Source organism: Mycobacterium sp. NGS57, from assembly GCF_059812405.1.
Window position 1 is genome coordinate 57,672 of the sequence record NZ_JCALCP010000006.1, and the last position, 115,343, is coordinate 173,014.

The following is a 115,343-nucleotide window of genomic DNA, read 5'->3' on the forward strand; positions in this document are numbered from 1 at the left end:
TCCGAGGCAAGTATGCCAAGGATGGGTGGCTCGCGATGGCGCATGGCGGAAGTATCGTCGGGCGTGCGGGCCGGCGCCGGGCCGTTCCGGTGCCGCTCGGCGAACCCGCGGATGCGCGGTCGTGGCCGTATCCGCGCACGTCGCCGCCGGTGATCGCGGAGAAGGTTATCTTGGTGTCGCCACCAGCGGCACCACACCAGAGCAATCCAGGGCAGTCCAGACCGAGGAGAAAAGATTGCACATCGGGAAGATCAGGATCGGCTCGCTCGGTGACTGGGACCCGTCCCCGGGGTCGGTCATCTCCTGGCACCCGACGGCCGCGGCCGCCGAAAAGGTCGCTCAGGCACCGACCAGTTCGGTGCCGGTTAGCTACATGCAGGGCCAGCACCTGCGCAACTACCACGAGCGGACGGCCGCGGGCCTGGACTTTTCCCGGCAGATCATCGCCACCTGTGAAGTGCCCGGCGAGTGCGACCTCTCAGCCATGGACCACGCGCTCAACGCCTACCTGCGCCGGCATGACACGTTCCGCAGTTGGTTCGAGCACACCGGCGACGGCGAGTTCGCCAGGCGCACCCTCAGCGATCCCGCCGACATCGAGTTCGAACCGGTCAATCACGGCGAAATGACCGTCGACGAGATCCGCGCGCACGTCGTGGCCATACCGAATCCCCTGGAGTGGGGGTGCTTCACCTTCGGGATCGTCCAAAACGAGGGCCACTTCACTTTCTTTGCCGCCATGGACCACGTCCACGGGGACGCGACGTTGATCGGCACCACGATGCTCGAGGCCAACGGAATGTATGCGGCATTGTGCGGGGGCGGGGAGCCCCTGGCGCTTCCCGACGCCGGCAGCTTCGAGGAATTCTGCGCCCGCGAGCGCCAGTACGCGGCGACGTTGACGCTGGATTCGCCTCAGGTGCGCGCGTGGATCGAGTTTGCGGAGAACAACAACGGCGGCTTTCCGGAGTTTCCGCTCCCGCTGGGTAACCCGCTGGAGCCCAGCGACAGCGACATGGTCTCAGAACTCCTCATGGACGCGGCCCAGACCGAGCGCTTCGAAGCGGCGTGCACGGCGGTCGGCGCGCGCTTCATCGGTGGCCTGTTCGCCTGCCTGGCGCTGGTGGAGCACGAGTTCACCGGGGCGCTCACGTATTACGGCCTGACCCCCCGGGACACGCGCCGGACCACGGACAATTTCATGACGCAGGGTTGGTTCACCGGCCTGGTCCCGATCGTCGTGCCGATAGCCGCGGCCTCGTTCGGCGACGCCGCGTGGGCGGCGCAGGCGTCGTTCGATTCGGGTCTGGACTTGGCAAAGGTGCCGTATTACCGCGTCTTGGAGTTGGCGCCGTGGTTGAGCTGGCCGCAGCCGAACTTCCCGGTCTCGAACTTCTTGCACGGCGGCGCCGCCCCGCTCAACGCCGTCCTTGCCGCCGCCGACCTCGGCTTGGCGAACAACATCGGGATCTACTCCGACGGTCGCTACTCCTACCAACTGACCATCTATGTATTCCGCTACGGGGAAGGGACGGCAATGGCGATCATGTATCCCGACAATCCGGTCGCCCAGAAGTCGGTTGTCCGCTATATGGAGGCGATGAAGTCCGTGTGCGCGCGCGTCGCCGACAGCGGCCATTGGGGACGCGTTGCGTAGCTTGGAGTAGTTCGATGGCTTTGACAGAAGGCGCCGGCGCGGGGGTGAGGGCGATATGCGACGGCTAGCGGATCTTGTGGTGCGGTGGCCCTGGGCGGTGATCGGGCTGTGGATCGCGATCGCGGCCGCGCTGCCCCTGGCGCTCCCCTCCCTCGGCGAGATGGCCCAGAAACACCCGCTGGCCATCCTGCCCAGCGATGCGCCGTCGAGCGTCACCGCACGGAAAATGACCGAGGCGTTTCACGAATCGGGTTCCGAAGACCTCCTGCTGGTGGTGCTGACGAACGACAAGGGGCTCGGCCCCGCCGACGAAGCCGCCTACCGCAAGCTGGTGGACGCTTTGCGCCGCGACACCCGAAACGTCGTGATGGTGCAGGACTTCGTCAGCACACCGGCCCTGCGCTCGGTCGTGACCAGCAAGGACAACAAGGCCTGGGTGCTGCCGGTCGGCGTGGCCGGCGAGATGGGCACGCCGAAGTCGTACGCCGCGTTCAACCAGATCGCCGACGTCGTCAAACACACGTTGGAACAAGCCCCGCCCGGATCGCACCTCACCGCGAATCTCACCGGACCCGCGGCAACCGTGGCCGACCTGACCGTCGCAGGCGACCGGGATCGGCTGCCGATCGAGTTGGCGATCGCCGTGCTGGTGCTCATCGTCTTGCTGGTGGTGTACCGCAGCGCGGTCACCATGTTGCTGCCGTTGGTGACCATCGGGTTGTCCCTGGTGATCGCTCAGGCGGTGGTGGCGGGCTACTCGCAGCTCACCGGCTCGGGCGTCTCGAACCAGTCGATCGTGTTCCTGAGCGCGATAATGGCCGGTGCCGGAACGGATTACGCGGTGTTTCTCATCAGCCGCTATCACGACTACCTGCGCTCGGGTGCGGATTACGACCAGGCGGTCAGGCGGGCGATGATCTCGATCGGGAAGGTCATCGCCGCGTCCGCGGCGACCGTCGGAATCACGTTTCTGCTCATCAGCTTCGCCCGGATGGGAGTGTTCAAAACGGTCGGGGCGTCGTCGGCGATCGGGATCGGCGTGGCCTTCCTGGCCGCGGTGACGTTGCTGCCGGCGATCCTGGTGATCGCCGGCCCGCGCGGCTGGGTCAAGCCGCGGCGCGAGCTGACCGCCCGGTTCTGGCGGCGGTCGGGCATCCGCATCGCGCGCCGCCCGAGGGTTCACCTGGTGGCCAGCGTGCTGGTGTTGATCCTGCTGGCCTGCTGCTCGGGCCTGGTGCGCTACAACTACGACGATCGCAAGGCGCTGCCGTCGTCGGCTCCGAGCTCCATCGGGTATGCCGCGCTGGATCGGCATTTCCCGGTGAATCAGTCCATCCCGGAGTACATCCTCGTGCAGTCACCGCACGACCTGCGCACCCCGCACGCGCTGGCGGATCTGGAGCAAATGGCCGACCGCGTCAGCCAGCTGCCGAACATCGCCGCGGTCAGCGGCATCACCCGCCCCACCGGAAAGGTGCCCGAACAATTCCGGGCCACCTATCAGGCGGGCGCGATCGGCTCCCTGCTGGCCAGCGGGTCCACCATGATCAACGACCACACCGGCGACCTGAACCGGCTGGCCGCCGGCGCGGGCACGCTGGCCGAGAACCTCGGCGACGTGCGTGGCCAGATCACCCAGCTCGCCGCCGGCGTGCAGGAGCTGGAGAACGCCTTCTCGTCGGCGAAAACCCAGTACAGCGGCGACGCGCTGGTCAAGCAGGTCGACCTCGCGGCCCAGCTCGTCGACCACGTGAACTCGCTGAGCAACGCCATGGGCTGGAACTTCTCGGCCGGCAAGAACATGTTCGCCTGGATCGGCCCGGTGCTGGCCGCGCTGCAGGGCAACCCGATCTGCGACGCCGATGCGTCGTGCAGCGCAACCCGGGGGACATTCGAGCGGCTGACCGGTGGCCGGGACCAGGCGGACCTCGACGCGATCGACGACCTTGCCCACCAACTGCAGGACTATCCGGACAAGCGGGCCCTCAAGGCGTCGACCGAACGCCTGCGTGCGGCCCTGATGAAACTCACCGGCGTGCTGCGTTCCCTGGGCATGGACCAGCCCGGCGGCCTGCAGGCCAACCTGGACAAGCTGCAGGACGGCGCCAACCGGTTCGCCGGCGGCAGCCGGCAGGTGGCCGACGCGGTGGCCCAACTCGTCGACCAGGTCAAACAGCTGGGCGCCGGGCTCAGCGAGTCGGCGGCGTTTTTGTTGGCGCTCAAACGTGACGCCGCGCAACCGGCGATGGCCGGGTTCAACATTCCGGCCCAGCTGCTGCATTTGGAGGAGTTCCAGAAGGCCGCCAAGGTGTTCATCTCACCCGACGGCCACTCGGTGCGCTACCTGGTCCAAACCAAACTCGACCCCTTCAGCACCGAGGCCATGGATCAGGTCAACGCGATCACCGCGGCCGCCCGGGGAGCCCAGGCCAACACCGCGTTGGCCGACGCCACGGTGTCGATGGCGGGCTACACCGTCGGCCTGAAGGACACGCGCGACTACTACCGACACGACATCCGGTTCATCATCGCGGTCACCCTGCTGGTCGTGCTGCTGACCCTGGTAGCGCTGCTGCGGGCCATCGTCGCTCCGCTGTATCTGGTTGCGTCGGTGGTTATTTCGTATCTGTCGGCGGTGGGCATCGCTGTGGTGGTGTTCCAGTTCATACTCGGTCAGCACCTACATTGGAGCGTGCCGCCACTGGCGTTCGTGGTGCTGGTCGCGGTGGGCGCCGACTACAACATGCTGCTCGTCTCGCGAATGCGTGACGAGTCGCCGAACAGCGTGCGGTACGGCATCATTCGCACCCTGGGTTCGACGGGCGGTGTGATCACCGCGGCGGGCCTGATCTTCGCCGCCTCGATGTGCGGCCTCTTGTTCTCCAGCATCGGCACCGTGGTCCAGGGTGGCTTCGTGATCGGTGTGGGAATCCTGCTGGACACCTTTTTGGTACGGACCATCACGGTTCCCGCCCTCGCCGCGCTGTTCGGTCGGGCGAACTGGTGGCCGTCGCGAGGCGGCGCGCGGCGGGCGGCGGCCGGACCGGCCGCAACCGGGTTAGCGCGCGCCGAATGATGTATGTGAAACTAGACAAGCTTGAGCGGTCAGGGGTAGTGATGAAGAAACTCCTTGCGGGAGTTACGACGCTGGTAACTGTCGGCGCCACAGGGTGTTTCGGCGTCAACACCGCGACGGCCGACGACACGCCCATCGGTGGTCCGCCGACCCCGGGGGCGCCGGGCGACCAGACGGCGTTCGCCCTCGGCGGCGCTCACGTTCTGGGCATCCCCTACGACGAGTACATCCGCCAGGAGGGCGCCCAATGGTTCCCCGGCCAGCAGCGGGAAATCGTCCGCTACCCGGCGGGCCAGGTACAGGGGCACGTGCTGGAGCGGCTCTTCCCCGGCATCGGCAAGATCGGCGACCAGGTGTTCCCCGGCCTGGGGCTGGACGGCCCCAGCGTCGGCGAGTCCGTCGACGTGGGAGTGGACAATCTCGACGCGGCGATCAAAACCGGTCGCCCCGGCACGGCGATCGGTTTGTCCGAGGGCGCGTTCGTGGTCGACGGCGAGCAGGCCCGGCTGGCGAATGACCCGGCCGCTCCCCCGCCGGGGACGCTGAACTTCGCCACCTTCGGCGACCCGATCGGGCGCCACGCCTTCGGTCAGAGCTTCCTGACCGCCATGTTCCCGGTCGGCAGCGTCGTGCCGGCGCTGGACTACACCATGCCGCCGCCCTACGAGAGCCAATACGACACCAACAGGTTCGTGGCCGCCTACGACTCGATCGCGGACTTCCCCGACCGCCCGGACAACATGTTCGCCCTCGCCAACACGGTCATGGGCCTGGCCACCGGCCACACCGCGGTGGCCTTCACCAACCCCAGCATGGTGCCGCCGCAGAACATCAGGACCACGATCAACTCCCGGGGCGCGAAAGACACCACGATCATGGTCCCGGAGAAGCACCTTCCGCTCGTCATGCCGCTGGCCTACATCGGGATCCCGGAAGACACGCTGAACAAGCTCGACGCCATCCTGATCCCTCGGGTGAACGCCGGCTACTCGCGGAACGACGACCCGTCGACCGCTCCGGTTCAGGTGGACCCGGTGCGCGGCTTCGACCCGGCCGCCGTCACCGCCCCGGCCAACCAGGCGACTTTCGGGGGCGGCGCCGACCCGTTCTCGCAGATCCTCGCCGGTGCGATGTCCGTGTTGTCGCACAACGCGGGCGAAGCCGGCCACTGACTGAACCGCCAACGGATACGACGCCTATGCCTCAGTCAGCTCTTCTCTCGATGCTGCACGGACGTGCCAGCCTGCGACCCGACGACGTCGCGTTCACGTTCACCGACTACACCGACGATCCGGCGGGCGTTCCCGAGAGCCTCACGTGGTCGCAGTTGTCCCGCCGAACACTGAATTTGGCGCGCGAGCTCACCCGCTGCGGGTCGGCCGGAGACCGGGCGGTCATTTTGGCTCCGCAGAGCCTCGAATACCTCACGGCGTTCCTGGGTTCCCTGCAGGCCGGGCTCATCGCGGTGCCGCTGCCGTTGCCGCACCGCGGCTCGAGTCACGAGCGGGTGAGTGCGGTGCTGGCGGATACGTCGCCCTCGGTGGTGCTCACCACGTCCGCGGTCGCCCAAGACATCGCCGAATACGTCGATCAAGCCCGCCTGGACACGGTCCCCAAGATCCTCGACATCGATGCGATGAGCCTGGACGCCGGCGGCGAAACGAGCGCTCGGACAACCGATTTCCCGAGCATCGCGTATTTGCAGTACAGCTCGGGTTCGACCCGGCTGCCGACCGGCGCCATGATCTCCCACCACAACCTTCAGTCGAATTTCGAACAGCTGATGCGCGGCTATTTCGCGGACTCCAACCTCAAGGCCCCGCCCGATCTCACGGTCGTGTCGTGGTTGCCCTTTTACCACGACATGGGCCTGGTGCTGGGGATCTGCGCGCCCATCCTGAACGGCTGGCGTGGCGAGCTGACCAGCCCGATTTCGTTCTTGGAGAAGCCGGCCCGTTGGATGCAAGCGCTGGCCGCGCATCCTCGTACGTGGTCGGCGGCGCCCAACTTCGCGTTCGATCTGGCCGCCCGCAAAACGACCGACGACGACCTGGCCGGGCTCGACCTCGGCGGGGTGCTGGGCATCATCAGCGGCGCCGAACGCGTCGAGCCCGCCACCTTGCGACGCTTCGCTGATCGGTTCGCCCACTTCAACTTTCGCGATCACATGCTGCGGCCTTCCTATGGCTTGGCGGAGACGACGGTCTTCGTGGCGGCGGGCACCTGGTGTGAATCGTCGGGCGCGGTGGAATTCGATGTCGCGGAGCTGTCGGCGGGCCGTGCTCGGCAATGTGCGGCGGGATCCGGCACGGCGCTGGTCAAATACCAAGTGCCGCAATCGCCCACGGTGCGCATCGTCGATTCCGACACCCATCGCGAATGCCCGCCCGCCCTGGTCGGCGAGATCTGGGTACACGGCGCCAACGTCGCCGACGGCTATTGGCGCAAGCCACCGGAGGAGCAGCGCTGCTTCAATGCCACGCTCACCGACCCGTCGCCGGGCACGCCCGACGGTCCCTGGCTGAGAACCGGCGACCTGGGCTTCGTCTTCGAGGGAGCGCTGTTCATCGTCGGCCGCATCAAAGACCTGCTGATCATCCGCGGGCGCAATCACTACCCCGAGGACATCGAGGCGACGGTCCAAGGGATCACCGGGGGCCGGGTCGCGGCGATATCGGTCCCGGTGAACAGTACCGAGAAGCTGGTCACCGTCATCGAGCTCAAGAAGCGAGGCGGTTCCGCCGAGGACGCGACGCACTGGCTGACCTGCGTCAAAAGCGATGTCACCGCCGCGATATCCAACGCGCACGGGCTGAACGTCGGGGACCTCGTGCTGGTGCCGCCGGGATCGATTCCGACCACGACGAGCGGCAAGATCCAGCGCGCCGCCTGCGTCGAGCAGTACCGCCACGACCAATTCACCCGATTGGACGCCTGACAACCGCATCCGGCACCGGCGCAAAGGAGCACCCGATGAGCACAGCCAGCACCGACCGTCCGCTTCGCGTGATCCAGTGGACCACCGGAAACATCGGGCGGCGATCGTTGCACGCCATCATCGGCAGACCGGATATGGAACTCGTCGGCGTCTACGCCCACGGTCAGGACAAGGTGGGCGTGGACGCCGCCGAGCTGTCCGGCTGGCCGTCGCCCACGGGAATCAAGGCCACCAACGACATCGACGCGCTGCTGGCGCTGCGGCCGGACGCTTGTTGCTACAACCCGTTGTGGCCGAACGTCGACGAACTCGTGCGGCTGCTGGAGTCGGGCGTCAACGTGTGCACCAGCGCCGCCTGGATCACCGGCGGCAAGCAGACTCCGCAGGACCGCAAGCGCATCGAGGACGCCTGCCGGCGCGGCGAGTCGACGATATTCGGCAGCGGCGCGCATCCCGGGATGACGAACATGGTCGGCATGGTCCTGTCCGCCTCCTGCGAGCGCGTCGACGAAATCCGGATCACCGAATCGGTGGACTGCTCGACCTACGAGTCGGCGGAAACCCAGACGGCGATGGGCTTTTCGCAGGATCCCGACACCCCGGGGCTCGCCGAGAGCGTGCGCACCGAAAGCGAGGTGTTCGCGGAGTCCGCGGCGATGATGGCCGACGCGATCGGGGCCAAGCTGGACAGGATGACCTTCGACGTCACCTTCACGGCGGCCACCGCCGATTCCGACCTGGGCTTCATGAAGATCCCCGCGGGAACGGTCGGCAGCGTCTATGGCTACCACCGCGGGTGGGAAGGCGACCGCAACGTCGTCAGCGTCGGATTCAACTGGACCATGGGCGATCATGTGGTCCCCCCCAAGCCGCTCGAACACGGCCACGTCATTCAGGTGTTCGGGCTGCCCAACATGCGCACCGTCCTGCACTGCCTGCCGCCGAAGGAGTGGACGGAGCCGGGCTTCATGGGACTGGGAATGATCTACACCGCGATGCCGGTGACCAACGCGGTGCCGGCGGTGGTGGCGGCCCGGCCCGGCATCCTGACGCTTGCCGACCTGCCGCCGGTGACCGGGCGGGTGGCGCGCTAGGTGCGATCGCAAGCGCGGCGCTGCCGGGCGCTGGGGGTGCTCCCCTACCTGCGGTGTGGGCCCACCGCGAAGCTGGGGGACGGGTCGCAACCATCGGACTAGGAGGTTCGCCCCCCGGAGGAACGGCGTCGTGCACTAAGGTTTACGATGCTTAGCCGAGCAAAGGTTCTGCCGGCACTGCGACGGCGGGCCGCGCAGCGGCGAGCGGAAGGCGGTCAGGTGGCTAAACCGAATGCCGGCGCCGTGGGCCGTGCCGTCAAGCGGGCTTGGATACCGCTCGTGTTGGTGGTCGTTCTGGCGGTCTCGGCATTGGTCGTGTCTCGGCTGCACAAGATCTTCGGCTCCCAGGACCTCAACGCGAATGCCGGCAAGGGGATCGAGATCGTGCAGTTCAACCCGAAGGTCGTCGTCTACGAAATCTCCGGCCCACCGGGCGCCACCGCCAACATCAACTACTGGGACGAGAACGCGAACACGCATCAGGTCAACAACGTCCCGCTACCGTGGTCTTTCGCGATCTCGACCACCCTGCCGTCGGTGAGCGCGAACATCATGGCGCAAAGCGACGGCAGCCGGATCAACTGCAAGATCATCGTCGACGGCGTGGTCCGCGACCAGCAGAACTCCGACGGCCATAACGCTCAGACCTTCTGCCTGGTGAAGTCCGCATGACCGACATCAACAAGACCGAACGCGACTTGAGCGCGGCCGATACCGGCCCGATCGGCACTCGGGGCCTGTCCAAGGGCCTGTCCAAGGGCCTGTCCAAGGGCCTGTCCAAGGCCGAGCGCGGCCACCGGCCCTACCTTCCCCATGCGATCCGCATCTTCGCGGTGCCGATCATCCTGGTCTGGGTGTTCGTGACGGCCCTGGTGAACGTCATCGTTCCCAGCCTGGAAAAGGTCGGCGAGGCGCATTCCGCGCCGATGACACCGCTGGACGCGCCGTCCATGAAGGCGATGATGCGCCTGGGCCATAACTTCCACGAATTCGATTCCAACAGCACGGTGATGATCGTCCTGGAGGGTCAGCAACCCCTGGGCCAGGACGCACATCAGTACTACGACAAGCTGATTCGGCAACTCCGCCAGGACCCCCAGCACATCCAGCACATCCAGGACTTCTGGGGAGACCGGCTCACCGCCGCGGGGGCGCAGAGCGCGGACGCCAAGGGCGCCTACGTCATGATCAACCTGGCCGGTAACCAGGGCACCACGCTGGCCAACGAGTCGGTGGACGCAGTCCGCAAGGTGATCGACGACAACAAGGCACCCCCCGGCGTGAAGGCATACGTCACCGGTCCCGCGGCCCTGTCCGATGACATGCACATCATCGGCAACGCCAGCCTGGCCAAGATCACGCTGTTCACCCTGGGCGCGATCGCCATCATGTTGCTGCTGGTCTACCGGTCGATCGTCACGACGCTGGTCCAGCTGTTCATGACGTTCGTCGCGCTGTTGTGCGCGCGGGGGGTCGTCGCGGTTCTGGCGTATCACAACGCATTCGGGCTCACCACGTTCGCCGCCAACATCCTCACCATGCTGGCGATCGCGGCCGGGACCGACTACGGGATCTTCCTCGTCGGCCGCTATCAAGAGGCGCTGCGGGCCGGTGAGGATCGAGAAACCGCCTACTACACCACATTCAAGGGAGTCGCGCCGGTGGTGTTGGGGTCCGGCCTGACCATCGCCGGCGCGACATATTGCCTGAGTTTCACCCGGCTGCCGTGGTTCAACACCATGGGCGCCCCGGTGGCGATCGGCATGCTGGTCGTGGTGTTGGCCGGGCTCACGCTGGGCCCCGCGGTGGTCTTCATCGGCAGTCGCTTCCACTTCTTCGAATCCAAACGGGCGGTGAAGAGAAGCGGGCTCTGGCGGCGGGTGGGCACCGCGGTCGTGCGTTGGCCCGCACCGGTTTTGGCCGTCAGTGCCGCCGTCGTCCTGGTCGGCATGGTCGCGCTGCCGAGCTACAAGACGAGCTACAACGACCGCTATTACCTGCCGACCTCGGCCCCGTCCAATCTCGGGCAGACGGCCGCTGACCGGCATTTCTCGCAGGCCCGGATGAATCCCGACATGTTGATGATCGAGTCCGACCACGACATGCGAAACCCGGCCGACATGCTGGTGTTGGACCGGGTGGCCAAAAACGAGATGCGCACGCTGGGCATCGCCATGGTCCAGGACATCACCCGACCGCTGGGCATCCCGATTCAGCACAGCTCGATACCGTTTCAGAACAGCATGCAGAGCCAGACGACCATGCAGAACATGTCCTTCCTCAAGGACCGCATGGCCGACATCCTCAAGATGGCCGACGAACTGCAGGTCCAGATCAACTACACCGAGCGGTTGTATGCGATCACCAAGGACCTCTCGAGCGCCGCCGACGACAGCGCCAAGACGACGGAGGAAACGTCGCGGATCACCGATCAATTGCGCGATCACATCGCCGATTTCGACGACATGTGGCGGCCGATCAAGTCGTACTTCTATTGGGAAAAACACTGCTACGACATCCCCATCTGCTGGTCGATCCGGTCCCTGTGGGACTCGCTGGACGGATTCGACGATCTCGCCGGGAAATTCCACGAACTTTCGGCCGACATCAACCGCACCGCCGAGGCCACCCACGAGATGCTGGTGATCATCCCGACGATGATCGCCACGCTGAAGACCACCAGGGGCATCACGCTGACGCTGTACCAGACGTTCTCGGCGATGCTCAACCAGATGGACGCCATGAGCAACACGGCCGTCGTCATGGGGCAGAGCTTCGACGCGTCGAAGAACGACGACTTCTTCTACCTACCGCCGGAGGCCTTCGACAACCCGGACTTTCAGACCGGACTGCGCATGTTCCTGTCACCCGACGGTAAGTCCGCGCGGTTCTTCATCACCCATCAAAGCGATCCCATGACGCCCGAAGGCATCTCGCGCGTCGATGCGGAGCGCACGGCCGCGCAAGAAGGGCTCAAGCAGTCGTCGCTGTCGGACGCCCGGGTGTTTCTCGGTGGAACCGCCCCCACCTTCCGGGACATGGCCGACGGCGAGAAATACGACCTGATGATCGCGGTGATCGCGTCACTGACGCTGATCTTCATGATCATGCTGCTGCTGACCCGAAGCGTGGTCGCCGCGCTGGTGATCGTCGGCACCGCGGCAAGTTCGATCGCCGCGTCGTTCGGGCTATCGGTGCTGATCTGGCAGGACCTGTTCGGCATCAGGATCCACTGGATCGTGATGGCGCTGTCGGTCATCATCCTGCTGGCCGTCGGCTCCGACTACAACCTGCTGCTGGTGTCCCGGTTCCGGGAAGAGATCCACGCCGGGCTCAAGACGGGGATCATCCGGTCGATGGCCGGCACCGGTGGGGTGGTGACGGCGGCCGGCCTGGTGTTCGCGTTCACCATGGCGTCGATGCTGGGCAGCAACCTGCGTGTGCTGGGCCAGTTCGGGTCGACGGTGTGCATCGGTCTGCTGCTCGACACGTTGATCGTGCGGACGCTGCTGATGCCGTCGATCGCGACGCTGCTGGGGCGGTGGTTCTGGTGGCCGCAGGTCGTGCATCCGCGCGGTGACAACGCCCGGCGGGCGGTGACCGCTCAGGTTTCGGGCTAGCTGTCGGACACAGCCTCGGGCAGTTCCAGGCACACCGCGACGGCGCCCGCGCCGACGTGCAGCGCGAGCACCGGTCCCAGCGGGGTGATGATCGCCGGCTCGCACGCGGGCAGCCGCGCGGCCAGCGCCGCCGCCACCTCCTTCGCGCCGTCGGGGTTGGCGACGTGGTGCACCGCCAGGGCGGCCGGGCCCTCGCCGACGGCCTCGCAGACCCGCTCGATCATCGCCGCGGTCGCGTGGGTGACCGTGCGGACCCGTTGGGCCAGAACGAGTTTGCCGTCGTCGATGCGTAGCAGCGGTTTGAGGGCCAGCGCGGTGCCCAGCCACGCCTTGGCCCCGCCGATCCGCCCGCTGCGACGCAGGTTGTCCAGCCGGTGCACCACCACGAACGCCCGGCCCCGCGACACCGCCGAACCCGCGGCGCCGGCGACGGCGTCCAGGTCGCCGCTCGCGGCGGCCGCACGCGCGGCGGCCAGCGCGACGAAGCCCGTGCCCATCGCGGTCGACCTGGAGTCGATGACCCGCACGTGCGCGTCGAGGTCGGCGGCCGTGCGCTGGGCGGCGGCGTAGGTCCCCGACAGCGCCGACGAAAGATGCACCGCCACAACGCCGTCGCCGCCGCTGTCGGTTAGCGCCTGCTGATAGGCGTTGGCCAACTCGGCCGGGGTGGCCGCCGCGGTGGTGGCGTTTTGCTTGTAGATGTCCTCGGGAATGTCGTCCACGCCGTCGCGCAGGTCGTGGCCGTCGAGCAGGATGTGCAGCGGAACGACGCGGATAGCCCACTTGTCGAGCAGCTCGGCGGGCAGCCGCGACGACGCATCGGTCACCACCATGACAGTCACGAGCGCTACCCGCGGGGTATTCCGGTTTCGGCCAGCGCCTTGAGCATCAGCTCCGCGACCGCCCGGTGGGCCTCGAAATTCCAGTGGATGCCGTCGGGGTTGCCGCGCCCGCTCATCACCTGTTCGGCCACAGCGGCTTTGAGATCCACCAGCGGAATATCGTGTTGCAGCGCCCAGTCGGTGATCGCGGTTACGGTCCCCGCCCGGCCGCGGTGAGCCCTGCCGTACGTCTCGGCGATGTGCACCGACGGCAACGACGCCACGATCGGGATGCCTGGTCTGTTGAAGTCGATTGCGCCGCGCGTCATTTCGAGATACTCGGCGGTGAGGTGCGGCGGCAACGCCGACCGGGCCACCGGCGAGAGCCTGGGCTGCAACCAGCCGTAGCCGTCGCGGGCCCAGCGCCGCAGCCAGGGCGGGCGCACATAGCGGATCAGCTCACGCACCGCGGTCGGCAACACCGACGGCAGCGAATCCATCCCGCTGGTCGCGAAGATCACCGCGCCCGCCCGCGGCAGCGCCGCCCACGCGCGCGGGTCCTGCGTCGCCGCCCACCACACGTCGCGACAGGTCCAACCGATGCGGCCGATCAGCTCCACATCCCACCCCAGTTGTTCCGCAACGAGATTGGGCCAAATGCGCGGATCGTCGGCGGGCAGCCCCCCGGCGGGTCCGTAGTAGGACAGTGAATCGGCGAATATCAGCAGCGTCGGCCGGGGTTCAGAGGACATCGTTCGCAACCTGCGCCGAGGCGTTCCACACGTCGAGGCGCCAGCGGATGCCGTCGAGATCGGCGCGATCATCGGAGTGGCCGGACAACTGCACCCAGCTCGCGTTGCCCATGCCGCCCAGGATCGGCCAGCTGGCCACCGGAAGTCCCAGCAACGCGGCCGACAGCGCGGCGATCAGCCCGCCGTGGGCGACCAGCACCACTGGCCGATCCGCGTGGTGGGGGTGGCCCCATTCCGGCTCACCGGACACCAGCTCGGCGATCAACGGCAGGCTCCGGGCGGCCACGTCGACGCGGCTCTCCCCGCCGTGCGGCGCCCATGTTGCGTCCTCACGCCACGCCAACCGGGCGCCGGGCGCCTCGGCGTCGATCTGGGCGTGCGTCAGGCCCTGCCAGTCGCCGAGGTGCGTCTCACGGATCCGGTCGTCGGCCCGGATCTCCAGGCCGGTCCGCTCCCCCAGCTTGACCGCCGTGTCGTAGGCGCGCCGCAGATCCGACGAGACGATCAGCAGCGGTTGCAGCTTGCCCAGCACCTCGGCCGCGGCGACCGCCTGCGCGCGGCCCAGTTCGCTGAGCTGGGTGTCAAGCTGGCCCTGCATCCGGCTGCCGAGGTTGAAATCGGTCTGGCCGTGACGCAACATCACCAGGCGTCTGATTGTCATGGCGCGTCCAGGTCCACCGGCACCGTCGGGCAGTCGCCCCACAGCCGGTCCAGGGCGTAGAAGTTGCGGTCGTCCTGATGCTGGATGTGCACGACGATGTCGCGGTAGTCCAGCAGGGTCCAGCGTCCTTCCCGGGCGCCCTCGCGCCGCGCCGGCTTGTAGCCCGCCCTGCGCATCTTCTCCTCGACCTCGTCGACGATGGCGTTGACCTGCCGCTCGTTGGACGCCGAGGCGATGACGAAGCAGTCGGTGATGACCAGCTGGCCCGAGACGTCGATGACGATCACGTCGTTGGCCAGTTTCGAGGCGGCCGCGCCGGCGGCGACGGTCGCCATGTCGATCGCTTCCCGGGTGGCGCTCACGGTGCCCCCTCGCCGCCGGGCTTGGTGTACAGCCGGCGCTTGGAGACGTACTGCACGACGCCGTCGGGCATCAGGTACCACAGCGGACGGTGCTGTTCGGCGCGCCGGCGGCAGTCGGTCGACGAGATCGCCAGCGCCGGGATCTCGACCAACGTCAACGCGTCTTCGGTCAGCTCGCCCAGCACGCCGGTGATGTGTTCGCGCCGCAGCTCGTAGCCGGGCCGGCTGACGCCGATGAAACGCGCCAGCGCGAACAGCTCGTCCCAGCCCTGCCAGGACAGGATGGACTCCAGCGCGTCGGCGCCGGTGATGAAGTACAGCTCGGAGTCGGGGTTCAGCTCCCGCAGGTCCCGCAGCGTGTCGCGGGTGTAGGTCGGTCCGGCGCGGTCGATGTCGACCCGGCTCACCGAAAAGCGCGGATTGGACGCGGTGGCGACCACCGTCATCAGATAACGATCCTCGGCGGCCGAGACGCTGCGCTCCTTCTGCCAGGGCTGACCGCTGGGCACGAACACCACTTCGTCGAGGTCGAACAGGTCGGCGACCTCGCTGGCGGCGACCAGGTGGCCGTAATGGATGGGATCGAACGTCCCACCCATCACTCCCAGCCTGCGCAGCCGCTTTTGCACGATGTGCCAGCTTACTTGAGGCGGCGAACGCCTCCGATTCCGCAGCTAGCGACCCAATTCGCGCCGAGCCTCACACCGGCAGCAGCTGGTCGATCACCGCGGCCAGTTGCTTGGCCGAGCGGCACTCGTGCATGGGGATGACGTCCTGGTAGCGCGGCACGGCGGAGTCGCCGCTGCCCCACAGGTGTTTGGGCTCCGGATTGAGCCAGTGCGCGTGCCGGCTGGCGGTCACCATGTCGGCCAGCACGTCGATGGCGGGGTCGCGGTAGTTGGTGCGCCCGTCGCCCAGCACCAGCAGCGAGCTGCGCGGCGACAGCGCGTTCGGGTGCGCCTGCAGGAACGAGACGAACGCATTGCCGTAATCGGAGTGCCCGTCGCGGCTGTAGACGCCGGCCTCCCGGGTGATCCGCTGGATGGCCACGGCCAGGTCGGCCTCGGGGCCGAACATGTGCGTCACCTCGTCGGTGGTGTCGATGAACGCGAACACCCGGACCCGCGAGAACTGCTGCCGCAGGGCGTGCACCAGCAGCAGGGTGAAGTGGCTGAACCCGGCGACCGAACCCGAAACGTCGCACAGCACCACCAGTTCCGGGCGCGCCGGGCGGGGCTTGGCCAGCACCACGTCGATCGGCACCCCGCCGGTGGACATGGACTTGCGCAGCGTCTTGCGCAGGTCGATCGTCCCGGCGCGCGAGCGCCGCCGGCGCGCCGCCAGCCGGGTGGCCAGGGTGCGGGCCAGCGGCGCCACCACCCGTTGCATCTGGCGAAGCTGCTCACCGGAGGCGCGCAGGAACTCGACGTTCTCGGAAAGCTGTGGGATGCCGTACATCTGGACGTGGTCGCGGCCGAGCTGCTCGGCGGTGCGGCGCTTGGTCTCGGCGTCGACCATCTTGCGCAGCTGGGTGATCCGCTGCGCGGCAAGCGCTTTGGCGATCTGCTCCTGGGTGGGTGAGGGCTCGTCGCCGTAGGGGGCCAGCAGCCCCGCCAGCAGCTTGCCCTCCAACTCGTCCAGCGCCATCGCCTTGAGCGCCTGATACGACGAGAACGACGGGCCGCGGCTCGAACTGTATTTGCCGTAGGCCTCCACGATCCGCGCGATCATCGCGACCAGCCGCTCGTCCATGTCGGCGAGCTCGGGGTTGTCGGCGAGCAGGTCCAGCAGCATCTGGCGCATCGCCTCGACGTCGTCGGCAGGCAGGGGCGCGTCGCCGGACTCGTCGGCTTCGTCTTCTGTCACTACCGCCCTTGGTCCCAGCGCCGCGGGAAACCACAGGTCGAACATGGCGTCGTAGGTGTCGCGGTGATCGGGGCGGCGCAGCACCGCGCAGGCGATGCCCTCGCGCAGCACCTCGCGCTCTGCCAGCCCGAGGGCCGCCATCACCCGCCCGGCGTCCACGGTTTCCGACGGCCCCACCGAAATCCCCGCTCCGCGAAGCGCTTCCACGAAGCCGACCAGGTGGCCCGGCAGCCCGTGCGGGGCCAGGGGTCGGCTGGGACGGATGCGGCGGACGGCCATCTAGTTCAGCCTGAGCTCACCGGCCGCGCGCTGCTGGTCGGACTGGTGCTTGAGGACCACGCCGAGCGTCTGGGCGACCACCGCGTCGTCGATGGTGTCCAGGCCCAGCGCGAGCAGGGTGCGACCCCAGTCGATCGTCTCGGCGATGGACGGCACCTTCTTCAGCTGCATGCCGCGCAGCACGCCGATGATGCGCACCAATTCCTCGGCCAGGTGCGCCGGCAGCGCGGGCACCCGGGACAGCAGGATGCGCCGCTCGAGGTCGGGGCTGGGGAAGTCGATGTGCAGGAACAGGCAGCGACGCTTGAGCGCCTCGGACAGTTCCCGGGTCGCGTTGGAGGTGAGTACCACCAGCGGGGTCCGCTCGGCCGTGATGGTGCCCAGTTCGGGGACGGTAACGGCGAAATCGGACAGCACCTCGAGCAGCAGCCCCTCGATCTCGATGTCGGCCTTGTCGGTCTCGTCGATGAGCAGTACCGTCGGCTCGGTGCGCCGGATGGCGGTCAGCAGCGGGCGCTGCAGCAGGAATTCCTCGCTGAACACGTCGTCCTTGGTCTGATCCCAGTCGCCGGAACCGGCCTGAATGCGCAGGATCTGCTTGGCGTGGTTCCACTCGTAGAGCGCGCGCGCCTCGTCGACGCCCTCGTAGCACTGCAGGCGCACCAGGCCCGAGCCGGTGCCCTGGGCGATGGCGCGGGCCAGCTCGGTCTTGCCGACGCCGGCCGGGCCCTCGACCAGCAGCGGCTTGCCGAGCCGGTCGGCCAGGAACACCGCCGTCGCGGTGGCGGTGTCGGGTAGGTAACCGGTCTCGGCCAGCCGTCGCGAGACGTCGTCGATGTCGGCGAACAGCGGCGCGGGCCGGGCAGGCACACTCACGATCTCGGTTCTCCTAGCGCTTTGGAAGCATTGAGGCGGATGTCAGGCCGGGCGGGTATGCCCGTCTCCCCACGCGATCCACTTGGTCGAGGTCAATTCCGGCAATCCCATCGGGCCGCGCGCATGCAGCTTTTGCGTCGAGATGCCGATCTCGGCGCCGAACCCGAACTGCTCGCCGTCGGTGAACGCCGTCGACGCGTTGACCATCACCGCGGCGGAGTCGACGCCGTCCGTAAATCGTTGAGCCGCAGCCATGTTCGTCGTGACGATGGCCTCGGTGTGCCCGGTTCCGTACTCGTTGATGTGGTCGATCGCGGCGTCGACGCCGTCGACCACCGCCACCGCGATGTCCATCGACAGGTATTCGCGGCGCAGTTCGGCCTCGTCGGCGCTCAGGTGCACCGTCACCCCGGCGTCTTGCAGGACGCCCACCAGCCTGGGCATGGCCTCCCCGGCGATCGCCGCGTCGACCAGCAGCGTCTCGGCCGCGTTGCAGACGCTGGGCCGGCGCGTCTTGGAGTTCAGCAGGATGCGTTCGGCCACCTCCAGGTCGGCGGCCTCGTGCACGTAGACGTGGCAGTTGCCGACACCCGTCTCGATGGTGGGCACCTGCGCGTCGCGCACCACCGCGTCGATCAGGCCGGCCCCGCCGCGCGGGATCACCACGTCGACCAGGCCGCGGGCCTGGATCAGGTGGGTGACCGTGGCGCGATCGCTCGATGACAGCAGCTGCACCGCGTCGGCGGGCAGGTCCTCGCTGACGAGGGACGCGCGCAGCACGTCGACGAGGGCCTGATTGGACTTCGCGGCCGACGAACTGCCGCGCAGCAGCACGGCATTGCCGGACTTGAGCGCCAGGCCGAAGGCGTCCACGGTGACGTTGGGCCGGCCCTCGTAGATCATCCCGACCACGCCGAGCGGAACCCGCTGCTGGCGCAGGTGCAACCCGTTGGGCAGGGTGTAGCCGCGCAGCACCTCGCCCACCGGGTCGGGCAACCCGGCGACCTGCCGCAGTCCGGCCGCGATCCCGTCGACGCGAGTGGCGTCCAGCGCCAGCCGGTCGAGCATCGCGGTCGGGGTGCCGGCGGCCCGGGCGGCCTCGAGGTCTTCGGCATTGGCGGCGAGGATGCGCTCGGTGTGGGCACCGATCGCGTCGGCCGCGGACTGCAGCGCCACGTCCTTGGCGACGGTCGGCAGCAACGCCAGCGAGCGGGCGGCGACCCGGGCGCGGCGCGCGGCGTTGTGCACCTCCCGGCGCAGGTCAGGACGCGATGGTGCTTGCAGACTCATTGAACCAGGGTATCGGTCCGCGGCCGGCCGAGTTGGGCTGCCCCTGCACCGAACGCCTCGCGGGGCGCGTCAGCCTACCAGCTCGCCGCGGCGGGCCTTGCGCACTTTGCTCTGTCGCTCGTTGAGGATGTGCCCGAAGTTCTGCAGCAGCAACGGTTCTCGCATCACGAGGTGTTCGAGGTTTTCGCGATCGATCATCAGCGCGGTGACCTCTTCGAGCGCGTAGGCGCTCGCGGTGTTGGGTTGGCGGGTCAGCGCGGTCAGCCCCAAAAACGTGCCCTCGGCGAGCGTGGTGATGGGCACGACCGACCCGTCGTCGGCCGTCGCGGTCAGTTGCACGCGCCCGGCGATCAGGAAGGTCATCCCCTTGGGCACCTCGCCGGGGTACTCCACCGTTTCGTCGGCGCCGTAGCGGACGAGTTTCGCGCAGGAATACAGCGCCCGCTGCTCGTCGGCGTTGAGCCGTAGCGCGGGCGCCACCACGGTGCGCACCGCCTTCTCCACACGTTCGGCGGTCGCAAAATCGTCGTCGCTGTTGTCGAGGCGCAACTCTTCGCGCCGCGCCGCATACCAGATCCAGCGCAGGAACGTCGCGCGCGCGGCGCTGTCGTCGGCGGGTGAGTTCAGCCCGATGGAGGTGCGGTACTCGCCGCCGCCGAGGGGCACGGTGCGGGGCACGCTGTCGCTCCTGAGTTGCGGTAGCCCCAGCGCGACGCGCGAGAGGACGGCGCACACCCGCTCGGGGGCGTCGGCGGGCGAAAAGGTGGTCGTGACCGCCAGCTTGTGGGTGCCCGGGGGCCTGCTGAGGTTGGTGAACGCCGTGGCGGCCAGCACCGAGTTCGGCGTGACCCGCATCCCGTCGCCGGTGTCGATGTGCACGGCCCGCCAGTTCGCCTCGACGACCCGCCCCCGCGCCGTACCGGTGTCCACCCAGTCATTGAGCCGGAAGGGCTGCTCGAAGAGCATGAACAGCCCGGACACGATCTGGCCGACGGAGTTCTGCAGCATCAGGCCGATGACGACCGACGTGACGCCCAGCGCGGTGAACAGGCCGCCGACCCGGACCCCCCAGATGTAGGACAGGATCAGCACCAGGCCCACGCCGATCAGCGCGAAGCGTCCCACGTCCAGGAAGATCACCGGAAGCCGCTTACGCCAGCTGTCTTCGGGCGCGCCCTCGAACACCGTCGCGTTGAGCCCGGACAGCAACAACACCAGCACCAAAAAGCCGAACACCGTGGTCAGCAGCCGGACCGGGACGTCGCCGGCCGGGATCTGGGAGGCCTTGACCAGCAGCAGCAACAGCGCTCCGAGCGGCACCAGGTAGTTGCGCAGCAGGCCCACCTGACGGGCCAGGCGGCTGTTGCGGCGGGCCAGCGTGTGGTGCAGCTCGGTGAGAAAAATGAGCGTGACCGGAAGGCCGACCGCAATGCCGACCGCCCAGTAGAACCACGACGAGTGAAAGGCGTCCATCATCGCTCCGACAACCGGTACATGGTCTGGTCGGCGCCGCCGACCGAGATGGTGCCGGCGGGCGTGAACTGCCGCACGTCGCGCATCGCCGCGTACACCTGCGTGCTGACGTAGATGCCGGGCTGCGGTGCGCCCCGGTGTATTTGGTAGGCCAGGCTCACCGCGGCGCCCCACATGTCGTAGACGAGGCTGGACCGGCCGACCAGGCCGCTGATGACGGTGCCGGTGTTGATGCCGACCCGCAGGCCCAGCTCGTGGCCGGTCTGGTTGTTGAACCGCTCGATGACGTGTCGCATCTCGATGCCGAAGTCGACGCTTCGGTGAATGCTGTCCAGCCGCGGCGAGATCACCCCGCAGGTGGCGAGGTAGCCGTTGTGGAACGTGCGGATGCGTTCGACGCCAAGGGTTTCGGCCGCGGAGTCGAACTGCCGGAACAGCTCGTCGACGATGCCCACCAATTCGTCCCCGGGAAGTTCGTTGGAAAGCTCGTCGAGACCGACGATGTCGGCGAAGATGACGGCGACGTCCTGGTGCTTTTGCGCGATCGTCGACTCCCCCTCGCGATAGCGCTGGACGATCGACTCGGGCATCAGCGCCAGCAGCAGGCGATTGTTTTCGCCGCGCTGCTGGTTGAGCAGCTCCTCCTTGATTGCGAGGTTGCGGCTCATCTCGTTGAAAGCCGCGGTGAGGTCGCTGATTTCGTCACGCGCCATCACCGGGATGTTGACGTCGTAGTCGCCGGAGCTGATCTTTCGGGTGCCCTCCTCGAGGCGCCGGACCGGCCGCACAGCCGCTTGCGCGATCAGCATCGAGGCCACGCAGATGGCGAAAACCAGTGCGGTAACCGCGATCACGAGGGTCTTGCTGAACCTGCCCAGTCGCGCGAAAGCATCGGAGTCGTCACGCGTCGCCAGCACCGACCAATGCAGGTCGGAGTTCGGAATATCCAGTGGAGCATAGGCTTCCAGTTCTCTGTTGCCCGTATAGTCGGTGGAGCTGATGGTGCCGCTCTCGCCGCGCTGGGCGGCCCTGAGGCCCGCTGTGCTCACCGGTTGTACCAGCGTCGTGCCACCCAGCCGGATCACCTTTTCCACGATGTCGGGCGGGGTGCCCGCGGCGATGGCATCGCGCTTGTACTGCTGCGGGTCTTCCAGGAATTCCCGTGAGTCCGAACGCATCAGGTCGTCGGGGCCTACCAGGTACGTCTCGGTCGCCGCACCCATGCCGCCGGCTTCCCAGCGTTTGTCGGCGGTCATGATCTTGTTGATCTTCGCGGTCGGCACCGGCAAGGCCATGACACCGTCGATCTTGCCGTTCATCCCGACGGGCGATACCACCCACGCCGTGGGCGCGTCCAGCGCCGGCTGATACGGCTGAAAGTCGGTGATCCAGACGAAGTCTACGTCGTTGGAGCGCAACGCCTTTTGGTAGGCGTCCCGCAGATTGGACTCGCGATAGGGGCCGGTGAGAATGTTGGTCCCGAGGTCGGGCCCCTTCATGACGGAATAGACGACATTGCCCTGCAGGTCCAGCAGCAGCGCGTCGCGATAGTCGAAGCGGGTGACGATGCCGCGCAAATAGAAATCGAAGCGCGCGTTGGCCGCCGACCACGCGCTGCCGTCGCCGGCGTCGGCAACGGGCAGCGAGTCGTTGGTGGCCCGGGGCGGCGCGGTGTAGTACGCCTGCAGGTATCGCTGCGCCGGCGAACTCGGCAGGACCGCGTTGAGGTCGATGACGTTGCCGGTCGCCCGCTTGATCGGCTCGAGCATCTGCTTCTCGTAATAGTCGACCAGCGACTGCTGCTGAGCCGGGCTGATCGTCGCGGTGGCCAATTGATTCAGTCCCCCGGTGAGCGCCGCCGTCGCCTCGGTGGCGCTGAACCCGCCGCTGTAGACGACGAGCGAATTCGTCACCTCGCGGAAAAGCGCCTGGATCTGGCGCTTCTGCGATTCGCGCAGCTCGATCAACCGCTCGGCCTCGACTTGCCGCAGCGCGTTGCGACCGGACACCGCCCCGATGAGGCCGATCACCCCGACCCCGAGGATGCCCGACAGCAGCATCGCGACCAAGATCTTGGACTGGATGCCGAACCGGAAACGGTGCCATAGCAAAGGCCGCCGCACGCTCCTGAGAGTCTTTTCGGCCGGGGCGGATTCCGGGGCGGATTCGGGAGCGGTGGGCGGCAAGATACTCCCGGTATTTTCAGCGGCGCGTTCGGCGTCTTTCAGCTCGCTCGATGTCAATCGCCTTTCCCTTCCCGTTACGGGATTTAGCACCGATTAGGCAGCAGAGTAACGCGCGAAGATCACGAAAATGGCGATTGCAGCAAAAGGATTAGCCAAAAAGGTTGACCCAGCAGACTACCGTCGGGGCCATGGCGCGGGTCTGCGTGGTCGGCAGCGTGAACATGGATCTCACGTTTGGCGTGGGTGTTCTGCCACGGCCGGGCGAGACGGTGCTCGCGTCGTCGTTGACCACCGCGCCTGGCGGCAAGGGCGGCAACCAGGCCGTGGCCGCGGCGCGCGCGGGTGCGCGCGTGCAGTTCGTCGGCGCGGTCGGCGACGACGCGGCGGCCGCCCGGTTGCGGGCCCACCTGCACGCCAACGGGGTTGGGCTCGACGCGACGGCGGCGGCGCCGGGGCCGAGCGGCACGGCGGTCGTGCTCGTCGATGCCGGCGCCGAGAACGTCATCGTGGTGGCCCCCGGCGCGAACGCGCGATTGACGCTGGATGCCGCCACGCGCGGCGTGATTGCCGACTGCGATGTGCTGTTGACCCAGTTGGAGATTCCCGTTTCCACGGCGGTGGCGGCCGCGCGCACGGCCCGCGCGGCCGGAGCGGCCGTCATCGTCAATGCCTCACCCGCGGGCGGCGAGCGCGGCCGCCTGGCCGAGTTGTCGGCCGTCGCCGACGTGGTCGTCGCCAACGAGGCCGAGGCCCGGGAATGGCCGTGGCGGCCAACCCACTTGGTGATCACCCTCGGAGCGCGCGGGGCCCGCTACGTGGGCGCCGACACCGAGTTCACCGTCCCCGCACCGGCTGTCGACGCGGTGGACACCGCGGGCGCCGGCGACGTGTTCGCCGGGGTGCTGGCCGCCAACTGGCCGCGCGACCCGGGCGCAGGGGCCGAGCTGCTGACCGCGCTGCGGCGGGCCTGCGCCGCCGGCGCGTTGGCGACGCTGGCCCCGGGCGCGGGCGACTGCGCGCCGCGCGCCGCGGTGATCGACGCGGCGCTGCGGAAGGCCTTTCAGTGACCAAAGCCTTGCGGTAACCTCGCTGGCCATGACTTTGGTCATGGGAAAGGTCATGGGAACCTGTATGCCGGCAACGGCGGCCGCCGACATGGCCCTCGTACTCTTCGCGATATTCGGCGTGCTCGGGTTCGGCTGGCGCAGTTGGCTGCAGTATCGGCGGACCGGCTCGACCGGCTTTCGCGGCATCAGCGCCGGCGGTTGGCTGGAACGCATCGCCGGCGTCGGCTTCGTGGTGGCGCTCGCGGTCGCGGTGAGCGCGCCGATCCTGCAGGAGACCCAGGTCGTTGCACCGGTCCGCCTGCTCAACCAAATCTGGATCCAGACCCTCGGCATCGTGGTGGCAACGGTCGGCATCGCGGCCACGGTGTACGCGCAACTGGAGATGGGCGATTCCTGGCGGATCGGCGTGGACACGACTGAGACGACGACGCTGGTGCATACCGGCGTGTTCGGCCGGATCCGCAACCCCATCTACACCGCCATGTTCACGTTCGGCATCGGTATCGCGCTGGTGACACCGAATGTCGTTGCCGCGGCAGGCTTTATCCTGCTCGTCACCACCATCGAGCTTCAGGTCCGCCGCGTCGAGGAGCCGTACCTGTTGCGGACGCACGGCGAGGCCTATCGCGAGTACACCGCGGGCGTGGGGCGGTTCGTCCCGGGCGTCGGCCTCATTCGTTAATCCTCGGGGACCTCACGCTCGATTTCGTCGAGCCAGATGCGCGCGGACATGTCCGACGGCGCACGCCAGTCACCGCGCGGCGACAGCGCGCCCCCGTGCGACACCTTGGGCCCGTTGGGCAGGGCCGAGCGCTTGAACTGACTGAACGAGTAGAAGCGCTGCACGAACACCTGCAGCCAGTGCCGAATCTCCTTGAGCGAGTAGGACGGCCGCTTGTCCTCGGGGAACCCGGGCGGCCAGTTACCCTGCTCGGGGTCGCTCCACGCGTGCCACGCCAGGAAGGCGACCTTCGATGGCCTGAACCCGAAGCGCAGTACGTGGAACAGCGAAAAGTCCTGCAGGGCAAAGGGCCCGATTTTGGCCTCGCTGCTTTGCAGCTCTTCCTCTTCCCCGCTGGGAACGAGCTCCGGTGTGATCTCGGTGTCCAGCACCGACTGCAGCACCTCGCACACGTCGGATTCGAATTGACCCGACGAGATCACCCACCGGATCAGGTGCTGCATCAGCGTTTTGGGCACGCCGGCGTTGACGTTGTAGTGCGACATCTGGTCGCCGACCCCGTAGGTCGACCAGCCCAGCCCCAGCTCGGAGAGGTCGCCGGTGCCCAGCACGATGCCGCCGCGCTGGTTGGCCAGCCGGAACAGGTAGTCGGTGCGCAGGCCGGCCTGTACGTTTTCGAAGGTGACGTCGTAGACCTTTTCGCCGCGCGCGAACGGATGGTCGATCTCCTTGAGCATCAGCTGCGCGGTCTCGGTGATGTCGATTTCGGAGAAGGTGACGCCAAGCGCGCGGCACAGCTCGATCGCGTTGCGCTTGGTGCGATCCCCGGTCGCGAACCCGGGCAGGGTGAATGCCAGGATGTCGCTGCGCGGGCGCTTCTCGCGGTCCACGGCTTGCGCGGCGACGATCAGCGCGTGCGTCGAGTCCAGACCGCCGGAGATCCCGATGACCACCTTCGGATAGTCCAGTGCGCGCAGCCGCTGTTCGAGCCCGGCGACCTGGATGTTGTAGGCCTCGTAGCAATCCTGTTCCAGGCGTTGGGGATCGGCGGGCACGAACGGAAAGCGCTCGATCTCGCGGCGCAGCCCGATGTCACCGCGCGGCGGGTCGAGCCGGAACTCGATGCGCCGGAATGACTCCGCCGACGCGCGGTGGTGGCGCCGGTTGTCGTCGAAGGTCCCCATCCGCAGCCGTTCCGAGCGAAGCAGCTCCAGGTCGACATCGGCGACGCTGCGCCGCTCCCCCTTCGGGAAGCGCTCCGAGCAGGCGAGCTGCACGCCGTTTTCCCACACCATGGTCTGGCCGTCCCAGGCCAGGTCGGTCGTCGACTCGCCCTCGCCGGCTGCGGCGTAGATGTAGGCGGCCAGGCACCGCGACGAGGCCGAACGGGCCAGCAGGCAGCGGTCCTCGGCGCGGCCGATCGTGATCGGGCTGCCGGACAGGTTCGCCAGCACCGTCGCGCCCGCCAGGGAGGCCTCCGCGCTGGGCGGGATCGGCACGAACATGTCTTCACAGATCTCCACGTGCAGGACGAAATCGGTGAGGTCGGACGCGGAGAACAGCAGGTCGGGACCGAACGGCGCCTCCCGATCGCCGATGCGGATGGCGCCGCGCTCGTCGTCGCCGGGCGCGATCTGGCGGCGCTCGTAGAACTCGCGGTAGGTGGGCAGGTACGACTTGGGCGCCACGCCCAGCAGCACGCCGCGGTGGATGATCGCGGCGGCGTTGTAGATGCGATGCCGGTGGCGCAGCGGGGCGCCGACGACCAACACCGGCAACAATTCCGCCGACGCCGCGACGATGTCGGCCAGGGCGCGTTCGACGTCGTCGAGCAAGAGATCCTGCAGGACGATGTCCTCGATGGAGTACCCACACAGCGTCAGCTCCGGGAAGACGGCAACCGCGACGCCGTCGTCGTGGCATTCGCGGGCCAGCCGCAGCACCGACTCCGCGTTGGCCGCCGGATCGCCGATCGTGGTGTGGTGCGTGCACGCGGCGACGCGGACGAAGCCCTGGCGGTAGCTGTTGTAGAAGTCCTTGAAAGAGCCCATCCCTCCCATTGTCGCCTGCCGGTTGTCAACTCGTCATCGCCGGGTATCCCCAACCGCATGAGCGATACCGCAGTCGTCGTGGTCGACATGATGAACACCTATCAGCATCCCGACGCTGAAGATCTGATACCCAATGTCGAGAAAATCATCGACCCCCTGTCCGACCTGGTCCGCCGCGCCCGCGATGCCGGCGGCGTCGACCTCATCTACGTCAACGACAACTACGGCGATTTCACCGCGCAGTTCTCCGGCATCGTCCGCTCGGCGCTCGATGGGGCGCGGCCCGATCTGGTCAAGCCGATCGTCCCGCCCAACGACTGCCGCGTGCTGACCAAGGTCCGCCACAGTGCGTTCTACGCGACGGCGCTGGCGTACCTGCTCAACCGGCTGGAGACCAAGCGGGTGATCGTGACCGGCCAGGTCACCGAGCAGTGCATCCTCTACACCGCGCTCGACGCCTACGTGCGCCACTTCCCCGTGGTGATCCCGACCGACGCCGTCGCGCACATCGACGCCGAGTTGGGCGGCGCGGCGCTGAAGATGATGGAACAGAACATGTCCGCCGAGCTGACCACCGCGGCCGACTGCATGGGCTGAGCCGGTATTTCGCCGATCAGCCGGATCTGCCGGCGTGACCGTCGGCGCCGGAGTCGCCGGTCAGGCCGTCGGCACCGGCGATGGCGTCGTTACCGGGGTTTCCCCGCGTTCCCGGCTCGCCGCCCACGCCGCCAGCACCGCCCGGCCCGCCGCTGCCCGCGGCGCCACCGGCGCCCGGAGTGCCCGCATGACCGAACAGCCCGGCCGCCCCGCCGGCACCGCCGTTGCCGCCGTTTCCACCGGTGCCGCCCACACCACCGTCTCCGCCCGTGCCACCGTTGCCCGCGTGGCCCAGGTATACGGAAACGTGAGTCGGGTCGGAGTCGCCGCCCTGGCCGCCCGGGCCGCCGGAGGCTCCCATGCCGCCGTCACCTCCGATACCACCGATGCCGCCGGCGCCGCCGTCACCGAACAGCACGCCGCCCCGACCACCGGTGCCCCCGGCCCCGCCCGTGCCACCACCACCACCCGGCGCGCCGACACCGCCGGTACCGCCGGTTCCGCCGGCGCCGCCGATCGTGCCGAACCCCCCGGGACCTCCGGGACCACCGGCGGCTCCTGTGCCGCCGGTGCCGCCCTGCCCGCCGGGGCCCCCGGCGCCAAAGCCACCATTGTCAAGAGGCACCCCCGCGCCGCCGGTGCCACCCTGGCCGCCGGGCGCACCGGCACCGCCGGTCCCCCCGGGACCGCCGGCGCCTCCCCCGGTAACGCCGGTTGCCCACGCCTCGCCGCCTTGACCGCCGTCGCCACCGGGGGCGCCCGGGCCACCGTTGCCCCCGGCGCCGCCGGTGCCACCGATAGCCGGGCCCTGCACCGGCGAATCCTCGGTTCCGCCGAAGCCGCCAGAGCCACCGTTGCCGCCGGCGACTCCGGCGGCGCCATTGTCACCGGCCGAACCGCTGTAGCCGTTGCCCGCCGTGTTGTTGGCGCCAGTACTGCCCGCGCCCGCCCTGGACACGCCGTCCCAATTCTCCGACGGGTTGACACCGGCGGCGCCGGCACCGCCTTGGCCGCCCTGTCCGCCGTGCCCGCCGGACCCCCACAGCCCGGCATTGCCACCGGTGCCGCCCATGCCACCGAAGCCACCGCCCAGCGCGGTGCCACCAATCCCTCCGTTGCCACCGTTGCCATACAGGAAGCCGCCGTTGCCACCGGCCCCGCCGACTGCCCCGGGCCCTCCCAGCCCGCCCGCCCCGCCGTCGCCGATCAGTCCGGCGGACCCGCCCGCACCACCGCCGATCCCGGCGGCGGTGCTGGCACCACCGGCGCCGCCGTTGCCGTACAGGATCCCGCCGGCCCCGCCAGCCTGCCCGACCCCGTTGACCGTCGCCCCGGCCGCGCCGTCGCCGATCAACGGCCGCCCCAGAAACGCCTGCGTGGGCGCGTTGATCACCCCCAGCAAGCCCCGCTCGATGGTCTGCAGCGGTGACGTGTTCGCGGCTTCGGCGACCGCATACGAACTCCCGGCGGCGTTCAGAGCTTGCACGAACTGGGCATGAAACGCTTCCGCCTGCGTGCTGAGGTCCCGGTAGGCCCGGCCGTAGGAGGAGAACAACTCCGCGATGCTCGCGGACACCTCGTCGGCCGCCGCGGGTAGCACCGCCGTGGTGGGACTCGCGGCCACACTGCCGGCCGCGCTGATCGTCGAGCCGACGCTCGCCAAATCCGTTGCCGCCGCTGACACCACGTCACTTGTCACGCTGAGAATCGACATCGCCACCCTTCGGTCGACGGGCTGATTTTCAACGGATGGTACCCGGGTCCTCCCGCGGCCATGGTCGCTTCGCCCCAACGGCGATAAGCGCTTACCCTCGAGGCTATGGAATCCCCGGAGCTGGTCTGGCTGCTGGCCGGTCGCCGGGTCGCGGTGTTGACGGGGGCGGGGATCTCGACCGACTCGGGCATTCCCGACTATCGGGGACCGGATTCGCCGCCGAGCAATCCGATGACCATCCGCCAGTTCACCTCGGATCCGGTGTTCCGGCAGCGCTATTGGGCGCGCAACCACGTCGGGTGGCGCCACATGCACGACACGCTGCCCAACGCCGGACATCGGGCGCTGGTCGCGCTCGAGCGCGCGTCGGTGGTGACCGGCGTGATCACGCAGAACGTCGACCTGTTGCACACCAAGGCCGGCAGCCGCACCGTCGTCAACCTGCACGGCACCTACGCGCGGGTGGTCTGTCTGGGCTGCGGTCACGGGATGAGCCGCGCCGCGCTCGCCGAACGGCTCGAGGCGCTCAACCCGGGATTTATCGAGCGCGCCGAGGTGTTGGGCGGGCTGGCGGTGGCCCCCGACGCCGACGCCGTCATCGCCGACACCGCGTCGTTTCGGTATCTCGACTGCCCGGTCTGCAGCGGCATGCTCAAGCCGGACATCGTCTACTTCGGCGAAAGTGTGCCCAAAGACGTTGTGGCGAAGGCGTATTCGGTTCTCGATGGAGCCGACGCGCTGTTGGTGGCGGGCTCGTCGCTGGCCGTGTTCTCCGGGTACCGGTTCGTGCGGCACGCCGCGGCGCGGGGCGTCCCGGTCGCCATCGTCAACCGGGGGCCCACCCGCGGCGACGACCTGGCCACCGTCAAGGTGGACGGCGGCTGCTCGGAATTGCTGACTCTATTGGTTACGGAGCTAGGCGGGGCGCTGGCCGGGGCAGTCTAGAAGTTGCAGAGCATGCTGCGGAAAGCGTGGATGAAATTGCCTGCCACATAAGACGGTTCGCCCGCCTGGATGTCCGGCAGCTGTCGCAGCAACTCGCCGACGATCGCCCGCAGCTGCGCGCGGGCCACGTGCGCCCCGAGGCAGAAGTGCACCCCCGGCGTCCTACGACGCCGAGCTCGCCGAGGCGCTGTCCCAAATCATTTGGCGCGCCCTGTATCTCATGCCGATGTTGCCCGACTGATAGCGCGCCACCTACCGCGAGCAGACGCAGAATCGCATGTTCGAAGAACGAATCGTGCGATTCTGCGTCTGCTCGCCGTTAGACGGCGACCAGGTCGTCGGCATGCACGGCGGGCCGGCGCAACTCACCGGGCAGATCGGCGGTCGAGCGACCGATCATGGTGGCCAGTTCGGCGGCGTCGTAGGCCACCACGCCGCGGGCGACCATGGCCGCGTCCGGTCCGTGCAGCTCGACGACGTCCCCGGCGTAGAAGCGGCCCGAGATCGTCGTGATGCCCGCGGCCAACAGCGAGCGGCGTTGCCCCACCACGGCGCGCACCGCGCCCTCGTCCAGCGTCAGCGAACCGGTCACCTCGGCGGCGTAACGCACCCAGAACCGGCGCGCCGACATCCGCTGCGGCCGCGCGGCGAACACCGTGCCGCTCGAGGCGTCGGTGAGCGCGGTCGCGGCGTCGGCCGCGGCGGCCACCAGCACCGGGACCCCGGCGTCGGCGGCCAGCAGCGCCGAGGACATCTTCGAGGCCATCCCACCGGTGCCCAGGTCGCTGCCCGGGCCCGCGACCACGCCGTCCAGATCCGCCGAACCGGACACCTCGGGTATGAAACGGGCGGGTACGGGGCCCCTCGCTTTTCGCGGGTCGGAGTCGTAGAGACCGTCGATGTCGGATAGCAGCACCAACGCCTCGGCGCCGACCAGATGCGCCACCAGCGCCGAGAGCCGATCGTTGTCGCCGAACCGGATCTCGTTGGTGGCCACCGTATCGTTCTCGTTGACGATCGCGACAGCGTGCAGCGCGCGCAGCCGGTCGAGGGTGCGCTGGGCGTTGGTGTGCGAGGCCCGCACGGAGATGTCGTGCGCGGTCAGCAGCACCTGCCCGACCGCGCGGCCGTACCGGGCGAATGCCGCGCTCCACGAGTTCACCAGTGCGACCTGTCCGACGCTGGCGGCGGCCTGTTTCGTCGCCAAATCCTTGGGGCGGCGGGACAATCCGAGCGGCTCGATGCCCGCGGCGATGGCACCCGACGACACGATGACGACGTCGGTGCCCGCCTTCATCCGCGCCTCGATGGCCTCGGCCAGCCCGGCCAGCCGGCCGGAGTCGAACACCCCCGTTGGCGTGGTCAGCGCGTTGGTACCGACCTTGACCACCAGGCTGCGCGCGGTCCGGACGGCTTCGCGATGCGCGCTCACGAGGCCCCACCGGTTTCGGGGTCCTGCTGCCGGCGCTGCCGCCGCGCGGCCTTGCGTTCGGCGGCGCCGACGCGATCGCTGCGTTCCAGCCGCGCATCGGTGCCCCGGCCCGACAGCGCAACGTGTTGTCCCGCAGGGGTTTGCGGCTCCCAGTCGAACGTCATCTCCCCGATGGTGACCGCGCAGCCCGGTCGCGCACCCCGCCGCAGCAGCTCCTCCTCGACGCCGAGGCGCGCCAGGCGGTCGGCGAGGTACCCCACCGCCTCGTCGTTGTCGAAGTTGGTCTGGCCGACCCAGCGCTCGGGCCGCGCGCCGGTGACGACGAACCCGCCCTGCCCGTCCGGCTCGACGGCGAAGCCGCTGTCGTCGACGGGAACCGGACGGATCACCGGCCGTCGCGGCACGATCGGCGGCCGCGCGGCGTTGTAGTCCGAGATCATCTGCCAGAGCCCGAAAACCAAGGGCTGCAGCCCTTCTCGCGCGACCGTCGACACCAGGAACACCGGCCAGCCGCGCTCGGCGATCTCGTCGCGGACGAATTCCGCGAGCTCGCGGGCCTCGGGTACGTCGATCTTGTTGAGCACCACCGCGCGTGGCCGCTCGGCGAGGTCGCCCAGGGCGGCGTCACCCTGCAGGGTCGGGGTGTACGCGGCGAGCTCGGCCTCCAGCGCGTCGATGTCGGAGATCGGGTCGCGGCCCGGTTCGGCGGTGGCACAATCCACCACGTGCACCAGCACGGCGCACCGTTCGATGTGCCGGAGGAATTCCAGCCCCAGCCCGCGGCCCTGCGACGCGCCGGGGATCAGGCCGGGCACGTCGGCGATGGTGAAGGTGCGCTCGCCCGCCGAGACCACACCGAGGTTGGGCACCAGCGTGGTGAACGGGTAGTCGGCGACCTTGGGTTTGGCCGCCGAGATCGCCGACACCAGTGAGGATTTCCCGGCAGAGGGGAACCCGATCAGCCCGGCGTCGGCGACCGTCTTGAGCTCCAGCGTCAGGTCGCGGGCCCGGCCCGGCTCGCCGAGCAGCGCGAAGCCCGGGGCCTTGCGTGCGCGCGACGCCAGCGCGGCGTTGCCCAACCCACCGCGCCCGCCGGCAGCCGCCTCGAACCGGGTTCCGGAGCCGACCAGGTCGGCCAGCAGCCGGCCGTTTTCGTCCAGCACGACGGTGCCGTCGGGGACCTTGACTTCCAGGTCGGCGCCGGCGGCGCCGTCGCGGTTGTTGCCCATCCCCTGCTTGCCCGAGGGCGCGGTGATGTGCGGATGAAAATGGAAGTCCAGCAGCGTGTGCACCTGCGGGTCGACGACCAGGACGATGCTGCCGCCGCGGCCGCCGTTGCCGCCGTCGGGGCCGCCCAGCGGCTTGAATTTCTCGCGGCGGACCGACGCGCAGCCGTTGCCGCCCGAACCCGCCCGCGCGTGGACCACGACGCGGTCGACAAACCGAGGCATCGGGATCCTCTCACCCGTCTCGCTCGCCGAACGTGCAGCTACTGCGAGATGTGCCTCGAATTATCGCAGTGGGTGCACGCTCGCGGCGCTCAGTCGGTCGACCCGACGATGCTGACGGTCTTGCGGCCGCGCTTTTCGCCGAACTGGACCGCGCCGGCCTGCTTGGCGAACAACGTGTCGTCGCCGCCCCGCCCGACGTTGGCGCCGGGGTGGAACTTGGTGCCGCGCTGGCGGACCAGGATCTCGCCGGCCTGGACGACCTGGCCGCCGAACCGCTTCACGCCGAGGCGCTGCGCGGCGGAATCGCGACCGTTGCGCGAGCTGGAAGCGCCCTTCTTGTGTGCCATTTCGTCGCCTTTGCTACTTGATTCCGGTGACCTTCAGGACCGTCAGCTGCTGACGGTGGCCCTGACGCTTGTGGTAGCCGGTCTTGTTCTTGAACTTGTGGATCCGGATCTTGGGGCCCTTGGTGTGCTCGAGCACCTCGCCGGTCACCGCGACCTTGGCCAGCGCGGCGGCGTCGCTGGTGACCTTGGCGCCGTCGACGACCAGGGCGACGGGCAGCGTGACGTTGGCACCTGGCTCGGAGTCGAGCTTCTCGACCTTGACGACGTCTCCGACGGCGACTTTGTACTGCTTGCCGCCGGTCTTGACGATTGCGTAGGTCGCCATCGGTGCTCCTGCCTCTTTCTCGCGTCGCGCGCGCGTGCCAACCTGCGTGCGCTCGGACATTGCTTAGTGGGTCTGGGGTGCGGGTCCGGTGTCCCGCTCGTCGGCCGAACCCGGCCTGACGACAACTGTCCAAGGGTACGTGACCAGCGGCTACAGGGTCAAACCGGCCCCGGGCCGCAGGTCAGTCCGTGTGCATCGGCGGCCCGGCGGGTCGGCCGGCGGCGCGGCGACGCCGGGGCCGGGCAAAGGGCGACCCGTCGCCCTCGCGCGCGGAGTCATCGTCGGAGTCGGAATCCTCGTCCAGATCGTCGGTGTCGTCTATGTCGTCGGTGTCGTCGTCGGAGTCGTCGTCATCGCCGTCCAGGTCGAGGTCGTCGTCATCGCCGAGGTCCTCGTCGTCATCGTCGAGGTCGTCATCGTCGTCGAGGTCCTCGGCGTCCTCGTCGGTGCCCTCTTCGGCGCCCTCGAAGTCCTCCGGCCTGACAGCGGCCTCATCGGCATCGGCGACCTCGCGGGCCTCGTCCGTGACCTCGCCGTCACCGGGCTCCCCGGATTCCTCGCCCGCGTCGCCCTGTCCGGCCGCGGCCATCGCCTTGAACATCGGGTGCTCACCGGGAGCGTGCGCGGGCACCTTGGCCACGGCCGGCTCTTCGGCCCCCTTCTTTTTGGAGCGCCGGCTTCGGCGCCCGCCGGACTCGGACTTGCGCCCGTTCGACGGCGCCGAATCGACCGGATCGCCGTGCAGCAGGATGCCGCGGCCCCCGCAGTTCGGGCACGACGACGAGAACGCCTCGATCAGCCCGGTCCCCAGCCGCTTGCGGGTCAGCTGGACCAGGCCCAGCGACGTCACCTCGGATACCTGATGGCGGGTGCGGTCGCGGGCCAGCGCCTCGGTCAGCCGACGCAACACCAGGTCGCGGTTGGACTCCAGCACCATGTCGATGAAGTCGATGACCACGATGCCGCCGATGTCACGCAGCCGCAGCTGCCGCACGATCTCCTCGGCCGCCTCGAGGTTGTTTTTGGTGACGGTCTGCTCGAGGTTGCCCCCGGATCCGGTGAACTTGCCGGTGTTGACGTCGATCACCGTCATCGCCTCGGTCCGGTCGATCACCAGCGTGCCGCCCGACGGCAGCCACACCTTGCGGTCCATCGCCTTGGCGAGCTGCTCGTCGATGCGGTGCACCGCGAACACGTCCGGCCCAGTCGCATCCTCCGGCCCGGCGGCGGGAGCATACTTGGTCAGCTTCGAAACCAGTTCGGGAGCAACGGAATTCACGTACTCGTTGATGGTGTTCCACGCCTCGTCGCCGGACACGATCAGGCCGGCGAAGTCCTCGTTGAACAAGTCCCGGATGACCTTGACCAGCACGTCGGGCTCTTCGTAGAGCGACACTGCGGCACCGGCGGCCTTCTTTTTGGTCTCGGTCGCCTTGGCCTCGATCTGTTGCCAGCGTTCCTGCAGGCGACCGACATCGGTGCGGATGTCCTCCTCCTTGACCCCCTCGGACGCGGTGCGGATGATCACCCCGGCGTCCGACGGCACCACCTCGCGCAGGATCTCCTTCAGCCGCTGGCGTTCGGTGTCGGGCAGCTTGCGGCTGATCCCGGTCGACGACGCGCCCGGCACATAGACCAGGTAGCGCCCGGCCAGGGACACCTGCGTGGTCAGCCGGGCGCCCTTGTGCCCGACCGGGTCCTTGCTGACCTGGACCACGACGTAGTCGCCGGGCTTGAGGGCCTGCTCGATCTTGCGGTCGGACCCGCCCAGCCCGGCGGCCTCCCAGTTGACCTCGCCGGCGTAGAGCACGCCGTTGCGGCCGCGGCCGATGTCGACGAAGGCCGCCTCCATCGAGGGCAGCACGTTCTGCACGATCCCGAGGTAGATGTTGCCGACCAGAGACGCGGAGGCGGCGGAGGTCACGAAGTGTTCGACGACGATGCCGTCCTCGAGCACCGCGATCTGGGTGTATCGGGCGCCGGGGTGGGGCGGCTCGGTGCGGACCCGGTCGCGCACGATCATCGTCCGTTCGACGGCTTCGCGGCGCGCCAGGAACTCGGCCTCGGTCAGCACCGGTGGGCGCCGGCGGCCGGCGTCGCGCCCGTCGCGGCGGCGTTGCCGCTTGGCCTCCAGGCGGGTGGAGCCGTCGATGCCCTTGATCTCGGCGTTCCGGGAGCCCTTGGGGCCTTCCTCGGCGTCTCCACCATTTTTGCCGCCCCGCGCGGGGCGCTCGTGCACCACGGTGTTGGGCGGGTCGTCGGGCGACGGGGCCTCGTCGTTGTCGTCGCCGGCCCCCGACTTGCGCCGCCGGCGTCGCCGGCGGCGGCGAGTGGCACCCTCCGCACCGTTCTCGTCGTCGGTGTCGTCGTCGGTGTCGTCGGCGTCGTCGTCCTCGTCGCCGTCGTCACCGAAGTCCTGGCCGTCGGCTCCGCCCTGTTCGCCGCGGCCGCGTCCCCGCCCGCGGCGGCCGCGACGGCGCCGCCGGTTGGCCGGCCGGTCGCCCTGGTCGTCCTGATCATCCCGGTCGTCGTCGGTGTCGTCGGTGTCGTCTGAGTCGTCGCCGGCATCGCCGCGCTCGTCGGTGTCCCTCGGCTGCGGCGCGACGAACAGCGGCATGTACTGCGGCGGATCGGTCGGCGAGCCCGTCGCCGGCCGGGCCGCGGGCCGCGAGGTGACTGGGGCGGGTGCGCTGGAGAAGCCCGGAATGTGCTTCAGGGGCTTGGCGAAGATCAGGTCGCGCACGCGAAGCGCGTCCTCGCGGTCCACGCCGGAATGCACGCTGCGGGCCCGCCCGTCGAGCGTGGTGAGCGCCTCGAGGACCTCGGTGTTGGTGGCGCCCAGCGCCCGGGCCAGCTGATGGACCCTCAGGCGGTCCGGCAGGTCCTCATGCCGGCCCGGCTCGTGTGATGGGTCTGTGGGTGGCGCGCTGTCTACCACGTATTCTCCTTTAGCCCCCGGGCGCGTCGCTTCGACGCGGCCACGCGAGGGCTCGCTATGCGCCCGGGTCGCTTCTCCCAGGCTTGTGATGGTCTCGCCCCGGGCGGCTCAAGGTGAACCCACTCGGCGCCGTGCTGAATGTCGGCCTGACATGCGGCGCAACACCGCGGGATGGCGATGGTCGCGCTTGCCTAAGTCTTCATTCGGGTGTCCGACGCCGGTCCGGCGACGTTCACCCGCAGCCAGTATCCCACATCACCCGGCGTGCCCACCCGCACCCGAGCGGACCCGCGGCAAACCCCGCTAAACCTCGGGGAACCAGAGCGCGATCTCGCGCTTGGCCGAGTCGGGCGAATCGGACCCGTGCACCAGGTTGAGCTGCGTCTCCAGCCCGAAATCACCCCGGATCGTGCCGGGCGTGGCCTTTTCCACCGGGTCGGTGGCGCCGGCGACCTGCCGAAACGCGGCGATCGCGCGCGGTCCCTCCACGACCGCGGCCACCACCGGCCCCGAGGTGATGAACGCGAGCAACGACCCGAAGAAGGGCTTGCCCTCGTGCTCGGCGTAGTGCTGGGCGGCGAGTTCCTCCTCGACGTGCCGGAGCTGCAGCGCCGCGATGGTGAGGCCTTTTCGCTCGATGCGGCTGATGATCTCGCCGATCAGGTGGCGCTCGACGGCGTCAGGCTTGATCAGTACCAGCGTCCGTTCGGTCACGGCCGACAGCGTACAGAACGTGCTGGGGTTTCCCGCCGCCTTACTGCTGCCTGCGCCTGACCTCGGCCCGGAAGTACGCGATCGACGCCCACACCCCCGCGAACAGCACCCCGATGAACCCGATCCCCGGGTAGATCGCGAAGCCGGCGAGGACGACCACTTGCAGGCTCAGGTTCGCCCAGATCGCCCAGGGCCGGCGCTGCACCCCGGCCAGCAGGATCAGCGCCACGGCCAGGCCGACCAGGTAGGCCAGGGACGCGGCCGTCAGCCCGCCGCCGACGGCGCCCACCACCGGGATCGCCAGCAGCACCACGATCGCCTCCAGGATCAGCGTCGCGGCCATCACCGCCCCGAAGCTCTTCCACGGGTCGGCGGGCGGCGGGCTCTGGGCGGTCATGCCGGGTCCCGGCCGAACAGGGTGCGCGCGGCGCCGGCGGTGACGACGGAGCCCGTGACGACGATCCCGGTGCCGGAGGCCTCCCCCGCCTCGCTTTCCGCCGCGGCCTCGTCGACCAGGGCGGTCGCGACATCGATGGCGTCGCGCAGGTTTTCGGCCGCCGTTACCCGATCGGGCCCGAACCGCTCGCGCGCGGCCAGCGACAGCGCCTCGACGTCCAGTGCGCGCGGCGAGCCGTTGTGGGTCACGACGACGGCGTCGAACGCCGGCTCGAGCGCGGCGAGGATGCCGTCGACGTCCTTGTCGGCCAGCACGCTGAGCACGCCGACCAGGTAGCGGAAGTCGAATTCGGCGGCCAGCGCGTGTGTCAGCGCGGCCGCGCCGGCAGGGTTGTGGGCGGCGTCGATGAACACCGTGGGCGCGCTGCGCATGCGCTCCAGCCGGCCGGGGCTCGTGACCGCGGCGAAGCCGGCCCGGACCGCATCCACGTCGAGTTGGCGCTGCGCGCCCGCCCCGAAAAACGCCTCGACCGCCGCCAGAGCGGCCGCCGCGTTGTGCGCCTGGTGTTCGCCGTGCAGCGGCAGGTAGATGTCGGAGTACACCCCGCCGAGGCCCTGCAGCTGCAGGACCTGCCCGCCGACGGCGACCTGGCGGCCCAGCACCGCGAACTCCGAATCCTCGCGGGCGACCGCCGCGTCGGCGCGCACGGTCTGGGCCAGCAGCACCTCCATCGCCTCCGGCGCCTGGCGCGCGAGGACGGCCACGGTGTCGGGCGCGCCGTCGGGTGCCCGGTGGATGATGCCGGCCTTCTCCCCGGCGATGCCGGCGAGGTCGCCGCCGAGGTACTCGACGTGGTCGATGCCGACGGGGGTGATCACCGCCACCGGCGCGTTGATCACGTTGGTGGCGTCCCAGCGACCGCCCATGCCGACCTCGACCACCGCGACGTCCACGGGCGCGTCGGCGAACGCGGCGAACGCCATCGCGGTGAGGACCTCGAACTTACTCATCGCCGGGCCGCCGTCAGCTTGCGATTGCGCGTCGACCATCTGCGCGAACGGCTCGATCTCGCGGTACGTCGCCACATACTGGGCGGGGCTGATCGGCCGGCCGTCGATCGCGATGCGTTCGACCGCCGATTGCAGGTGGGGGCTGGTGGTGCGGCCGGTGCGCCGGTGCAGCGCGGTCACCAGCGCGTCGACCATCCGCGCCACCGAGGTCTTGCCGTTGGTGCCCGCGATGTGGATGGACGGGTAGCTCAGCTGCGGCGACCCCAGCAGGTCCATCAGCGCGCTGATCCGGGTCAGGCTCGGCTCGATGCGCGTTTCGGGCCAGCGTTGGTCCAGCAGATGCTCGACCTGCAGCAGGGACGCGATCTCGTCGGGTGTGGGAGGCACCAAACTCATTGCAGCGCGGCCAGCCTCGCGGTGATCCGATCGGCTTCCTCTTGCGCCACGCGCTGCCGGTCGCGGATCTTGGCGACGACGTGTTCGGGTGCCTTGCCGAGAAAATCATCGTTGGCCAGCTTGGCGGCCGTGGACGCCAGCTCCTTTTGCGCCGCGGACAGATCCTTTTCCAGGCGGCGACGCTCGGCCGCGACGTCGATGGTGCCCGAGGTGTCGATCTCGACGACCTTCGTCTCAGCGCCGAGGCGGATCTCCAGGGACGCCGAGGGATTGAAGCCGGGACCCGGTGCGGTCAGGGAGGTCAGGGCCATGACCTGTGCGCTCAGCTGACCGCCGCCGGCCAACTGGGCCGGCACCTTCTGGCGGTCCGCCAGACCCTGATCGCTGCGGAACCTGCGTATCTCGGTCACCTGCTTTTGCGTATCGCTAACCGACTGGGCCGCAACGGGATCCAGGCTGACCCCGGACGGTGCCGGCCAGTCGGCGATGACCAGCGACTCCGCACCGGTCAGCGCCTGCCAGAGCGCCTCGGTGACGAACGGGATGACCGGGTGCAGCAGCCGCAGCAGCGTGTCGAGCACCGCGGCCAGCACCGCGGTGGTGTGCGCGCGGCCCTCGGCGAGCTGGGTTTTGGCCAGTTCGACGTACCAGTCGCAGAATTCGTCCCAGGTGAAGTGGTAGAGCGATTCGCAGGCCCGGCTGAATTCGTAGCCGTCGAAGGCCGAATCGACCTCGGCGCGAACCTCTTCCAGGCGTCCCAGGATCCAGCGGTCGGCATCGGTCAGGTCGGTCGGGGGTGGTAACGGCGCCGGTGCGGCCCCGTTGAGCAGCGCGAAGCGGGTGGCATTGAACAGCTTTGTGACGAAACTGCGCGACGCCCGCACGGCGTCCTCGCCCACCGACAGGTCGCCGCCGGGGCTGGCACCGCGGGCCAGGGTGAACCGCACGGCGTCGGCCCCGTACGTCTCCATCCAGTCCAGCGGGTCGATGACGTTGCCCTTGGACTTGCTCATCTTGCGGCCGGATTCGTCACGGATCAGTCCGTGCAGAAAGACGTCGGTGAACGGCACCTGCGGGCCGCGGCGGCCGCCGAGCGTGATCGCGTCGTCGTCGCCGACGAAGGTGCCGAACATCATCATCCGCGCGACCCAGAAGAACAGGATGTCGTAGCCGGTGACCAGAACGCTTGTCGGATAGAACTTTTCCAGCTCGGGGGTTTTTTCCGGCCAGCCCAGCGTGGAGAACGGCCACAGCGCCGAGGAGAACCAGGTGTCGAGCACGTCGGGGTCCTGCTCCCAGCCCTCCGGCGGTGTCTCGTCCGGGCCGATGCACACCTGTTCGCCGTCGGGCCCATACCAGATCGGGATCCGATGGCCCCACCACAGCTGCCGCGAGATGCACCAGTCGTGCATGTCGTCGACCCAGGCGAACCAGCGGGGCTCCAGACTGGCGGGATGAATCACGGTGTCGCCGTTGCGGACCGCGTCGCCGGCGGCCTTCGCGAGCGATTCCACCCGGACCCACCATTGCAGCGACAGCCGCGGCTCGATCGGCTCGCCGCTGCGCTCGGAATGCCCGACGCTGTGCAAATAGGGCCGTTTCTCCTCGACGATCCGGCCCTGCGCGGCCAGGGCTTCGCGCACCGCGACGCGGGCCTCGAAGCGGTCCATCCCGTCGAATTGCGTTCCGGTGCCGCTGATTTTGCCCCCGGTGTCCATGATGGAGATCATCGGCAGCTCGTGACGCAGCCCGATGTCGAAGTCGTTGGGGTCGTGCGCGGGCGTGACTTTGACTGCGCCCGTGCCGAATTCGGGGTCCACGTGCTCGTCCGCGACGACGGCGAGCTGACGATCGACGAAGGGGTGCCGCAGGGTGGTTCCGACCAGGTCGCGGTAGCGCTCGTCGTCGGGATGGACGGCGATCGCGGTGTCGCCCAGCATCGTCTCGACCCGCGTGGTGGCCACCACGATGTGGGGGTGCGCGTCGTCCAGCGAGCCGTAGCGGAACGACACCAGCTCGCCCTCGACCTCGAGGTAGTTCACCTCGAGGTCCGAGATCGCGGTCTGCAGCACCGGTGACCAATTCACCAGGCGCTCGGCCCGGTAGATCAGCCCGCCGTCGTAGAGCCGCTTGAAGATGGTGCGCACCGCGCGCGACAGGCCCTCGTCCATGGTGAACCGGTCGCGACTCCAATCCACGCCGTCGCCCAGCCGGCGCATCTGCCCGCCGATGGCTCCACCGGACTCACGCTTCCAGTCCCACACCAAGGCGGCGAACTGCTCCCGACCGAAGTCCTCCTTGGTCTTGCCGTCGGCGGCAAGCTGCTTTTCCACCACACTCTGGGTTGCGATGCCGGCGTGATCGATGCCCGGCTGCCACAGCACCTCGTAGCCCTGCATGCGCTTGCGCCGGGTCAGCCCGTCCATCATGGTGTGTTCCAGCGCGTGGCCCATGTGCAGGCTGCCGGTCACGTTCGGCGGCGGCAGCACGATCGAGTAGCCGGGCCTGGCGCTGCTCGCATCCGCGGTGAAGTAGCCCGCATCCAGCCATTTCTGGTAGATCGCGCCCTCCATCGCGGCCGGATCCCACGACTTGGGCAGGTCGGCGGCGGGGCGGGGGGTGGCGGTCACCGGTCAATTCTAGGGAGCGCCGTTTGCCGGTGTGTAAGCGCCCGAAACCGCAGGTGATCCGCGCTTACCCGGCCAGGCGCTCGGTCCGCAGCGAGATCCCCGCGGCCGGGAATCGCGCCAGCAGCGCGTCACCCATCGCCGCGGCCGGCGTCAGCACCCCGGCCAGATCGGGAAGTTTGTCGCGGTCCAGCGCGAGCGCCAGTCCGCACTCCCCCAACAGCACCGAGGTGGCCTTGTAGCCCGGGTCGCCGCGCTGCTCCATGCGGGCCACGTAACGCGCGCCCGTTGTGGTCGTGGTGTAGGTCTCGATCTTGTAGAAGCCGCGTTCGCGGGTCTTCTCGCTAGGGCCGGTGCCGGGCTTGGGGAGGACCCGCTCGACCACGCGGCGCGGCAGGAACCGGAAGAATCGGCTGCCCAGCGCGAGCGTCGCGTTGCCGACGCCGCTGACGAGCGCCGAGGCCACCGGCGCGATGACCGACGATCCGACGCCCATGTTCTCCTCGTAGCGGAATCGCCGGCCGTACGCCCAGTCCAGCAGGGCGTTGCTGCGCCGCACGATCCGGGTGTTGTACGGGGCCATCATGAATCCCGCGGTCCACACGCCGGACAGTTCCGGCGCGATGTAGCGGCCCCGGCGCCACGGCAGGTCGGGCTGGCGGCCGAGCTCGGGTTCCGCGCCGCGATCGGTGCTCAGCGTGTAGGGGTCGGTGAGCAGGCGGCGCGCCTCGGGGTCGCTCGATGCGGCGGCCATGATTTCCACCCCCGACGCGATGGTGCCGCCGGACAGCCCGCCGGCCATCGAGCGCACCACGAAATGGGTGTCGCCGAGCTCGCCGGCGCCGTCGCCCTGGGCCACCCGGTATAGCGCATACACGCTCAAATCCGAGGGGACCGAGTCGAACCCGCAGGAGTGCACGATGCGCGCGCCGGTGTCGGCGGCCTGCTTGTGGTGCAGGTCGATGCTTTCGCGGACGAACAGCGCCTCGCCGGTCAGGTCGGCGTAGTCGGTGCCGGCAGCGGCGCAGGCGGCCACCAGCGGCAGTCCGTAGCGCATGTAGGGCCCCACGGTCGTGACGACGACGCGCGTGCGGGCGGCCATCTCGTCCAGGGTCGACGGCGACGAGGCGTCGGCGGTCACGATCGGCCAGTCCCGCGCGGATTCGCCCAGGGTGTCGCGAACGGCGCGCAGCCGGTCCGGCGACCTGCCGGCCAGCGCGATCCGCGCGCCCGCCCCAGCGCGAGCCAGGTATTCGGCGGTCAGCTTGCCGACGAAGCCGGTCGCCCCGTACAGCACGATGTCGAACTCGCGCGGCGTTGCGGTCATTGGGCCGACGCTACTCCGGGGATCGCGGGCTAAGTTCAGGCCATGGCGCCGCGAATCCTGGTGATCGGGGCCGGCATCGCGGGCCTGGCGACCGCCGTCGCGCTGCAGAGGCGGGGTCACGAGGTCAGAGTCATCGAAGAGCGCACCGACACCTCGACCGGCGCCGCCATCAGCATCTGGCCCAACGCGCTGGCGGCACTCGACACCCTCGAGCTCGGTGACGCGGTCCGTGCCGCCGGCGGCCGTGTCACCGCGGGCGCGTTGCGCTGGCGCGACGGTTCCTGGCTGCGTCACCCCGCAGCCGAGCGATTGGTCAGCGCACTCGGCGAGCCGTTGGTCGTCGTACAGCGCTCGGTGCTGCGCGACGTCCTCCTCGCGGGGGTCCGCGAGGGCACGGTCGAGCGCGGGGTGGCGGCCACCGGGGTCGTTGCCGCCGCCGGCGGGGTGCGGATCGGATTGTCGGACGGCACGGTCCGTGATGTCGACGCCGTGATCGGGGCCGACGGCATCGGCTCGATGGTCTCGCACTGGCTCAACGGCCCGCTGACCCACCGCTACGTGGGCTACACGGCCTGGCGCGGGATCGCCGCCTGCGCCATGGACCCGGTGCTGGCAGGCGAGACGCTCGGACCCGGGGTGGAGGTCGGCCACGTCCCGATGGGAGGCGACCGCACGTACTGGTTCGCTACCGAACGCGCGCCCGAGGGGCGGCTGTCGCCCGAGGGAGAGCTGCACTACCTGCGGGCGAAGCTGGCCGGCTGGCCCGAACCCATCCCGAGCTTGCTGGCGGCCACGCCGCCCGCCGACGTCTTGCGCAACGACCTCTACGACCGTGACTCCGCCCGGCACTGGGCACGCGGAGCGGTGGTGCTCGTCGGCGACGCGGCACATCCGATGCGCCCGCATCTGGGCCAGGGCGGCTGTCAGGGGTTGGAGGACGCGGCGATTCTGGGGGCCTTCGTCGAACGGACCACCGACCTGCCGACGGCTTTCGCCCGGTTCGCCGCATTCCGCCGGCCGCGGACCCGGTCCCTGGTGCGCGAGTCGGCGTTGATCGGCCGGGTTATCAACCTGCGGCCGGCGTTGCTCAGTGCCGCCGCCAGCCGCGCGACCGCGCTCGTGCCCGAATCCCTGTTCACCCGGCATCTGGCAACGGTGGCGGCGCGGTCGGCCTTCGTCTTACCCACCTGAGCCGCGCAGACGACAAAGCGCCGGGCCTGAGGCCCGGCGCTCTGTCGCTACTACGTGTGGTCAGCCGCGGCGGCCGCAGACCGGCCAGGCCCCGATGCCCTGCGAGTGCAGCACGTTCTCGGCCACCCGGATCTGCTCCTCGCGGCTCGCGTTGGCCGGCGACCCGGCGCCGCCGTTGGAGTGCCAGGTGCTCGAGGTGAACTGCAGGCCACCGGAGAAACCGTTGCCGGTGCTGATCCCCCAGTTGCCGCCCGACTCGCACTGCGCGATGGCGTCCCAGTTGACGCTGTACGCCTGGTGCACCGGCGGCGGCGGGACGTCCGGGCCCGGCGGCGGCGGAACGTTCGGGTCGAAGCCCGCGGGGGCCGGCGGCGGGGCGTCCGGGCCCGGCGGCGGCGGCGGAACGTTCGGGTCGAAGCCCACCGGCGCGGGAGGCACGTCGGCGCCGTCCATCGGCGCCAGAGCGTCCGGAACCGGGGGCGGCGGGGGAACGTTCGGGTCGAAGCCGACGGGAGCCGGCGCGGGGGCGTCGGGAGCCGGGGGCGGGGGCGCGTCGGGGGCGGCCTCGGCGGCGGGAACGTTCGGGTCCAGGCCCATCGGTTCGGCGGTGGCGGTGGCGGAAGGCACCGTCACCAGCGTGCCCGTGATCGCGGCGAGGATGAGCGTCTTGCGGACGTTCTTCAAATTTCTTCCTTTCGCGGTGCGCGCGCGCCAAAACAGACCCACAGACGTCGGTCAGGGGCTTGGTTGGTGCGGAATAAGTGCTTCGGGACGTGCCGTCTCGTTCTGGCACGACAGCGGCGGGCTCGATGTGCCCGGCGGGCTAGTACTACCCGCCGGCCGCGGCGCGGTCCTTACCTCATGGCCGCCCGCAGCCCCGCTCGCACGCGGGTCCGTGGATTCACTTTTCGATTACTTTTCGGCTAACCCGTTTCGGGCCAACACGGACCGTACGAAACCGGATCGCATTCGTCATCTTCAGAAAATCGATATCTCGGTTCGATAACGGAGCGATTACGGCGGGGTCCCGAGGTAATCCGTACAGGTCAGGCGCGTGATTTCGCGCGGGGCTCGGCGGCGGGCAAAACAACCAAATCGTGAGCCGAATCACGCACATTTTGTGAGCTGGCCCACGCCCTCACGACGTTTGAGTCAGCCCCGTGCGGCCCGTAATCACCGCGCGTAGGCGGTCGCGAACCGGCGCACACTACAACAAGATACGTTCGATCCGACAACCGACCCCCCGACGTGGACGATCCCGCCGAGTTGCTGTTCGAACACACCGTGCGGCAGGGCTTTTGGGCGGTGCGACGCGAATTGACGGCTACGGCATAATGTTTCGGCACGCCGGCCGCGGACTCGCATTCCCGGCGCGCCGCAACCGAAGTCGTGCACCGGGGAACGAAAGCCGCTCTGCGCCAACGAGGTTCGAATACAAGGGGCGACCGTCCAATGACGAATCCCAATAGATAGAGTTGCTTTATGCCCGAGGCAACCGAATTACCGCAAATTGTTAATTAGCGTGAATTCTTATAACGAAAAGCTTTCTCGGCCCTATTTCACAAATAGGACCGCCGCTACACCCGTACGGCGGCCCGCAGTTCGGCGTCGGTGTTGACGTTGGTGAGCGGACGCGAATCCGGCAGGACGATCTGCTGCGCGTCGGAGGCGTCGATCAGGGCGCTCATCTTCCGTTGACCGGCCGCGACCAACGCGTCGATCCGCTCGGCCAGGTCGGTCCGGTACACCGCGGCCAGGTAGTGGCTGCGGCCGTCCCAGGGCAGCACCACCTCCGCGTCGGTCTCGGTGGCCAGTCGGACGAGGTCGTCGATCAGTTCGGCGGTCAGCAGCGGCATGTCGACGGCGCAGACGAAGGCGAATCGGGCGCCGGCCTCGGCGGCCGCGCGCAGCCCGCGCCCGCTCGCCGGCAGCGGTCCGAGCCCCCGCACGTCGTCGCGCAGGACGCGGGCCTGCAGCGAGGGCAACGGCTGTCCCGGCGCGGCCACCACGAAAATCGGCTCGCAGCGCTGCGCGACGACGCCGACGACGTACTCGGCCAGCGTGGTGGCCCCGTCGGGGCCCGGCAGGGTGGCCTTGTCGCGGCCCATCCGCCGCGACTCGCCGCCAGCGAGAATTACCCCGGCCAGTGCAGGGTCGGGCACGACCTGGGCCACGTCAGTCGACGGTCCAGGTGTCGCGCCCGCGCAGCAGCGATTGCAGCGCGGCGGAGTCGAACGGCTTCGACGCCTGCGCGGCGCGGATCTGCGAGCGCGCCGCGTCGTCGTAGGTGGGCCGGCTGATGTTGCGGAAGATGCCCAGCACGGTGTGCTCGAGGTTCTGATCCGACAGCCGCGACAGCGCGAACGCGTAGGCCGAGTCGTCGGCGTGGGCGTCGTGCACGACGATCTCGTCGACGTTCACGTCGGCGGTCTTGGCCACCTCCAGGCTGAAGCCCGACTTCACCACGCAGTATTCGCCGTTGCCGCCGAACACGATCGGCTCGCCATGGTGGACGTTGATCACCCGCTCCTCGGCACCCTCCTTGCGCAGCGCGTCGAACGAGCCGTCGTTGAAAATCGGGCAGTCCTGCAGGATTTCGACGACGGCGGCGCCCCGGTGCTCGGCGGCGGCGCGCAGCACCTCGGTCAGCCCGTTGCGGTCGGAGTCCAGCGCGCGCCCGACGAAGGTCGCCTCGGCGCCCAGCGCCAGCGACACCGGGTTGAACGGCTGGTCGAGCGAACCCATCGGCGTCGACTTGGTGACCTTGCCGACCTCCGACGTGGGCGAGTACTGGCCCTTGGTCAGGCCGTAGATCCGGTTGTTGAACAGCAGGATGGTGATGTTGACGTTGCGGCGCAGCGCGTGGATGAGGTGGTTGCCGCCGATCGACAACGCGTCACCGTCGCCGGTGACCACCCACACCGAGAGGTCCTCGCGGGCCAGCGCCAGGCCGGTGGCGATGGCCGGCGCGCGCCCGTGGATCGAGTGGAACCCGTAGGTCTCGAGGTAGTACGGGAACCGGCTGGAGCAGCCGATGCCGCTGATGAAGACGATGTTCTCGCGACGGAGCCCCAGTTCGGGCAGGAAGTTGCGAATGGTGTTGAGGATGACGTAGTCACCGCAGCCCGGGCACCAGCGCACCTCCTGGTCGCTGGTGAAGTCCTTGCCCTTCTGCGGCGCGTCCTCCGCAGACACCGTGGGCACGCCGTCGTTCTTCTTCAGCCTCGGCGTCAGGCCGAGGTCCGTCCCCGCCAGATCGCCGCCCATCGTGTTCGTCACGCGCTAGCTCCCGCTCCAACCGTTGCTGCCGCCATTCTGGCGACCATCTTCTTGTCCTGCTCGATTTCGGCCAATGTGCCGCCCAGCGCGGCACGGATGATGCGCCCGATCTCGTCGGCGAGGAACGCCAGGCCGTGGACCTTGGTGACCGATTGCACGTCGACCAGGTACCTGCCCCGCAGCACCAACGCCAACTGGCCCAGGTTCATTTCCGGGCACACCACCATCGGGTAGCGCCGCAGCACGTCGCCGAGATTGGCCGGGAACGGGCTGAGGTGGCGCAGGTGGGCATGGGCGACCTTGATCCCCTTGCGTCGCGCGCGCCGGCAGGCCTCGCCGATCGGGCCGTAGGAGCTGCCCCACCCGATCAGCAGCAACTCGGCGTCGCCCGTCGGGTCGTCGACCTCCAGATCCGGCACGGCGATCCCGTCGATCTTGGCCTGACGCAACCGGACCATGAGGTCGTGGTTGACCGGCTCGTAGGAAATGGCACCGGAGCCGTTCGCGGCCTCCAGGCCGCCGATGCGGTGCTCGAGGCCCGGGGTGCCCGGGACGGCGAATTGCCGGGCCAGCGTTTCCGGGTCGCGCGCATACGGCTGGAAGGGCTCGTCGGGTTTGGCGAAGGCGTGCGTGATCGGTTGCAGCGAACCGACATCGGGGATTCGCCACGGCTCCGAGCCGTTGGCGATGGCGCCGTCGGACAGCACGATCACCGGGGTGTGATACGAGACCGCGATGCGCACGGCCTCGATGGCGGTCTGGAAGCAGTCGGACGGCGAGCGGGGCGCCACCACGGCCACCGGGGATTCCCCGTTGCGCCCGTACAGGGCCTGCAGCAGGTCGGCCTGCTCGGTCTTGGTGGGCAACCCCGTCGACGGCCCGCCGCGCTGCACGTCCACGACGAGCAGCGGCAGCTCGGTCATCACCGCGAGGCCCAGCGCTTCCGACTTCAGCGAAATGCCGGGGCCGGACGTGCTGGTGACGCCCAGGGCGCCGCCGTAGGAGGCGCCGATCGCCGCGCAGATACCGCCGATTTCGTCTTCGGCCTGGAAGGTGATCACGTTGAAGTTCTTGTGCTTGGACAGCTCGTGCAGAATGTCCGACGCGGGCGTGATCGGGTAGCTGCCGAGCACGACCTGGATGCCGGAAAGCTGGCCGGCCGCGACGATCCCGTAGGCCAGCGCCGTGTTGCCCGAGATCTGCCGGTATTCGCCCGACGGCAGGGTCGCCCGGGACACCTCGTAGGTGGTGCCGAACGCCTCGGTGGTCTCGCCGTAGTTCCAGCCCGCCTTGAGCGCGAGCACGTTGGCCTCCGCGATGTCGGGCTTGCGGGCGAACTTCTCCCGGATGAAGCTCTCGCTGGCCTCGATGGGCCGCCCGTACATCCAGGACAAAAGGCCAAGCGCGAACATGTTTTTGGCGCGCTGGCCGTCCTTCTTCGACGCGCCCATCGCCTCGACGGCCCCGAGCGTCAGGGTGGTCATGGCCACGGAGTGCACGACGTAGTCGGACAACTCGTCGGACTCCAGCGGGTTGGTGACGTAGCCCACCTTCGTCAGGTTGCGCTTGGTGAACTCGTCGGAGTTCGCGATCACCATCCCGCCCCGCGGCAGGTCGCCGATGTTGGCCTTGAGCGCTGCCGGGTTCATCGCGACCAGGACGTCGGGGCGGTCGCCGGCGGTCAGGATGTCGTAGTCGGCAATCTGAATCTGGAACGACGAGACGCCCGGCAATGTGCCTGCGGGGGCGCGGATCTCGGCGGGATAGTTGGGCTGGGTCGCCAGGTCGTTACCGAAAAGCGCTGCCTCCGATGTGAACCGGTCGCCGGTGAGTTGCATGCCGTCGCCGGAGTCCCCGGCGAATCGGATGACGACTTGTTCCAGACGCTGGCGTTCGGATCCATTCCGAGACGAGCCGTTCTGGGAATCAGCCCCGGCTCCGCTGCCGTTCGGATCCACGTATCCGCCTTCCATTCGCTATCCGGATAGGCACTCCGCTGGAGCTTTAGGGTACGCGCCATCGGAGCGAGTCCCGCGGCCTCGAGCTTTTGTGTCACTAGCAGTACCAATTATGGCACTCCTTTTAGGTGAGCATGGGCGTCTCGAAAGCATTGCAAACAGCGGTTTTGCGGCTAACTCCGAAGTCAGGGACGAAATGTCGCCCGCGAAATCCAAACTGTGGTGTTGGTCACGTCCTTGCGGGCCCGGGCGTCTCAGGCACGAAGCCGATCGACCCCCGGTCCCAATGGTGGGTCAGCAGAAGGTAAGTCGACAGGTACGGACGCAGCCCGTCCCGCCGCATCGGGCCGCAGGAAGGTCAACCGGTCCAGTGCAGGGCACGCTTCAATCGCGGCAACCGCGGAGGGGCAGTCGAAGCGTCAGGAGGCCCGAGCCTCAAGATGTCAGGCGGTCTTGTCGCGGCGCTCGCTGCGCGACGGCTTGCGCGGCACGATCGTCGGCAGCACGTTGTCCTGCACCGTCTCCTTGGTCACCACGACCTTGGCGACGTCGTCGCGGCTGGGGATGTCATACATCACCGGCAGCAGGACCTCTTCCATGATCGCCCGCAAACCACGGGCGCCGGTGCCGCGGTGGATGGCCTGATCGGCAATCGCCTCCAGCGCGTCGTCGGTGAACTCCAGCTCCACGCCGTCCATTTCGAACAGCCGGGTGTACTGCTTGACCAACGCGTTCTTCGGCTCGGACAGGATCTTGACCAACGACTCCATGTCCAGGTTGGTCACCGAGGCCACCACCGGCAGTCGCCCGATGAACTCGGGGATCAGGCCGAACTTGATCAGGTCCTCGGGCATCACGTCGGCGAAGTGGTCGGTGGTGTCGATCTCGGCCTTGGAGCGGACCTCGGCGCCGAAGCCCAGGCCGCGCTTGCCGACCCGCTCGTAGATGATCTTCTCCAGCCCGGCGAACGCCCCCGCGACGATGAACAGCACGTTGGTGGTGTCGATCTGGATGAACTCCTGGTGCGGGTGCTTGCGCCCGCCCTGCGGGGGCACCGAGGCCTGGGTGCCCTCGAGGATCTTCAGCAGCGCCTGCTGCACGCCCTCGCCGGACACGTCGCGGGTGATCGACGGGTTCTCGCTCTTGCGGGCGATCTTGTCCACCTCGTCGATGTAGATGATGCCGGTCTCGGCGCGCTTGACGTCGTAGTCGGCGGCCTGGATGAGCTTGAGCAAGATGTTCTCGACGTCCTCGCCGACGTAGCCGGCCTCGGTCAGCGCGGTGGCGTCGGCGATGGCGAACGGCACGTTGAGCATCTTGGCCAGCGTCTGCGCCAGGTAGGTCTTGCCGCAGCCGGTGGGCCCGAGCATCAGGATGTTGGACTTGGTCAGCTCCACCGGCTCGGAGCGCGAGTCGCGCCCCTTCTCCCCGGCCTGAATCCGCTTGTAGTGGTTGTAGACCGCGACGGCCAGCGTCCGCTTGGCGGTGTCCTGCCCGATGACGTAGCCCTCCAGGAAGTCCCGGATCTCCGCGGGCTTGGGCAGTTCGTCGAGCTTGACGTCGTCGGCGTCGGCGAGTTCCTCTTCGATGATCTCGTTGCACAGATCGATGCACTCATCGCAGATGTACACACCGGGGCCAGCAATGAGTTTCTTGACTTGCTTCTGGCTCTTCCCGCAGAACGAGCACTTCAGCAAGTCACCGCCGTCTCCGATGCGCGCCATGGTGCTGAGGGCCTACTTTCTGGTTGCTTCCTCGTGGCCTGTCGTCTTACTGTGCCGCGTTTTCCCCGACGCTACCCGCTTGCTCGGGCCCCCCGCGACCATTACGTCGAATCGCGTTGTTGGTATTCATGCGTGTCGTCTGAATGAAACATATAGGCAGACGGCGCTCGTCACTCGCGGAGACGCGCAATCCGTGCCTCTGGCGTGTCGCGGTCGTTACCCGTTCGAGTCTGGGCGCTCCAACAACCCTACAGTTACCAAGTGGGATTGGCTGGCCGGTTTTGGGGGCCCACCGGATCCATGCTGATCAGCGACGGCGGCCTGGCCACCGAGCTGGAGACGCGCGGGCACGACCTGTCCGACCCGTTGTGGTCGGCCACGCTGCTGGCCGACGCGCCGCGGGAGATCGTCGCCGTGCACGCCGCGTATTTTCCGCCGGTGCCGTGATCGCGACGACGGCCAGCTACCAGGCGTCGTTCGAGGGGTTCGCGGCCCACGGGATCGGCCGGCGCGACGCCGCCGCCCTGTTGCGGCGCAGCGTCGAGCTCGCGCGGACCGCGCGCGACAACATCGGCGCGGCAGGTCTCCGCGTCGCCGCGTCGATCGGCCCGGCGCTGGCCGACGCGTTCGCGGTGGCGGCCGGAGTCGACGAGATCGTGGCGGTCGGCGTCAACTGCTGCGCGCCCGGCGACGTGCTGCCCGCGATCGAGGCGGCGTCGTCGGTCGGCAAGCCGGTGATCGTCTATCCCAACAGCGGCGAGCGCTGGGACGGGCGGGGTTGGGCCGGTCCGCGGACCTTGACGACGGAGCTGGCGGCGCGATGGGTCTCGGCCGGCGCGCGCATCGTGGGCGGCTGCTGCCGCGTGGGCCCCGCTGATATCGCCGCCGTGGCGGCGGCGCTGTAGCGGCTACGCAGTCTGCGCGGACAGCTTCCGGTATTCCAGGACGGTGTCGATGATCCCGTAGTCCTTGGCCTCTTCGGCGGTCAGGATCTTGTCCCGGTCGGTGTCCTTGCGGATGACCGACGCGTCCTTGCCGGTGTGGCGGGCCAGCGTCGTCTCCATCAGCGTGCGCATCCGCTCGATCTCGGCGGCCTGGATTTCCAGGTCGGAGAACTGGCCCTGGATCACGCCGGACAGCGAGGGCTGGTGGATCAGCACCCGCGCGTTGGGCAGCGCCATCCGCTTGCCCGGCGTCCCGGCCGCCAGCAGCACGGCCGCGGCCGAGGCCGCCTGGCCCAGGCATACCGTCTGAATGTCGGCGCGCACGTACTGCATGGTGTCGTAGATCGCCATCAGCGACGTGAACCCGCCGCCGGGCGAGTTGATGTACATGGTGATGTCGCGGTCGGGGTCCAGCGACTCGAGCACCAGCAGTTGGGCCATGATGTCGTTCGCCGACGCGTCGTCGACCTGGACGCCGAGGAAGATGATGCGCTCCTCGAACAGCTTGTTGTACGGGTTCGACTCCTTGACGCCGAAGCTGGAGTGCTCGATGAACGACGGCAGGATGTAGCGCGCCTGGGGCTGGATCTGGGGGTGCTGGGCGTTCACTGGGCTTCTCCGTTGGTGATCGTGGCGGCGCGGGTGATGATGTGGTCGACGAACCCGTATTCCAGGGCTTCCGGGGCGGTGAACCAGCGGTCGCGGTCCGAGTCCGCCTCGATGCGCTCGATCGGCTGGCCGGTGAATTCGGCGTTGAGCCGGAACATCTCCTTCTTGATGACGGCGAATTGCTCGGCCTGGATGGCGATGTCGGCCGCGCTACCGGTCACCCCGCCCAGCGGCTGATGCATCAGGATGCGCGCGTGCGGCAGCGCGTAGCGCTTGCCCTTGGTGCCGGCCGCCAGCAGGAATTCGCCCATCGAGGCGGCCATGCCCATCGCGTAGGTGGCGATGTCGCAGGGCGCCAGGACCATCGTGTCGTAGATCGCCATCCCGGCGCTGATCGATCCGCCGGGCGAGTTGATGTACAGCGAGATGTCCTTGGTGGAGTCCTCGGCGGCGAGCAGCAGGATCTGCGCGCACAGCCGATTGGCGATTTCGTCGCTCACCTCCGAGCCCAGGAAGATGATGCGCTCGGAGAGCAACCGCTCATAGACCGAGTCGGTGAGGTTGAGACCCTGCGAATTCACACGCATGTCAGTCACGACTGGGTTACCTGCTTTCTGGAGTTCTTCTCTGCACCGACCCTAACCAACCCAACCCGCCGTGTGGCGGCCACGCACCCCGCGTTCGCTCACAGCGTCATCGACGGGGTCACTCCGCGTCCTCGGCCTGGTCTGTCGGCTCGGCCTCGCCGGCCTCCGTGCCCGAGTCGTCGGCCTCCGCGCGGGGGCCGAAGAACTCGCTCGTGTCGATGGCGTTGCCGTCGGTGTCGGTGACCGTTGCGGCGTGGACCACCGCGGCGATGGCCAGCCCGCGGCGCACGTCGGCGAACATGGCCGGCAGCTGGTTGTTCTCCTGCAGATAGCCCAGCAGCTGCTGGGGCTCGATGCCGTACTGCCGCGACGTCATCATCAGGCGTTCGGTCAGGTCCTCCTGGCCGACCTGGATGTCCCGGTCGTCGGCCACCGCATCGAGCAACAGCTGCCGCTTGACGTCCGACTCGGCGGCGTTTTGCGCGTCGACCTCGAACTGCTGGCGCGACTTGCCCTGCTCGCGCAGCGCCTCGGCGAACTTGGCCTCGTCGTGCTCGAAGCTGTGCAGCGCGTTGTGCACCGCGCCGTCGACCTGCGCCTTGACAATCGCCTCCGGCAACGGCACGTCGACCTGCTCGAGAAGCGCGTCGAGGGCGGCGTCGCGGATCTGCTCGGCCTGCTGCGCGCGCTTGACCTGACCCACCTGGTCGCGCAGGTTGGACCGCAGCTCGTCGATGGTGTCGAATTCGCTGGCCAACTGGGCGAACTCGTCGTCGGGCTCGGGCAGTTCGCGTTCCTTGATCGACCGGACGGTGACGGTGACCTGCGCGTCCTTCCCGGCGTGCTCGCCGGTCGCCAACTGCGCGGTGAATTCTTTGGACTCGTCGACGGACAGGCCGACGAGCGCGTCATCGAGGCCCGCGATCAGCCGGCCCGAACCGACCTCGTGGGACAACCCCTCGGCGGCGGCGTTGGGCACCTCCTCGCCGTCGACGGTGGCAGACAGGTCGATCGAGACGAAGTCGCCCAGGGCCACCGGCCGGTCCACCCCGGTCAGGGTGCCGAACCGGCCGCGCAGCGACTCCAACTCGGCATCGACGTCCTCGTCGCTGACCGCGACGGGGTCCACCGAGACCTTCAGCGCGCTCAGGTCCGGAAGGTCGATCTTGGGGCGGACGTCGACCTCGGCGGTGAACGCCAGCTCCTCGCCGTACTCCTTCTTGGTGACCTCGATGTCGGGCTGGCCGAGCGGCTGGACTTCCGACTCCGCGACCGCCTGCCCGTACCGGGCGGGCAGCGCCTCGCTGACGACCTGGTCGAGCATCGCCTCCCGGCCGAAGCGGGCCTCGAGCAGCTTGGCCGGTGCCTTGCCGGGCCGGAAGCCGGGCAGCCGCACCTGCTTGGCCAGCTCCTTGTAGGCCCGCTGGAAATCGGGCTCCAGTTCGGTGAACGGCACCTCCACGTTGATGCGCACCCGGGTGGGGCTCAACTGTTCGACGCTGCTCTTCACGGGTGTGCTCCTCGGTAATCGTTACTGGCGGTCTGGTCGGGGTGACAGGATTTGAACCTGCGGCCTTCCGCTCCCAAAGCGGATGCGCTACCAAGCTGCGCTACACCCCGCGCTGACCACGCGATCCTACGGCCCGGTAAAAGCGGATTGGCCGCTGGCTCGGCGGGCACCTGGCAAGACCTCTTGCACCTCACGGGGCGATAACGAACCCGCTTCGATTAGATTTGATGTTCGTCGCCAGATACAGTCGCGCTCGACTAATACATGCGGGCGTAGCTCAATGGTAGAGCCCTAGTCTTCCAAACTAGCTACGCGGGTTCGATTCCCGTCGCCCGCTCCGGCTAGCCAGATGCTCGACAGAAAGGCGCGATGAGCGACGTCGACATTCACGGCTCGTGCGTGGGGGGCTTCGAAGGAGTACGAGAGGCGTTCGCGCGCAACTTCGAGCTGGGCAGCGAGGTCGGCGCGGCCGTCGCGGTGTGGGTCGACGGAGACCTCGTCGTCAACCTCTGGGGCGGTGCTGCCAACGCCGCCGGCACCCGGCCCTGGCAACAAAACACCCTGACGACCGTGTTGTCCGGCACCAAGGGGCTGTCCGCCACCTGCATGCACCAGCTCGCCGACCGCGGCGAGGTCGACCTGCAGGCGCCGGTGTCGCGCTACTGGCCCGAGTTCGCACAGGCGGGCAAGGAGGCCATCACGCTGGCCATGGTGATGGGCCACCGGTCCGGCGTCATCGGGCCGCGCACCCGGATGAGCTGGGAGGCGGTCGCCGACTGGGAATACGTCTGCGAGCAGTTGGCGGCCGCGGAGCCCTGGTGGGAACCGGGCACCGCGCAGGGCTACCACATGACCACCTTCGGCTTCATCGTCGGCGAGGTCTTCCGCCGCGTCACCGGCCGCACCATCGGCCAGTACCTGCGCACCGAGATCGCCGAGCCGATCGGCGCCGACGTCCACATCGGGCTGCCCCGGCACGAGCAGCGCCGCTGCGCCGAGCGGGTCAACAAGCCGCACGCCCGCGATTTGCTGGCCGAGGTCAATGCCCCCGGCTACCCCACCACGCTGACCGAGCATCCCAAGGCGGCGCTGTCCATTTCGATGGGATTCGCCCCGGACGACGAACTGGGCTCCCACGACCTGCAGCTGTGGCGCGAACTCGAGTTCCCCGGCACCAACGGCCAGGTCTCGGCGCTGGGCTTGGCGACCTTCTACAACGCGCTCGCGCAGGAGAAGCTGCTGAGCCGCGAGCACATGGATCTGGTCCGCGTGTCCCAGGGCGGCTTCGACACCGACCTGGTGCTGGGACCGCGGGTCGCCGATCACGGCTGGGGGCTGGGCTACATGCTCAACCAGCGCGGCGTCAACGGCCCCAATCGCCGGATCTTCGGGCACGGCGGCCTGGGTGGGTCGTTCGGCTTCGTCGACCTCGAGCACCGCATCGGTTACGCGTACGTGGCGAATCGCTTCGACGCCACCAAGGCCAACGCCGACCCGCGCAGCGTCGCCCTGAGCGACCAGGTCTACGCCGCGCTGGGCGTCGACGTCACGCCGCGGGGTTAGTGGCCCCCGCCACCTCCGCCGCCCCCGCCGCCGCCGGGTCCACCGCCGCCGCCGGGTCCACCGCCGCCGGGACCGCCTCCGCCGGGTCCGCCGGGACCTGGCCCGCCCGGGCCGGGTCCCATGTCTCCGCCGGGGCCCCACCCCGGACCGGGCCCGGGTCCATTGCAATACGGCCCGTTCCCTGGATTCCAGTTGTTGCCCGGGTTACAGGGGTAGTTCGGGAATGGCGTCAGTTGCGTTGAAGCGTCGCTCGCGGCAGCCGGTCCGGCCAGGCCAAGCCCTGCCGAAATAAGGACAGCCCCGACGACACGCACAGATTTCTTCATGTCGGGTTTGGTACCCGACCCAGCCGTGACGAAACGAGCGTCGGCGCACGAAACTTACTTCTGGCAGCTGGGGCACCAGAACACGTTGCGGCCCTCGAGCACCTGGGTGCGGATCGGTTCTCCGCACAGCCGGCACGCCTCGCCCGCGCGCCGGTAGACGTAGGTCCGCGGCCGGTCGGGCCGGTACGACGGCGCGCCGTGGTCGTGTTCGGGCAGCACCACGACGATCTTGCCGCCGCGCAGACCGACCTTCATCAACGCCACCAGGTCCGTCCATGCCGCGCCGAACTCCGCCTCACCGATCCCCCGCCCCGGCCGGAACGGATCGATGCGGTGGCGGAACAGCAACTCGCTGCGGTAGACGTTGCCGACGCCCGCCATGACGGTCTGGTCCATCAGTAGCGCACCAATGTGCCTGCGCGACTTGGTAATTCGGGCCCACGCCCAGGACGGGTCGGCGTCGCTGCGCAGCGGATCGGGGCCGAGCCGGGCCAGCACGGCGCTGACCTGTCCCTCGTCGATGACTTCGCACACCGTCGGGCCGCGCAGGTCGGTGCCGTAGTCGGCCCCGACCATCCGCATCCGCACCTGCCCGACCGGCTCGGGCAGCCCGGCGCCGTCAACGTGCGGCCACTCGGTGAAGGCGCCGTAGAGCCCGAGGTGCACGTGCACGATCGGACCGCCGGCGTAGTGATGGAACAGGTGCTTGCCCCACACGCTGGTCCGCCGCAGCACCCGGCCGTCCACCACGGCCGCCGGCTCCGCGAACCGGCCCTGCGGGCTGGACACCCGCACCGGGGCCCCACCGAAACGGCGTTGGTGCAGCCGGGCCAGCCGGTGCAGGGTATGCCCTTCGGGCACGCCCGGCCCCTCAGGCCGCGCCGCCGGGCACCGGCGGCGCTTGGTGGGTGCGTTCGTATTCGGCCAGGATGTCGATACGCCTTTGGTGGCGTTCGGCTTTCGACCACGGCGTGCTCAGGAAGGCGTCGACGATCGCCAGCGCCTCGGCCGTGGTGTGCATGCGTCCGCCGATGCCGATCAACTGTGCGTTGTTGTGTTCGCGCGCCAGGGTCGCCGTCTCGATGCTCCAGCCCAGCGCGCAGCGCGCCCCGGGAACCTTGTTGGCCGCGATCTGCTCACCGTTGCCCGACCCACCCAGCACGATGCCCAGGCTGTCCGGGTCGGCCACCGTGCGCGTCGCGGTGGCGATGCAGAACGCCGGATAGTCGTCGTCGGGGTCGTAGCCGAAGGCGCCGCAGTCGATCGGCTCGTGCCCGGATTCCTTGAGGTGCTCGATGATCTGCTGCTTGAGCTCGTAGCCGGCGTGGTCGGAACCCAGGTAGACGCGCATGCCGGATATTCTGCCTCGGCGGAGCTAGTCGAATTCCGGCGCCTCGGTGCGGGTCCGCTTGAGTTCGAAGAAGTGCGGGTAGGCCGCGAACGTCACCGACGCGTCCCACAGCTTGCCCGCTTCCTCGCCGCGCGGGATCTTCGAAAGCACCGGGCCGAAGAACGCCACCCCGTTGACGTGGATGGTCGGCGTGCCGACGTCCTCACCGACCGCGTCCATCCCGGCATGGTGGCTCTTGCGCAGCGCGTCGTCGTACGCCTCGCTCTCGGCGGCGGCGGCCAGCTCCGCCGGCAGGCCGGCGTCGGCGAGCGACAGCTTGATGACCTCCTCGAGCTCCTTGTTGCCCTCGTTGTGAATCCGGGTGCCCATGGCGGTGTACAGCGCGGCCAGCGCGTCGGCGCCGTGGGCCTGCTCGGCGGCGATCGCCACGCGCACCGGTCCCCACGCCCGCTTCATGTTCTCGCGGTATTTCTCGGGCAGGTCTTCGCGGTTCTCGTTGAGGACCGCCAGGCTCATCACGTGAAAGTGCACGTCGATGTCGCGGACTTTTTCCACCTCGAGGATCCAGCGCGACGTGATCCAGCACCACGGGCACAACGGATCGAACCAGAAATCGGCTTGGTTTTTCACGGCGGCCTTCTCGGGCATGGCGCGGTCCTCTCTGGGAAAGTCACAAACGGTCACAACACCGTCCTGCACAACCGTAGTCACGGGGCGCGTGTTCCCGCTCTGCGGCGCCACCCCGGCACGCTTTAAGTTGGACGCGTGGCCCTTCCTAACCTCACCCGGGACCAGGCCGTCGAACGCGCCGCCCTGATCACCGTCGACAACTACCGCATCGACCTCGACGTCACGGCCGGCGAGCGGACCTTCCGGTCCACCACCACCGTGGTGTTCGACGCGCTGCCCGGTGCCGACACGGTCATCGACCTCGCCGCCGACACCATCCGCGGCGCCACGCTCAATGGCCGCGAGCTCGACGTGTCCGGCTACGACGAATCGACCGGCATCCCGCTGCGCGCGCTGGAAAAGCGCAACGTCCTCGTCGTCGACGCCGACTGCCGCTACTCCAACACCGGCGAGGGCCTGCACCGCTTCGTCGACCCGGTGGACGACGAGACCTATTTGTATTCGCAATTCGAAACCGCCGACGCCAAGCGCATGTTCGCCTGCTTCGACCAGCCCGACCTCAAGGCGACGTTCGACGTGCGGGTGACCGCGCCCACGCACTGGAAGGTGATCTCCAACGGCGCCAATGTGTCGGTGTCCGATGCGGATGGGGCCGCTCTGCACACATTCGCCACCACCCCGCGGATGAGCACCTACCTGGTGGCCCTCATCGCCGGCCCCTACGCCGAGTGGAAAGACACCTACGCCGACGAGCACGGCGAGATCCCGCTGGGCATCTACTGCCGGGCCTCGCTGGCCCAACACATGGACGCCGAGCGGTTGTTCACCCAGACCAAACAGGGATTCGGCTTCTACCACAAGCACTTTGGGCTGCCCTACGCGTTCGGCAAGTACGACCAGCTGTTCGTCCCCGAATTCAACGCCGGCGCAATGGAAAACGCCGGGGCGGTGACCTTCCTCGAGGACTACGTGTTTCGCAGCAAGGTCACCCGGGCCTCCTACGAGCGGCGCGCCGAGACGGTGCTGCACGAGATGGCGCACATGTGGTTCGGCGACCTGGTGACCATGCGGTGGTGGGACGACCTGTGGCTCAACGAGTCGTTCGCGACGTTCGCGTCGGTGCTGTGCCAAAGCGAGGCAACCGAATTCACCGAGGCGTGGACGACGTTCGCCACGGTGGAGAAGTCGTGGGCGTACCGGCAGGATCAGTTGCCGTCGACGCACCCGATCGCCGCCGAGATCCCCGACCTGGCCGCCGTCGAGGTGAACTTCGACGGAATCACCTACGCCAAGGGCGCTTCGGTGCTCAAGCAGCTCGTCGCCTACGTCGGGCTGGAGCACTTCCTGGCCGGACTGCGCGACTATTTCCGCGCACACGCGTACGACAACGCCACCTTCGGCGATCTGATCGTCGCGCTGGAGCAGGCGTCCGGCCGCGACCTGTCCGGCTGGGGGCAGCAGTGGCTGAAGACCACCGGGTTGAACACGTTGCGGCCCGACTTCGACACCGAAGGCTCGGGCGCGGACGCCAATTTCACCCGGTTCGCGGTGACGCAGAGCGGCGCCGAGCCCGGTGCGGGCGAAACGCGGGTGCACCGGTTGGCGGTAGGCATCTACGACGAGGATGGGTCCGGCAAGCTGGTGCGGGTGCACCGCGAGGAGCTCGACGTCGAAGGGCCGCGGACGGAAGTGCCTGCGCTGGTTGGGGTTTCGCGGGGCAAGCTGATCCTGGTCAACGACGACGACCTGACCTACTGCTCGCTGCGGCTGGACGGCCGGTCGCTGCAGACCGCGCTGGAGCGCATCGCCGACATCGCCGAGCCGTTGCCGCGCTCGCTGGTGTGGTCGGCGGCGTGGGAGATGACCCGCGAGGCCGAGCTGCGCGCCCGCGACTTCGTGGCGCTGGTCGCCGGCGGCGTGCAGGCCGAAACCGAGGTCGGGGTGGCGCAACGCCTGCTGATGCAGGCGCAGACGGCGCTGACGTCGTATGCCGAGCCCGGCTGGGCGCGCGAGCACGGCTGGCCGCAATTCGCCGACCGGCTGCTCGAGCTGGCGCGCGCGGCGCAACCCGGATCGGATCACCAGCTCGCGTTCGTCAACGCGCTGTGCTCGTCGGTGTTGTCGACCCGGCACGTCACGGCGCTGGCCGACCTCCTCGATCGCGGCCCGGCAGACCTCGGGCTGGCCGGCCTTCAGATCGATACCGACCTGCGCTGGCGCCTCGTGACCGCACTGGCCGCCGCCGGCGAGATCGACGCCGACGGGCCCGCGACGCCGTTCATCGACGCCGAGGTGCAGCGCGACCCGACCGCCGCCGGCAAGCGGCACGGCGCGCAGGCCGCCGCGGCGCGCCCGCAGCTGCCGGTCAAGGAGACGGCGTGGACCACGGTGGTCGAGGACGACACCCTGGCCAACATCACCGCCCGCTCGATCATCGCGGGCATCGCGCCCCCGGGACAGCACGAGCTGCTCGAGCCGTTCACCGCGCGCTACTTCGAGGCGATCGCCGGGGTGTGGGCGCGGCGCTCCAGCGAGGTCGCCCAGACGGTGGTGATCGGGCTCTACCCGCACTGGGACATCAGCGAGGCCGGCATCGCGGCGGCCGACGCGTTCCTGAGCGACCCCGAGATTCCGCCGGCGCTGCGGCGGCTGGTGGTCGAGGGCCAGGCCGGCGTGCAGCGGGCGTTGCGCGCCCGCACGTTCGACACGGCCTGATCGAGCCTGCACTCAGCGCGCGAAAATCGCGCTCTCGACGCTCTGGAGGCAGTCTCGGCGAGTTAGGCCGGGGAGATGCCGGAGCTGAGCACGCGAATCGCGCTCACCAGCCCGTCGACCAGGTGGCCCTGCTCGAAAGCCGACGCGGCCGCCGCCACTCCGAGCGGGGCGGCCGACTCGGCGCCGCGGCCCCGCACCGCCGAGCCGTAGACCACCTCGATGACGCTCTGGTCCGGCGAGACCGCGAGCAGCACCGCGTTGTCGGGCGTGGGCACCTTGGCCAGGATCTCGCGGGCCCGCGCGGCGGTGTCGCTGCCCAGGTCCCCGAGATAGACGGCGAACCGCGCCCGCGACTGTCGCGAGCCGTACTTCAGCGCGTCGTCGATGGCGACGAGGTCGCTGGTCGGAAACGGGTAGTGCACCGACAGCTCGCCGGGCTCGGTGACCCCCGAGACCCGTCCGCTGGTGGTGATCACCGAACCCCTGGGCAGCTCGCTGGGCTCGATCGTCGCGACCTCACCACGTGCCACTTGCGCCACCTCCCACCGAGAACTCCGACGTGCCGTGTCCGTGCGCGCCGCCGACGGCTTCGTCGGTGGCCGCCCACAGGATCGGCGGGTGGGTCCATTTCTCCGACATCTTGTAGGTGGCGGGGTGCGGGCCCTTGTGCGACCAGATCAGCGTCGCCAGCACGGCCACGATCAGCAGCGGGATTCCGATGAAGTAGAGGTGAATCTGCAGAAGGCTCACGACGCAAACCGTATCCCAACGATCAGGCCGCGCCCTCACCGAGGTAGCGGGCCCACGCGGGGTCGAGTTCCTTGACCGTCGACAGCAACCGCCAGTGCTGTCCGGTCGGCGGCAGCGGCGCCCGGCGCAGCGCCCAGCCGAGCTCGGTGAGCAGCTTGTCGCCCTTGCGGTGGTTGCAGGTCGAGCAGCAGGCGACGCAGTTCTCCCAGCTGTGGTCGCCGCCGCGGCTGCGGGGCACCACGTGGTCGACGGTGTCGGCCTTGGCCCCGCAGTAGGCGCAGCAGAACCGGTCGCGGTGCATGAGCGCGGCGCGAGTCATCGGCACCCGCGCCCGGTACGGGACCCGCACGTAGGACCGCAGCTGGATCACCGACGGCACCACGATCGACCTGGTCGCCGAGTGAATGACCGGCCCGGCCGGGTCGTCGTGCACCACGTCTGCCTTGCCGCAGATCACCATGACGATGGCCCGCCGCATCGGCAGCGCGGTCAGCGGCTCGTAGGTGGAATTGAGCAGCAGCACCCGTCGGCGGCTCCAGATCGATGTGCTGTCGTGGCGGGTGGGCGGATGGCCATCGACGCTCGGCGTGGGGCGGTGGGAAACGCTATGCAGGGGTGACGCGGTTGCGGGCCCGGTCAACCCTGCCGCGGCACCGGAACTGCGGTGGCTGCGGCGTCTCTTGCCTTGCGCCATGGATCCTCCGCGGATAGTCCACCATGATTCGGCGCCGATCGCACCCTTATTGCTGGTGCGAGGCGTGTCGATCGGATGAACAAGGCGATGCACCACAATGGAGGCGATGAATCAGGTGAGCTTCTACGATGCCGTCGGCGGCGCCGAGACCTTCGATGCGATCGTGTCGCGCTTTTACGCGCAGGTCCCCGACGACGAGATATTGCGTGAGCTCTATCCCGAAGACGACCTGGCCGGCGCCGAGGAGCGGCTGCGGATGTTCCTCGAGCAGTACTGGGGCGGCCCGCGCACCTACTCCGAGCGGCGCGGGCATCCGCGGTTGCGGATGCGGCATGCCCCCTTTCGGATCACCCCCCTCGAGCGCGACGCCTGGCTGCGGTGCATGCACACCGCCGTCGCGTCCATCGACTCGCGCACGCTGGACGACGAGCATCGCCGCGAGTTGCTCGACTACCTGGAGATGGCGGCGGACTCCCTGGTCAACGCGACGTTTTGATGCCGAGCAGCATGAGTTCCGAGCCCTGGTGGACGAGCGCGATCTTCTACCAGGTGTATCCGCGCTCGTTCGCCGACAGCGACGGCGACGGGGTCGGTGACCTGGACGGGCTGACGGCCCGGCTGGATCACCTGCAACATCTGGGCGTCGACGCCATCTGGCTCAACCCGGTCACCGTCTCGCCCATGGCCGACCACGGCTACGACGTCGCCGATCCCCGCGACATCGACCCACTCTTCGGCGGACTGGCCGCGTTCGAGCGGCTTGTCGACGAGGCACACCGGCGGGGCATCAGGGTCACGATGGACGTGGTGCCCAACCACACCAGCTCGCAGCACCCCTGGTTCGTGGCGGCGCTGGCCGCCGGGCCGGGCAGCGACGCGCGGGGCCGCTACTACTTCCGCGACGGCCGCGGCCCCGCCGGGGAGCGGCCGCCGAACAATTGGCTGTCGGTGTTCGGCGGGCCGGCGTGGACCCGGGTGGTCGAACCCGACGGCAATCCCGGCCAGTGGTACCTGCACCTGTTCGATGCCGAGCAACCCGATCTGAACTGGGAGCACCCGGACGTCTTCGACGATTTCGAGAAGACGCTGCGGTTCTGGCTGGAACGCGGCGCGGACGGCTTCCGCATCGACGTGGCGCACGGGATGGCCAAGCCGGCCGACCTGCCGGACGCGCCGGAGGGCCTGGCCAAGATCCTGCGCCACACCGATGACGACCCGCGGTTCAATCACCCGAGCGTGCACGAGATCCATCGCGGCATCCGCGCGGTGATCGACGACTACCCCTCGGCGGTGACCATCGGTGAGGTGTGGGTCACCGACAACGCCCGCTGGGCGGAGTACCTGCGGCCCGACGAACTGCACCTCGGCTTCAACTTTCGCCTCGCCCAAATCGACTTCGACGCAAGCGAAATCCGCGACGCGATCACCAATTCGCTGGCCGCCACCGCCATCGAGAACGCCACCCCGACCTGGACGCTGTCCAACCACGACGTGGGCCGCGAGGTCAGCCGCTACGGCGGCGGGGAGCTCGGGCTGCGCCGGGCGCGGGCCATGTTTCTGCTGATGCTGGCCCTGCCGGGCGCGGTGTTCATCTACAACGGCGAGGAGTTGGGCCTGCCCGACGTGGACCTGCCCGAGGAGGTGCTGCAGGACCCGACGTGGGAACGGTCCGGACACACCGAGCGCGGCCGCGACCGGTGCCGGGTCCCGATCCCGTGGTCGGGCGAGGCTCCCCCGTTCGGGTTCTCCAGCAGCGCGGACACCTGGTTGCCGATGCCCACGGACTGGGCCGCGCTGACCGTAAAGACGCAGCGCGACGACCCCTCCTCCACCTTGTCCTTTTTCCGGCGGGCACTCGAAATCCGCAGGGAGCGCGCCGAATTCGCGGGGACCGACATCGAGTGGCGGAAGGCGCCCCGCGGCGCGGTCATGTTCCGGCGCGGCGGCGGGGGGCTGGTGTGCGCGCTCAACGCCGGCCGCCGCCCGATGACGTTGCCGCCGGGGGACCTGATCCTGGCCAGCGCGCCATTGGTCGACGGCAAGCTGCCGCCGGACGCGGCGGCCTGGCTGGTCTGAGCGCGTCAGCTCAGCACGAGCGCGGCGTGGCCGCGGCGGCGATACACCGAGCCGAACCTGGCGTCGATCCGCAGCCAGGACGGCAGGATCCGGACCCGGACCGCCTCACCGGCGGCGATCGCGTCCGGTGACTGCGGCAGGAAACCCATTGCGGTCAAGGCGAACACGCAGCGCATGGGCAGCCCGACGCTCACGTCTCCCGCGCTGACCCGGATTACCTCCTGGTCGAGCAGCGAGGCCGGCGGGCCGTGCGCGCTGCCGTGCTCCTTGGCGAGTCGCCCACCCTGCTGCGCCAGATCCAGGATCACCCGGGCGGGCACGTCGTCGAGGTGGGCGAAGCCGGCTTCCGGCGGCAGCACCGCCTGCCACGTGGAGTCCATCGCGAAGCCCGGCTCGACGTAGCCCGAGGCGTCGGCGGTGGGCAGGCCGCGCGCCAGCGCATCGGCGGCCACCGTCAGGTCGTCGGGCCGCACCGTGCCGGCCACCACCCGACTGGCCAGCACGTCGAAACCTGTTGCCACCCAGGCGCTCAGCAGCCCCGCGGAGCGCGCACGCAGCCGGATGACCGCGGCATCGTCCAGCCGCATCGCGTGATCGACGAACGCGGCCAGGTCCCTGCGGTGCGCGGCGTCGGGCAGCCACAGCCCGCGCTCTGCCGTGATGTCTAGTCCCGGATCCACCGTTGCAGATACTCCTGATGGTGTGGTGACAGGCGGACCAGCCGCTGCTCCTCGATGTGGACCGCGGCCAGCTGCGTCTCGGCGATGACGGCGGCCCTCGACCCCGGATCGGCGTTGACCGATCGCACCTCGTATCCCAGGGTGAAGTCGACGGTGCGCAGTTGTTTGGTCCACATGGTCACCTGCAGCGGCGAATCGGTCAGTCGCAGCTGATCCTTGTAGGTGACCCGCACGTCGGCGATCAGCAGCCCGATGGTGGTGATGTCGGCCTGGAACGGTTCGGTGAGGAACTGCACCCGCGCCTCTTCGAGGATCGTGACCATGGTGGCGTGGTTGACGTGCTGGTACATGTCGATGTCCGACCAGCGCACCGGCACCGGCGCGACGTATCCGATGTTCAACTCGACGATCCTCTTCCGCTGGTGCGTGTCATGCGCCGGATCTGCCGCGCGGCCACCGACAGCGTCGCGAGATCCGTTGCGCCGCTTTCCTGTATCTCGGTGAGCGTCCGGCGCGCCCGCTCGACCCGGGATGCGCTGATGTGTTCCCACTCGCCGATCTTCTCTTCGCCGCTTTCGTCGGGTTCACCCACGGCGAGCACGTCGAAGCACAGCGACCGCAGCGAGGCATAGATGTCGTCGCGAATCGCCAAGCGCGCCAATGACTGCCAACGGTCGTGTCGCGGCAGCTCGGAGACCGCGGTCAGCAGGCCGTCGGTGCCCAGCCGGTCCATCAAAGCGAAGTAGGTGTCCGCCACTTCGGCGGTGTCGATTTCGGTGATGTCGGCGACGTCGATGATGTCCAGCAGGCTGTAGCGGTACAGCCCGGCGGCGATCATGTAGGCGATGTCCTTCGGCGCGCCCTGCGACGCGAATTCCGCGGCTTCCTTTTCCACGATGGCTTTGTCGTCGCCGCGCAGCCACTCCGACATCCGCGGTGTCAGCTCCCTGACCTTCGCGGCGAAGCGGTTGATTTCGGCGCCGACGGCCAGCGGCTGGGGGCGGTAGTTGAGCAGCCAGCGCCCGGCGCGGTCGATCAGCCGGCGGGTGTCCAGGGTGAGTCGGTCGGACAGCGCGACGGGCATGTCCGCGGCGCGGATGCGCCGCCAGATCTGGCTCACGCCGAAGATGGCGTCGGTGGCGACGTAGGTGCGCACCGCATCGATCGGCCCGACACCGACGTCCTCGGTGATCCGGAACGCGTAGCTGATGCCCGCGGCGTCCACCAGGTCGTTGATCAGCATGGTGGTGACGATCTCCCGGCGCAGCTGATGCGCGCGGATCTCCGGGGTGAACCGCTCGCGCAGCGGCGCCGGAAAGTATTGCGGCAAGCGGGATGCGAACACGTCCTGCTCCGGCAGCTCGGTGGTCAGCATGTCCTCTTTGAGGGTCAGCTTGACGTGCGCCATCAACGTGCACAGCTCCGGAGACGTCAGCCCCATCCCGGCGTCGGTGCGCCGCTGAATCTCCTTCTCCGACGGCAGCGCCTCCAATTCCCGGTTCAGGCCACGGCTTTCGAGGTACTTGATTTGCATCGCGTGCACCGGCAGCAGGCTGGCCGCGTTGGCGCGGCTGGTGCCGATCAGGTCGTTTTGGTCCTCGTTGTCGGTGAGCACCAGTTGCGCGACCTCGTCGGTCATCGACTCCAGCAGGTCTTTACGCTCCTCGGCCTTGACCTTGCCCGCGGTCACCAGCGAGTCGATCAGGATCTTGATGTTCACCTCGTGGTCGGAGCAGTCCACGCCGGCGGAGTTGTCCATCGCGTCGGTGTTGATCCGACCGCCCGACAGGTCGAACTCGACGCGGCCCAGCGCCGTCACCCCGAGGTTGCCGCCCTCGCCGATCACCTTGGCGCGCACCTGGTTTCCGTTGACGCGCACCGGATCGTTGGCGCGGTCGCCCACGTCGGCGTCGGACTCCGATTCCGCCTTGATGTAGGTGCCGATGCCGCCGTTGAACAACAGGTCGACGGGCGCCTGCAGGATGGCCTTGATCAGCTCGGGCGGGGACATCTCGTTCACGTCGCCGGCGACGCCGAGGGCCTCGCGCACCTGCGGGCTGACCGGGATGGCCTTGTGCTCGCGGCTGTAGATCCCGCCGCCCTCGCTGATCAACGAGTCGTCATAGTCGTCCCAGCTCGACCGCGGCAGCTCGAACATGCGCCGGCGTTCCTCCCACGAGGCCGCGGCGTCGGGATCGGGGTCGAGGAAGATGTGCCGGTGATCGAAAGCGGCCAGCAGCCTGATGTGCTTGGAGAGCAGCATGCCGTTGCCGAACACGTCGCCGCTCATGTCGCCGATGCCGACGACGGTGAAGTCCTCGGACTGGGTGTCCACACCCATTTCCCGGAAGTGCCGCTTGACGGCCTCCCAAGCGCCCTTGGCGGTGATGCCCATGGCCTTGTGGTCGTAGCCCACCGACCCGCCGGACGCGAAGGCGTCACCCAGCCAGAACCCGTAGGACTTGGCGACGTCGTTGGCGATGTCGGAGAAGGTGGCGGTGCCCTTGTCGGCGGCCACCACCAGGTAGGCGTCGTCGCCGTCGCGCCGGACCACCCCGGGCGGGGGGCTCACCTTTCCCGTTGCGTGGTCGACGTTGTCGGTGACGTCGAGCAACCCCGAGATGAACAGCTGATAGCAGGCGACGCCCTCGGCGCGGCTGGCGTCGCGGTCGGCGGCGGCCTCGCCGGTCGGCAGCGGCGGCCGCTTGACGACGAATCCGCCCTTGGCGCCGACGGGCACGATGACGGCGTTCTTGACCGCCTGCGCCTTGACCAGGCCGAGGATTTCGGTGCGGAAATCGTCTCGGCGGTCCGACCAGCGCAGACCGCCGCGCGCCACCGGGCCGAACCGCAGGTGCACGCCCTCGACGCGGGGCGAGTAGACGAAGATCTCGAACTTGGGGCGCGGCAGCGGGAGCTCGTCGATCAGCTGCGCATCCAGCTTGAGCGCCAACGCATCCCGGGCCCGGGCCGAGCCCTCGCGTGCCACAAAGTAATTGGTCCGCAGCGTGGCCTGGACCAGCGACGCGAACGCGCGCAGGATGCGGTCGGTGTCCAGGCTCACCAGGGCGTCGATGTCCGCGGCGACCGCGGCGGCGGCCGCTTGCGCGTCGCGGCCCGTCGGCGACCCGGCCCCGGGATCGAACAGCGCTTCGAACAAGGTGACCAGGGACCGCACGGTCGAGGGATGCTCGTTGAGCACCGATTCGATGTGGGACTGGCTGTACGGAAACCCGGCCTGCCGGAGGTATTTCGCGTAGGCGCGCAGGAGCACGACCTGCTGCCAGGTCAGCCGCGCGCGCATGACGAGCTCGTTGAACCGGTCGATCTCGACGCGGCCCTGCCAGATTGCGGTCACCGCGTCGGCGAATCGCTCTGCGGTGGAGTCGCGTTCGGCCGCCGTCGTCGCGAACGGGATCGTGGGGTGTGGCTGGATCTTGAACTGGTAGATCCACACCGGCATCCCGTCCGGGCGGGCGACGGTGAATGGCCGCTCCTCGAGCACGACGACACCCATGCTCTGCAGCATCGGCAGCAGTTGGCTCAACGAGGCGGCGTGACCGCCCAAGAACCAGGTCAGCTGGGCGGCCCCGTCCTCGCCGCGATCGGAGAACACCAACTTGACCGAGCCCTCGGACAGTTCGTTGATGATGGCGATGTGCTCGATGGCGTCGGCGGGGGTGACGGCCTGCTTGTAGACCTCGTTGAACGCCGACGCGTAGTGCTCGGAGTCGGCGTGTGCCGGGGTGCCCGCCGCGGTCGCCGCGATCAGGCGATCCCCCCACGTTCGCGCGGCCTCGCTCAGCAACCCCTGGATGCGGATCCGGTTGGATTCCGACGTGTCGACCGGCGCGGCGGCGGGGACGGCGCCCTCCTCCCGCGGCAGCCGCACCATGAAATGCATGAGCGCCCAAGGTGATTCGCTGACCCGGGCGGTGAATTCCAGTCGCGTCCCGCCGAATTCGCGAACCAGGATGTCCTCGATCTGCAGGCGCACCGCGGTCGTGTAGCGGTCACGGGGAACGTAGACCAGGCACGAGACGAAGTACTGGAGCCGGTCGGCGCGCAGGAACAGCAGCGCGCGCCGCTGGGATCCCAGGTCCACCACCGCTTTGGCCAGCGTCAGGAGCCGCTCGGCGCTCAGCGTGAATAGCTCGGAGCGCGGGACGGTTTGGATGACGTCGAGCAGCAGCTGGCCAGGGTGGATGGGGTCGCTGTCGGCCATCGCGAGCACTTCGCGGACCCGCCGCGAGATCATCGGGATGTCCAGGACGTCGGCGTTCATGGCGGCGACGGTGAACAGCCCGACGAAGCGGTGCTCGAAGATCTCGTCGCCGCTGTAGTCGCGGACCGCGATCACGTACGGGTAGGCGCCGTAGCGCAGGTAGCTGCCGACCACGGACTGCGCCAGGACCAGCAAATGGTCGTCGTCGGTCAACCGCGGGCGCGAACCGGTGCGCGTGCGCAGCACGCCGAGGCTGGTTGCCGCTTCGCCGGACACCAGGTTGTCGTGCACCCGGCAACGGTGGTAGCCCAGCAGCAGGAAGTTGCCATTGCCCAGCCAGCGCAGCAGCTCGGCGACGTCCTCGCGGTCGGGCGCCGAAAAGTGGCCGTCGGTGTTGTCTTGCACGGCGTCGGCCAGATCGCTCAGCGTGGCGATCATCTCGGCCGCGTCGGTGCCGACCTGCTCGACGTCGGCGAGCACCTTGGGCAGCAGCCGTTCGACCTCGGCGAGGGTCTTGCTGTCGACGGACGGGGACAGCGGGACGTAGATCCATGCCTCGCCGTCGTATTGCGACGTTCCCGGCGCCCTCGGCGCGATGCCGAGCAGGTCGCCGTCGGCGTTGCGCTGCACGTCGAACACCGGGGTCATGACGCCGGCGTAGCCGACGCCGAGCCGATGCAGCAGCACGGTGACGGAGTCCAGCAGCATGCCGCCGTGGTCGGTGACGACCTGCAACGCGGGCCCGAAGCCGTCGGGGTCGTCGGCCGGGTGGACGCAGACACAGCTTCGGCATTCCGGGCGGCGTTCGCCGAGCCGATAGTGCGCGCGCAGCATGGCGGGGGTCACCATGTCCGCGGGGTCGGCGCCGCCGGTTTTGGTGGCGCCGGGCTCGTCAGCGCGGGGGCCGCGATAGCTCTCGACGTAGGCGTTCGCGATCCAGCCGGGAATGTCGTCTGTGGTGGTGAACGTCGTCCACGCCTTGAAGTCTGGCTGGAAATCCGGCTTGGAATCTGGCTTTGCACCGGGATCGATCGCCATGCCGATTGCTCCCAACTCGCGACGGTTGCCAGTTGCGCCGATCGCCTCGCCCGCCCGCGGGCTTGGCTAACCCGACACTAGTCGCGCGTCAGCTTGCGGTGGGTCACTCGGTGCGGCCTGGCGGCTTCCTCGCCGAGCCGTTCGACTTTGTTCTCCTCGTAGGCCCCGAAGTTGCCCTCGAACCAGAACCACTTGGCCTCGTTGTCCTGGTCGCCCTCCCACGCGAGGATGTGCGTGCACGTGCGGTCGAGGAACCACCGGTCGTGCGAGATCACCACCGCGCAACCGGGGAACTTTTCCAGCGCGTTCTCCAGCGAGCTGAGGGTCTCGACGTCCAGGTCGTTGGTGGGCTCGTCGAGCAGGATCAGGTTGCCGCCCTGCTTGAGCGTCAGCGCCAGGTTCAGCCGGTTGCGTTCACCGCCGGACAGCACACCGGCAGGCTTCTGCTGATCGGGACCCTTGAAGCCGAACGCCGACACGTAGGCCCGCGACGGCACCTCGCTCTGGCCGACGACGATGTGATCCAGCCCGTCTGAAACCACTTCCCAGACCGTCTTCTTGGGGTCGATGCCGGCGCGGGCCTGGTCGACGTAGCTCAGCTTGACGGTCTCGCCGACCTTGACGGTGCCGCTGTCGGGTTGCTCGAGGCCGACGATGGTCTTGAACAGCGTGGTCTTGCCCACTCCGTTGGGGCCGATGACCCCGACAATTCCGTTGCGCGGCAACGAGAACGACAGGTCCTTGATCAGCGTGCGCCCGTCGTAGCCCTTGTCGAGGTGCTCCACCTCGACGACGACGTTGCCCAGCCGCGGCCCGACCGGGATCTGGATCTCCTCGAAGTCAAGCTTGCGTGTCTTCTCGGCCTCGGCGGCCATCTCCTCGTAGCGCTGCAGGCGGGCCTTGCTCTTGGCCTGGCGCGCCTTGGCCCCGGAGCGGACCCAGGCCAGCTCCTCGGTCAACCGCTTCTGCAGCTTGGCGTCCTTACGGCCCTGCACCGCCAAGCGCTCGGCCTTCTTCTCCAGATAGGTCGAGTAGTTGCCCTCGTAGGGATAGGCCCGGCCGCGGTCGAGCTCGAGGATCCACTCGGCGACGTTGTCGAGGAAGTAGCGGTCGTGGGTCACCGCCAGGATGGCTCCCGGGTAGGCGGCCAGGTGCTGCTCGAGCCATTGCACGCTTTCGGCGTCGAGGTGGTTGGTCGGCTCGTCGAGCAGCAGCAGATCCGGCTTGGACAGCAGCAGCTTGCACAGGGCCACGCGGCGGCGCTCGCCGCCGGACAGGGTGGTCACCGGTTCGTCCGGCGGCGGGCAGCGCAGCGCGTCCATCGCCTGCTCGAGTTGCGAGTCCAGGTCCCACGCGTCGGCGTGGTCCAAGTCCTCTTGCAGCCGGCCCATCTCCTCCATCAGCTCGTCGGAGTAGTCGGTGGCCATCAGCTCGGCGACCTCGTTGAAGCGGTCGAGCTTGACCTTGATCTCGCCCAGCCCCTCCTCGACGTTGCCGCGGACGGTCTTGTCCTCGTTCAGCGGCGGCTCCTGCTGCAGGATGCCGACGCTGGCGTCGGTGGCCAGGAAGGCGTCACCGTTGTTGGGCTTGTCCAGGCCGGCCATGATCCGCAAGACGCTCGACTTGCCGGCGCCGTTGGGGCCCACGACGCCGATCTTGGCGCCCGGGAAGAAGCTCAACGTGACGTCGTCCAGGATGACCTTGTCGCCGTGCGCCTTGCGGACCTTCTTCATCGTGTAGATGAACTCAGCCATGCCGCGGTTGTGCCTTTCTGGTCTTACGGAGTTATCGGGGGTTTCCCCCGGACCATCCTAGGCACCGTGCGGCGGCCCCTTTCCCGCAGCTAAGCCGACAGCGGCAGCCCCGCGGGTTCGGTGTCGGTCTCCGTCGAGGCGTCCTCGGTGGCCGCGGTGGCCTCCTCGGCGCCCACCGGCGCGGCGGCGGGGCTCTGGTCGGTGTCGGGGCCGGTGTAGCCGGGCTTCTCGATCCGGACGATCGCGCGCGATACGTCCGGCCCGACCGAGGTCGCCCGCATCTCCAGCGACGAGCGGCGGTTGCCGTCGCGGTCCTCGTACTCGCTGGTGTAGACGTGGCCGACCACGATCACCGGGGCGCCCTTGCCCAGGGCGGCACCGACTCCGGTGACCAACCTGCCCCAGCAGTTGACGTTGATGAACAGCGAGTTGCCCGGCTCCCAGCCGCCGTCGGCGGTCCGCCGGCGCGAATTGCTCGCGACGCGGAACTTCATGACCTCCTGGGTGCCGACCTGGCGGCGTTCCGGGTTGTTGACGATGTGGCCGACGACGGTAAGCGGTGTTTCGAACATGGTTTGATCCCTTCTCTGTTGCGTTTCTCTGGCTGGTGACCGGGTCACCGCCCTATCCGGCTGCCATTCAGCCGGGCAATACCGACGCGATCGCGCGATCCGGGCCCAGAACGGGTCCCGTTCGACTGCACTTGTGGAGAGAAGCATGACTGTGGAGCAAGGAGGTTCTGGTGGCGATCACGGGGAGCGAGGCGCGCAAGAACCTGGTTCGTCTCATCAAGAAGGTGAACGCCGATCGGACGTCGGTCGAAATCGCGTCGGAAGCAGGTCGCGCGGTGCTGATATCCGCCGATGACTGGGAGGCGTGGCAGGAGACGGCGTACCTGTTCCGCTCCCGCGCGAACGCACGCCGGCTCCTAGACGCCGCTGACGCCCTGGACTAACTCCCCGGGGCATTTGACTCTGCGGTGAGGGCGGACCTTACTCGCACTTTTCCGCCATAGACGCAGAGTGAACGCAAATCAGGGCTCGCGCCGCGCCAGCTCGGCCAGCATCGCGTTGTAGGCGGCCAGCTCGGCATCGTCGTCGCGTTCGGCCGCGCGGTCCAGCCGCCGGGCGGTGCGCCGATCGCTGCGCGCCCACTGCACCAGCAGCGCGAGCATCACGATCACCAGCGGCACCTCCCCGGCCGCCCAGGCGATCCCGCCGCCCAGATGCTGGTCGCCCATCAGGTCGGTGTGCCAGCTCAGACCGAGCGAGCGGTAGAAGTCGGCGCCCAGCACGGTTTTGGTGCCCATCAGCACCACCCCGAAGAACGCGTGCAGCGGCAGCGACGCGAACACCACGGCCACCTTGGCCAGCGGCGGGATCGGCCGCGGGGTGGGATCCACCCCGATGACCACCCAATAGAACAGGTAGCCGCTCAGCAGAAAGTGAATGTTCATCGCCAGGTGCCCGGCGTGGCTGCTCACCGTGGTGTCGAAGAGGTCGGAGAGATACAGCCCGTAGAAACCGGCGACGAACAGCACGGTCGCGACCACCGGGTTGGTCAGGAACCGCGACAGGTGACTGTGCAGCGCGGCCAACAGCCATTCCCGCAGGCCGGGCGGATCGTCGCGGCCCGCGGCGGGCAACGCCCGCAACGCCAGGGTGACCGGGGCGCCCAGCACCAGCAGGATCGGCACCAGCATCGACAGCCCCATGTGGGCGACCATGTGCATGCTGAACATCGCCGGCATGTACCGCCCGACCCCCGAGGACGTCACGAACAGCATCGTCAGGCAGCCCAGCAGCCAGCTCACGGTCCGTCCCGGCGGCCAGCCATCGCCGCGGCGGCGCAGCCGGAGCACGGCCGCCACGTACAGCCCGGCGAGGACGATAGCGGCGGTGCCGAAGATCAGGTCGAAACGCCAGTCGAACAGGATGCGGGCCACGGTGGGCGGGCCGTCGAAGTCGTAGCCGATCTCGGCCTCGGCGATCGTGGGCAGCCGCGCCGGGGGCGGTGGTGGCGCGGTGCGGCCCAGCCCGACGGCGATGCCGAAGGTGAGACCGAACACCGCGGCCTCGATCAGCGCCAGCCGGAGCAACGCCATGCGAGAGCTATCCGGATTCGCTTGCAGCGCAGCCACTCCGGAGCGCCGCTGACGCCAGCCGAGAAAGCCCAACAAGCACAACGCGATGAATTTCGCGACGACCAGCCGGCCGTAGGCGGTGGTCAGCAGGTCCGACGGCAGGACGCGCACCAACGCGTTGACCACCCCGCTGAACGCCATCGCCACCCAGCACCACAGCGCCACCGACGAGAAGCGGCGGGCCGCCAGCGCGGTGTGGTCACCGTTGCGCAGCGCGTGGGCAAGCAGGGCGAGCAGGCCTCCGGCCCACACGCCGGCCGCGACCAGATGGATCAGCAGGCTGTTGGTAGCCAGATCGTGTGACCCGCCGGCCGACGAATGGCCGGTCAGCCCGAGCGGGATCAGCGTGACCAACGACCCGACCAGCAGCAGCGGCGTCCACGACCAACGCAGCACCGCGGCGCTCGCCAGCGTGAGCACCGCGGCCAGGATCGCGGTCCAGCGCCAGGCCGAGGCGGTGTTGATCAGCCCGGCCAACGACCACAGCGTGACCGGGTTGAGGTGGTTGATCACCGGCTGACCGGACACGTCGGAAATGGTCAGCGGGACCAGCAGTGCGGCACACACCGCCCAGGCGCCCGACGCCACCGTCCCGACGCGCAGCGCGCGGTAGCCGGGCGCGTCGAGGACGCCGCTGCCCTGCGGCGGCACCAGGAACGCGGCGAACAGGAACGACCCCACGGCCAGCACCGCGGCGATCTCCCCCGCCGCCCGGACGAACGGCAGCCCCAGCGTGGTCGCCGGTCCGGGATCGGGCAGGCCGGTGGCGGTCAGGGCCCCGGCCAGCGACAGCGCGCCGATACCCGCGGCCGTGCCACCCGCCAGCGCCGCGACGCCGATCAGCAGCGGCCACACCACCGCGCGGCGCGCGCGCACCGGCTGGGCAACCGTCATGCATCCAGCGTATTGGCGGGCCCGTCGACTACCGAGTTCGGCTGTCCAGACGGCCCCGACGCGCCTCGGTCTCGCGGGCGACGAACTGATCGCGCGCGATCCGCCCGACGTAATCGAAGTCTCGAAGGACATCGCCCAATTCCCGGCGGAACGCTTCCCGCCTTTCGGCGAGGTCGGCGGCGGGTGTGACCAGATCCTGGTCGACGGCCACCTGGTAGGCGGTCGCGAACAGCAGGGTCGACACCGATTCGCTGCTGCGGACCCGGGTCTGCGCCACGTATTGGCGGCCGACACCCAGCGCCAACTCCGTCAGCTCCTTCTGCCCGACGTCGGCGGGTGCGTCGCGCAACACGTCGGCGACGATCTCGTAGGCCTCGAAGAACACCCGCAGCATCGCTTCGGCCATCAACGGACGCTTTCCGAACAGCATCGCGTCGATCTCGTCGCCCCCGGCGGCGACGTGGGCTTCCCAATCGTCGTGCCAGGCCATCTCTTCCGCGATGTTGTCGCGAAAGGCCGCCGAGTCGGCGAAGTAGAAATCGAATTTCAGCAGGTCCCGCAGCCGCATCGCCTGGGCCCAAAAGGCCTCCATGCGATCGCCTTTCGCGCGCCTGGCGTAGGCCAGTGCGAGTTCGACGATCGAGGTTTCCAGGAAGGCATGGATCACCGAGTTCCGGTAGAACGCCGCCGCGTGTTGCTCGTTGGGCCCGATCCGCCACACCGGCTCCCGGCCGCCATCGACTCGGGTGATCGGATGTCCGTTGGACAGCGTGTCGACGGCCGCGCGCACGCCGTCGCGCGTGCGCAGCCGCAACGCGCTCGTCGACATGGGGGTTTGTTTGCGCTCGAGGTAGTCCACCGAGTCCTGCAGGGTGTGGTGCAGCTGATCGAGTGTCAGCGCCGCACCGCGGGTGGTCAACAGCAACGCCGACACCAACCCCGTCGCCGTCACCGGTGTCGCCTGCAAAATCCGCCACGCGACCTCGAACGACATCTTTTGCAGTGCAAGGCGTTTGGCGTCCTGGTCCTGCTCCAGCGGGCTGTGCGGTGGGCCGAGGTACTGGCGCATCGACACGGACTCGGGGAATCGCACATAAATCTTGCCGTAGTTGCGTTCGCCCTGCGCCCTGATGAAGTTGTACAGCCAGCCGATGCCCTCCGGGGTCTTCTCGCCGCCGCGGGCATAGGCGGCGTACTCGGCGGTCTCGTGCAACTGATCGAAGCTGATCGACACCGGCTGCAGCAGGATGTCCTCGCTGCGGCCGTCCAGGTAGGCGTCGGCCACATAGGACAGCAGACCCAGCTTGGGCGGCAGCATTTTGCCGGTGCGCGAGCGGGTGCCCTCGATGGACCAGCTCAAATTGAACCGCTTCTCGACGATATAGCCGACGTATTCGCGCAGGACGTACTTGTAGAGCGGGTCGCCGCCGATGTTGCGGCGGATGAAGATGGTGCCGGAACGGCGCAACAGCGGGCCCATCACCCCGAACGAGAGGTTGATGCCGGCGAACACGTGCACCGGCGGCAGCCGGTTCTCCTGCATCGCCACCGGCACGACCGCGCCGTCGATATACGACCGGTGCGAGAACAGCAGCACCGCCGGGTGCGCCTCCAGCGCGGTCCGCATCGCCGCGACCTGATACTCGTCGTAGTCGATGTCCGGGTCGAAACCGCGGCTGAGCGCCCGGCCGAGAACGCCGACCAGGTCGACGGACACCCGGCTCCACCCGGTGGCGAGTTCGTCGAGCATCTTCGCCGCTTCCTCGACGGTGGCGCCCGGGATCTTTGCCAGGCCCGCGCGAAAACGCGTGGAGGCCAAGATCTCCGGCTTCACCAGCCGCGGCGACTTGTACTGCGGGCCGAGCATCCGGTATTCGGCCCGCTCCATCGCCAGGATCGCGCGGCGGGTGACGAACTGCGCGAAGTCGCGCTTGTCCTCGCCGACGGTGGTGTCGCGCCACTGCTGGCGCAGTTCGGAGACCTTGGCCGGCTCGCCGGCCACCACCCGCGCGCGCTGCGGATCGCTGCACACGATCTGCCGCTGCCGACGCGGGTTGGGGTGGTAGGGATCCCGCCCGGGGATCAGCCCCGCCAGCTTGGCGGCCCGGCCCCGGTTGGCCGGCGGCAGCCAGAACACCCGCACGGGCACGACCGAACGGTCGTCTTGAGCTTCGGACTCGAGCTGCTCGGCCAGCGCGGTCAGCGCCGCTGCCGGCGCGTTGCGCTCCGGCAGCGTCAACACCTCGAACGTCGCCCCCGAGTTGCCGGTTCGCTGCTGGCCCACCCAGGCCATGACCAGCTCCCGCTCGACGGGTGAGGTCATCGACGCCAATATCAGCGCGTCTTGCGCGGCGAGGACTGCACTGACGTCCGCGGCCGGGTTGGTCACGGCCGCCCTCTGGGCTGTTGCGCCTTCTTCGCGGCCTTCCTCGGAGCCGCCTTCTTTGCCGCCGCTTTCTTGGCCGCCTTTTTGGGGGCGGCTTTCTTCGCGGGGGTCTTCTTCGCGGCCGCCTTCTTGGCGGGGGCCTTGGCTGCCGGTGCCTTTTTGGCCGCTTTCTTTTCCGCGTACACGCCGACCTCGGGCAGCTCGCCGACAGGCCAGTTGGCCAGCGTGTCCAGGTACAGCTGGCGGATCTCGGCGATGCGCTCGGGCAGCGTCTCGATCGTCCAGTCCTGCACCGGGATTGGCGGAAACACCGCGACGTCGACCGTTCCCGGATTGATGGTGGACGAATTTCGGGCGGCGACCAGCTCGGCGTTGCGAATCACGATCGGCACGATCGGGATCCCCACCGCCATCGCGATGCGGAAGGCGCCCTTCTTGAACGGCCCGACCTCGGTGGTGTCCGTCCGGGTGCCCTCGGGCGCGATCACGATCGACAGCCCTTTGCGGGCGAGCTCTTCGACCTGGTGCAGCGACTCCACGGCGGCGACCGGATCGTCGCGGTCGATGAACGCGGCGTCCATCGCCTTGCCGATCGTGCCCATGATCGGGTCTTTGGACAACTCCTTCTTGCCCACCGCCGTCCAGTTGTCGCGCACCAGCGCACCGGTGATGACCGGGTCAACCTGGTTGCGGTGGTTGAAGATAAAGACCGCGGGACGCTGCGCGGTCAGGTTCTCCGCGCCGATGACGTTGAGCTGCACGCCGGCGATCGCCAACAACGACTGGGAGAAGGTGGAGGTGAAGAAGTTGACGCCGCGCCGCCGGCTGCGGGTCAGCACACCAATCCCCACCGCGCCGGCCGCGACCGGGAACAGCGAACCGAACCCGGCGAGCGTTCGGATCTGCCGGCGCAGCCCGACTCGGCCCCGGCTGTCGAAGCGCAGGATCGGCCAGCCCCGGCGCTTGGCCACGGCGGCCATCTTCCCCTCGGGGTTGGTGGGCCGGGGGTTGCCGACCAGGTACATCAGCGCGACGTCCTCGTCGCCGTCGGCGTAGAAGTAGCTGTCCTTGAGGTCGATGCCGTGCTCGGCGGCAAACCCTTGCACCGCAGCGGCTTTGCCCGGCCCCCACAGGATCGGCTTCTGCACGCCGCCGGTGAGCATCCCGTCGTCGTTGGTCTCGAACTTGTTGGTCAGCATGTTGGAGATCCCCAGGAACCGGGCCACCGGGTTGACCTGGATAGTCAACGCCGACGAGCTGAGCACCACGGTGTGGCCGCGGGCCACGTGCGCCCGCACCAGCTCGCGCATTTCGGGGTAGATCCGCGACTCGATGCGCTGGACGAACAGCCGCTCGCCGATCTCCTCGAGGTCGTCCAGCAGTCGCCCGGTCAGCGCCGCGGCGGCCTTGCCGATGAGGTCTTCGAACTCGATGCGTCCCAGGGTGTGGCTCAACCCCGCCTGGACCATGCTGAGCAGCTCCCCCACCCCCATGTCACGGCGCCGCAGCCGTTCCTGGGTCAGGATGACGGCGGTGAAGCCGGCGACCAGCGTCCCGTCCAGATCGAAGAACGCGCCGATTTTGGGCCCGGGCGGGCTGGCCAAGATCTCGGCGACGGATCCGGGCAGCCGCATGTCGGTCTCCGGCTTTGCCGTGCCGCGCTCCTCCGAGGCGCTCATGAGCCCGACGCCGATCGCGACGAGACGGCCGGCTCGGTGAACGATGCCGGCACCGCGAGCGGCGCCGGGTCGCCGGCCAACGCCAGGATCTCGTCGAAACCTTCCAGCAGGCACTGGGCGAACAGCGATTCGTTGCGGATCGAGGCCCGGTCGTAGCGCACGGTGATCGTGCACCACCCGCCCCGCGACATCAGCACCGCCATCATCGCCACGCCCGGCAACGGGCCGATCCCGTACTGCCGCAACACTTTTGCACCGGCGATGTAGGTGTCGCCGGGGTAGACCGCGACATTGCTGGCCTGCACGTCCGAGCCGATCACCGAGCCGGTGAGACCTTCCAGGACCGGGGTGGGCAACACCGAAAGCACCGGCGCGATCGAGCCGACGATGTTCATCGCGGGCTCGTCGCGCCGCTGCGTCATCTGGGCGCGGATCTTGCGCATCCGGGCGACCGGGTCGGCGGTGCCCAACGGTGCCGCCAGGTTGACGCCGGTGAACCGGTTGCCGCCGGCGGTGTCGGCGTCGGCGCGCAGGTTCACCGGCACCGCCATCGGCAGCGTGCTGATGGGCACGCCGAAGGCCTCGTGATAGCGGCGCAGCGCGCCCGACAGCCCGGCCAGATACGCGTCGTTGATCGATCCGCCGCCCGCTTTGGCGGCCCGGTGCAGATCGGAGAGCGGGATGTCTATCGCTTCGGTGCGGGTGGCCAGGCTGCGCCGGCGCAGCAGCGGCGACGGCTCGGCGGCGCGGTTCATCACCCGCACGCCCGACATGGCGTAGCCGACGGCTCCGCCGACCGTGGACACGGGATCGAGTACCGCCCGCCCGGCCGCCGACACCGCTCCGGACACCGCGCCCACGAGGCCGCTGACGAGGGTCAACGGCAGGCGGTTGATGCCTTGGCGCATCAGGTCGTTGGGGCTGAGGTCCTGCGGGATGGGTTGCGGTGGAGTCGCTTTGGGCGGTGGGTCGCGCTCGAGGTCGTAGATTTCGGCGAACATCGCGATGCCGCCGACGCCGTCGGTGACCGCGTGGCTCACGTGCAGCAGCATCGCGGCCCTGCCGTCGGGCAGACCCTCGACGAGGGTGGCCGTCCACAGCGGCCGCGAGATGTCCATCGGCGACTGCAGCATCACCTCGGCGAGGTCGAACACCTCGCGCAGCGTGCCGGAGCCCGACACGCGCATCCGGCGCACGTGAAAGTCCAGGTTGAAGTCGGGGTCCACCACCCAGCGCGGGGCCGCCGTCGGCAGCGTCGGCACGACGACCTTCTGGCGCAGCCGACGCACCCGTCGGGACGCGTTTTCGAATCGGGTGCGAAACCGCTCCCAGTCCGGGGTGGCGTCGAGGAGTTCCAGCGCCATGATCCCCGAGCGGGTCCGGGGGTTGGCTTCGCCCCGATGCATCAGGTAGTCGACCGGCCCAAGCTCGTCGGACAAATTGATGGTCTCGGTGGACTCAGCCATGATCACGAACTCGACGCGCCAACGTTGTCACCGCCGACCAAGCCTCCTGCTTCGGACCCGCGAAACTGATTGCCCACCCAACGCTAGTCGGGTTGCGGCGCCGGTGAAAGGCGCGCGTTTAGCTGGCCGAAGTGGCCGACAGGGGCAGCGAATCCGTCAAGGCGTCGGCGCGGCGGCCGTAGATGACGCCCAGGAAGTCGGCGACGGCGTCGGCGGCCAACCGCGACCGGACCGTCGGCGTGATGTCGAACGCGTGGTGGGCGTTGGCGAGTTCGGCGTAGGCCACCGTGCCCGCCCCGGCGTCCTTGAGCGCCGCGCAGAAGGCCCTCGCCTGGCCGGCGGGCACCAGCTCGTCCTTCTCGCCGTGCAGCACGAAGAACGGCGGGGCCTCGCTGTGCGCGTAGGCGGCGGGTGACGCGGCCCGGAACCGCTCGGGGTTGTCTGCGTAACGGCTCTTGAGGACGAATTGCTCGAGGAACGGCAGCATCAGCTCGTGCATGTTCTCGAAGTCGGTGAAGTCGTACACGCCGTAATAGGGGGCGACGGCCTGCACCGTGGTGTCGGCGTCTTCGAAGCCGGGCTGGAACGCCGGGTCGTTCGGGGTGAGCGCGGCCAGCGACGCCAGGTGGCCGCCGGCCGAGCCGCCGGTGATCGCGATGAAGTCGGGGTCGCCGCCGTAGTCGGCGATGTTCTCGCGGACCCAGGCGATGGCCCGCTTGACGTCGATGAGGTGGGTGGGGAACGTGCAGCGCGGGCTCTTGCTGTAGTTGATCGACACGCAGATCCAGCCGAGTTCGGCCATCCGGCTCATCAGCGTGTAGGCCTGCACGCGTTTGTCGCCGACGGCCCACGCTCCGCCGGGCACCTGGATGAGCACCGGCGCGCGCCGGCCCGGCGTCATGTCGTGGCGTCGCCAGATGTCGAGCAGGTGCGCGGTGCCGCCGGGGCCATAGGAGATGTCGGAGGTCTGCGCGGCGTAGCGGCGGTGCGGCCCGGGCCTGCGCAGCAGCCCGCCGCGCGGGGCGCACCCGGTCTGAGCGCAGGCGGGGTGGCGCACCAGGTCGCGGAAGTCGGCGCCGAAGGCCTCCTCGAGCGCGGCGGTGAGGGCCTGGTCGGCCTTCTGCGCGGCCCATGTGGTGCCGACGCGGCCGATGGCGGGCGGCGATACGCGGGACAACGCGTGCCCGGTCAGCACGTGCGGGGGAAATTCGGTGGTGAGCCAGCCGGCGACCCAGCCGAGCGCGAACGGCGAGCCGCGCAGCAACAGCGCGCCGGCGCGGTAGGTGTCGCGGGCGTCGGCCGCCATGCGCAGCGCCTGGGCACCGGCCTGCGAACAGCGCGAAGTCAGGTTCAAGGCCACGCTCATGGCAACGCCACCCCTCGACGGTAGGCACACGCGTCGTTGCGGTTAACGGTTGTTTACCAACCGATGTTGTACGTGTGTCGAGAGCCACACGATAACCGATAAGCGCGGCGCTGGAAGGCTTTTCGGGCGCGTCGCGCCGGGCGAGTCTTGCTGTGAGTGTCGTTCGATAGACTGACCTGCACATTGCCTCCGTAGCTCAGGTGGATAGAGCAAGGGCCTTCTAATCCCTAGGTCGCACGTTCGAGTCGTGCCGGGGGCACTGATCAGAGGAGGCGGTTTCACGAATCACGCGCCGGGCCGGTCTTTGTTCATTCACCGCTTATGACTCCGGCGCATTGCGGCCGTCCATGGCGTGGGAAACGAGAGAACCCGCGCGCCCGAACGCCTTACTGAAATGGGTCACCCTAGTTCCCGGCCGCCCACTGGCCAGGACTCACGCATTCTGCTTGCGCCCAACCCTTGTGAGCACTTGTCGACGCGCAGAACTGAGCATTTTCAGTGAGTCGCGATCACGGCTGAACTCGTGCCGACCGCGTTGTGCACGATCGAGATGCGTCCGCCATGGTTGGGCCGGCCGCGGTTACGTGCCGCCCCCGCCCTGGCTGCCGGAGGCGCCGGTACTACCAGCACCGCCGCTCGCCCCGGTGCCGCTCCCGTCGCCGTTGCTGCCGCCTGCGCCGCCGGCGCCGCCGGTGCCGCCTCCGCCGCCTGCGCCGCCGCCACCGCCGGAGCCGTCTTCGCCGTCGGCGCCGCCTCCACCGTGACCACCGCCGGTGCCACCATCGCCGCCGGTGCCGCCGGTGCCGCCGGTGCCGCCGGTGCCGCCTGATCCGGCGGAGCCGGCGCTGCCGCCTCCACCGCCCGCCGCGCCGGGCGCGCCGCCGGCGCCGCCGGTGCCGCCGGTGCCGCCGGTGCCGCCCGTGCCGCCGGTGCCGCCGGTGCCGCCGTCGCCGCCCTGGCCGACGCCGGACCCGCCCTGGCCGCCGGTGCCGCCGTCGCCGCCGGTGGTGCCTAATCCGCCGGTGCCGCCGGTGCCGCCTAATCCGCCATTGCCGCCGTTGCCGCTGGTGGTGCCGCCGGCGCCGCCGGCACCGCCGGCGCCGCCGGTGCCGCCGGTGGCAACCGGTGCCGCGCCGGCACCGCCGGTGCCGCCGGTGCCGCCGGTGCCGCCTGTGCCGGGGACCCCGCCCCCACCGGCGACCCCGCCCTGGCCGCCGGTGCCGCCATTGCCGCCAGTCCCGCCGCCGGCCCCGCCTGTGCCGCCGGTGCCGCCAGTAGCGCCGGTGCCCTGGTCGTTGCGATCATCGCCGCCGCTGCCGCCGGTGCCGCCGGAGGCGGTGTCGCCGCCGGTGCCGCCTTTGCCGCCGGTGCCGGCGGGGTCGGTCGCGCTGGCGTTCCCGCCGCTCCCGCCGGTGCCGCCGGGTTGCCCGGCCACGGTGCCGTCGGTGCCGGCGGTGCCGGCGGTGGCGGTTGGGGCCTGCGGCGGTGTGCCTGGGGCAGCAACTGGAGGAGCCGGTGGGGGGTTGCTATTGGCGGCGCCGGGACCGCCCCGGCCGCCGGCCCCGCCGTTGCCGCCGTTGCCGACCGCGCCGGCGGCGCCGCCGGCCCCGCCGTTGCCGCCCGTCCCGTTGGTGGCGGTCGCATTGGCGCCGGCCCCGCCGTCACCGCCGTTGGCACCGGTCGGCGTGCTGCCGGTCGAGCCGTTACTGCCGTGGGTGGAGCCGGTGCCGCCGGTCCCGCCAGCCGCGCCGCTGCCGAAGGCGCCGCCCTTACCGCCATCGCCGCCGTCGAGGTGGCCGGCGTTTCCGGCGCCACCCTTGCCGCCGTTACCGGTTCCGCCGGCCCCGCCGTCACCGCCATTGCCGCCGGCGCCGGTGCTGCCAGTGCTGCCGTGCGCGGCGGTGCCGCCCACCCCGCCATTGCCGCCGTTGCCGCCGGTCGCGCCGTTGCCGCCCGTGCCGGCGTTGCCGCCGGTCGCGCCGGCGGTGGTCGCGTTGGCGCCGTTGGCGTTGCCGCCGTTGCCGCCGTCGCCGCCGCTGCCGCCGGCGGCGCCGTTGCCGCCATGGCCGGAGATCGAGCCACCCAGTCCGCCGGCCCCGCCGTTCCCGCCGTTTCCGCCAGGCGTGCCGGCGACGCCGTCGCCGCTGTTGCCATTGCTGTCGAGGGTGCCAGCCGGGCCGGAGGTGCCGGCCACGCCGTTGCCACCGGCCCCGCCGTTGCCGCCGTTGCCGATGTTGCCGGCATTGCCGCCGGCCCCGCCGCTGCCGCCCGAGGTGCCGGCGGCCGCGCCGGCGGCGACGGCGTCGTAGCCGTTGCCACCGTCCCCGCCGTTGCCGAGGCCACTGACGGGTGTGGCGCCGGCTGTGCCGTCGGTGCCCGGGGTGGAGCCGGTGCCGCCGGTGCCCTTTGCCCCGCCGAGACCGGTGTCGCCGCCGTTGCCGCCGGCCCCGCCGTCGTGGTGGGCCGCGGTGCCGCTCGCGCCGGTGCCGCCGTCGCCGGGGGTGGCGCCGGTGCCGCCGTTACCGCCATTGCCGCCGACCCCGGTGGTGCCCGCCGTGCCGCTCGTGACTGTGCCGCCGACGCCGCCGTTGCCGCCGTTGCCGCCGCTGCCGCCGTTGCCGCCGCTGCCGCCGTTTTGCCCGGAGTCGCCGGGGTTGACGCCATTGTGGCCGGTGACACCCATCCCGCCGTTGCCGCCGTTGGTGCCAGTGCCGCCGGCCCCGCCATTGCCGCCATCACCCGAGATCGACCCGCCGTTGCCGCCGGCGCCGCCGTTGCCGCCGCTACCGCCGTTGATGCCAGCGGTGCCGGAGTCGCCCGGATTGACTCCGTTGGCCCCGTCGGTGCCGGCCACGCCGTTGCCTCCGTTGCCGCCGGCACCGCCGGTGCCGTAGTCGCCGGCGTTGCCGCCGGCCCCGCCCATACCGCCGGAGGTGCCCGCGGCGGCCAGAGGGTCGCGGGCGGCGTCGTAGCCGTTGCCACCGTCGCCGCCGTTGCCCACACCGGTGGGCATGTGGCCCGCGGCGCCGTCGGTGCCGGGGGTGGAGCCGGTGCCGCCGGTGCCCTTTGCCCCGCCGGCGCCATCGTTGCCGCCGTTGCCGCCGCGACCGCCATCGGGGTGGGCCGCGGTGCCGTTCGCGCCGTCGCCGCCATCGCCGGTGGTGCCGCCGTCGCCGCCGCTGCCGCCAGCTCCGCCGGCGCCGGTGGCGGCTGTCGCGCCGTGCGCGTCCGCGCCGCCGACCCCGCCGTTGCCGCCGTCCCCGCCGTCGCCGCCAGCTCCGCCGTTGCCGCTGTTCTGCCCGGCGCCGGCGTTGACGCCGACCTTGCCGTCGTGGCCGCTGATACCGATGCCGCCCTTGCCGCCGTCCCCACCGACCCCGCCGGCCCCGCCGGCCCCGCCGCTGCCTGCCTGCGAGCCGCCGGCCCCGCCGTGCCCGCCGTCGCCGCCGCGACCGCCGGCCATGCCGTCGATGCCGGAGTCGCCCGAGTTGGCGCCGTTGAATCCGGGGCTGCCGGTCACGCCGTTGCCTCCGGCCCCGCCAGCCCCACCGTTGCCATGGTCGCCGCCGGCGCCGCCGCCGCCGCCGTTGCCGCCGCGCGCACCCGCGGCGGTGGAGGTGAAGCCGTCACCGCCGTTGCCACCGTTGCCGAGGATGCCGGTGGGTGTGCTGCCGTCGACACCGCCGGCGCCGTGGGTCAAGCCGGTGCCTCCGATGCCGCCGGCGCCGGCGGTGCCGGTGTTGCCGCCGGCGCCACCGGTCCCGCCGTCGACGTGGGTGGAGGTGCCGGCGCCGCCGAGGCCGCCGTCGCCGGGCTTCCCGCCGTTACCGCCGTCACCGGCGTTGCCGCCGGCGCCGGTGGTGCCCGCGGTGCCGTTCGTGGCCGCGCCGCCGATGCCGCCGTTGCCGCCGTTGCCGCCGGACCCGCCGGACCCGCCGGACCCGCCGGACCCGCCGGTCGTGGGGGTCGTGGCGGCCGCCCCGTTGACGCCGGTGCCGCCGTTGCCGCCGTGGGCGCCGGCGCCGCCGGCCCCGCCATTGCCGCCGTTACCCGAGATCGAACCACCCAGTCCGCCGGCGCCGCCGTTGCCGCCGCTACCGCCGGCGCTGCCGGCGGTGCCGGAGTCGCCCGGATTGACCCCGTTGGCCCCGTCGGTGCCGGCCACACCGCTGCCGCCGCGCCCGCCGTCGCCGCCGTTACCGACATCGCCGGCCTTGCCGCCGGCCCCGCCCGTACCGCCAGAGGCGCCGGCCGGCGCGCCGACGCTCGCGGGGTCGTAGCCATTGCCGCCATGCCCGCCGTTGCCGCCGCTGGTGGCCAGTTGGCCGTCCGCGCCGGTCGCGCCGGCGGTCCCGCCCCAGCCGGCCGCGCCGCCGTCGCCGCCGGCGCCGACATGCGTGCCCCGGTCACCGCCGATGCCACCGGCGCCACCGTCAGGGGTGTGGGCATCGCCGCCGGCGCCGGCGCCACCATTGCCGCCGGCCCCGCTGTTGCCGCCGACACCGCCGGCCCCGCCGTTGCCGCCGAGCCCGTGGGCGCCCAGGAAGCCGCCGTGGCCCCCGTTGCCGCCCGCGCCGCCGGCACCGGCCGCGCCGCCGTTGCCGCCGTTGAAGCCGTCGCCGCCAACTTGGCCGGCAGCGTTGGCATCTGCGCCGCCGCTCCCGACCCCGCCATTGCCGCCATCGCCGCCCAGACCGCCTTGGCCGCCGTGGCCGCCGACACCGAACATCAGCCCGCCTCTACCGCCCGCGCCGCCGGCCCCGCCGTCGCCGCCGGCCCCGCCGTCGCCGCCGGCACCGCCGGCGCCGCCATCGTGGGACGCGAGCGTGGCGCCCAGCATGCCGTGGCCGCCCTGACCACCGGCACCGCCGGCGCCGCCATTGCCGAACCACAACCCGCCGGCACCGCCGGCGCCACCGGCGCCGCCGACACCACCCGCCGTAGTGGCGGTCCCGCCCGCGCCGCCTATCCCGCCGTTACCCATCCACCAGCCGCCGGCGCCGCCGCGGCCGCCAGTCCCGCTCGCGAAGCCACCCCCACCGGCGCCGCCATTGCCGATCCACCCGGCAGCCCCGCCGCTACCGCCGGCGACCGGGCCCGCACCGGCGGTCGGGGTATAGCCGGCCCCGCCATCGCCGAACCACAATCCGCCGGCCCCACCATTCGGGTGGGCCGCGGTCCCGGCGGCACCGTTGCCGATCAGAGGGCGCCCCAACAGCACATCGGTGGGTGCATTGAGAACCGGGTCCAGCAACTGACCGAACGGGCTGTTGATCCACGCTTCGCCGAGGGTGTGAATCGGGCCGTAGACAAATGTCTGGAACCCCGCGGCTGGTGACGCCGCAGCAGCCAGTGCGGCGACGCCGGCCGCCTCCGTGGCGCCATACGATGCCGCAGCCCCGCTTAACGCCTGCACGAACTGTTGGTGAAAGGTCGACGCCCGCGCGGCCACCTCCTGGAACTCCTGGGCGTGCGTGCCGAACAGCGCCGAAATCGCCTTCGACACCTCATCAGCGGCCGCCTCCAGGATTTGCGTCGTCGGGGCCGATGCCGCCGCGCCGGCGGCCTCGATCGTCGAGCCGAGATCGGCCAAATCACCGGCCGCCGCCGCTACCGCCTCCGGGCCCGCGATCACATATGACATGACAGTCCTCCGTAATGCGTGATCTCGCCGATGTCGTGATCTCGGCCGACCAGGGGCCAGTGATCTGCGCACTTTAGAGCAGCATTTGGGCTCCCGGGCATTAATCGGAAAACAAGCATTTTCACAAGATGTCTTGTGGGATAAGGCGGGTTCGAGTTCGAGCGGCGTCGCCTGCTCAGGTTTCGACGGGCGCCTTCACGCGATAGAGCGACTGACCTGCGCTCTTTCGGGGTGTCCCAGCGATGTCCGAAGACGCTCGATTAAGGCCAAACACGCCGTCGACAAATCGGCACGGAAAAGCCCTGTGACCACCGCTCGCATCCGCGTGCAGATCGCCTCAAACCGCTTGCTGGGCAAGCTCATCGAGGTTGCGTCCGACGACACGCCGCCTGATGTTCAGCTGAAGGCAATTCAGAACGCTTGGACCGCGCTGGCCTTAAGCCGCCAGCGGAAGTTGTACTCGCGCAAGGCGAAGCTGAGCCGTATGAGCAAGTGTTTGACGCCATGAGCGGAATCCTGAAGAAAGCTCACCTGCAAGCAGGCTCGCTGAATCACTAGGCGCTAATAGCGCTAGTGATGACCTCGGCTCAGCCGGCAAATGGCATCGAATCTTCTACTCAGCGTGACCTTTCCAACCCAACTCGACCACCGACCCTGCAGACCCAATACACACCCGTACCGGACACCGCGCCCGCGGACATGCCCGGACGGCAGCAGGAGCGGTAACGCCGGTTGGCCACCTGACGAGAATGTCGATGGGCCAGTCGTTCAGCGGTGTTCATCAATCAGTTTGGCTACTGCTTTCTGGGCCTCGTTGGTGCTTACCGGAGGCGTGGTGAACATTTCGGCGAGCATCATCGCTACCGGCGTTGTCCACAGCAGTGTGCCCAATGCGACGGCATATTCAGAGTTAGTCCCGGTATTCAGACGGGCGATCAACGCCGCCAGGGCCGCGCCCAGACGTTTCATGTGTTGCCCGCCGAGGCCGCCGCGCAACTCCTTGGTCGCGATGAGAATCTCCAAACCTGCCATCGCCTTTGGATTAGCGAATGCCTCCCACGTCGCCCGCACCAAGTCCTCGGTGTCCATGACCCGCTGGGGATCGGCCAACACCTCAATCGAGGCGACCAGACGGTCAACGGCATCTTCTATGACCGCCGTCAGCAGGCCATCGCGATCCCCGAAGTGGTGCTGGATGACACCCCAACTCATGCCGGCCCGTTCGATGATGTGCCGCGCACTGGCCGCGGAGAAGCCCTCCTCGCGAATGCACCGAACCGTCTCGTCGATCAGCAATTCGCGGGTCCGGTCCCCCCGCTGCTGTCGCCCAGCAATCGGACGACGCGGAGCGGTGCGTTTGCTTGCCGTCACCGTCGAAATCCGCCCTGATCACCGCGTTGCCTCATCAAAAGCAGCTTAAGACAAGGCTCGACGTTCCCGGCGCTTCGACTGTTGGCACTCACCTGCGAAAGCGGCGAAGCAAACCTTGCCCGCAAAACATGGCGCATGCCATGCTTTGGGGGTGCAGCCAACTCGCTCCCCCCAAAAAAGCCGAATCCATGACTGAGACGATCGGTGCCGACCAGAAGCACGTTCCGTCGACAAAGCCCGGACTTTCGTCACTGCAAAAGTCGCTGTTGGGCGTTCTGGCGTTGTTCTTCGTGGTCCACGTCGTGTTCTGGTCCCTGGAATTTCATGCCGGGGTGTCCCACGTCGTCGCATCCACGACGCTGGTCGCCCTCGTCGTGGGCTGTTTCTTGACCGCACTCGCGCTGCCGTGGCTACCGCTTCCCGGCCAACGTGACCGCACCAAGGCAGAGCGACTCAGTGCGATGGTCATCGTCTGGGTCTTCATCGCCCTGATCCCACGGTTCATCTGGGAACTACCGTGGCTGTTGTTCTTCGGCCAGATCAGGAACGGTGTCCAGCATGGCGCACTCTGGACCTACATGTGGGCGCCCATCCTGCTCGGCGGCGACGCTCGCTACCTCAACGGCGACCCGCTCATCGTCGTCCTTGAGTGGATAGCCTTCTTCATCGGACTGTTTGAGGCGTATGCGATGGTCCAGTTCTTCCGCAACGGCAAGCGGTTCACCAGCGCCCAGCTCTCCTTCATCATGGGCGGGATGATCGTGGAGGTCACACTGCCAGCGGTTTACTTTGGGGTAGAGATCGCCAACAACCTGCACAGCATGTCCAGTCCAGTCGAGATGTGGGTCAAGTTCGTAGTGCTGAATCTCTTGTGGTGCACCATGCCATTCGTCACCTACTTCTGGGGCGTTCGCAGGCTGGCGCGCCAAGACCTCGCGGTGAAGTTCTAACCACCTGAACACCGCGATCACAGCACGCTGTCGAAGCCTCGCGGCACCGGTGGACAGCTCTTCGGCCTCAACGGCGCGACCGGGCCGACTTAACCGCACGAACTACTTCAAAGCGTGAAAAGCTTTGGCACACAGCTAATCTGATGTTTCAACTGCCCCAACACAGGCCGCCGCCTTCGTGGCGAGCCATCCCTGACGAGCGCCCAGAACCATTGTGACGCAAGCAAAAACGAAGACTATTCGCCGTCCGCGCGCAAACCGAGATGGACCGTCGCGAATCCGGTGCTCAGTAACTTGTAGCGGGCATCGGCGAAGCCCGCGTCCACCATCGCATCGCGCAGCTCGTCGGGCGACAGCCAGGTGCGGATCGAGTCGGCGGTGTAGTGATGGGCGTCGCGATGCCAGGCCACGGCGCGGCCCGCCACCGGCATCACGCCGAAGTAGAGCGTGTCGTGCAACTTGGCCAGCGCCTTCGACTGCGGCCTGCTGAAGTCGAGGACCATCAGGCGGCCGCCGGGCCGCAGGACGCGGTGGAACTCGCGCAGCGCCCGGCCGCGGTCGGCAACGTTGCGCAGCCCGAAGCCGATCGTGACCACGTCGAACGACGCGTCCGGGAACCGCAGGTCCATGGCGTCGCCCTCTTGGAAGTCGACAGGCCCGAGCTGCCGCCCCCGGGCGACCTCTAGCATCGGCACGCAGGAGTCGACGCCCACGACCCGGCCCCCGGCCCCGACGGCCGCGGCCTCCATGAACGCCAGATCACCTGTCCCGGTCGCGACGTCGAGCACCCGTTCGCCGGGCGAGAAGGCGGCAAGCTTCATGGCCTGGCGTTTCCACAGTCGGTGCAGCCCGAGCGTCCACACGTCGGTCATTACGTTGTAGCGCTTGGCCAGTGCCGAAAATAGATCCTTGACGTAGCCGCTTTTGGCCTCGTCCGACTCGTTCCATCGCCGTGTGACCGCCATCGTGAGCCTCCGCACAACCCCCGAGTCCGATAGTCCGGCAATGTAGCACGGCAATTCGCCGATTCAGAGCGAGGACCGCGAAATCGCGCTCAGCACTCGATCTGCGCGTCCAGGTCGAATTCGGCCAACGTGCGTGAAACGTCCTCCCGAAGCTCATCTTTGGTGTTCGCCCGGCCCAGGAAATAGCCGGAAATTCTGATGAACATCTTCCCGCGGCCCCGCCCCGAACCCAGAAACAGCTGCCCGCCCATCGCCTCGAGCGTGCTCTTCTTGATGTCGGGCTCGAGGTTTCTCAGATAGGCGTAGTCGGCGTCGGTGCCGTCGGGCCGGTTCGCCGCAGGCGACAGGTCGCCGACGTTGGAGCAGGTGACGGGCAGGCTGCCACCACCGACCGCCATCCCGGTGATCTTCCTGGCCGCCCAGACCGGGGTCATCGCCGCCAGGGGCAGCGGCGCCGACCACTCGTTGTCGGGGTCGTCCATCGCCGCGAGAGTCGCCTGCGTGATCTTGTCCTGCATGCCCGCCAGGTCCGTCGCCGCCTGCGTCGGATCGACCGCGACGTCGACACTGGTGAGCGCGTTGCCGCGGGTGTCGCCCTCGGTCCGCACCGACACCAGGAAGCGCAGGGTGACCTGCCCGTCGTCCTGGACGCGCCCGACCCGCACCGCAAGCCGGCACGCGATCCCTGCGACCAGCGAGTTGCTGCTTGCGCCAAGGTTTTTCGCGCGCGCATCCCATTGCGCCAGGTCGATGTAAGCGGACACGGCGGGCACCTCGACGACCGGATCGTCCCCTGCCGCGCGTGGGGCTGGGGGTGCCGCCTTGATCGACGACCTGAGCTCCGCGCGGTCGCGCCGCGCCCGTCGCGCCACGGAGCCCAGCGCGTGCGCCACGTCGGGCAGGTCCTTGACGGTTTGGCGCAGATCCTCGCGCAACGCGCGCCGACGGGTGCGCGATCCCGCGGGCAGGTGGCCCAGGTCGCGCGTCCTGCCCTCGGCGGCGTCGGCGATCGCCTGACCGAACGCGATGGCGTCGACGATCATGTGCGAGGCCACCAGGCTCACCGCGGTCCCGCCGTCCTGCAGCGGCAGCACCCCGAGGTGCCAGCCCGGTCCCCACTCGGGATCGATGGGCAGGCGCGCCCGCTCGTCGGCCCAGGCATTGACCTCTGCGCGCGGGCGCGGCGCCGCGATATCGAGTTCGCTGGGCGCCGGAGCCAAGACCCAGTGGTCGCGCGCGAACGGCACCGGCGACCGTTCGATCCTGCGCCCCAGCAAGCCGCGGCCCAGGTTGCGCTGGAAACGGCGCAACCCGTCGAGGTTGGCGGCGCGGTCGTAGATCCAGGTGACCTGGATCAGCGCGCCGTGCACCGCCCGCAGCGCGAGAAACGCCGCCTGATCCAGGTACGCGAGGCTGTTGTCGACCGGTTCGGAGGTGCTGACCTGATCGGCCGGGACGGCGGGCGCGGCGTCGTCGGTGAGTAGGCCGGCCAGGTGGGCGGCGAGCTTGGTCGGGCTGGGGTGGTCGAAGGCCAGGGTGGCCGGCAGCGCCAGGCCGGTGTGTTGGTTGACGGTGTTGCGCAGTTCCAGCGCGGTCAGCGAGTCGATGCCGAGGTCTTTGAACGGACGGTCGGGATCGAGGGCGGCCGGATCGGGGTGCGCCAGCACGGCGGCGGTGGTCGCGGTGACCATCTTGGTGAGGGTGCCCAGCCGCTGCTCGGGGGTCTGGCCGGCCAACTGGGCGGCCAGCGTGCGGGGGCTGGCCGCCGCGGCCTGCGGGCGGACATGGGTCAGGGCCGACAGCAGCGGGTCCAGCCGGTGTTGGCGCGCGTGGCGGGCCAGCGTGCCGGTGTTGATCCGGCTGACCAGCAGGTTCGGCCGCTGACCGGCGAGCGCGGCATCGAACAGGGCCAGGCCCTGCTCGCTGGTGATCGGGGTGAGGCCGGTGCTGGTGAGACGGGTCAGGTCGGCGGTGTTGAGGTGGGCGGTCATGCCGCTGGGGGCTTGCCAGTAGCCCCACGCCAGGCTGGTGGCCGGGCGTTGGGTGTGGTGGCGGTGGCGGGCCAGTGCGTCCAAAAACGCGTTCGCTGCCGCGTAGTTGGCCTGTCCGGGGCCGCCCAGGATGCCCGCGGCCGACGAGAACAAGACGAATGCGGCCAGGTCGCGGTCGGCGGTGAGGCGATGCAGATGCCAGGCGGAGTCGGCCTTGGCGGCCAGGGCTTTATCGAGTTGATCGGGGCTGAGCTCGGTTACCACGGCGTCGTCCAGGACGCCGGCGGCGTGGATGACCGCGGTCAACGGGCGGCCGACGGTGTCGAGTGCGGCGGCCAGCGCGGCGGGGTCGTTGGTGTCGCAGGCGCTGATGGTCACCTGGGCGCCGAGCCCCTCGAGCCGCTCGTGCAGTTCGCCGGCCCCCGCCGCGTCGCGCCCGCTGCGCGAGAGCAGCATCAGGTGCCGGATGCCGTAGCGCGTGACCAGGTGTTCGGCGAAGATCGCGCCCAACATCCCGGTGCCGCCGGTGATCACGACGGTGCCGTCGGGGTCCAGCACCGCGGGCGGGACCAGGACGATCTTTCCGGTGTGGCGGGCCTGGCTCATGTCGCGGAACGCGTGGGGCGCGTTCAGCAGGCCGTAGCTGGTGGCGGGTACCGGCTTGAGGACACCGTCGGCGAACAGCCGGGTCAGCGCCGCCCACGCCGGCTGCAGTGATTCCGGTGGCGCGCTGCTCAGGTCGTAGGCCTGATAGTCGACCCCGCGGTGGGCCGCGGCGACCTCGCTCGCCACGCGGATGTCGGTCTTGCCGATCTCGGCGAAGCTGCCCCCGCGCGGCAACAGCCCCAGCGAGGCGTCGACGAACTCTCCGCGCAGGCTGTTGAGCACGACGTCCATGCCCTGCCCGCCGGTGGCGGCGCGGAAGGCGTCGACGAAATCCAGAGTGCGCGACGACGCGATGTGCCCGGCGTCGACGCCCAGCTCGGTGAGCACGTGGTGTTTGTTCGGGTGGGCGGTGGCGAACACCTCGGCGCCGAGGTGGCGGGCGATCTGGATGGCGGCCTGGCCGACACCGCCCGCGCCGGCGTGGATGAGCACCCGCTGCCCGGCCGACAGCCCGGCGATTTCGACCAGGGCGATGTAGGCCGTCAGGTACACGATCGGCGCGGACGCGGCCTGCGTGAACGACCATCCGTCCGGGACGGGCACCACCATGCGCTCGTCGGTGATCGCGGTGGGCGCGAACGCGTTGTGCGGGAACAGGCCCATGACGGCGTCGCCGGGGCGCAGCGACGCGCCGGGGGCGGCCTCGAGGACGACCCCGGCGGCCTCGCTGCCCAGGCCCTCGTCGGTGATGGCACCCAGCGCCACCACCACGTCGCGGAAGTTCAGCCCGGCGGCACGCACCTGGACGCGAATCTGCCCGGGCGCCAACGTCTTCGGCGGGTCGGCGGGCAGCAGCGCCAGGTTGCTGAGGTCCCCCTTGCGGGTGCTGCCCAGCTGCCAGGCGGGGGCATCCGGCGGAGCCAGGGTCGGGGTCCGGGCCAGCCGGGGGATGTGGGCGACACCGTTGCGCAACGCCAGCTGCGGCTCGCCGGCCGGCGGCGCCGTGGCGATGGCCGCCACGACGTCTTTGGTGGCTGGGCTGTCGTCGGCGTCGAGCAACAGGATGCGGCCGGGCTGCTCGTTTTGGGCGGTGTGGATCAGCGCCCACGCCGCGGCGTGTGCGAGGTCGGGGACGCCGTCGTAGGCGCTGACGCTGACGGCGTGACGGGTGAGGATGACCAGCCGGCTGCCGGCGGTGTCGGGGCGGGCCAGCCAGCTTTGCAGCTGGGCCAGCACGTCGCGGGTCAGCGCGTGCGCTTGCCGCGCCGGGTCACCGTCTTCGTCAGTGGGTAGGGGCCAGACCACCGCCTCCGGGCATGAGGTCAGGGCCGCCGGGTCGTCCGTCCACGCCGGGGCGCCGGCCGGAGCGGGCACGTCGGGCAGCGCCGGCCAGGTCAGCTCGAACATGCTGTCGGCCAGCCCGGCCATCGCGCCGGGGTGGCCGATCTGGTCGGACACGGCGCGCAAGGTCAGCGCGTTGATGGTGATCACCGGGGCACCGGTGGGGTCGGTGGCGTGCAGCTGGAACGTGTCGTCGCCGGTGCGGGTCAGTTGCACGTGCAGCCGGGTGGCCGCGGTGGCGTACAGGGTGACCCCGGTGAACGCGTACGGCAGCCGCAGCGGCCCGTCGGCGTCCAGCGTGGCCAGCGGGTGCAGGGCGGCGTCGAGCAGGGCGGGGTGGATTCCGTAGCCGGCGACATCGGTGCCGGCGGGCAACTCCACTTCGGCGTGGACGACGTCGGGACGGGCCGGATCGGTGCCGATGGCGCGCAGCGACCGGAACACGCCGCCGTAGCGGTAGCCGCGCTGGGCGAGGCGTTCGTAGTAGTCGTCCCGGTCGACCGCGGCCACCCCGGCCGCCGGCGCCGGCGGCGGGCTCGCGGGCTCCTCGGCGCTCAGGAAGCCGCTGGCGTGCAGCGTCCACGAGCCGGATGGGCCGCCGGTGCGCGAGTGCACGCTGAACGCGCGCCGTCCGTCCTCCTCGAGCGGCTGCACCAGGATCTGCAGGTCGGCCGGCGCCTGCTCCGACAGGGTCAGGGCGGTGTGCAGGACGAGGTCGTCGATCGTCGGGCAGTCGGTCAGCTCGCCGGCACGCAGGATCGCCTCGATGAACCCCGTCGCGGGGAAAACCACGGTGTCGTTGACCTGATGGCCGGCCAGCCAGCCCTGGGTGGCGGGTGAAAGCCGCCCGCTGACCATGACCTGGTCCTGGTCGGCCAGCGCGGCGACCGCGCCCAGCAACGGGTGTTCGGCGCGGTCCAGGCCGAGCCCGCCGGCGTCGCCGGCCGGGGCGGGGGCCAGCCAGTAGCGGCGGTGCTCGAAGGGGTAGGTGGGCAGCGCGACGGTGCGCGCGTGCGGGTGCACGACCGCCCACGACGGGCTGTGGCCGTGATTGTGCAGCTGGGCCAGCGCGGTGGCCAGGCTGTCGCGGTCTGCCCGGTCCCGGTGCAGCGTGATGACGACCGACGACTGGGTGCGTCCCGCGGCCTGGGCCAGGGTGTCGGTGAGGGCGGGGGCCAGCACCGGATGCGGGGACAGCTCCACGAAGGTGCACTCGCCGGCGGCCAGCCGCTCGACCACGCGGTCGTGGAAGCCGACCGGCTCGCGCAGGTTGCGATACCAGTAGTCGGCGTCCATCGTGGTGGTGTCCAGCGGTTCGGCCGAAAGCGCTTGTCCCACTGTGGAATACAGCGGGACGCGGGCGGGCGCGGGGGCCAGGTTGGCCAGCCCGGCCAACAGGCGCTCACGAGCCGGTTCGACCTGCGCCGAGTGCGAGGCGTAATCCACGGCGATGAGCCGGATCTGGATGCCGTCACGCTCACCGGCGGCGGTGAACTCCTCCAGCGCGGCCGGGTCGCCGCTGATGATGGTGTGCGACGGGCCGTTGATCGCGGCGATGCTCAACTTGTCGCGCCACGGTTGCAGGCGCGGGCGCAGTTGCTCGGCGTCCAGCAGGACCGAGGCCATGCCCCCGGTGCCGCGCAGGTCGCTCAGCGCCTGGCTGCGCAGCGCCACCACCTTGGCGGCCTCGGGCAAAGGCAGCACCCCGGCGATGTACGCGGCGGCGATCTCGCCCTGGGAGTGGCCGATCACCGCGTCGGGAACGATGCCGTAGTGGCTCAGCGCCTCGGCCAGCGACACCGCCATCGTGAACAGCACCGGCTGGACCACATCCACGCGGTCCAGGGCCGGGGCGGCCGGATCCTGATACAGGACGTCGCGCACCGACCACCCGGTGAACGGGTGCAGGGCCTGGTCGCAGGCGTCGACGGTGCCGGCGAAGACGCGGTTGTTCTCGTAGAGGTCCCGGCCCATGCCGGCGTATTGGGCGCCCTGGCCGGGCAGGACGAACACGGTCTTGCCGCGCAGCTGGGCCTGGTAGTGGTGTTGGGTCAGGTGCGGGTGGGGCTGGCCGGTGCGCAGGGCGTGCAGGGCGTCGAGCAGGTCAGCGCGCGGGTCGGGTCCGGCCACGGGCGCGGTGATCACCGCGCGATACGGGTGGTGGGTGCGGGTGCGGCCCAGGCTGTAGGCGACATCGTTGAGATCCAGGTCGGGATGGTCGGTCAGGTGCTGGTGCAGCCGGTCGGCCTGCGCGCGCAACGCCGCGGGGGTGCGTGCCGACAGCGGCCAGACCGGCAGGCCGAACTCGGCACCGGTCTGCTCCGGTTCCGCGGGCGGGGTGGGCGCTTGTTGCAGGATCAGGTGCGCGTTGGTGCCACTGATCCCGAACGAGGACACCGCGGCGGTGCGGGGGTGCTCGGTGTCCGGCCACGGCACGGGTTCGGTGAGCAGGCGCACGGTGCCGGCCGACCAGTCGACGTGCGGGCTGGGGCTCTCGACGTTGAGGGTGGGGGGCAGGCTGTCGTGGTTGAGGGCCGCGATCATCTTGATGATTCCGGCGACGCCGGCGGCGGCCTGGGTGTGGCCGATGTTGGACTTGATCGATCCCAGCCACAGCGGGTGCTCGGCTTCGCGCGCGGCGCCGTAGGTGGCGATCAGCGCGCCGGCCTCGATGGGGTCGCCCAGGGTGGTGCCGGTGCCGTGGGCCTCGACGACGTCGACCTGGTCGAGCGCGACGCCGGCGTTGGCGGCGGCCTGGGCGATGACGCGTTGTTGGGCGGGCCCGTTGGGGGCGGTCAGGCCGTTGGAGGCGCCGTCCTGGTTGATCGCCGATCCCGCGATGACCGCCAGCACCGGGTGGTTGTTGCGGTGGGCGTCGCTGAGCCGTTCCAGGACCAGCACCGCGGCTCCTTCGCCCCAGCCGGTCCCATCGGCGTTGGCGGAGAACGCTTTACAGCGCCCGTCGGCGGCCAGCCCGCGTTGCCGGGCGAACTCGGTGAACACCGACGGCGTGGTCATCACCGTGACGCCGCCGGCCAGCGCGAGCGACGATTCGCCGTTGCGCAGGGACTGGCACGCCAGGTGGGTGGCCACCAGCGACGACGAGCAGGCGGTGTCGATCGTGATCGCGGGCCCCTGCAAGCCCAGCGCGTACGCGACGCGCCCGGACGCCACGCTGGTGGACAGGCCGGTCAGCGCGTACCCCTCCACGCCGTCGGATCCGCCCGCGCCGTATTGCTGCGACCACGCCCCGACGAAGACCCCGGTCTCCGACCGCACCAGGCCGGCCGGGTCAATTCGCGCTGTTTCCAACGCTTCCCAGGCAACCTCGAGCAGTAGCCGCTGCTGGGGATCCATGGTTTGGGCCTCCCGCGCGGAGATCCCGAAGAACTCCGCGTCGAACTCGGCCGCCTCCGCGAGAAACCCGCCCGAACGCGTGTAGGTCTTGCCCACCGCGTCGGGGTCGGGGTCGAACAGGTCCGCCAGGTTCCAGCCGCGGTCCGCGGGGAACGGGCCCATCGCGTCGGTGCCGCTGACCACCAAATCCCACAGCGCCGCAGGCGAATCCACCCCGCCGGGAAACCGGCACGCCATGCCCACCACGGCCACCGGCTCGTCGACGGCCACCCGCGACTCCACCAGCGGGGCCGCCCCGGCCGGCCCGCTCAGCAACCGGCCCAGCTGGGCGGCCAACTCGTCGGGGGTCGGGTAGTCGAAGGCCAGGGTCGGTGGCAACGGCAGCTCGGTTTCGGTTTTGAGCCGGTCGAGCAGCTCGGTGGCCTTCACCGAGTCGAAACCCAAGTCCTGAAACGCGGATTCGGGGTCGATGTAGTCGGCGCCGGGTTGACCCAGCACCGCCGCCACCTGCGAGCACACCACCTGCAGTAGCAGGTCGTGTTGCTGCTGGCGCAGCGTGCGCAGCCGTTGGGACCACCCGGAATCGGCCTCGGCGGCCGCGCCGGTGTCCTCGGCCGCGCGCCGGTCCGGCTTGGGGATCAGCATGTCCAGCCGGGTGAACTCGTCGCGGAGGTAGCGCTGGAGGCAATCGCGGCGCCGGACCTTGCCGCTGGTGGTGAGGGGAATCGAATGGGGCGGCACCAGAACGAGATCCGCCACACTCAGCCCGTGCACCCGTGATATCGCCGAGGTGATCTCCCGCCTGGCGGCACCCAACTTGCGCGCGGCCTCTTCGGTGTCATCGGCCTTCTTGAGTTCGACGATGGTGACCAGCTTCTCGACGCCGTCGTCGTCGGGAACCGCGATCGCCACGACGCGGCCCGCGGTGATCTCCTGGATCGTCGCCTCGATGTCGTCGGGAGAGTGGTTGCGCCCGTAGACGATCAGGAGGTCCTTGCTGCGGCCGACGATGAACATCTCGCCGTCGGAGACGAAGCCCAGATCGCCGGTGCACAACCACGGCGCTGCGGGCGCGCCGGCCGACGGCTCGAGAAGCGTTGCGCCGAAGGTACGTTCGGTTTCCTCGGGCTTCTGCCAATACCCCGAGCAGACGTTGTCGCCGTGCACCCAGATCTCGCCGACCGTTCCCGGCGGGCACTCGGTGCGGGTCTCGGGGTCGACGATGCGCACCGTCGGCGAGTGTGGCATGCCGTAGCTGACCAGCGGTGTGCCGTCCCCGCTTTCGCACCGCTTGGCCTGGCCGGCGGTCAGTTTCTCGGATTCGAAGAACACGGTTTTGGGCGGTTGACCCGACGCGAGCGTGGCCACGTACAGCGTGGCCTCCGCGAGACCATACGAAGGCCGTAACACCTCGGGGCGAAGGTTGAAGCGGGCGAAGCGCTCGGCGAAGCGCCGCAGCGTCGGGGGGTTGACGCGTTCGGCGCCGTTGAGGATGTTGCGCACGCCACCGAGGTCGAGCCCGGCCAGGTCGTCGTCGGACGTTTTGCGTGTCGCCAACTCGAAAGCGATGTTGGGCGCCGCGGAGAAGACCTGAGTGTTGCTCGCCAGCAGTTGCATCCACCGGGCCGGCCGCTGCAAAAACGACGGCGGGCTGGTGAGCACCGTGCGAAACCCGCCCAGGATCGGGAAGGCGATTCCGAAGACCAGCCCCATGTCGTGAAACAACGGCAGCCACGAGACGACGGTGGTGTCCGGCGGGGCCACTCCCCCGTCCTCGTCGTAGTAGGCGGCGATGATCTGCTCGCAATTGACCACGATGTTGCTGTGCGAGACCATGACTCCCGCCGGGGTGCGGGTCGAGCCGGAGGTGTACTGCAGATGCGCGATGCTCGGCAGGGTCTCGGTCTCGGCGGCCAGTCCCTCCGCGGAATCCAGGTCCAGCAGGTCGACCTCGACGACCGACGGCGCGCGCTCGCCCTGGTCCATCTTGATGGACGCGGCGATGTCGGCGGCGACGGAGGACGTGGTGAGGACGGCCGACGGCGAGGCGTCGCGCAGGACCGCGCTGACCCGCTCGTCGCTGGAGCCGCCCAGCGGCAGCGACAGCGGAACGGCGATCTGACCGGCCTGTAGCGCGCCGAGGAACCCGATGACGTATTCCAGCCCCTGCGGCGCCAGGATGACCGCACGGTCACCGTTTGACCCGAGCGCTTTGAGCTCGCGTGCGACGTTCAGCGTGCGCCGATACAGCTGCGACCACGTCAGGCTTTCCGCGACGCCCGCCGGGTCCTGCTGGTAATCGATGTAGGTAAAGGCGGTCTCGCTGGGCTGCAGCCGGGCACGCTCCCGCAGCACGGCGGGAATGGACGACTCAAGCACGGGTCGAACGATACCGATGAACGCAGAGGGCGTCGGCAGAACCGGCGCAGGTCAGGAGAATCTGCTGGCGTTCGCGGCTACGAGCCCGGCGCGTAATGCCAGATCACGCCTTGGGTCCCGGAGCTCGCCGGGTTGCACCACATCGTCCGTCCGGCCGCGTCGTGGGTGGTGGCGTTGGGCACCGAGCACCGATGGCCCGCGGCGGGGGCGTTGAGGTGCGCGGCGCCGATTCCAAGCGCGACGAGGACGGCCGTGGCGGAGGAGACCAGCGCCAGCCGCAGGTAGCCGATTTTCCGGTTCGCAGTGTTCTGTGTTGCCGTACGCATGGGTAGAGCGTCGGCGCGAGCGCTTGAGGGATCCTCAAAGGATCCTTGGCTCGATTGTTGGCTAGCCTTGCCTGGTGCCCGAGCCCGTCCTGTACAGCGTCGACGCGCGCGTCGCGCTCATCACCGTCAACGATCCCGACCGGCGCAACGCCTTCACCGATGAGATGTCGGCGCTGTTGCGGGCCGCGGTGGAGCGGGCCGAGGCCGACCCCGGCGTGCACGCCGTCGTGGTCACCGGCGCCGGCAAGGCCTTTTGCGCCGGCGCCGACCTCGCCGCCCTGGGCGCGGCCGGCGGCGGGGAGACCGAGGCGGGGCTGCGGCGGATCTACGACGGCTTCATGGCCGTCGGCAATTGCCGGTTGCCCACGATCGCCGCGGTCAACGGCGCGGCCGTGGGAGCGGGGCTGAACCTGGCGCTGGCCGCGGACGTGCGCATCGCCGGGCCGCACGCCATGTTCGACGCCCGTTTCCAGAAGCTGGGGCTACATCCGGGTGGCGGTGCGACCTGGATGCTGCAGCGCGCGCTCGGCCCGCAGGTGGCGCGCGCGGCAGTGTTGTTCGGGATGCGTTTCGACGCCGAGTCCGCGGTGCGGCACGGGTTGGCGCTCAGCGTCGCCGCCGACGCGGTGGCCGCGGCGCTGGAGCTGGCCGCGGGGCCCGCGGCGGCCCCCCGCGAGGTGGTGCTGGCGACCAAGGCGACCATGCGCGCCACGATCGACCCGGGATCGCTGGACACCGAGCAGCACGACCTCGCCATGCGCACCGAGCTCGGCCCGCAGGCGACGTCGCTGCAATCTCCTGAATTCGCAAGCAGATTGGCCGCGGCGCAGCGCAAGTAGGTCCCCGTTCGCGCGACACGGCGAGAGCGACGACCAACTACAAATCGAGCAGCGCCGTCTCGGGCGACTCGATCAAATCCCTGAGCTCGCAGACGAATTGCGCCACCTGGGCGCCGTCGGCGATGCGGTGGTCGAACGCGCAGGTCAGAGTCATCGTCGAGCGCACGGTGACCTCGCCGGCGACGACCACCGGGCGCGGCTTGATCGCCCCCATGCCCAGAATCGCCGCCTCGGGATGGTTGATCATCGGCACGCCGTCGTCCACCCCCAGCGCCCCGTAGTTCGACACCGTGAAGGTCGAGCCCGTCAGCTCGGCCGGCGTCAGCGTGCCCTCCCGCGCGCCGTCGATCAATTCCGCTGTCCGGGTGGCCAACTCGCGGGTCGTCTTGTTCTGGGCGTCGGCGATCACTGGGACCAGTAACCCGCGCTCGGTCGCCACGCCGAAGCCCAGATGCACGCTCCGATGCGCGTGCACCTGCGGGCCCTCGGGCGAGTCGACCCAGGTCGAGTTGAGAATCCTGTTGTGGCCCAACGTGATAGCGAGCAGCCGCAGCGTCAGCACGAACGGCGTGATCTGTCCGGCGCGCTCGCTGAGGCGCAGCAGCGCGGTGCAATCCACGTCGACGCTGGCCTTCGCCGCCGGGATCTCGCGGTTAGACTGCGTCATCTTCTCGGCCATCCGGGCCTGCACGCCGCGCACCGGCCGAACGTCGTCTTCGGCGACGTGCGCGGCCGCCAGCAGCTGGGCGCGGGTGATCACCTCACCGGCGTTGCGCGGCACCGACGCGAGGTCGACCGACAGCTCCTTGGCCAGCTTGCGCACCGGCGGGGCGGCCAGCGGCCGACCGGCGCGTCGGCTGGTGTCGATGCCCGAGTCGGCGCCGTAGCCGACCAGCGTGGGAACCGCGGCCTGGCCGGGCTCGGTGTCGACGCGGACCAGCACCGCGCCGACCTTGAGCACATCGCCTTCCGCGCCGTGGGTTTCGACGATCCGCCCGGCGTACGGGCTGGGGATTTCGACCTCGGCCTTGGCGGTCTCCACCGAGCACAACACCTGGTTGAGCTCGACCTCGTCGCCGGCGCCGACGTACCAGCACGACACCGTCACCTCTTCCAGGCCCTCGCCGAGGTCGGGTACCCGGAACGCCCTGACGCGGTCGTCGGCGCTCACGGCATGCCCAGCGCGCGCTCGACGCAGTCCAGCAGCCGGTCGGGGCCCGGCAACCACAATTTCTCCAACCGGGCCGGCGGGTAGGGCGTGTCAAAACCGCAGGCGCGCAACACCGGCGCCTCCAGCTCGTAGAACATCTCTTCCTGGATGCGCGCGGCCAGCCCGGCCCCGTAGCCCAGGCTGCGCGGCCCCTCGTGCAACACCACGCAGCGCCCGGTCCGGTGGATCGACGCGGCGATGGTCTCGAAGTCCAGCGGCACCAGCGAGCGCAGGTCGATGACCTCCAGGCTCCAGTCCCGTTGCCGCTGCGCGTCTTCCGCGGTGGCCACCGCGGTGTCGACCAGGCTGCCATAGGTTACGACGGTCACGTCGCGGCCGGGCCGGCGCACCACGGCCCGACCGATGGGCGGTTCGGGCCGGTCGGTGTCGACGACGCCGCGACCCTGGTAGCGGCGCTTGGGCTCGAGGTACATCACCGGGTCGGGGCAGGCGATCGCGTGGCGGAGCAACCAGTAGGCGTCGGCGGGGTTGGACGGCACCACCACCTTCAGCCCGGCGGTGTGCGCCCAGTAGGACTCGGTGGAGTCCGAATGGTGCTCGGCCGCACCGATTCCCCCGAACGACGGGATCCGCACGGTGACCGGCATGTCGATTTCGCCGCGGGTGCGGGTGCGGTACTTCGCCAGATGGCTGACCACCTGGTCGAAGGCCGGGTAGGAGAACCCGTCGAACTGAATCTCCGGGACCGGAACGAAGCCGCGCAGCGCCAGCCCGATCGCGATGCCGATGATGGCCGACTCCGCCAGCGGCGTGTCGAAACAGCGCTGCTCGCCGAAGGTTTGGGCCAGCCCCTCGGTGACCCGGAACACCCCACCCTCGACCGACACGTCCTCGCCGAACACCAGAACACGGTCGTCGGCGGCCATCGCATCGTGCAGCGCGCGGTTGAGCGCCTGCACCATGGTCAGCGGTGGCGCGCCGACCGCGACACCGGCCGGAGGCTCGGCGAGCTGGGTCATTCCAGCCTCCCCAGTTCGGCCAGCAGCTGTTGGCGTTGCGCGGCCAGCCCGGGCGTGATCTCGGCGTAGACCGTGGTGAACACGTCGTCGATGTCGAAGTCGGGCGCATCGAACACCGCGTCGCGCAGCTCGGTGCGCATGCGCTGGGCGCGCGCCGTGACCCGCTCCTCCAGCCGGTCCGACCACACGCCCTGCCCGCTCAGGTAGTCGCGGTAGCGCGGGATCGGGTCCAGCGCCGCCCACCGGTCCACTTCGTCCTGCGACCGGTAGCGGGTCGGGTCGTCGGCGGTGGTGTGCGGGCCGAGCCGGTAGGTGACCGCCTCGATCAGCGTCGGCCCGCCGCCGGCCCGGGCGCGCGCGGCGGCCTCGGCCATCACCGCGTAGCACGCCAGGACGTCATTGCCGTCGACCCGGACGCCGGGCATCCCGTAGCCAATCGCCTTGTGCGCGATGGACGGTGCGGCCGTCTGTTTGGATACCGGCACCGAGATCGCCCACTGATTGTTCTGCACATAGAACACACACGGCGCGGTGAACACCGCCGCGAAGTTCAGGGCCTCGTGCACGTCGCCCTCGCTGGTGGCGCCGTCGCCGAGGAAGGCGACGGTCACCGAATCCTCGCCGAGGCGTTGCGCCGCCATCGCGGCGCCGACGGCGTGCAGTCCCTGCGTGCCGATCGGGATCGACATTGGGGCGCAGCACTTCCTGGTGAATTCCAGGCCGCCGTGCCACGTCCCGCGCCATACCGCCCCGACGTGCCCGGGCGGGATGCCGCGCACCAGATACGCCCCGAGCTCACGATATTGGGGAAACAACCAGTCGGTCTTGCGCAGGCACGCGGTGGCGCCCACCTGGGCGGCTTCCTGGCCCCGGCACGACGCGAACAGCGCAAGTTGGCCCTGGCGCTTGAGGTTGACGAACTCGGTGTCCAGCTCCCGGGTGACCACCATCATCTCGTAGAGCCAGCACAGCGTCTCCACGGGAAGCTCACGGCCGTAACGGCATTCGGGTGTCGGCGTGCCGTCGGCGGCGACCAGTTGCACCGGCTCGAGGTCGACGGTCATCGGCGTCTGAGCAACCTGAGCCATACCGCCTCCTCAGCCCCGCTCGTCGCGACACTGGCGCACTTTCCATTATGCGCTCAAACGCGACGACACCGGGTTGATCGCGACAGAGCCGACAACGTGTCGCGGGCGCGGGGCCTCAGGCCGATTCGCCCGCCCGCCGCAGCAACGCCTGCGCGTGCTTGAGCACCGGCGAGTCGACCATCTGTCCCTCGAACGCGAACACCCCGCGTTCGGATCGCGCCGCCACCAACACCCGCCGCGCCCAGTCCAGCTTCTCCTCGCTGGGGCGATAGGCCTCACGCACGACCGCGACCTGACTGGGGTGGATGCACACGGTCCCGTCGAAACCGATCGCGACGCCGTCGTCGGCCTCGGCCCGCAGGCCCTCGGTGTCGCGGATGTCCAAATGCACGGCGTCGAGCGCGACGCGGCCGAACGCCGACGCCGCGAGCAGGGCGGTCGAGCGCACGTGGCGGGCCACGTCGCGGTAGCTGCCGTCGGCCCGCCGGCTCGAGCTGCCGCCCAGCGTGGCGACCAAGTCCTCGGCGCCCCACATCAGGGCGACGGTGTTCTCGGCGGCGGCGATCTCGGCGGCGAACACCGCGGCGCGCGGCGTCTCGATCAGCGCGACGACCTGTCGCGGCGCGAGCGCGGTCACCTGCGCGGCCGATTCGGTCTTGGACAGCATCACGGTGGTGTACGCGGTCTCGGCCAGGGCCTCCAGGTCGCGGGCCTGTTCGTCGGTGCCGGCCGGGTTGATGCGCACCAGGGTGCGGTCGGGGTCCAGCGGGGTCTCCCGCAGCGCCTTGCGGGCGGCGGGCTTGTCGGCCTCGGCGACGCCGTCCTCGAGGTCGAGGATCACCACGTCCGCGGCGGCGGCGGCCTTGGCGAAACGCTCGGGGCGGTCGGCCGGGCAGAACAGCCACGCGGGGCCGGCCTCACGCAGGTTCATCGAGAGTCCTTTCCGGTCGGCCGATTCTGCACCAACGTGGTGCGCACCGCGCGCGCCACGACGTCGCCGTGTTGGTTGCGGCCGGTGTGCTCGAGGGTGACGATGCCTTCGCCCGGCCGGCTCTTCGACTCGCGCTTGCCGGTGCACACGGTGTCGGCGTACAGGGTGTCGCCGTGAAAGACGGGCTTGGGGAACGACACCTCGGAGAAACCGAGGTTGGCGACGATGGTGCCCAGCGTCAGCTGCGCCACCGACAGGCCCACCAGCGTGGACAGGGTGAACATCGAATTCACCAGCCGCTCCCCGCGGAAGCCCGGCTGCTCGGCTGCCCACGCGGCGTCCAGGTGCAGCGACTGGGTGTTCATGGTCAGCGTCGTGAACAGGACGTTGTCGGCTTCGGTGACCGTGCGGCCGGGCCGGTGCAGGTAGGTCGTGCCGACCTCGAACTCCTCAAACCACAAGCCCCGCTGGGTAATTGACTTGCCTTCGCTCATGACAGCCCCAGCGATCGCGCGATCAGCATCAGTTGCACCTCGGTGGTGCCCTCACCGATCTCGAGGATCTTGCTGTCGCGGTAATGACGCGCCACGGGGTATTCGTTCATGAATCCGTAGCCGCCGTGGATCTGGGTGGCGTCGCGGGCGTTGTCCATCGCCGCCTCCGACGCGATCATCTTGGCGATCGCCGCCTCCTTCTTGAAGGGTTTGCCGGCCAACATCTTTGCGGCCGCGTCGTAGTATGCCGTGCGCGCGACGTGCGCCCGCGCCTCCATCCGGGCGATCTTGAAGCTGATCGCCTGATACGAACCGATGGGCTGGCCGAACGACTGGCGTTCCTTGGCGTACTTGACGCTTTCGTCGACGCAGCCCTGCGCGGCGCCGGTCGCCAGCGCGGCGATCGCGATGCGGCCCTCGTCGAGGATCGACAGGAAGTTCGCGTAGCCGGTGCCGCGGGGTCCCAACAGGTTCTCCTCGGGGACGCGGGCGTCGACGAAGGTCAGCGGGTGGGTGTCCGACGCGTTCCAGCCGACCTTGTTGTAGACGGGTTCGACGGTGAAACCCGGTGTGCCGCTGGGCACGATGATCGTCGAGATCTCCTTCTTGTCGCCGGCGAGGGTGCCGGTGACGGCGGTGACGGTGACCAGCGAGGTGATGTCGGTGCCGGAGTTGGTGATGAATTGCTTGGTGCCGTTGATCACCCACTCGCCGCCGTCGAGGCGGGCGGTGGTGCGGGTGGCGCCGGCGTCGGAGCCGGCGCCCGGCTCGGTGAGCCCGAACCCGGCGAGCGCCCGGCCTGCTGTCAGGTCGGGCAACCACTTGTGCTTCTGCTCGTCGTTGCCGAACCGGTAGATCGGCATGGCGCCGAGGCTGACGCCGGCCTCCAGGGTGATCGCCACCGACTGGTCGACCTTGCCGAGCTCTTCCAGTGCCAGCGACAGCGCGAAGTAGTCGCCGCCCATGCCGCCGTACTCCTCGGGGAACGGCAGGCCGAACAGACCCATCTCGGCCATCTTGGCGACGACCTCGTACGGGAAGCTGTGCTCCTCATCGTGTTTGGCCGACACCGGCGCGACCACGGTGCGCGCGAAGTCGGCGACCGTGTCACGAAGGTCCTCGTATTCCTTGGGGAGCGTCCCCGCCGTAAGCGTTGTCATGATTCCTGATCCTTAATCCGCGCCAGCACTTGATCGACCTTGACTTGATCGCCGACCGAGACCAGCACCTCCAGTCGTCCCGAGACCGGTGCGGCCAGCGAGTGTTCCATCTTCATCGCCTCGACGACCACCACGGCGTCGCCCTCGGAGACCTCGGTGCCGGATTCGGCCTGCACGGCGATGACGTTGCCGGGCATGGGGCTGACGATTTCGGCCTGACGGACGCCGGTTGCGCGGTCGATCTTGTGCTCCTCGGCCTCGCGCAGGTGCCAGGTGCCGCGTTCGTCGGCGATCCACAGGTGCCCGTCGGCCTCGGCCCACCGGTATTCGCGGCGCAGCCCGTCCAGTGTCACGGTCATCGTGGTTCCGTCGACTTGCGCGCTGGCGGAAATGATCTCGCCGTCGCCGACCTGAACCCTGGCGGCCCCGGGCAGCCCCCACACCGACACCGTCTCGCTGCGCAGCGGGGTGCGCATCTCGGTGCGCACCGGCGCGGCTTCACCGCCGACCCGCCATCCCGTCGGCGCCGCCCACGGGTCGCCGCAGGCGCGATGGTCGAGGGCGGACTGCCGGTAGAGGCCGCCGGCGGCCAGCACGTCGTCGGGGGCGGGCGTCGGCGCGAAGTCGGCCAGCCGCTCGTCCAGCAGCGCGGTGTCGAGATCGCCGGCGCGCACCCGCTCGTCGACAAGGAGGAATCGCAGAAATTCCAGGTTGGTCTGCACGCCCAGCACCGCGGTGTGCGCCAGCGCCCCATCGAGTTTCGCGAGCGCCTCGTCGCGGTCGTCGCCATAGGCGATCACTTTGCTCAGCATCGGGTCGTAGTCGCTGCCGACCCGCGTGCCGGACAGCAGCGACGAATCGACCCGTACGCCGTCGCCGGACGGTTCGAACACGGCCAGCACGTGGCCGCCCGTGGGCAGGAACCCGCGCGCCGGGTCCTCGGCGTACACGCGGGCCTCGATCGCGTGCCCGCGCAGTTCGATCTCGTCCTGCGCGAACCCCAGCTTTTCGCCCGCGGCCACCCGCAACTGCCACTCCACCAGGTCCAGGCCGGTGACCGCCTCGGTCACCGGATGCTCCACCTGCAGGCGGGTATTCATCTCCATGAAGAAGAACTCGTCGGGCCGGTCGGCCGAAACGATGAACTCCACGGTCCCGGCCCCGACGTAGTCGACGCTGCGGGCCGTGTTGCAGGCCGCCGCCCCGATCCGCGCGCGGGTCTGGGGGTCCAGCAGCGGCGAGGGCGCCTCCTCGATGACCTTCTGGTGGCGGCGCTGCAGGCTGCACTCGCGTTCGCCCAGGTGGACCACGTTGCCATGGGTGTCGGCGAGTACCTGCACCTCGATATGCCTGGGCCGCAACACAAATCGCTCCAAAAATAGCGTGTCGTCGCCGAACGCCGAGGCGGCCTCGCGGCGGGCGCTGACCAGCGCCTCGCGCAGCCGTGCCGGGTCTTCCACCAACCGCATGCCCTTGCCGCCGCCGCCCGCCGACGGCTTGATCAACACCGGGTAACCGACCTCTGCGGCGGCGGCGACGAGTTCGTCGTCGGACAACCCGGGCTTGGCCACGCCGGGCACCACCGGCACGTCGAAGGCGGCGACGGCGTTCTTGGCGGTGATCTTGTCGCCCATCATGTGGATGGCCCGCGGCGGCGGGCCCAGGAACATCACCCCGGCGCGTTCGCATGCGGCGGCGAAATCCGCGTTCTCGGAGAGGAATCCGTAGCCCGGATGGATCGCCTGGGATCCGGTGCGCGCCGCCGCATCCACCACGCGGGCGATATCGAGGTAGCTCTCGCGCGCCGCGGCGGGGCCCAGCCGCACCGCTTCGTCGGCCGCGAGCACGTGCCGCGCGCCCGCGTCGGCGTCGCTGTAAACCGCGACCGATCGGATGCCCAGCCGGCGCAGGGTGCGGATCACCCGCACCGCGATCTCGCCGCGGTTGGCCACAAGTACCGTGTCGAACATCGGCCTCACATCCGAAATACGCCGTAGGAGACCGGTTCCAGCGGCGCGTGGGCGCACGCCGAAAGCGCGAGCCCGACAACCGTTCTGGTATCGGCCGGGTCGATGATGCCGTCGTCCCACAGCCGCGCCGTGGAGTAATACGGGTTGCCCTGGTCCTCGTATTGCTGACGGATGGGCGCCTTGAACGCCTCTTCCTCGTCGGCCGACCAGGGCTTGCCGGAGGCGCTGAGCTGCTCACCGCGCACCGTAGCCAGCACCGATGCCGCCTGCTCGCCGCCCATCACCGAGATCCGCGCGTTGGGCCACATCCACAAAAACCGCGGCGAATACGCCCGCCCGCACATCGAATAGTTGCCGGCGCCATAGGATCCGCCGATCACCACGGTCAGTTTGGGCACCCGCGCGCACGCCACGGCGGTAACCATCTTGGCGCCGTGCTTGGCGATGCCGCCGGCCTCGTAGTCGCGCCCCACCATGAAGCCGGCGATGTTCTGCAAGAACAGCAGCGGAATCCGGCGCTTGTCGCACAGCTCGATGAAATGCGCGCCCTTGACCGCGGATTCGCTGAACAGCACCCCGTTGTTGGCGACGACGCCGACGGGGTGGCCGTGGATGCGCGCGAAGGCTGTCACCAGCGTCTTGCCGTAGTTGGCCTTGAATTCGCTGAATTCACCGCCGTCGGCCAGCCGCACGATGACCTCGTGCACGTCGTAGGGCACCCGCGGATCCGGTGGCACGACGTCGTAGAGCTCGCTCTGCGCATGCGTCGGCTCGACGATGGGCCGTATCTCCCACTGGGCCGCCTCGCGCGGGCCGAACGTGGCCGCGATCACGCGCACGATGCGCAGCGCGTGCTCGTCGTCCTCGGCGAGGTGGTCGGTGACACCCGAGACCCGCGAATGCAGGTCGCCGCCGCCGAGTTCCTCGGCCGAGACGATCTCGCCGGTGGCGGCCTTCACCAGCGGCGGCCCACCCAGAAAGATCGTGCCCTGCTCGCGCACGATGACGGCCTCGTCGCTCATGGCCGGCACGTACGCGCCGCCCGCCGTGCAGGAGCCCAGCACCGCGGCCACTTGGGGAATCCCCTTGGCGCTCATGGTCGCCTGGTTGTAGAAGATCCGCCCGAAATGCTCGCGGTCGGGAAAGACGTCGTCCTGGCGCGGCAGGAAGGCGCCGCCGGAGTCGACCAGGTAGATACACGGCAGCCGATTGTGCAGCGCGACTTCCTGGGCGCGCAGATGCTTTTTGACCGTCATCGGGTAGTAGGTGCCGCCCTTGACGGTCGCGTCGTTGGCGACGATCACGCACTCGCGCTCCGACACCCGCCCGATGCCGGTGATGATCCCGGCGCCCGGGGACTCGTCGTCGTACATGCCGTCGGCGGCCAGCGGGGACAGCTCCAAAAACGGGCTGCCCGGATCGAGCAGGCGATCCACCCGCTCGCGGGGCAGCAGCTTGCCGCGGCTGACGTGGCGTTGCCGCGCGCGTTCGTTGCCGCCCAGGGCCGCGGCGGCCAGCTTGGCGTTCAGTTCGCCGAGCAGGCGCCGGTGCTCGTCGGCGAAGGACGGCGCGGTCACTGCAGTCATAAGCACTTCCCGTTGGTCACAAGGGGCGGTTCGGTTTTGGTGGCCACCTCGTCGACCGAGACCCCTGGGGCGGTCTCGACGAGGTGCAGGCCGTCGTCGCACACGTCGATGACGGCCAGGTCGGTGATGATGCGGTCGACGCAGCCCACGCCGGTCAGCGGAAGGGTGCACCGCGCAACGATTTTCGGGGTGCCGTCCCTGGCGGTGTGCTCCATCATCACGATCACCTTGCCGGCGCCGTGCACCAGGTCCATCGCGCCGCCCATGCCCTTGACCATCTTGCCGGGAATCACCCAGTTGGCGAGGTCACCGGTGGCCGACACCTGCATCGCGCCCAGCACCGCGACGTCGAGGTGCCCGCCGCGGATGATCCCGAACGAGGCCGAGGATCCGAAGAACGCCGCGCCGGGCATCGTGGTGACCGTCTCCTTGCCCGCGTTGATCAGGTCCGCGTCGACGTCGTCGGGCCGGGGATACGGCCCCACACCGAGTATTCCGTTCTCCGAATGCACGACGACGGCGACGCCGTCGGGGATGTGGTTGGGCACCAGGGTGGGCATGCCGATGCCGAGGTTGACGTACTGCCCGTCGGAGAATTCGGCGGCCACCCGCGCGGCCATTCCGGCCCGGTCCCAACTCATTTGGCGCCGCTCCTCCTCATCGCTGCGCTCTGCATCGTCGTCGGCGCGCTCACCGAACCGTCACCTTTTCGATCGGCTTGGCGGGGTCGGGCACGTGCACGATCCGCTGCACATAGACGCCCGGGGTGTGCACGGTGGCGGGGTCGATCTCGCCGGGATCGACGAGGTGCTCGACCTCGGCGATGGTGATCGCACCGGCCGTGGCGCAGTCCGGGTTGAAGTTGGCGGCGGCCTCGCGATAGACGAGGTTGCCGTGCCGGTCGCCTTTCCAGGCGTGCACCAGAGCGAAGTCGGTGCGGATCGCCCGCTCGAGAACGTAGGTGAGGCCGTCGAACTCGCGGGTCTCCTTGGCCGGCGACTGCACCGCCACCCCGCCGGAAGCGTCGTAGCGCCACGGCAATCCGCCGTCGGCCACGGGCGTGCCGACCCCCGCCGGCGTGTAGAAGGCCGGGATACCCATCCCGCCGGCGCGCAGGCGCTCGGCCAACGTGCCCTGCGGGGTGAGCTCGACCTCGAGTTCGCCGGCGAGGAACTGGCGGGCGAACTCTTTGTTGTCGCCGACGTAGGACGCGACGACCCGGCGAATCCTCTTGTGCGGCAACAGCGTGCCCAGCCCGATGCCGTCGCCGCCGCAGTTGTTGGACACGATCTCCAGGTCGCCGACCCCGCTGTCGAGCAGCGCCGCGATGAGCGCCTCGGGCACGCCGCAGAACCCGAATCCCCCGACCGCCAATGACGAGCCGTCGGTTATGTCGGCGACCGCCGCCGCGGCCGTCCCGACCACCTTGTCCATCGCCGCAGCAGCCTCCGGGTTTCAGTTAATACTGATTAACTGGACACGAGAATACCATTACCCCGACTGTCGCGTCCAGGCAGGGAATGCGCGCTCAGCCCTGGTCACGGAGGTACTCGATCGCCTGCTCGCGCATCTCGGCCTTGCGGACCTTGCCGGTGACGGTCATCGGGAATTCGTCGACGATCCGCAGGTAACGCGGGATCTTGAAGCGCGCGATCCGCCCGGCGCAGAATTCCCGCAGGCCGTCGATGGTCAGCGATGCGGCTCCGTCGCGCAGCATGACCACCGCCATGACCTCCTCGCCGTAGCGCGCGTCGGGCACCCCGATCACCTGGCCGTCGACGATGTCGGGGTGGGAATGCAGAAACTCCTCGATCTCGCGCGGCGAGATGTTCTCGCCGCCGCGCACGATGAGGTCCTTGATCCGGCCGGTGATCTGGACGTACCCACCGTCGTCCATGACGGCGAGGTCGCCGGTGTGCATCCACCCGTCTGCGTCGATGGCCCCGGCGGGCTCGTTCCAGTAACCGGCCATCACCGAATAGCCCCGCGTGCAGAACTCGCCGGCCACCCCGCGCGGCACCGTCTGGCCGGTGGCCGGGTCGATCACCTTGATCTCCAGGTGCGGCCCGACCCGCCCGACGGTGCCGACGCGCCGCTCCACCGGATCGTCGGTGCGGGTCTGCGTGGAAACGGGGCTGGTTTCGGTCATGCCGTAGCAGATCGAGACGCCCGGCATGTGCATGCGCTCGATCACCTTGCGCATCACCTCGACCGGGCACGGCGAGCCGGCCATCACCCCGGTGCGCAGGCTGCTCAGGTCGTAGCCGTCGAATTCCGGCAGCGCGAGCTCGGCGATGAACATCGTCGGAACCCCGTAGAGGCTGGTGCACCGCTCGGCCTGCACGGCGCGCAGGGTGGCGGCGGGGTCGAAGGCGGGCGACGGGATCACGATGCAGGCCCCGTGGCTGGTCGCCGCCAGGTTGCCCATGACCATGCCGAAGCAATGGTAGAAGGGCACGGGTGTGCAGATCCGGTCGGCCGCGGTGTATCCGAGCAGTTCGCCCACCAGGTAGCCGTTGTTGAGGATGCTGCGGTGGCTGAGAGTGGCGGCCTTCGGGAATCCCGTTGTGCCCGAGGTGTATTGGATGTTGATCGGATCGCGGCAATCCAGCGTCGCCGCGATCCGTTCCAGCGCGGGCGGGTCGGCCTGCGTGCCGGCCAGATCGTCCCAGCGATCGCCGTCCAGCAATACCATCTCACGCAGTTCCGGGCAGCGCGGTGCCACCTCGTCCAGCAAGGCGGCATAGTCGGCGTCCTTGAAAGTCCGGGCCGCGATCACCATCGCGACCCCGGATTGCGTTAGCGCATATTCCAATTCGCGCGCGCGGTAGGCGGGGTTGATCGTCACCAGGATCGCGCCGATCTCCGCCGTCGCGTATTGGACGAGCACCCACTCCCACCGGTTCGGCGCCCAGATGCCGACGCGATCGCCCACGCCGACGCCGGCCCGCAGCAAGCCCGTGGCCAGCCGCCGCACGGCTTCCAGAAGTTCGGCGTAGCTGAAGCACCGTCCCGCGGCGACGTCGACGAGCGCATCGCGTCGGCCGTGCTCGGCGGCGGTGGCCGCGAGGTTGGCGCCGATCGTGGTTTCGAGCAACGGCGGGCTGTCCGGGCCCCGCTCATAGGAAAGGTCTGCCACGGCTCCTCCGCTGGTTCGGCTATCAACTTAATCCCGTCACCGGGTCGACCGCGGGGGCGCGCGGACGGGATCGGCCGAGGCGGAACTGGCGTCAACGCCCACCCCCGGGCCCCGGGACGCGATGCGCCGGTCCGATCGTGCGATGGCGGTGATGGCCCGGCGAACGCCATGGATCCTTCGGGGAGTGGCCCGCCTCGCCCCGGCCACCGGCCGCGACTAAGAGCTCTCGCGGCGCGCCTGCGCTGCCCTCACATGCTAAGTTAGTCACGATTAACCGAGTGGTTTGCGGACGGAGGCCAACCGTGGGCTCAGCCGTCCCGGATGCCCCAAATCGCCGCAGCCAGTTGAAGTCCGACCGGCGCCTGCAACTCCTTGCGGCCGCCGAGCGCCTTTTCGCCGAGCGCGGGTTCCTCGCGGTGCGCCTCGAAGACATCGGCGCGGCGGCGGGCGTCAGCGGCCCGGCGATCTACCGCCACTTCCCCAACAAGGAGTCGCTCCTGGTCGAAT

At 69.5% G+C, this 115,343-nt stretch carries 84 protein-coding genes, 3 tRNA genes and 2 pseudogenes (1 of these 89 only partly in view); 24 read left to right on the plus strand and 65 right to left on the minus strand.

Going from position 1 to position 115,343, the window contains the following annotated elements; translation table 11 throughout:
* Positions 1 to 235: 235 nt before the first annotated feature.
* The 7 genes from AC5Y43_RS12985 to AC5Y43_RS13015 all read left to right on the plus strand — a co-directional run bounded on the left by AC5Y43_RS12985 (position 236) and on the right by AC5Y43_RS13015 (position 12,385).
* Positions 236 to 1,657, plus strand: a complete 1,422-nt coding sequence (locus tag AC5Y43_RS12985) for a condensation domain-containing protein (protein ID WP_499973410.1) — start codon at positions 236 to 238, stop codon at positions 1,655 to 1,657.
* 55 nt (positions 1,658 to 1,712) lie between these two features.
* A complete protein-coding gene (locus AC5Y43_RS12990) occupies positions 1,713 to 4,733 on the plus strand; it encodes an MMPL/RND family transporter (RefSeq protein ID WP_499972967.1) in 3,021 nt (1,006 codons plus the stop codon).
* A gap of 41 nt (positions 4,734 to 4,774) precedes the next feature.
* Positions 4,775 to 5,905 carry an acyltransferase PE gene (gene pe / locus AC5Y43_RS12995; protein ID WP_499972969.1) on the plus strand — a complete coding sequence of 377 codons (1,131 nt, stop codon included), beginning with the start codon at positions 4,775 to 4,777 and terminating at the stop codon, positions 5,903 to 5,905.
* Positions 5,906 to 5,931: 26 nt separating this feature from the next.
* Positions 5,932 to 7,671 (plus strand): AMP-binding protein, encoded by a 1,740-nt coding sequence (locus AC5Y43_RS13000; protein ID WP_499972971.1) that lies wholly within the window; start codon positions 5,932 to 5,934, stop codon positions 7,669 to 7,671.
* A gap of 35 nt (positions 7,672 to 7,706) precedes the next feature.
* Positions 7,707 to 8,765 (plus strand): NAD(P)H-dependent amine dehydrogenase family protein, encoded by a 1,059-nt coding sequence (locus AC5Y43_RS13005; protein ID WP_499972972.1) that lies wholly within the window; start codon positions 7,707 to 7,709, stop codon positions 8,763 to 8,765.
* A gap of 243 nt (positions 8,766 to 9,008) precedes the next feature.
* Positions 9,009 to 9,437, plus strand: a complete 429-nt coding sequence (locus tag AC5Y43_RS13010) for an MmpS family transport accessory protein (RefSeq protein WP_499973412.1) — start codon at positions 9,009 to 9,011, stop codon at positions 9,435 to 9,437.
* Positions 9,434 to 12,385 (plus strand): MMPL/RND family transporter, encoded by a 2,952-nt coding sequence (locus tag AC5Y43_RS13015; RefSeq protein ID WP_499972973.1) that lies wholly within the window; start codon positions 9,434 to 9,436, stop codon positions 12,383 to 12,385. The genes AC5Y43_RS13010 and AC5Y43_RS13015 overlap by 4 nt, the downstream gene beginning before the upstream one ends.
* On the opposite strand, the gene AC5Y43_RS13020 is transcribed toward AC5Y43_RS13015, so the two are convergent.
* The 10 genes from AC5Y43_RS13020 to AC5Y43_RS13065 form a co-directional block, all read right to left on the minus strand.
* Positions 12,382 to 13,227, minus strand: coding sequence for a DegV family protein (locus AC5Y43_RS13020; RefSeq protein ID WP_499972974.1), 846 nt, complete (start codon positions 13,225 to 13,227; stop codon positions 12,382 to 12,384). The two genes, AC5Y43_RS13015 and AC5Y43_RS13020, sit on opposite strands and share 4 nt — an antisense overlap.
* Before the next feature lie 5 nt (positions 13,228 to 13,232).
* Complete coding sequence (octT, locus tag AC5Y43_RS13025; protein ID WP_499972976.1) at positions 13,233 to 13,958, minus strand: diglucosylglycerate octanoyltransferase; 726 nt, start codon at positions 13,956 to 13,958, stop codon at positions 13,233 to 13,235.
* Positions 13,948 to 14,619 carry a glucosyl-3-phosphoglycerate phosphatase gene (gene gpgP, locus AC5Y43_RS13030; protein ID WP_499972977.1) on the minus strand — a complete coding sequence of 224 codons (672 nt, stop codon included), beginning with the start codon at positions 14,617 to 14,619 and terminating at the stop codon, positions 13,948 to 13,950. The genes octT and gpgP overlap by 11 nt, the downstream gene beginning before the upstream one ends.
* Positions 14,616 to 14,981: a ribosome silencing factor gene (rsfS, locus tag AC5Y43_RS13035; protein WP_499972979.1), complete on the minus strand. Its 366-nt coding sequence runs from the start codon at positions 14,979 to 14,981 to the stop codon at positions 14,616 to 14,618. The genes gpgP and rsfS overlap by 4 nt, the downstream gene beginning before the upstream one ends.
* Positions 14,978 to 15,598 (minus strand): nicotinate-nucleotide adenylyltransferase, encoded by a 621-nt coding sequence (gene nadD / locus AC5Y43_RS13040; protein WP_499973415.1) that lies wholly within the window; start codon positions 15,596 to 15,598, stop codon positions 14,978 to 14,980. The genes rsfS and nadD overlap by 4 nt, the downstream gene beginning before the upstream one ends.
* An 82-nt stretch (positions 15,599 to 15,680) precedes the next feature.
* Positions 15,681 to 17,126, minus strand: a complete 1,446-nt coding sequence (locus AC5Y43_RS13045) for a vWA domain-containing protein (RefSeq protein ID WP_499972980.1) — start codon at positions 17,124 to 17,126, stop codon at positions 15,681 to 15,683.
* On the minus strand, positions 17,127 to 18,002 hold the full coding sequence (locus tag AC5Y43_RS13050) for an AAA family ATPase (RefSeq protein WP_499972982.1): 876 nt from the start codon (positions 18,000 to 18,002) through the stop codon (positions 17,127 to 17,129). It lies immediately after the preceding gene.
* A 42-nt stretch (positions 18,003 to 18,044) separates the two neighbouring features.
* Positions 18,045 to 19,292 (minus strand): glutamate-5-semialdehyde dehydrogenase, encoded by a 1,248-nt coding sequence (locus AC5Y43_RS13055; RefSeq protein WP_499972983.1) that lies wholly within the window; start codon positions 19,290 to 19,292, stop codon positions 18,045 to 18,047.
* 69 nt (positions 19,293 to 19,361) lie between these two features.
* Positions 19,362 to 20,765 carry a mechanosensitive ion channel domain-containing protein gene (locus tag AC5Y43_RS13060; RefSeq protein ID WP_499972984.1) on the minus strand — a complete coding sequence of 468 codons (1,404 nt, stop codon included), beginning with the start codon at positions 20,763 to 20,765 and terminating at the stop codon, positions 19,362 to 19,364.
* A complete protein-coding gene (locus AC5Y43_RS13065) occupies positions 20,765 to 23,008 on the minus strand; it encodes an adenylate/guanylate cyclase domain-containing protein (protein WP_499972986.1) in 2,244 nt (747 codons plus the stop codon). The genes AC5Y43_RS13060 and AC5Y43_RS13065 overlap by 1 nt, the downstream gene beginning before the upstream one ends.
* A 131-nt stretch (positions 23,009 to 23,139) precedes the next feature.
* Here AC5Y43_RS13065 and AC5Y43_RS13070 point away from each other — a divergent pair, with 131 nt between their 5' ends.
* Together AC5Y43_RS13070 and AC5Y43_RS13075 are read left to right on the plus strand one after the other, a co-directional pair.
* Positions 23,140 to 24,018 (plus strand): PfkB family carbohydrate kinase, encoded by an 879-nt coding sequence (locus tag AC5Y43_RS13070; protein WP_499973418.1) that lies wholly within the window; start codon positions 23,140 to 23,142, stop codon positions 24,016 to 24,018.
* 64 nt (positions 24,019 to 24,082) lie between these two features.
* Positions 24,083 to 24,700, plus strand: a complete 618-nt coding sequence (locus AC5Y43_RS13075; RefSeq protein WP_499972987.1) for a methyltransferase family protein — start codon at positions 24,083 to 24,085, stop codon at positions 24,698 to 24,700.
* Here the strand turns inward: AC5Y43_RS13075 and AC5Y43_RS13080 are convergent.
* Positions 24,697 to 26,751 carry an NAD(+) synthase gene (locus tag AC5Y43_RS13080; RefSeq protein ID WP_499972988.1) on the minus strand — a complete coding sequence of 685 codons (2,055 nt, stop codon included), beginning with the start codon at positions 26,749 to 26,751 and terminating at the stop codon, positions 24,697 to 24,699. The genes AC5Y43_RS13075 and AC5Y43_RS13080 overlap by 4 nt on opposite strands.
* Positions 26,752 to 26,808: 57 nt before the next feature.
* Here AC5Y43_RS13080 and AC5Y43_RS13085 point away from each other — a divergent pair, with 57 nt between their 5' ends.
* Positions 26,809 to 27,348: a cysteine hydrolase family protein gene (locus AC5Y43_RS13085; RefSeq protein ID WP_499972990.1), complete on the plus strand. Its 540-nt coding sequence runs from the start codon at positions 26,809 to 26,811 to the stop codon at positions 27,346 to 27,348.
* Between the two features lie 16 nt (positions 27,349 to 27,364).
* Here the strand turns inward: AC5Y43_RS13085 and AC5Y43_RS13090 are convergent, their stop codons facing one another.
* The gene (locus AC5Y43_RS13090; protein ID WP_499972992.1) at positions 27,365 to 29,062 is read right to left on the minus strand and encodes a PE family protein; all 1,698 of its coding nucleotides are present in this window, start codon (positions 29,060 to 29,062) and stop codon (positions 27,365 to 27,367) included.
* Positions 29,063 to 29,167: 105 nt separating this feature from the next.
* On the opposite strand from AC5Y43_RS13090, the gene AC5Y43_RS13095 reads away from it, so the two are divergent.
* Complete coding sequence (locus AC5Y43_RS13095; protein WP_499972993.1) at positions 29,168 to 30,007, plus strand: SIR2 family NAD-dependent protein deacylase; 840 nt, start codon at positions 29,168 to 29,170, stop codon at positions 30,005 to 30,007.
* Here AC5Y43_RS13095 and AC5Y43_RS13100 read toward each other — a convergent pair.
* From AC5Y43_RS13100 to AC5Y43_RS13150, 11 genes and pseudogenes are all read right to left on the minus strand, one after another.
* Positions 30,004 to 30,162: pseudogene (locus tag AC5Y43_RS13100) on the minus strand (cytochrome P450); the annotation flags it as partial. The gene AC5Y43_RS13095 and the pseudogene AC5Y43_RS13100 sit on opposite strands and share 4 nt — an antisense overlap.
* Before the next feature lie 164 nt (positions 30,163 to 30,326).
* A complete protein-coding gene (gene proB / locus AC5Y43_RS13105; protein WP_499972995.1) occupies positions 30,327 to 31,439 on the minus strand; it encodes a glutamate 5-kinase in 1,113 nt (370 codons plus the stop codon).
* Entirely contained in the window at positions 31,436 to 32,890 is a 1,455-nt protein-coding gene (obgE, locus tag AC5Y43_RS13110) for a GTPase ObgE (protein WP_499972996.1), read from the minus strand. Before obgE ends, proB begins: the two co-directional genes overlap by 4 nt.
* A gap of 89 nt (positions 32,891 to 32,979) precedes the next feature.
* Entirely contained in the window at positions 32,980 to 33,237 is a 258-nt protein-coding gene (rpmA, locus tag AC5Y43_RS13115) for a 50S ribosomal protein L27 (RefSeq protein ID WP_499972998.1), read from the minus strand.
* A gap of 13 nt (positions 33,238 to 33,250) precedes the next feature.
* Positions 33,251 to 33,562 (minus strand): 50S ribosomal protein L21, encoded by a 312-nt coding sequence (rplU, locus tag AC5Y43_RS13120; protein ID WP_067158787.1) that lies wholly within the window; start codon positions 33,560 to 33,562, stop codon positions 33,251 to 33,253.
* A gap of 181 nt (positions 33,563 to 33,743) precedes the next feature.
* Complete coding sequence (gene rne, locus AC5Y43_RS13125; protein ID WP_499973001.1) at positions 33,744 to 36,500, minus strand: ribonuclease E; 2,757 nt, start codon at positions 36,498 to 36,500, stop codon at positions 33,744 to 33,746.
* Between the two features lie 303 nt (positions 36,501 to 36,803).
* Positions 36,804 to 37,214 (minus strand): nucleoside-diphosphate kinase, encoded by a 411-nt coding sequence (ndk, locus tag AC5Y43_RS13130; RefSeq protein WP_499973004.1) that lies wholly within the window; start codon positions 37,212 to 37,214, stop codon positions 36,804 to 36,806.
* Between the two features lie 40 nt (positions 37,215 to 37,254).
* Positions 37,255 to 37,611: a DUF4233 domain-containing protein gene (locus AC5Y43_RS13135; RefSeq protein WP_499973006.1), complete on the minus strand. Its 357-nt coding sequence runs from the start codon at positions 37,609 to 37,611 to the stop codon at positions 37,255 to 37,257.
* A complete protein-coding gene (gene folC / locus AC5Y43_RS13140) occupies positions 37,608 to 39,017 on the minus strand; it encodes a bifunctional tetrahydrofolate synthase/dihydrofolate synthase (protein ID WP_499973007.1) in 1,410 nt (469 codons plus the stop codon). Before folC ends, AC5Y43_RS13135 begins: the two co-directional genes overlap by 4 nt.
* Positions 39,014 to 41,647, minus strand: coding sequence for a valine--tRNA ligase (locus AC5Y43_RS13145; RefSeq protein ID WP_499973009.1), 2,634 nt, complete (start codon positions 41,645 to 41,647; stop codon positions 39,014 to 39,016). The genes folC and AC5Y43_RS13145 overlap by 4 nt, the downstream gene beginning before the upstream one ends.
* 64 nt (positions 41,648 to 41,711) lie before the next feature.
* Complete coding sequence (locus tag AC5Y43_RS13150; protein WP_499973011.1) at positions 41,712 to 42,971, minus strand: saccharopine dehydrogenase family protein; 1,260 nt, start codon at positions 42,969 to 42,971, stop codon at positions 41,712 to 41,714.
* Between the two features lie 42 nt (positions 42,972 to 43,013).
* Here AC5Y43_RS13150 and AC5Y43_RS13155 point away from each other — a divergent pair, with 42 nt between their 5' ends.
* Positions 43,014 to 44,162: an FAD-dependent oxidoreductase gene (locus AC5Y43_RS13155; RefSeq protein ID WP_499973013.1), complete on the plus strand. Its 1,149-nt coding sequence runs from the start codon at positions 43,014 to 43,016 to the stop codon at positions 44,160 to 44,162.
* 60 nt (positions 44,163 to 44,222) lie between these two features.
* Here the strand turns inward: AC5Y43_RS13155 and AC5Y43_RS13160 are convergent, their stop codons facing one another.
* From AC5Y43_RS13160 to clpX, 5 genes are all read right to left on the minus strand, one after another.
* Positions 44,223 to 44,846, minus strand: a complete 624-nt coding sequence (locus AC5Y43_RS13160) for a transglycosylase family protein (protein ID WP_499973017.1) — start codon at positions 44,844 to 44,846, stop codon at positions 44,223 to 44,225.
* Between the two features lie 893 nt (positions 44,847 to 45,739).
* Positions 45,740 to 46,336 carry a molybdenum cofactor guanylyltransferase gene (mobA, locus tag AC5Y43_RS13165; RefSeq protein WP_499973019.1) on the minus strand — a complete coding sequence of 199 codons (597 nt, stop codon included), beginning with the start codon at positions 46,334 to 46,336 and terminating at the stop codon, positions 45,740 to 45,742.
* A 1-nt stretch (position 46,337) separates the two neighbouring features.
* Complete coding sequence (locus AC5Y43_RS13170) at positions 46,338 to 47,429, minus strand: 2-oxoacid:ferredoxin oxidoreductase subunit beta (protein ID WP_499973420.1); 1,092 nt, start codon at positions 47,427 to 47,429, stop codon at positions 46,338 to 46,340.
* An 8-nt stretch (positions 47,430 to 47,437) separates the two neighbouring features.
* Complete coding sequence (locus AC5Y43_RS13175; RefSeq protein WP_499973020.1) at positions 47,438 to 49,399, minus strand: 2-oxoacid:acceptor oxidoreductase subunit alpha; 1,962 nt, start codon at positions 49,397 to 49,399, stop codon at positions 47,438 to 47,440.
* A gap of 443 nt (positions 49,400 to 49,842) precedes the next feature.
* The gene (gene clpX, locus AC5Y43_RS13180; protein WP_499973022.1) at positions 49,843 to 51,123 is read right to left on the minus strand and encodes an ATP-dependent Clp protease ATP-binding subunit ClpX; all 1,281 of its coding nucleotides are present in this window, start codon (positions 51,121 to 51,123) and stop codon (positions 49,843 to 49,845) included.
* A 300-nt stretch (positions 51,124 to 51,423) separates the two neighbouring features.
* Between clpX and AC5Y43_RS13185 the strand changes: the two are divergent.
* Positions 51,424 to 52,028 (plus strand): annotated as a pseudogene (locus AC5Y43_RS13185) (homocysteine S-methyltransferase family protein).
* A gap of 3 nt (positions 52,029 to 52,031) precedes the next feature.
* On the opposite strand, the gene clpP2 reads toward AC5Y43_RS13185, so the two are convergent.
* The 4 genes from clpP2 to AC5Y43_RS13205 form a co-directional block, all read right to left on the minus strand.
* Complete coding sequence (gene clpP2, locus AC5Y43_RS13190) at positions 52,032 to 52,676, minus strand: ATP-dependent CLP protease proteolytic subunit ClpP2 (RefSeq protein ID WP_499961379.1); 645 nt, start codon at positions 52,674 to 52,676, stop codon at positions 52,032 to 52,034.
* Complete coding sequence (gene clpP1, locus AC5Y43_RS13195) at positions 52,673 to 53,263, minus strand: ATP-dependent CLP protease proteolytic subunit ClpP1 (protein ID WP_499973421.1); 591 nt, start codon at positions 53,261 to 53,263, stop codon at positions 52,673 to 52,675. Before clpP1 ends, clpP2 begins: the two co-directional genes overlap by 4 nt.
* 118 nt (positions 53,264 to 53,381) lie before the next feature.
* On the minus strand, positions 53,382 to 54,773 hold the full coding sequence (gene tig, locus AC5Y43_RS13200; protein WP_499973023.1) for a trigger factor: 1,392 nt from the start codon (positions 54,771 to 54,773) through the stop codon (positions 53,382 to 53,384).
* Positions 54,774 to 54,806: 33 nt separating this feature from the next.
* Positions 54,807 to 54,883 (minus strand) — tRNA-Pro (locus AC5Y43_RS13205).
* Between the two features lie 156 nt (positions 54,884 to 55,039).
* Here AC5Y43_RS13205 and AC5Y43_RS13210 point away from each other — a divergent pair.
* Positions 55,040 to 55,110: transfer RNA gene (locus AC5Y43_RS13210), tRNA-Gly, on the plus strand.
* A 32-nt stretch (positions 55,111 to 55,142) separates the two neighbouring features.
* A complete protein-coding gene (locus tag AC5Y43_RS13215; protein WP_499973024.1) occupies positions 55,143 to 56,336 on the plus strand; it encodes a serine hydrolase domain-containing protein in 1,194 nt (397 codons plus the stop codon).
* Here AC5Y43_RS13215 and AC5Y43_RS13220 read toward each other — a convergent pair.
* From AC5Y43_RS13220 to AC5Y43_RS13235, 4 genes are all read right to left on the minus strand, one after another.
* Positions 56,320 to 56,499, minus strand: coding sequence for a hypothetical protein (locus AC5Y43_RS13220; protein WP_499973026.1), 180 nt, complete (start codon positions 56,497 to 56,499; stop codon positions 56,320 to 56,322). The two genes, AC5Y43_RS13215 and AC5Y43_RS13220, sit on opposite strands and share 17 nt — an antisense overlap.
* A gap of 217 nt (positions 56,500 to 56,716) precedes the next feature.
* A complete protein-coding gene (locus AC5Y43_RS13225) occupies positions 56,717 to 57,523 on the minus strand; it encodes an Fpg/Nei family DNA glycosylase (RefSeq protein WP_499973028.1) in 807 nt (268 codons plus the stop codon).
* 10 nt (positions 57,524 to 57,533) lie between these two features.
* Entirely contained in the window at positions 57,534 to 58,013 is a 480-nt protein-coding gene (locus tag AC5Y43_RS13230; protein ID WP_499973030.1) for a ribose-5-phosphate isomerase, read from the minus strand.
* A 24-nt stretch (positions 58,014 to 58,037) separates the two neighbouring features.
* Positions 58,038 to 58,661 carry an Rv2466c family mycothiol-dependent reductase gene (locus AC5Y43_RS13235; protein WP_499973032.1) on the minus strand — a complete coding sequence of 208 codons (624 nt, stop codon included), beginning with the start codon at positions 58,659 to 58,661 and terminating at the stop codon, positions 58,038 to 58,040.
* 117 nt (positions 58,662 to 58,778) lie between these two features.
* Between AC5Y43_RS13235 and pepN the strand changes: the two genes are divergently transcribed.
* Positions 58,779 to 61,358 carry an aminopeptidase N gene (pepN, locus tag AC5Y43_RS13240; protein ID WP_499973033.1) on the plus strand — a complete coding sequence of 860 codons (2,580 nt, stop codon included), beginning with the start codon at positions 58,779 to 58,781 and terminating at the stop codon, positions 61,356 to 61,358.
* A 62-nt stretch (positions 61,359 to 61,420) separates the two neighbouring features.
* Here the strand turns inward: pepN and AC5Y43_RS13245 are convergent, their stop codons facing one another.
* The 3 genes from AC5Y43_RS13245 to AC5Y43_RS13255 are packed head-to-tail and all read right to left on the minus strand — an operon-like array spanning position 61,421 to position 62,802.
* Entirely contained in the window at positions 61,421 to 61,888 is a 468-nt protein-coding gene (locus tag AC5Y43_RS13245) for a DUF5130 domain-containing protein (protein WP_499973035.1), read from the minus strand.
* Positions 61,875 to 62,099, minus strand: coding sequence for an aa3-type cytochrome oxidase subunit CtaJ (gene ctaJ, locus AC5Y43_RS13250; protein ID WP_499973424.1), 225 nt, complete (start codon positions 62,097 to 62,099; stop codon positions 61,875 to 61,877). Before ctaJ ends, AC5Y43_RS13245 begins: the two co-directional genes overlap by 14 nt.
* 31 nt (positions 62,100 to 62,130) lie before the next feature.
* A complete protein-coding gene (locus AC5Y43_RS13255) occupies positions 62,131 to 62,802 on the minus strand; it encodes an HNH endonuclease (protein ID WP_499973037.1) in 672 nt (223 codons plus the stop codon).
* 106 nt (positions 62,803 to 62,908) lie between these two features.
* Here AC5Y43_RS13255 and AC5Y43_RS13260 point away from each other — a divergent pair, with 106 nt between their 5' ends.
* Positions 62,909 to 63,298 carry a globin gene (locus AC5Y43_RS13260; RefSeq protein ID WP_499973039.1) on the plus strand — a complete coding sequence of 130 codons (390 nt, stop codon included), beginning with the start codon at positions 62,909 to 62,911 and terminating at the stop codon, positions 63,296 to 63,298.
* 11 nt (positions 63,299 to 63,309) lie between these two features.
* Complete coding sequence (locus AC5Y43_RS13265) at positions 63,310 to 64,878, plus strand: glycoside hydrolase family 13 protein (protein ID WP_499973042.1); 1,569 nt, start codon at positions 63,310 to 63,312, stop codon at positions 64,876 to 64,878.
* 5 nt (positions 64,879 to 64,883) lie between these two features.
* Here the strand turns inward: AC5Y43_RS13265 and AC5Y43_RS13270 are convergent, their stop codons facing one another.
* The 5 genes from AC5Y43_RS13270 to AC5Y43_RS13290 all read right to left on the minus strand — a co-directional run bounded on the left by AC5Y43_RS13270 (position 64,884) and on the right by AC5Y43_RS13290 (position 73,147).
* Positions 64,884 to 65,540 carry a DUF8010 domain-containing protein gene (locus AC5Y43_RS13270; protein ID WP_499973425.1) on the minus strand — a complete coding sequence of 219 codons (657 nt, stop codon included), beginning with the start codon at positions 65,538 to 65,540 and terminating at the stop codon, positions 64,884 to 64,886.
* A gap of 2 nt (positions 65,541 to 65,542) precedes the next feature.
* The gene (locus tag AC5Y43_RS13275) at positions 65,543 to 65,959 is read right to left on the minus strand and encodes an acyl-CoA thioesterase (RefSeq protein ID WP_499973043.1); all 417 of its coding nucleotides are present in this window, start codon (positions 65,957 to 65,959) and stop codon (positions 65,543 to 65,545) included.
* A complete protein-coding gene (locus AC5Y43_RS13280) occupies positions 65,956 to 70,821 on the minus strand; it encodes an NAD-glutamate dehydrogenase (RefSeq protein ID WP_499973045.1) in 4,866 nt (1,621 codons plus the stop codon). The genes AC5Y43_RS13275 and AC5Y43_RS13280 overlap by 4 nt, the downstream gene beginning before the upstream one ends.
* A gap of 77 nt (positions 70,822 to 70,898) precedes the next feature.
* Entirely contained in the window at positions 70,899 to 72,575 is a 1,677-nt protein-coding gene (gene ettA / locus AC5Y43_RS13285) for an energy-dependent translational throttle protein EttA (protein ID WP_499973046.1), read from the minus strand.
* A gap of 89 nt (positions 72,576 to 72,664) precedes the next feature.
* Positions 72,665 to 73,147 (minus strand): single-stranded DNA-binding protein, encoded by a 483-nt coding sequence (locus AC5Y43_RS13290; RefSeq protein ID WP_499973048.1) that lies wholly within the window; start codon positions 73,145 to 73,147, stop codon positions 72,665 to 72,667.
* 170 nt (positions 73,148 to 73,317) lie between these two features.
* Here AC5Y43_RS13290 and AC5Y43_RS13295 point away from each other — a divergent pair, with 170 nt between their 5' ends.
* Complete coding sequence (locus tag AC5Y43_RS13295; protein ID WP_499973050.1) at positions 73,318 to 73,530, plus strand: type II toxin-antitoxin system Phd/YefM family antitoxin; 213 nt, start codon at positions 73,318 to 73,320, stop codon at positions 73,528 to 73,530.
* 78 nt (positions 73,531 to 73,608) lie between these two features.
* Here the strand turns inward: AC5Y43_RS13295 and AC5Y43_RS13300 are convergent, their stop codons facing one another.
* The 5 genes from AC5Y43_RS13300 to lipQ form a co-directional block, all read right to left on the minus strand.
* The gene (locus AC5Y43_RS13300; protein WP_499973051.1) at positions 73,609 to 75,612 is read right to left on the minus strand and encodes a bifunctional copper resistance protein CopD/cytochrome c oxidase assembly protein; all 2,004 of its coding nucleotides are present in this window, start codon (positions 75,610 to 75,612) and stop codon (positions 73,609 to 73,611) included.
* A gap of 28 nt (positions 75,613 to 75,640) precedes the next feature.
* The gene (locus tag AC5Y43_RS13305; protein WP_499973053.1) at positions 75,641 to 78,001 is read right to left on the minus strand and encodes a glycerol-3-phosphate 1-O-acyltransferase; all 2,361 of its coding nucleotides are present in this window, start codon (positions 77,999 to 78,001) and stop codon (positions 75,641 to 75,643) included.
* Positions 77,998 to 79,677 (minus strand): HAD-IB family hydrolase, encoded by a 1,680-nt coding sequence (locus tag AC5Y43_RS13310; protein ID WP_499973055.1) that lies wholly within the window; start codon positions 79,675 to 79,677, stop codon positions 77,998 to 78,000. The genes AC5Y43_RS13305 and AC5Y43_RS13310 overlap by 4 nt, the downstream gene beginning before the upstream one ends.
* Positions 79,674 to 81,143 carry a WS/DGAT/MGAT family O-acyltransferase gene (locus tag AC5Y43_RS13315; protein WP_499973057.1) on the minus strand — a complete coding sequence of 490 codons (1,470 nt, stop codon included), beginning with the start codon at positions 81,141 to 81,143 and terminating at the stop codon, positions 79,674 to 79,676. The genes AC5Y43_RS13310 and AC5Y43_RS13315 overlap by 4 nt, the downstream gene beginning before the upstream one ends.
* A gap of 118 nt (positions 81,144 to 81,261) precedes the next feature.
* Positions 81,262 to 82,509 (minus strand): esterase LipQ, encoded by a 1,248-nt coding sequence (lipQ, locus tag AC5Y43_RS13320; RefSeq protein ID WP_499973058.1) that lies wholly within the window; start codon positions 82,507 to 82,509, stop codon positions 81,262 to 81,264.
* A 185-nt stretch (positions 82,510 to 82,694) separates the two neighbouring features.
* Here lipQ and AC5Y43_RS13325 point away from each other — a divergent pair.
* Positions 82,695 to 82,768: transfer RNA gene (locus AC5Y43_RS13325), tRNA-Arg, on the plus strand.
* Positions 82,769 to 83,089: 321 nt separating this feature from the next.
* Here the strand turns inward: AC5Y43_RS13325 and AC5Y43_RS13330 are convergent.
* On the minus strand, positions 83,090 to 88,153 hold the full coding sequence (locus tag AC5Y43_RS13330; RefSeq protein WP_499973060.1) for a PE family protein: 5,064 nt from the start codon (positions 88,151 to 88,153) through the stop codon (positions 83,090 to 83,092).
* 304 nt (positions 88,154 to 88,457) lie between these two features.
* Here AC5Y43_RS13330 and AC5Y43_RS13335 point away from each other — a divergent pair, with 304 nt between their 5' ends.
* The gene (locus tag AC5Y43_RS13335; protein ID WP_499973062.1) at positions 88,458 to 88,661 is read left to right on the plus strand and encodes a hypothetical protein; all 204 of its coding nucleotides are present in this window, start codon (positions 88,458 to 88,460) and stop codon (positions 88,659 to 88,661) included.
* Between the two features lie 260 nt (positions 88,662 to 88,921).
* Here AC5Y43_RS13335 and AC5Y43_RS13340 read toward each other — a convergent pair whose 3' ends face one another.
* A complete protein-coding gene (locus AC5Y43_RS13340; RefSeq protein ID WP_499973064.1) occupies positions 88,922 to 89,524 on the minus strand; it encodes a TetR/AcrR family transcriptional regulator in 603 nt (200 codons plus the stop codon).
* 188 nt (positions 89,525 to 89,712) lie between these two features.
* Here AC5Y43_RS13340 and AC5Y43_RS13345 point away from each other — a divergent pair, with 188 nt between their 5' ends.
* On the plus strand, positions 89,713 to 90,474 hold the full coding sequence (locus AC5Y43_RS13345) for a hypothetical protein (protein WP_499973066.1): 762 nt from the start codon (positions 89,713 to 89,715) through the stop codon (positions 90,472 to 90,474).
* Positions 90,475 to 90,710: 236 nt separating this feature from the next.
* Here the strand turns inward: AC5Y43_RS13345 and AC5Y43_RS13350 are convergent, their stop codons facing one another.
* The 3 genes from AC5Y43_RS13350 to AC5Y43_RS13360 form a co-directional block, all read right to left on the minus strand.
* The gene (locus tag AC5Y43_RS13350) at positions 90,711 to 91,439 is read right to left on the minus strand and encodes a ubiquinone/menaquinone biosynthesis methyltransferase (RefSeq protein WP_499973067.1); all 729 of its coding nucleotides are present in this window, start codon (positions 91,437 to 91,439) and stop codon (positions 90,711 to 90,713) included.
* An 89-nt stretch (positions 91,440 to 91,528) separates the two neighbouring features.
* The gene (locus AC5Y43_RS13355) at positions 91,529 to 101,113 is read right to left on the minus strand and encodes a fatty-acid--AMP ligase (RefSeq protein ID WP_499973070.1); all 9,585 of its coding nucleotides are present in this window, start codon (positions 101,111 to 101,113) and stop codon (positions 91,529 to 91,531) included.
* Positions 101,114 to 101,190: 77 nt separating this feature from the next.
* Complete coding sequence (locus AC5Y43_RS13360) at positions 101,191 to 101,439, minus strand: hypothetical protein (protein ID WP_499973074.1); 249 nt, start codon at positions 101,437 to 101,439, stop codon at positions 101,191 to 101,193.
* 74 nt (positions 101,440 to 101,513) lie between these two features.
* On the opposite strand from AC5Y43_RS13360, the gene AC5Y43_RS13365 reads away from it, so the two are divergent.
* Entirely contained in the window at positions 101,514 to 102,278 is a 765-nt protein-coding gene (locus tag AC5Y43_RS13365) for an enoyl-CoA hydratase (RefSeq protein WP_499973077.1), read from the plus strand.
* Positions 102,279 to 102,315: 37 nt separating this feature from the next.
* Here the strand turns inward: AC5Y43_RS13365 and AC5Y43_RS13370 are convergent, their stop codons facing one another.
* The 11 genes from AC5Y43_RS13370 to AC5Y43_RS13420 all read right to left on the minus strand — a co-directional run bounded on the left by AC5Y43_RS13370 (position 102,316) and on the right by AC5Y43_RS13420 (position 114,836).
* Positions 102,316 to 103,449 (minus strand): dihydrolipoamide acetyltransferase family protein, encoded by a 1,134-nt coding sequence (locus tag AC5Y43_RS13370; protein WP_499973078.1) that lies wholly within the window; start codon positions 103,447 to 103,449, stop codon positions 102,316 to 102,318.
* Positions 103,446 to 104,468: a 3-methyl-2-oxobutanoate dehydrogenase subunit beta gene (bkdB, locus tag AC5Y43_RS13375; RefSeq protein ID WP_499973081.1), complete on the minus strand. Its 1,023-nt coding sequence runs from the start codon at positions 104,466 to 104,468 to the stop codon at positions 103,446 to 103,448. The genes AC5Y43_RS13370 and bkdB overlap by 4 nt, the downstream gene beginning before the upstream one ends.
* Complete coding sequence (gene pdhA, locus AC5Y43_RS13380; RefSeq protein ID WP_499973084.1) at positions 104,465 to 105,556, minus strand: pyruvate dehydrogenase (acetyl-transferring) E1 component subunit alpha; 1,092 nt, start codon at positions 105,554 to 105,556, stop codon at positions 104,465 to 104,467. Before pdhA ends, bkdB begins: the two co-directional genes overlap by 4 nt.
* Before the next feature lie 115 nt (positions 105,557 to 105,671).
* Positions 105,672 to 106,487, minus strand: a complete 816-nt coding sequence (locus tag AC5Y43_RS13385; RefSeq protein ID WP_499973086.1) for an HpcH/HpaI aldolase/citrate lyase family protein — start codon at positions 106,485 to 106,487, stop codon at positions 105,672 to 105,674.
* Positions 106,484 to 106,981: a MaoC family dehydratase gene (locus tag AC5Y43_RS13390; RefSeq protein ID WP_499973088.1), complete on the minus strand. Its 498-nt coding sequence runs from the start codon at positions 106,979 to 106,981 to the stop codon at positions 106,484 to 106,486. Before AC5Y43_RS13390 ends, AC5Y43_RS13385 begins: the two co-directional genes overlap by 4 nt.
* Positions 106,978 to 108,141 carry an acyl-CoA dehydrogenase family protein gene (locus AC5Y43_RS13395; protein ID WP_499973089.1) on the minus strand — a complete coding sequence of 388 codons (1,164 nt, stop codon included), beginning with the start codon at positions 108,139 to 108,141 and terminating at the stop codon, positions 106,978 to 106,980. Before AC5Y43_RS13395 ends, AC5Y43_RS13390 begins: the two co-directional genes overlap by 4 nt.
* A complete protein-coding gene (locus AC5Y43_RS13400; RefSeq protein ID WP_499973091.1) occupies positions 108,138 to 110,111 on the minus strand; it encodes an acetyl/propionyl/methylcrotonyl-CoA carboxylase subunit alpha in 1,974 nt (657 codons plus the stop codon). The genes AC5Y43_RS13395 and AC5Y43_RS13400 overlap by 4 nt, the downstream gene beginning before the upstream one ends.
* A gap of 5 nt (positions 110,112 to 110,116) precedes the next feature.
* Positions 110,117 to 111,697, minus strand: a complete 1,581-nt coding sequence (locus AC5Y43_RS13405) for a carboxyl transferase domain-containing protein (RefSeq protein WP_499973092.1) — start codon at positions 111,695 to 111,697, stop codon at positions 110,117 to 110,119.
* The gene (locus AC5Y43_RS13410; protein WP_499973094.1) at positions 111,694 to 112,338 is read right to left on the minus strand and encodes a 3-oxoacid CoA-transferase subunit B; all 645 of its coding nucleotides are present in this window, start codon (positions 112,336 to 112,338) and stop codon (positions 111,694 to 111,696) included. The genes AC5Y43_RS13405 and AC5Y43_RS13410 overlap by 4 nt, the downstream gene beginning before the upstream one ends.
* A gap of 49 nt (positions 112,339 to 112,387) precedes the next feature.
* Positions 112,388 to 113,131, minus strand: a complete 744-nt coding sequence (locus AC5Y43_RS13415; protein ID WP_499973096.1) for a CoA transferase subunit A — start codon at positions 113,129 to 113,131, stop codon at positions 112,388 to 112,390.
* Between the two features lie 94 nt (positions 113,132 to 113,225).
* Positions 113,226 to 114,836 carry an AMP-binding protein gene (locus AC5Y43_RS13420; RefSeq protein WP_499973098.1) on the minus strand — a complete coding sequence of 537 codons (1,611 nt, stop codon included), beginning with the start codon at positions 114,834 to 114,836 and terminating at the stop codon, positions 113,226 to 113,228.
* A gap of 302 nt (positions 114,837 to 115,138) precedes the next feature.
* Between AC5Y43_RS13420 and AC5Y43_RS13425 the strand changes: the two genes are divergently transcribed.
* Positions 115,139 to 115,343 carry the 5' end (the start) of an SACE_7040 family transcriptional regulator gene (locus tag AC5Y43_RS13425; protein ID WP_499973099.1) on the plus strand. 431 nt of this gene lie beyond the right edge of the window, so 205 of the gene's 636 nt are visible here — the first part of the coding sequence; its start codon is at positions 115,139 to 115,141; its stop codon lies beyond the right edge, outside the window.

Coding starts and splice junctions, on each gene's coding strand:
- AC5Y43_RS12990 (WP_499972967.1), top strand. CDS start 1,713: ATGCGACGGCTAGCGGATCTTGTGGTGCGGTGGCCCTGGGCGGTGATC.
- pe (WP_499972969.1), top strand. CDS start 4,775: ATGAAGAAACTCCTTGCGGGAGTTACGACGCTGGTAACTGTCGGCGCC.
- AC5Y43_RS13000 (WP_499972971.1), top strand. CDS start 5,932: ATGCCTCAGTCAGCTCTTCTCTCGATGCTGCACGGACGTGCCAGCCTG.
- AC5Y43_RS13005 (WP_499972972.1), top strand. CDS start 7,707: ATGAGCACAGCCAGCACCGACCGTCCGCTTCGCGTGATCCAGTGGACC.
- AC5Y43_RS13015 (WP_499972973.1), top strand. CDS start 9,434: ATGACCGACATCAACAAGACCGAACGCGACTTGAGCGCGGCCGATACC.
- octT (WP_499972976.1), bottom strand. CDS start 13,958: ATGTCCTCTGAACCCCGGCCGACGCTGCTGATATTCGCCGATTCACTG.
- gpgP (WP_499972977.1), bottom strand. CDS start 14,619: ATGACAATCAGACGCCTGGTGATGTTGCGTCACGGCCAGACCGATTTC.
- AC5Y43_RS13045 (WP_499972980.1), bottom strand. CDS start 17,126: ATGGCCGTCCGCCGCATCCGTCCCAGCCGACCCCTGGCCCCGCACGGG.
- AC5Y43_RS13055 (WP_499972983.1), bottom strand. CDS start 19,292: ATGAGTCTGCAAGCACCATCGCGTCCTGACCTGCGCCGGGAGGTGCAC.
- AC5Y43_RS13060 (WP_499972984.1), bottom strand. CDS start 20,765: ATGGACGCCTTTCACTCGTCGTGGTTCTACTGGGCGGTCGGCATTGCG.
- AC5Y43_RS13070 (WP_499973418.1), top strand. CDS start 23,140: ATGGCGCGGGTCTGCGTGGTCGGCAGCGTGAACATGGATCTCACGTTT.
- AC5Y43_RS13075 (WP_499972987.1), top strand. CDS start 24,083: ATGCCGGCAACGGCGGCCGCCGACATGGCCCTCGTACTCTTCGCGATA.
- AC5Y43_RS13080 (WP_499972988.1), bottom strand. CDS start 26,751: ATGGGCTCTTTCAAGGACTTCTACAACAGCTACCGCCAGGGCTTCGTC.
- AC5Y43_RS13085 (WP_499972990.1), top strand. CDS start 26,809: ATGAGCGATACCGCAGTCGTCGTGGTCGACATGATGAACACCTATCAG.
- AC5Y43_RS13090 (WP_499972992.1), bottom strand. CDS start 29,062: ATGTCGATTCTCAGCGTGACAAGTGACGTGGTGTCAGCGGCGGCAACG.
- AC5Y43_RS13095 (WP_499972993.1), top strand. CDS start 29,168: ATGGAATCCCCGGAGCTGGTCTGGCTGCTGGCCGGTCGCCGGGTCGCG.
- obgE (WP_499972996.1), bottom strand. CDS start 32,890: ATGCCTCGGTTTGTCGACCGCGTCGTGGTCCACGCGCGGGCGGGTTCG.
- rpmA (WP_499972998.1), bottom strand. CDS start 33,237: ATGGCACACAAGAAGGGCGCTTCCAGCTCGCGCAACGGTCGCGATTCC.
- rplU (WP_067158787.1), bottom strand. CDS start 33,562: ATGGCGACCTACGCAATCGTCAAGACCGGCGGCAAGCAGTACAAAGTC.
- AC5Y43_RS13135 (WP_499973006.1), bottom strand. CDS start 37,611: ATGACCGCCCAGAGCCCGCCGCCCGCCGACCCGTGGAAGAGCTTCGGG.
- folC (WP_499973007.1), bottom strand. CDS start 39,017: ATGAGTTTGGTGCCTCCCACACCCGACGAGATCGCGTCCCTGCTGCAG.
- AC5Y43_RS13150 (WP_499973011.1), bottom strand. CDS start 42,971: ATGACCGCAACGCCGCGCGAGTTCGACATCGTGCTGTACGGGGCGACC.
- AC5Y43_RS13155 (WP_499973013.1), top strand. CDS start 43,014: ATGGCGCCGCGAATCCTGGTGATCGGGGCCGGCATCGCGGGCCTGGCG.
- AC5Y43_RS13170 (WP_499973420.1), bottom strand. CDS start 47,429: ATGGGCGGCGATCTGGCGGGGACGGACCTCGGCCTGACGCCGAGGCTG.
- clpX (WP_499973022.1), bottom strand. CDS start 51,123: ATGGCGCGCATCGGAGACGGCGGTGACTTGCTGAAGTGCTCGTTCTGC.
- clpP1 (WP_499973421.1), bottom strand. CDS start 53,263: ATGCGTGTGAATTCGCAGGGTCTCAACCTCACCGACTCGGTCTATGAG.
- AC5Y43_RS13215 (WP_499973024.1), top strand. CDS start 55,143: ATGAGCGACGTCGACATTCACGGCTCGTGCGTGGGGGGCTTCGAAGGA.
- AC5Y43_RS13220 (WP_499973026.1), bottom strand. CDS start 56,499: ATGGACCCGGGCCCGGTCCGGGGTGGGGCCCCGGCGGAGACATGGGAC.
- AC5Y43_RS13230 (WP_499973030.1), bottom strand. CDS start 58,013: ATGCGCGTCTACCTGGGTTCCGACCACGCCGGCTACGAGCTCAAGCAG.
- AC5Y43_RS13235 (WP_499973032.1), bottom strand. CDS start 58,661: ATGCCCGAGAAGGCCGCCGTGAAAAACCAAGCCGATTTCTGGTTCGAT.
- AC5Y43_RS13255 (WP_499973037.1), bottom strand. CDS start 62,802: ATGGCGCAAGGCAAGAGACGCCGCAGCCACCGCAGTTCCGGTGCCGCG.
- AC5Y43_RS13260 (WP_499973039.1), top strand. CDS start 62,909: ATGAATCAGGTGAGCTTCTACGATGCCGTCGGCGGCGCCGAGACCTTC.
- AC5Y43_RS13265 (WP_499973042.1), top strand. CDS start 63,310: ATGAGTTCCGAGCCCTGGTGGACGAGCGCGATCTTCTACCAGGTGTAT.
- AC5Y43_RS13280 (WP_499973045.1), bottom strand. CDS start 70,821: ATGGCGATCGATCCCGGTGCAAAGCCAGATTCCAAGCCGGATTTCCAG.
- ettA (WP_499973046.1), bottom strand. CDS start 72,575: ATGGCTGAGTTCATCTACACGATGAAGAAGGTCCGCAAGGCGCACGGC.
- AC5Y43_RS13290 (WP_499973048.1), bottom strand. CDS start 73,147: ATGTTCGAAACACCGCTTACCGTCGTCGGCCACATCGTCAACAACCCG.
- AC5Y43_RS13300 (WP_499973051.1), bottom strand. CDS start 75,612: ATGACGGTTGCCCAGCCGGTGCGCGCGCGCCGCGCGGTGGTGTGGCCG.
- AC5Y43_RS13310 (WP_499973055.1), bottom strand. CDS start 79,677: ATGAGCGCCTCGGAGGAGCGCGGCACGGCAAAGCCGGAGACCGACATG.
- AC5Y43_RS13315 (WP_499973057.1), bottom strand. CDS start 81,143: ATGGCTGAGTCCACCGAGACCATCAATTTGTCCGACGAGCTTGGGCCG.
- lipQ (WP_499973058.1), bottom strand. CDS start 82,509: ATGAGCGTGGCCTTGAACCTGACTTCGCGCTGTTCGCAGGCCGGTGCC.
- AC5Y43_RS13330 (WP_499973060.1), bottom strand. CDS start 88,153: ATGTCATATGTGATCGCGGGCCCGGAGGCGGTAGCGGCGGCGGCCGGT.
- AC5Y43_RS13345 (WP_499973066.1), top strand. CDS start 89,713: ATGACTGAGACGATCGGTGCCGACCAGAAGCACGTTCCGTCGACAAAG.
- AC5Y43_RS13350 (WP_499973067.1), bottom strand. CDS start 91,439: ATGGCGGTCACACGGCGATGGAACGAGTCGGACGAGGCCAAAAGCGGC.
- AC5Y43_RS13360 (WP_499973074.1), bottom strand. CDS start 101,439: ATGCGTACGGCAACACAGAACACTGCGAACCGGAAAATCGGCTACCTG.
- bkdB (WP_499973081.1), bottom strand. CDS start 104,468: ATGACCCAGCTCGCCGAGCCTCCGGCCGGTGTCGCGGTCGGCGCGCCA.
- pdhA (WP_499973084.1), bottom strand. CDS start 105,556: ATGGCTCAGGTTGCTCAGACGCCGATGACCGTCGACCTCGAGCCGGTG.
- AC5Y43_RS13385 (WP_499973086.1), bottom strand. CDS start 106,487: ATGAACCTGCGTGAGGCCGGCCCCGCGTGGCTGTTCTGCCCGGCCGAC.
- AC5Y43_RS13390 (WP_499973088.1), bottom strand. CDS start 106,981: ATGAGCGAAGGCAAGTCAATTACCCAGCGGGGCTTGTGGTTTGAGGAG.
- AC5Y43_RS13395 (WP_499973089.1), bottom strand. CDS start 108,141: ATGACAACGCTTACGGCGGGGACGCTCCCCAAGGAATACGAGGACCTT.
- AC5Y43_RS13400 (WP_499973091.1), bottom strand. CDS start 110,111: ATGTTCGACACGGTACTTGTGGCCAACCGCGGCGAGATCGCGGTGCGG.
- AC5Y43_RS13405 (WP_499973092.1), bottom strand. CDS start 111,697: ATGACTGCAGTGACCGCGCCGTCCTTCGCCGACGAGCACCGGCGCCTG.
- AC5Y43_RS13410 (WP_499973094.1), bottom strand. CDS start 112,338: ATGAGTTGGGACCGGGCCGGAATGGCCGCGCGGGTGGCCGCCGAATTC.
- AC5Y43_RS13415 (WP_499973096.1), bottom strand. CDS start 113,131: ATGGACAAGGTGGTCGGGACGGCCGCGGCGGCGGTCGCCGACATAACC.